The following is a 115,343-nucleotide window of genomic DNA, read 5'->3' on the forward strand; positions in this document are numbered from 1 at the left end:
GTTAGCTAAAAGCGGGATTTCCCGTCTTTAACCTCTGCATGGTGCCGGCATCCTTCCGTTTGAAACGGAGGCAGTAAAAACTAACTGTAGGGATTCCTTTAGTTTAAGGAGCCTCCAATTTGAGAGGCTACCATCTTTAAGAGGGTAGGTTAAAAACAGCTCTGTATATTTAACGTACCAACCTGTAGTCGAGGTCCTCAGTTTGGCTCAGTTCTAATCGGACAAATTTTTGGCTGATCGCGCCAATTGGGATTTGAAAGCCCATTTAAGTGGGAATGCCCATTTTGACGATAACTCATTGATATTTAATCAGACGCCAGATTTGGCGTCTGCTTGTTCAGCCCCTTGCGCACAAGTAATACGTTGAAACACAATGAATTTATTGCGTTTGTCCAGCACATAAAGTAACCATTGGGATTTCCCCAACAGTTGGAATAAAGACGAATTTACGGAAGAGATGTCTCAGGTGGTCAAAGTGACGGCCTCGGACAAATCAATGAGTTAAGCAACTAGGGTGGAAATCACCACAGTAGGGGAGCTTGAGTTTAAGCCGTCCAGTACAGGCATATATATTAATGACTGAATACGTATTACGTTCGCAGTGATTTAACTGACTGATTTTTATAATGAAGAAAAAACCAGATCATCTCAAGATGGGCTATCCCACCTTGGGTATGGTGATTTCCACCATACCTTTTGTTTGTGCAGGTACCTCATATGTCAAAGGGCAGATTTCTGTTCTATAGTGATAGTAGTTCGCTCTCATCCTCACTCTATAACCCTAAACTTTCCCTATCAAACGTGCGTAAAATCCATTGCTATATGCTATAGTAAGTATGTTTTTTTGTTTGTACATACTGGTGTACATTTGTTATTTTATCAAGTTGTATATTTTATTTAATTACATGTTTTAATTGAATTAAATTAAATATAATAATCTTCCTAAAAAGAACAATGCCAAAATTTCCGCAGCAGAATGCATAACGAGCTGAGTAAAAGGATATTGTATGCGTACTAATTATTGTGGGCAGTTGAGCCTGGCCCATGAAGGCCAAAAAGTCACTCTTTGTGGTTGGGTAAACCGTCGTCGTGATTTGGGCGGCCTGATCTTTATTGATATGCGTGATCGCGAAGGTATCGTTCAGGTATTTTTTGACCCAGACCAAAAAGAAGCATTTGCTCAGGCTTCTGAACTGCGTAATGAGTTTTGTATTCAAATTACGGGGATAGTGCGCGCCCGTCCTGACAGCCAGATCAATAAAGAAATGGCCACTGGAGAAGTTGAAGTTTTCGCAGATAGCCTGATGATTTTCAATCGTTCAGAGCCATTGCCACTGGATAGCAATCAGAACAACAGTGAAGAACAACGCTTGAAATACCGCTATCTTGATTTGCGTCGCCCAGAGATGTCACTGCGCTTGAAGACCCGCGCAAAAGTCACCAGTTTTGTTCGTCGTTTTATGGATAATGCTGGCTTCCTTGATGTGGAAACCCCGATGTTGACCAAGGCCACGCCAGAAGGTGCGCGTGACTACCTGGTGCCAAGCCGTGTCCATAAAGGCAAGTTTTATGCATTGCCTCAATCACCACAACTTTTCAAACAATTGCTGATGATGTCCGGTTTTGACCGTTATTATCAAATTGTGAAATGTTTCCGTGATGAAGACCTGCGGGCAGATCGCCAGCCAGAATTCACGCAAATCGATGTTGAAACCTCATTTATGACCGCTGAACAAGTTCGCGAAATCATGGAAAAAATGATCCGTGAATTGTGGCTTGACGCACGAGGTGTCGATTTGGGTAACTTCCCCATCATGACATTTGCAGAAGCGATGCGCCGCTTTGGTTCAGATAAGCCAGATCTGCGTAACCCACTGGAACTGGTGGATGTTGCTGATTTAGTAAAAAAAGTGGAATTTGCTGTTTTTGCTGAACCTGCCAACGATCCAAAAGGCCGTGTAGCCACCATTTGTGTACCGGGCGGTGCTGAACTGAGCCGTAAGCAAATTGATGAATATGGAAAATTCGTCGGTATTTATGGCGCGAAAGGACTGGCATGGATGAAAGTTAACAATCGTGCCGCAGGTCTGGAAGGGGTGCAAAGCCCGGTTGCTAAATTCCTGTCAGCAGACGTGGTGGAAGGTTTGTTGTCCCGTACCAATGCACAGGATGGCGATATCCTGTTCTTCGGTGCTGACAAGAAAAATGTTGTTACTGATGCAATGGGAGCGCTGCGCCTGAAACTGGGACGTGATCTGAACATCACTGATCTGGCGAGCTGGAAACCGCTTTGGGTGATTGACTTTCCAATGTTTGAAGACAATGGCGAAGGTGGCCTGCATGCAATGCACCACCCATTTACTTCTCCATGTGATATGTCGGCGACAGAATTGGAACATGATCCAGAATCTGCCATTGCGAATGCTTATGATATGGTTATCAATGGCTACGAAGTGGGGGGCGGTTCTGTTCGTATTCATCGTAATGAGATGCAGCAGGTGGTATTCCGCATTCTGGGCATCAATGAGGAAGAACAGCGGGAAAAATTTGGTTTCCTGTTGAATGCCCTGAAATACGGAACCCCTCCTCATGCGGGTCTGGCTTTCGGCTTGGATCGCCTCGTCATGTTGCTGACGGATACCGATAATATCCGCGATGTGATTGCATTCCCGAAAACAACGGCGGCAGCCTGTTTGATGACTGAAGCACCCAGTTACGCGAATCCTGCATCATTGGAAGAACTGGCAATCTCAGTCGTTAAAAAAAAGAGCGAATAATGGATTACAAGCGCCCTGAGTCTGTACTGGTTGTGATTTATGCGGCTACCAGCAAAAGGGTGCTGATGTTACAGCGGCGGGACGATCCTGAATTCTGGCAATCCGTAACCGGTAGCCTTGAAGGGAGCGAAAAACCGTGGGAGGCTGCGTTACGTGAAGTACAGGAAGAAATTGGCATTGATATTGTTAATGCGGGTTTTGAACTGACAGATTGTCAACGTTGCCTTTATTATGAGATTTTTTCACATTTACGTTATCGATATGCTCCGGGTGTAACGCGCAATAAAGAACATTGGTTTTTGCTGGCGTTACCTGAGGAGCGTGAGATTCTGCTGACAGAACATCTGGCTTATCAATGGCTGGCGGTCGAAGAGGCTGCCAGATTAACGAAGTCATGGAGTAATCGGCAGGCAATTGAAGAGTTTGTTATTTAGTCTACTAGACGTTTTATCGGAGATATTTTCATGGCAGGTCATAGTAAATGGGCCAATACGAAACACCGCAAAGCCGCGCAGGATTCAAAACGCGGTAAGATTTTTACTAAAATTATCCGTGAATTAGTAACAGCTGCACGTCTTGGCGGAGGCGATCCGGCTTCTAACCCACGTCTGCGTGCAGCCGTCGATAAAGCGCTGTCCAACAACATGACTCGTGATACGCTGAATCGTGCCATTGCCCGTGGTGTTGGCAATGATGACGCGGATAACATGGAAACCATCATTTATGAAGGTTACGGTCCGGGTGGCACAGCAGTTATGGTTGAATGTTTGAGCGATAACCGCAACCGTACCGTTTCTGATGTACGTCATGCTTTCACCAAAACTGGTGGTAACTTGGGTACAGACGGCTCTGTTTCTTACCTGTTTACCAAGAAAGGTGTAATTTCCTATGCACCGGGTCTGGATGAAGATGCGGTGATGGAAGCGGCTTTGGAAGCGGGTGCAGATGATGTCGAAACCTATGATGATGGTGCAATTGACGTTTATACCACACCAGAATCTTTTGGCGATGTTAAAGATGCACTGGATGCAGTGGGTTTCAAGGCAGAATCTGCGGAAGTTTCCATGATCCCATCCACCAAAGCGGAACTGGATGCAGAAACAGCACCTAAATTACTTCGTCTGATTGATATGCTCGAAGATTCTGACGACGTTCAAGAGGTTTACCACAATGGTGAAATCTCTGATGAAATTGCAGCGCAGCTGTAATTACCATTAGGGTTCACAGCGTAGAGAAAGTGTTCCTTATCTCAGGGCACTTTCTCTAACGTTTTTATCCCATATCACAGGTGGAATAAATCGATATGGCGATTATTCTTGGTATTGACCCCGGCTCTAGAGTCACGGGGTATGGCGTGATTCGCCAGCAGGGACGGCAACTTATCTATATTGGTAGCGGTTGTATTCGAACAAAAGTAGATGATTTACCCAATCGTTTGCAGAGGATTTATGCAGGTGTTACCGAAATCATTACCCAATTCCGACCTGATGTTTTTGCGATAGAACAGATTTTCATGGCGAAAAATGCGGATTCAGCCTTGAAACTGGGGCAAGCTCGTGGCGTAGCGATTGTGGCTGCGGTCAATGAATCCATTCCTGTATTTGAATACGCAGCCCGTCAAGTCAAACAGACCGTTGTTGGTACTGGGGCGGCAGAAAAAAGTCAGGTTCAGCATATGGTTCGCTCTATGCTTAAATTGTCTGCTAACCCGCAGGCTGATGCCGCAGATGCTCTGGCTATTGCGATTACTCATTGCCATTTGAACCAAAACTTATTGCGTGTGGGTGATGTGCGGTTAAATTTAACGCGAGGGCGTTTGAAATAAACTATGCTGGATATACGTCCAGCTTTTTTTATGCTATAAGCTGCAGCGGAATGATTTATTTTTATTTTCAGGGGGTAAACAGTGATAGGGCGTTTGAGAGGAACCGTGTTGGAAAAGCAGCCACCATTAGTTTTATTAGAAACCAATGGTGTCGGTTATGAAGTTCATATGCCAATGACCTGTTTTTATGAACTGCCTGAAATCGGCCAAGAGGCTATTTTATTCACTCAATTTATTGTGCGTGAAGATGCTCAGTTATTATACGGTTTTAATGATAAGCAAGAGCGCGCACTTTTTCGTGAACTGATCAAAGTTAATGGTGTAGGGCCGAAGCTGGCACTGGCGATCCTGTCAGGGATGTCTGCTCAGCAATTTGTGACTGCTATTGAACAGGAAGCCATTACCTCATTGATTAAGTTGCCGGGGGTCGGCAAAAAGACGGCCGAAAGGCTGGTTGTGGAAATGAAAGATCGCTTTAAAGGTCTTAACGGTGAGCTGTTTAATCAAAGCAGCGATATTAATTTGCCTGCAGTGGTTAAACAAGCCAACTCTAATGCAGATATTGAAGCAGAAGCCGCTTCCGCATTGGTTTCACTGGGATATAAGCTGCAAGAAGCCAGCCGAATGGTAAGTAAGGTGGCTAAACCGGGCGCAGATTGCGAAACGCTTATTCGAGAAGCGCTGCGCGCGGCTCTGTAGTCACAGGAGTTAAGTAATGATTGAAGCTGACCGTCTGGTTTCAGCAGAAGTTCTGCAAGATGATGAAGTCATTGATCGCGCTATCAGGCCAAAATTACTGTCTGAATATGTTGGGCAACCTCACGTTTGTGAACAGATGGAAATTTTTATTCAGGCTGCGCGGCAACGTGGTGATGCACTGGATCATCTACTGATTTTTGGCCCTCCAGGATTGGGTAAGACCACGCTGGCTAATATCGTAGCGAATGAAATGGGCGTCAATCTCCGCACAACATCAGGGCCTGTTCTGGAAAAGGCCGGTGATCTTGCCGCCATGCTAACCAATCTTGAACCCCATGATGTTCTGTTCATTGATGAAATCCATCGCTTGTCTCCGGTTGTGGAAGAGATCCTTTATCCTGCGATGGAAGATTATCAACTGGATCTCATGATTGGTGAAGGTCCAGCCGCTCGTTCAATAAAAATTGATCTGCCTCCATTTACGTTAGTTGGTGCAACGACTCGCGCGGGGTCTTTAACCTCCCCATTACGCGACCGATTTGGCATCGTACAGCGCCTTGAATTTTATAACGTAGATGATTTACAGAGCATAGTTTCCCGTAGTGCCCGCTATATGGGGTTGGGCATTTCAGAAGAGGGAGCAAGGCAAATTGCCATGCGTTCCCGTGGTACACCTCGTATTACCAATCGTCTGCTGCGTCGTGTGCGAGATTTCTCTCAGGTAAAAGGGGATGGTTCTATTAATGGCGACATTGCAGTCCAAGCTCTCGATATGCTGAATGTTGACTCGGCAGGTTTTGATTATCTTGATCGTAAGCTATTAATTGCGATTATTGATAAATTCATGGGTGGCCCTGTCGGGGTGGATAACTTGGCAGCCGCGATTGGTGAAGAGCGGGAAACCATTGAAGATGTTCTGGAACCATTTCTGATCCAGCAAGGTTTTATCCAGCGGACTCCTCGAGGAAGAATTGCTACCAATCATGCTTATCGGCATTTTGGACTGAGTAAAGAAGTGGAGTAGAAATATTTCAATACCAGCTCGGGTTGGTTGCCAAGAGCTGGATATACCTTGTGACTTGCAAAGGTGGTGGTGTTATAATGTACAATATTGTGAACGTGATGAGACTTATGTATGGTTCAGCAAATTGATTTCACTTTAAACCAAGCTTTGAAAGCTGAAAATATTGAAACGCTAAAATCTTACGGCGCTTATGTTGAGCTTAAAAACCGTATTGAACAATATATTGGTTTTAGCTTAGGAGTGAAAAATTGGAATGACCTTTTTGAAAAAATGCTTTTATTAAGGGAAGCGGTTACCACTGAAAGTGAAATAATAAGAAAAATTATCAATGAAAGTAGCTTTATAGCCGCAAAGAGTCAATTGAGTCACACTTTGGGAATTTGTATACAAGCTAAAAGTAAACAACAACTTGCAACCAAGATAGATAATTTGCTAAAAGTTTTTTCTTGGTCTTGTTTTGATCCATATAAAAAATTTGAAGAAACGAAATTTAGAAATTTTCAAAGTAGTTCGAGGCTGGAAGGGATAATGATTGAAGGCCCTGCTGGGAGTATGAATCTAAATGATGTAATCGCCAAGTATAAACGGTATTGCAATGGATAAATACGATGTCTCTTATGATCAGTACTGTTATGATAATTCATCTGTATTAAAAAATAAATTAAATATTAATGACATATACGGATTCGAAAAAGCAGAGAGAGACATTACAAGTATAACAATTCTTAGAGTCTCTTATTCTCCTCCTCCTTATAATATTTATTACTTTAAGCTATTACATAAAGAAATATTTTCTGAAATTTTCAACTGGGCAGGAGAAATAAGAACCGTTGATATATCCAAAAATAACACAAGGTTTTGTAATGTTAATCGAATAGAACCAGAAGCTGAAAAATTATTTTCTCAACTGGAAAACGAACAATGGCTAATTGGCTTAGAAAAGGAAGAATTTTGTAAAAAACTGGCAGAATATTACTGTGAATTTAATATGATTCACCCCTTTCGTGAAGGAAATGGCAGAGTTCAGCGATTGTTCTTCGAACATTTAGCGTTATCGGCAGGTTATGAATTGGATTGGCAAGATATAGACGTTACAGAATGGATTAATGCTAATATCGATGGCGTTTTTGTCAATTATGAACCAATGAAAATAATTTTTAAACGAATTATTAAGGTCGCAGTTAATTATTTTTAACGGATAAGTCAAACCAATTTAAATTATTAGATATTGCTCAATTAAAAAGGGCTACAATCATTGAGATTATAACCCTTTGTATTTATATGGTATAAAAAACCATTATCATATTTTCAATTTTTATATTGCCAATCTGAATTATCAGTTTTTCGCCTTACACGTTAAACTTAATGCAAACAATGCTGCCGAGCAGAGCACAACAGAAGGTCCGGCGGGGGTATTATAAAATGCCGATAAAGTTAATCCTCCCGTGACAGCAAGCATACCAACAGCAATAGCAAAAACTGCCATGTGCTCTGGCGTACGGGAGAATCGACGGGCAGTGGCAGCCGGGATAATTAATAGCGAAGTGATGATCAATGCCCCGACAAATTTCATCGCCAATCCAATGGTCAAAGCTGTAACCAGCATTAAAAGCACACGTAAGCGCTGGATTTTGATGCCATCAACAAATGCTAAATCCTGACTGACCGTCATCGACAGCAACGCACGCCATTGCCATGTCAGTAAACCAGCAACAATAGTAACACCTGCTGCAATCAACCAGAGATCTTCATAAGTGACAGACAGCAGATCACCAAATAAATACGCCATCATATCGACTCGGATATTGGTCATAAAGCTGACGACTACCAAGCCTAGAGATAGCGCACTGTGCGCCATAATGCCCAGCAGAGTATCGACCGCTAATTGTGGGCGTTTTTCCAGCCAGACTAAAATCATTGCTAATATCAACGTAACAGCAATGACGGCATAAAACGGATTAACGTCTAATAAAAAACCGAATGCCACGCCGAGCAATGAAGCGTGTGCCAAAGTGTCACCAAAATAAGACATTCTCCGCCAAACAACAAAAGAGCCGAGCGGCCCTGCGGCGATGGCCAATAAAATGCCAGCCAGCCAGCCTGGGAGTAATAACTCAATCATCGACGTGGCTCCCCACCGTTTTTCAAAATAATTTTTCCTCTCAGATCATGTTGATGGTTGTGGTGATGGCGGTAGACTGCCAGCTGTTCTGCACCATGATGGCCAAACATTGCGATGAATTCTGGATGCATTGATACCACCTCAGGTGTACCAGAACAGCAAATGTGTTGGTTAAGGCATAAAACCTCATCTGTTTTCGCCATCACCAAGTGCAAGTCATGGGATACCATAAGCACGGCGCAATTAAGTTCTGTTCTGATTTGATTGATCAAATCGTAAAGCGCCAGTTGGCCGTTCACATCGACACCTTGTGTTGGTTCATCAAGCACCAGAAGTTGAGGATGATTGAGCAAGGCTCTGGCGAGTAAAACCCGCTGGGTTTCCCCTCCTGACAGTTTTTGCATGGGTTGCTGTAATAAATGTTCAGCATTGACACGCTTTAATACGGGTATGATGTCTGCTGATTTAACATTTGGCCTTAGCATCATGAAACGTTTGACAGTTAAGGGTAGGGTAGGATCAAGGCTGAGTTTCTGTGGGACGTAACCGATTTTCAGTGGATGACTGTGTTCGATAGTTCCAGAAGTTGGCTGAATTAAGCCCAGAACAACACGAACCAGTGTTGATTTACCCGCACCATTTGGGCCGATTAACGTTAGGATCTTGCCTTGTTTAAGACTGAAAGTGATATTGTTTAATACCTTGCGGCTACCAAATTCAACTGTAATATTTTTTAGGGTGATCATAATGGATATGCTAAAAGAGTCTTGCAGAATCATTGAGATGTTATAATATAACATTTTAAAATTCAATGCATGGAATATTCATAATATGTTACACAAACCACAGAAAGACGCGCATAAATTTTTTCGCCAAATAGTGTTGGCTACTGCACTAATGACAGGGATAAATTACTCGGCGCAGGCCGATGTCGTCACATCTATCCGGCCGCTGGGTTTTATTGTTGCCGCTATTGCTGATGGTGTAACAGACACTCAAGTACTGCTGCCTGATGGTGCGTCTCCACATGATTACGCGTTAAGGCCTTCTGATATCCGTAAGATTAATCAGGCCGATTTAGTTATTTGGATCGGCCCGGATATGGAAACATTTCTGGCGAAGCCGATAACCAAAATTGCGCAGAACAAACAGTTGGCGCTTGCTCAATTATCCACCATTAAACCATTGCTATTGAAAAATAGTGAAGATGAAAATGATTTAGAAGAATCGAGTCAGCCTAAACATGAAGCTGATCACGAACATCACCATCACGGTGAATATAATATGCATATCTGGCTTTCTCCGGAGATTGCGAAGCAGGTGGCTCAGGCAATATATATTCAACTTGTCGAGCAGTATCCGCAACAAAAGCAGCAATTAGAAGTAAACCTACGTAAATTCAATGGACAGCTTGTACAAACTGACAAAAATGTTGCTAGTATTCTAAAACCTGTGCAAGGGAAGGGATATTTCGTTTTTCATGACGCTTACGGTTACTTTGAAAAACATTACAAGTTGGCTCCGTTAGGTGTGTTCACGGTTAATCCTGAGATACAGCCCGGCGCACAGAAATTACATTATATACGAACACAATTAGTTGAGCAGAAAGCCACATGTATTTTTGCTGAACCTCAATTCAGGCCAGCCGTTATTCATACCGTAGCAAAAGGTACTGATGTACGTACGGGAACACTAGACCCATTGGGAAGTGGCATAGTATTAAATAAAGACAGCTATATGAAATTTATAACTCAGTTGTCTGAACAATACGCGAGCTGCCTGAATTAGTACAATAAGGAATTTTATTAGTGCAGCAGATAGTTAAAACTATCGTTTTGGTATACAACAACTTGCCGAGACCACACAAGCTCATGCTTGGTTCTCTGACGTTAGTCACCTTAGCTGTCGCAGTGTGGCGGCCAGTTGCTTACCATGAACAAGAAGAAAGAACAGGCAGTATTATTCTGAGCACCCCAAATAATATCTCAGATGCGACCGACGATTCGATAGGCGATATCGATGAGCAACTCCCTGATGAAGGAATTGGCGATGATGAGGGTGGTTCGGATACAACTGTAAATGCTCCCCACCAATATGTTGTCTCCGGTGGGGATACCTTAAGTTCTATTTTGACCCAGTTTGGGATTGATTCATCTGATGTGGCTTTATTGGCCAATCAGTATAAGTCGTTGCGCGATTTAAACATTGGGCAGTCATTATCATGGACAATCGATGAAAATGGTAATTTAAAAACGTTAACATGGGGTATATCACGACGTGAAACCCGTATTTATATCCGTGAAGGTGATGTTTTTAAAGAAACAAGTGCATTTCAGAAAGGGGAGTGGAAAAATACGATTGTCAAAGGCAAGATAGATGGCAGTTTTTCTGGTAGTGCTCTTTCCGCTGGATTAACCAGTGGCGAAGCAAGAGATATCACAAAAGCGCTGCAATGGCAGATAGATTTTCGTAAATTGCGTAAGGGCGATCGCTTTTCTGTGTTGATGTCCCGTGAAATGCTGGATGGAAAAAGTGAACAGAGTCAGTTAATGGGTGTTCGTTTGCATAGTGGCGGAAATGATTATTATGCTTTCCGCGCAGATGACGGCCGCTTTTACGATGGCAATGCGTCTGGTCTGGAACGTGGCTTCCTGCGTTTTCCGACTATGAAACAATTCAGATTATCTTCTTCTTTTAATCCCCACCGTTTAAATCCTGTTACTGGGAGGATCACTGCACATAAAGGTGTGGATTTTGCCATGCCTGTGGGGACACCTGTTCTGGCTGTAGGGGATGGGGAAGTCATTGTCTCCAAGTTTGATGGTGCCGCAGGTAATTTCATTGCCATTCGGCACGGTCGCCAGTATACCACTCGATACATGCACTTAAGAAAATTGCTGGTGAAACCGGGCCAGAAAGTGAAGCGTGGTGAACGTATTGCTCTGTCAGGTAATACAGGGCGCTCAACTGGCCCACATTTACACTTTGAATTCTGGAATAACCAGCAGCCAGTAAATCCACTTACTGCTAAATTGCCACGCTCTGGCGGATTAAACGGTAAAGAGCGTTCGGAATATATAGCTAAAGTCAGGGATATCAAGCCTCAATTATTGCTGGATTGAATGCATCGACCCCTCGATTATTAACAGACATAAAAGCGGATGATTGATATCATCCGTTTTTATATTATTTTTTGTTGGAAGCTTGTGTATTGAAAGCTTGTTTTGGAACCATCAGAGTTAGCTCATGAATAAAGAGAAAGATACAGATAGTAAACTGGGATATGTCCCAACGTTTCATCTATCCTATTTGCATCCTCGTTATTGGGGGCTTTGGACTGGTGTGGGAGTATTGGCGGGATTGGCTTATGTTCCGGTAAAATGGCGTGATCCACTGTTAGCCAAGATGGGTATTTGGGCGGGTAAGAAAGCGAAAAGTGCCCGTCGCAGGGCGAAAATCAACCTGGTTTATTGCTTTCCTGAGCTACAGGAACAGCAACGTGAAGCGTTGATTGACAAAATGTTTGCAACCGCGCCTCAGTCTTTTGTCATGCTGGCAGAACTTTGTCTAAAGGGAGCTGAATCAACGCTTCAGCGCACCCGGTGGCACGGTGAAGAAATACTTCACTCGTTAAAAGCGCAAGGTAAGAATGTCATTTTACTGGTTCCCCATGGTTGGGCTATTGATATTCCTGCTATGCTGTTGGCTGCGCGTGACCAAAAAGTGGCAGGCATGTTTCATCATCAGAGCAATCCTGTTGCTGATTATTTATGGAATAAAGTTCGTACTCATTTTGGTGGCCGCCTGCATTCCCGTGAAGCGGGGATTAAACCGTTTATTGCGTCGATCCGTCAGGGGCACTTAGGCTATTATCTGCCCGATCAGGATCATGGCGAAGAACACAGTGAATTCGTCGATTTTTTTGCTACTTACAAGGCGACACTACCCGCGATTGGGCGCTTGATGAAAGTCAGTCGGGCAGCCGTTGTGCCGTTATTTCCTGTTTATAATTGCCAGACTCATCAGTTGGATATCTATATCCGCCCGCCGATGGATGATATTGAAGGGCAGGATGACACTTATATTGCCCGTCGCATGAATCAGGAGCTGGAGGAATTGGTACGTCCTAATCCTGAACAGTATACGTGGATACTGAAACTGCTTAAAACACGGAGAGCAGGGGATATAGAGCCTTATAAAAGGAAAGATCTCTGATTTCTTACTATCAGGGGCAGCATATGCTGCCCCTGATATTATTCATTAATAGCCAATTACTCTACTTCAAGCACTCGACAGGTATTGGTACTACCAATCGTTCCCATTTGATCGCCCTGAGTAACCAGTACCACATCACCAGAAGTCAGATAACCCTTATCGCGCAGGCGATTGACGGCTTCGTTTGCGGCGGAGATCCCATCAGTGTGAGTGCTGCAATAAACTGGCGTAACACCACGGTAGAGGGCGGTGCGGTTCAGGGTGGATTCATGGCGTGACATGGAGAATATAGGCAGACCGGAACTGATGCGTGACATCATGCGTGCTGTGCGACCTGATTCCGTCATGGCAATAATCGCCTTGACACCTTTCAGATGATTGGCAGCATACATGGTTGACATTGAAATGGCCTCTTCAATGCTGTCGAATGTAATATCCAATCGATGTTTGGACACATTAATGCTTGGCATCTTTTCTGCGCCCAGACAAACTTGCGCCATTGCTGCAACAGTTTCCGCAGGATATTGACCCGCAGCGGTTTCGGCTGAAAGCATAACGGCATCAGTGCCATCAAGTACCGCATTGGCAACATCCATCACTTCTGCCCGCGTTGGCATAGGGTTAGTGATCATGGATTCCATCATTTGAGTGGCGGTAATTACGACACGATTCAGTTGACGGGCGCGGCGAATTAGCTTTTTCTGGACACCAACCAGCTCAGGATCACCAATTTCAACGCCCAAATCACCACGGGCGACCATGACGACATCAGATGCCAGAATGATTTCATCAATAATATCGTCGCTGCTGACAGCTTCCGCGCGTTCAACTTTGGCGACAATTTGGGTTTCACAACCTGCATCACGGGCAAGGCGGCGGGCATAATTCAGATCTTCACCTGAGCGAGGGAAAGAAACCGCAAGGTAATCAACACCAATTTTTGCTGCTGTAATAATGTCTTGTTTGTCTTTTTCTGTCAGCGCTTCAGCCGACAAACCGCCACCTTGTTTATTGATGCCTTTGTTATTGGAAAGCGGACCGCCTACGGTGACTTCCGTGAAAACTTTCATGCCCTGAACATCCAGGACTCTCAATTGAACGCGTCCATCATCCAGTAACAGAATATCACCGGTCGTAACATCAGACGGTAATCCCTTATAGTCGATACCAACTTTTTCTTTATCTCCCTCTCCCTTACCAAGATTGGCATCCAGTAAGAATTTATCTCCAATATTCAGGAATATTTTGCCTTCCTTAAAAGTGGATACGCGTATTTTAGGCCCTTGGAGATCGCCGAGGATGGCCACGTGGTAGCCCAAACGGGCTGCGATTTCCCGCACTTTATTAGCACGTTGAATATGATCTTCCGCAGTGCCATGAGAGAAATTAAGGCGGACAACGTTGGCTCCCGCATTGATGACTTTCTCTAAATTGTCGTCACGATCCGTTGCAGGGCCTAGCGTAGTGACGATTTTCGTTCTTCTGAGCCGTCTGGACATGTATTACTCCGTTGACCTGTGAAGTATAGGGTTTTGATTACTGTAAGATAACCATTTAGATTCTTGATTATCAACCCCGCAATAAGAATGATACTGACGGGGGGAGACTTTCCATTATGCTACCAGCCTAGAGAGCCGATAAATAGTGAACAAAAACACAGTCTATTTTTCTGGTTTACTCATACTTATCAAACCGAGAATTGCGTAACGCTTCTTTGACTCTCTTCAAGTTATCCCTGAATTTTGAGCCTCGGCGTAATGTAAAACCCGTTGCCAGTACATCAATGATGGTAAGTTGAGCAATTCTGGAAACCATTGGCATATAAATATCCGTGTCTTCGGGAACATCCAGCAGAATGGGCAGGGTCGCTTCGTGTGCCAGCGGTGAACCCGTTGAGGTGATGGCAATAACAGTTGCGTCATTTTCACGGGCTAACCTGGCGATTTCTACCAGATTTTTGGTTCGACCCGTATGAGAAATTAGAACTACAACATCCCCTTCGGCACTGTTAATGCAGCTCATTCGCTGCATGACAATATCGTCAAAATAGGTGATAGGGATATTAAAGCGGAAAAATTTGTTCATGGCATCATGAGCTACTGCGGCTGATGCACCTAATCCGAAAAAAGAGATTTTTCTGGCCTGTGTCAGCAGATCAACCGCACGGTTAATGGCCGCAATATCTAGATTACTTTTAACCGTTTCTAGATTAGCCATCACCGATTCGAAAATTTTGCTGGTATAAGACGTGACGCTGTCACTTTCTTCCACATTACGATTTACGTAAGGCGTACCATTCGCCAGGCTCTGTGCCAGATGTAACTTAAAATCCGGGAATCCTTTCGTGTTCAGGCGACGACAAAAACGATTAACTGTAGGTTCACTGACATTCGCCAGCTTAGCCAAGGTGGCGATACTTGAATGGATGGCAGTATGTGGTGAAGCAAGGATGACCTGCGCAACCTTTTTTTCTGACTTACTCAAAATATCAAGGCTATTTTGGAGGCGTTCCAGTGTATTCATAAGACGCAGTTCAACCTTTGGTTTTAACGATTTCATTAACAGGAGAAATCTATGTAACTTTCATGAAAATATACTACTTGTTATTGAAGGCTGGCAGTGGCAAAAAATGAATAAGTTGATATTTTTCATGAAAATATGACGGGTGTCTAACTTTCAACTTGGTAAGATTACTTCTTAAACGTTGGAAATTTTCAGTAAATTGTTACAGCGCGGTATAAATATCGACCACAATACAGTTTTAACGTGAAAATCGTACCCAGAAAACGGGGAAGATAGGATTTACTCTAGCAGTCTACATGAATAAATGAGTGTTTACTGCTTATAATCAAAAGAGTACATTACCCGCGAGTTCTGTAAAAAAATTACAATATCCCGTAATTGAGGAGATGCAACATGGCGGTGACATCCGTAGCTCAGGCTTGTGATTTGGTGATTTTTGGGGCGAAAGGAGACTTAGCACGCCGGAAATTAATGCCTTCCCTTTACCAGTTGGAAAAAGCGGGTTATATCCATCCAGACACCCGAATTATCGGAGTTGGTCGCGCTGACTGGGATAAAAAAGCCTACACGAAGGTGGTTGAGGAAGCGTTGGCAACGTTTATGTCTGAAAAACTTGATCCAGAATTGTGGAAAAAACTGAGTACACGTCTGGAGTTTTGTAATTTAGATGTCAATGAAACGGAACATTTCACTCGACTGGCGAAAATACTCAAGCAGGACAGCCTGCCAGCCATTCATTATTTCGCTATGCCGCCAAATACCTTTGGTTCCGTGTGTCATGGGCTGGGGGCTGCGGGTTTGAATAAAGAGCCTAATCGCGTAGTGATGGAAAAACCACTGGGGACAGATCTCGCTTCTTCCAAAGCAATTAATGATGAAGTGGCAAAATATTTCAATGAAAGCCAGATCTACCGCATTGACCATTATTTAGGTAAAGAAACCGTACTGAATTTATTGGCGCTGCGTTTTGCCAATTCACTGTTTGCCAATAATTGGGATCATCGCACGATTGATCATGTGCAAATTACGGTTGCTGAAGAAGTGGGTATTGAAGGGCGCTGGGGGTATTTTGACCAGGCCGGCCAGATGCGCGACATGATCCAGAACCACCTGCTGCAAATCCTGACCATGATTGCCATGTCTCCACCGTCTGATTTAACCGCAGACCGCATTCGTGACGAGAAAGTTAAAATACTGCGTTCATTGCGCCGCATTGATCAGACCAATGTGCGGGAAAAAACCGTTCGTGGGCAATATACCGCAGGCTTCGTGCATGGGAAGAAAGTGCCGGGCTATCTGGAAGAAGAGGGTGCGAATAAAGTCAGCAAGACTGAGACCTTTGTATCGATTCGCGTTGATATTGATGATTGGCGCTGGTCAGGCGTTCCTTTCTATCTAAGAACAGGTAAGCGCTTACCGGCTAAATGCTCTGAAGTTGTCGTCTATTTTAAAGAGCCTTCATTAAATTTATTTGCCGATTCTTATCAGCAATTGCCGCAGAACAAATTGACGATCCGCTTGCAACCTGATGAGGGTATTGATATCGAAGTCCTGAATAAAGCACCAGGACTGGAGCACAAGCATCGTTTGCAGACCACGAAACTTGACCTGAGTTTTTCTCAAACATTTAATCAGATACATCTTGCAGATGCTTATGAGAGATTGCTGCTGGAAGCCATGCGCGGTATTCAGGCGTTGTTTGTCCGCCGTGATGAAGTGGAAGAAGCGTGGAAATGGGTTGATTCCATTATGGACGCTTGGGAGGCAGATAACGAACCACCGAAGCCTTATCAAGCAGGAACTTGGGGGCCAGTGGCTTCCATCGCGATGATTACCCGTGATGGGTGCTCGTGGAATGAATTTGAGTAACAACAAAATTAATAACAAAAAATAATTAATCGTGTTATACAATCAGCCGGATTTGATATTCGGCTGAATGACTGACTTGTTATAAATTTCAACGCTCTATTGGAACTCAAGTCATTGCTTTCTATTTTAGGCTATGCTAGAAATATACCCACTATTAACACCACTAATATGGAGATTCGTAGTATATCATACAGTGATCATCGTGTGATGAAAGAATAAAACATCATGAATAGCGCCAAAAGCGTCACAATTCAACAAAGTAGCAAAATTCAACGCAGTACACATGTTCTTTTTCTCTCCGCTATCTTATCTAGCGAACACTATTGGTGCGGTGCACTTTAGGGTCTTCTCCTGCTAACCGGTTTTTCACCGGACGATTCTAGTTTTTCGCCAAAATGTCAGGCTAATTCTGATATCACGTTTTTAAATAATTTTATTGGTATTAATGGTTTGATGTCTTGGCATGCTAATACGGTATGTTCAGGAGAAAAAAATGATTTATTGGATATTTCTTGCACTGGCGATTTTGACAGAAGTGATTGGTACTCTGTCCATGAAACAAGCCAGTGTTTCAGGTGATTTTACCGGCATGATTGTGATGTATACCATGATCACAACTTCTTATATTTTGCTGGCCATTGCCGTGAAAAAGGTCGCTCTGGGAGTCGCTTATGCCCTATGGGAAGGGATTGGCATCCTGCTTATTACAGCCTTTAGCGTATTGTGGTTCAATGAATCACTGTCACCCATGAAAATCGGTGGATTGGCCCTGTTGATAGCAGGAATTGCACTGATTAAATCCGGTACAAAAAAAGCCTCGAATCATCTAATGAAGGAGGCATAACATGTTGACACCATTTGAATGGTGGCATGCCGCTTTCCTCGTTCTGGCGGTTCTACTGGAAATTGTGGCAAATATTTTACTGAAACTGTCCAACGGTTTTCAGCGCTTCTGGATCGGGGTTTTATCGCTGGTAGCTGTTCTGGCGGCATTCAGTGCGCTGGCTCAGGCAGTAAAAGGTATTGAACTTTCCATCGCTTACGCGCTTTGGGGCGCATTTGGGATTATTGCCACGGTTGCAGCAGGTTGGATCATGTTTAATCAAAGACTGAATGTCAAAGGTTGGGGTGGTATTGTGCTGCTATTGATTGGCATAATTATGATTAAAATGGCTTAAGTGCGCTGCCTTAAATAGCGATTTTTTAAATTTAATTTGTAGAATGGCATTGAGTGAGTTGAAAGGTTCTCAATGCCATAGCAAACCTGAAAAATGAAGGTTATAGGGCTGCGATGATCTTGATTTCCACTTTGTATTTTGGATTCATCAGTTTAGCCTGAACAGTACAGCGTACAGGTGCGCTTCCCGCAATAACCCATGCATCCCATGCCGCATTCATGCCGGCAAAGTCGGTTTTATCTGCCAGAAAAATCGTCGCATCTATGATTTTGCTTTTATCTGAACCCAAGCGCTGCAACATGATATCAATTGCTGCCAGTGTATCGGCAGTTTGTTCTGTGATATCACCATCCAGTTTTTCTGGCACGCTAGTATAATAGATAGTGTCATTGTGAATGACCGCTTCTGACCAGCGGATATCTGGATCAATGCGTTCAATAGTCATTAAATCTCCTGTTAATTTATACAGTTTTATTGCTGAATTGGCTGGTGATTACTACTCAGTATTGGCATAATTCTGCCACATTTTATTGTAAAGAGACGGTTCGTGTCAGACGATTTTGCGAAAAATGGCGTACTTGCCAAGGCGATACAAGGTTTCAAGCCCCGTGATGCACAGCGGGAAATGGCTTCAGCCATCAGCGCTGCAATAAAAAAACAGCAGCAATTGGTGGTGGAAGCGGGAACGGGAACGGGTAAGACTTTTGCCTATCTGGTGCCTGCATTACGTTCAGGCAAAAAAGTGATTATTTCCACAGGTTCCAAGGCGTTGCAGGATCAGCTTTATAACCGTGACTTGCCGACCGTCGCTGGTGCGTTGAAGTTTACGGGCAGTCTGGCCTTATTGAAAGGGCGCTCAAATTATCTATGTCTTGAGCGCCTTGAACAGCAATCACTTGGCAGTTCTCAGCTTGAGCCAGAGATGCTGGCAGACGTGGTTAGGCTGAGAAGTTGGTCATCTCAGACAGAAGATGGCGATATCAGCACTTGCCACCAAATCGCGGAAGACAGCACTGTCTGGCCATTGGTAACGAGTACTAATGACAACTGCCTAGGTGGTGATTGCCCACGCTATCAGGAATGTTTTGTTCTGAAAGCTCGCCGCAAAGCGATGGAATCGGATGTCGTCATCGTTAACCATCATCTGTTTATGGCGGACATGGTGGTGAAAGATACCGGATTTGGCGAATTAATCCCTCGTGCGGATGTGGTGATTTTCGATGAGGCACACCAGCTTCCCGATATTGCCAGCCAGTATTTTGGTCAGCAATTGGGTAGTCGCCAATTGATGGACTTATCACGAGATATCATCATGGCTTACCGTACTGAAGTACGGGATCAGGCCCAACTGCAGAAAAGTGCGGATCGTCTCAGCCAAAGTGCGCAGGATTTTCGCCTGTCCTTAGGAGAGAACAGTTATCGGGGCAATCTCCGTGAAGCTTTGCAGCAGCCACAGATACAGCGGATGCTGGTACGGTTGGATGATGCACTGGAACTCTGTTATGACGTAATGAAGCTCTCTTTGGGGCGTTCGGCCATGCTGGATGCAGCTTTTGAACGGGCAACGGTCTATCGTAATCGCCTTAAAAGGCTGATCGACGTCACTGTGCCCAATTATAGTTATTGGTTCGAAAGTTATGGACGGCATTTTCTACTGGCACTAACGCCACTATCCGTATCCGATAAATTCAGTGACATGATCCGTGAACAGTCTGGTTGCTGGATTTTCACGTCCGCAACTTTATCTGTCAATGAACAGCTTGAACACTTCACGGCACGCTTGGGATTAAAGCAAGCCCAGACGTTGCTTCTGCCCAGCCCCTTCGATTATCAGCGTCAGATGCTACTGTGTGTTCCGCGCCATTTGCCATCACCGAACCAGAATGGCGGGGCAAAATGGTTGGCACGTATGCTGAAACCATTAATTGAAAGCAATAAGGGGCGTTGTTTTTTTCTTTGTACTTCCCACCAGATGGTGCGCGGTCTGGCGGAGGAATTCCGTGCCAGCCTGACATTGCCCGTGTTGGTACAAGGAGAAACAAGCAAAGGACAGCTGTTGTCCCAGTTTATTTCTGCGGGTAATGCATTACTGGTGGCGACTGGCAGTTTTTGGGAAGGTGTGGATGTTCGTGGTGATGCATTGTCCTGTGTCATTATTGATAAACTGCCGTTCACCGCGCCGGATGATCCTCTGCTCAAGGCACGGATTGAAGATTGCCAGCTTAAAGGCGGAGATGCCTTTAGTGAAGTCCAGATTCCCGATGCAGTGATCAGTCTGAAGCAGGGCGTAGGGCGTCTGATTCGTGATATTGATGATTATGGCGTGGTCGTTATTTGTGATAATCGTTTAGTAATGCGCCCATATGGTGAAATTTTTCTTAACAGCTTACCACCTGCCCGCCGTACACGTGATTTATCGAAAGCGGTGGCATTTCTTAAATCACGTCCAACAGAGTCAGAGTAAAATCTCAGGGGCTATGGTAGTATAGCCCCCTTATTTCGAATTCTATTCTTGCCGGAGTTAAGGCATGTCCACGCGGATTTTAGCTATTGATACTGCAACTGAAGCTTGTTCTGTTGCACTTTGGAACGAAAGTGTCATTGAGGCACAGTTTGAAATTTCTCCCCGGGAACATACTCAACGCATTTTACCGATGGTTCAGGCGGTATTGTCTCAGGGCAATTTGAGTCTGCAACAGTTGGATGCGCTGGCGTTTGGTCGAGGGCCAGGTAGTTTTACTGGAGTGCGGATTGGTATTGGCGTTGCTCAAGGTCTGGCATTGGGTGCTGAATTGCCGATGCTTGGTGTTTCATCCCTCAAAACGATGGCGCAGGGGGCGTTTCGCTTAAAAGGTGCGCAAAATGTTCTGGTTGCCATCGATGCCCGTATGGGAGAGGTTTATTGGGGGCAATATACCCGTAATTCACAAGGTGAATGGCAGGGTGATGAAACAGAGGCAGTTTTGAAGCCTGAACAGGCACAGGCTGTCATGAATGCCTTAACTGGAGTTTGGGCAATTGCCGGAACTGGATGGGAAGCCTATCCTCAATTATTGGACACTCATTTAGATTTGGTAAAAAGTGACATTACTTTACCTCATGCGGAAGATATGCTGCCACTGGCTGTTCAGATGTGGAAAGCAGGAGAAGCAACGGCAGTTGAACATGCCGAACCCGTTTATCTGCGCAATGAAGTGACATGGAAGAAATTACCAGGCCGTTAAAGTAAATAAACGTAATTATGTAAAGCTGATGCAACTTGTGATGGGAAATGATGTCCATGAATATAGATGCTCAGGTTAATTTTTTCCGTGATTTTTACTGCAATGGAGGAGCTTATGCTTAAGGGGACGCACTATCGAGTCATGCTGCAAGTAGTTGCATTGGCGGGAGCAATGATACTTACAGGTTGTGTATCGGTTCCTGAGGCAATAAAAGGAACGACCAAAACACCCGTAGAAAATCTGCTTTCTGTCAAAAATACACCTGAACTATATATTGGGCATGAAGGGCGCTTTGGTGGAAAGGTATTGAGTGTCTTAAATGAAAAAGACAGGACTCGGCTAGAAATTTTGGCTTCACCACTGGCAAGTAATGCGGCTCCGCTTTTGAATAAGCCTTCGCTTGGGCGAATTTATGCCTATGTGAATGGTTTTTTAGAACCGAATGATTTTAAAGATCATTATGTGACAGTGGTGGGTTCGATTACAGACCTGGAAAAAGGGATGGTGGGGAATAGTCCGTATAATTATGTCGTGATGAGTGTCGTTGGTTTTAAACGCTGGTATGAATCTGAACGTGCTGCTTTACCACCTGTTGGTAACTCTGTTTTCTGGAACTATTATGGTACTCCTTATTTTTCAGACTGGGGCCAGATAGTGAGCATGAAGGACGCTTTGGCGGAAAGGTATTGAGTGTCTTAAGCCAGACTCAGGTAGTGCCTGTTGAAACGATTTTGACCGAATGATCCTGTCTGACGGATAAAGTTTGCAGATACAAAATAAATGGCCTCATAAAGTGAGTGGCGAGGCCATCCTCAAAGTTTCATCTCTTTGTTTACTATTATCTTCCTAATAATTATCCTTTATTGGTTCATCTTGCTTATAACTATTTAGAATAATGAAGTTAGTTTAAGTCAAAAATGATTAAATCAGTGTATAATCAAAGCGTTATACATCCAAGTGTTGGTTATTTAATTAACTCATTGATAAATAATAAAAAAATAAGGCAGCAGAAGCTGCCTTATTTTTTGGCAGCGACATATAGTATTAAATTAGTGATGTATATCGCCAACCTGAACAATGTTTCTTTTCAAACTGGTACGCTGAGTTAATAATTTGTTAAATATACAGGTCTGGTTTTTGTTTCATGGTCAGTGGTTATACAGCAATTAGATTTCAGGAGTATTCAACTTGGAAAAAGTTTGGCTAAAACATTATCCGGCAGATGTTCCGGCAGAAATCGATCCCGATCGTTATTTGTCGTTGATTGAAATGTTTGAAAATGCTGTGGCACGTTATGCCGATCAAGTCGCATTTATCAACATGGGAGAGGTGATAACTTTCCGTAAATTGGAAGAGCGTAGCCGAGCTTTTGCAGCCTATTTACAGAATGGACTGGGGCTGAAAAAAGGGGATCGCGTGGCATTAATGATGCCAAACTTACTGCAATATCCCGTTGCCCTCTTTGGCGTCCTGCGTGCCGGGATGGTGGTTGTCAATGTTAACCCTCTGTATACCCCGCGTGAGCTGGAACATCAGCTTATTGATAGCGGAACATCAGCCATAGTTATTGTTTCTAACTTTGCACATACCTTAGAAAAGATTGTTTTCAACACTCCGGTTAAGCACGTTATTCTGACACGCATGGGGGATCAATTATCCCGTCCAAAAGGGACTCTTGTAGATTTCGTCGTAAAATACGTTAAACGGCTTGTACCGAAGTATCACTTACCGGATGCCATTTCGTTTCGCAGCGTGATCCACAAGGGTTACCGTATGCAGTATGTTAAACCGGATGTGGACGGCGAAGCTCTGGCATTTTTGCAATATACCGGCGGAACAACGGGAGTGGCAAAAGGAGCGATGCTGACCCACCGGAATATGCTGGCGAACCTTGAGCAGGGAAAGGCTAATTACGCTCCGCTGATGGCTCCTGGACAAGAGTTAGTTGTTACAGCATTGCCGCTGTACCATATTTTTGCTTTGACGGTCAATTGCCTGTTGTTCATTGAACTTGGTGGGCAAAATCTGCTGATTACTAATCCTCGGGATATCAACGGAACGGTCAAAGAATTGTCGCGTTACTCATTCACTGCCTTGTCGGGAGTGAATACGCTATTTAATGCATGGTTGAATAACCCTGAATTTCAGAAACTGGACTTCTCCTCATTACGTTTGTCGGTTGGCGGTGGCATGGCCGTACAGAGAATAGTGGCCGAAAAATGGCAAAGTTTAACGGGGTGTCATTTACTTGAAGGCTATGGGTTGACAGAGTGTGCACCTCTGGTTTCAGGTAATCCCTATAACCTGACTCATTATAGTGGCAGCATTGGTTTCCCTGTACCTTCGACAGACATTAAGCTGGTTAGCGATGATGGCAATGAAGTTCCTTTGGGGCAAGCAGGGGAAATGTGGGTTCGTGGCCCGCAGGTGATGAAAGGCTATTGGAATCGCCCTGAAGCAACGGCTGAAGTATTGAAAGATGGCTGGCTGGCGACAGGGGATATTGCTAATGTAGATGAAAGTGGGTTTTTACATATTGTTGATCGGAAAAAAGACATGATTTTGGTTTCCGGTTTCAACGTCTATCCCAATGAAGTAGAAGATGTTGTTTCTTCCCATCCTAAAGTGTTAGAGTCAGCAGCAATAGGCGTTCCAAACGATAACTCAGGTGAAATCGTCAAAGTGTTTGTGGTTCGTAAGGATCAGAGTTTAACTGAGAATGAGCTTAAGACACATTGCCGTCGTTACCTGACCGGATATAAGGTGCCGAAACTCTTTGAATTCCGGGATGAATTACCGAAATCAAATGTAGGTAAAATTCTTCGCAAGGAACTGCGTAACGAAGAATTAGCAAAAGCGAATAATGCTGCGACAGCGGCAAATTGATCATGTTATAGATGGTTGTCTTAAGGGAGACGGTTCTGCCGTTTATAGCCTTAAGAATGATTTTTTAAAGGGTAAATAGTTTAAGATTGCCTATCACATCAACAACGCCGGTTTTTACCGGCGTTGTTGTATAAGTCTTATGAATGGCTAAGAGAATGATGTTTTGAATTATCAGTTGATTACCTCCGATGCTCAATTGCAGTCAATCTGTGAGCGGGCAAAAAAACACGCAACAATTGCATTAGATACAGAATTTGTACGCACACGGACGTATTATCCTCAATTAGGGTTGATACAACTGTTTGATGGCGAACAACTTTCTCTGATTGATCCTCTCGATATTTCAGAATGGCAGCCCTTTCGGGAGTTGTTGACTGATCCAGATGTATTAAAATTCATCCATGCTGGTAGTGAAGATTTAGAGGTTTTTTGGAATAGCTTTCAATGTTTGCCAACGCCGATGATTGATACTCAGGTACTGGCTGCGTTTATTGGTCATCCTATGTCGTGTGGTTTTGCAACACTAGTTGCTCAATATCTCCACGTGGAATTGGACAAAAGTGAGTCCCGCACTGATTGGCTGGCTCGTCCATTGAGTGGAAAGCAGTGTGAATACGCCGCGGCGGATGTTTATTATTTATTGCCTTTGGCCGATATTCTGGTGGCGGCAACGGAGCAGGCGGGATACATGGATGCGGCACAAGATGAAAGTTATCTGATCGCCCAACGCCGCAAAGAAATATTGATGCCAGAATGTGCTTACAAAGATATAGGTAACGCGTGGCAATTACGTCCAAAGCAGCTGGCCTGTTTGAAAAAACTGGCGGGATGGCGGTTAAATCAGGCACGGGAGCGGGATTTGGCAATCAATTTTGTTATTCGCGAAGAAAATCTATGGCAGGTAGCCCGTTATATGCCGACTTCTTTGGGGGAGCTGGATGCCTTAGGATTAAGTGGGCAGGAGATCCGTTGTCATGGGCGTCGTTTGCTGGCAATGGTTGCAGAGAGCAGAGATATTCCAGATGAAGCCTGTCCGGCTCTCATTACAAACCTGATTGATTATCCGGGCTATCGTACGGCCTTTAAGGAAATTAAATCGCTGGTCACTCAGGTGAGTGAGTCCCATCAGTTTAGTGTGGAATTATTGGCTTCCCGTCGGCAAATCAATCAATTGCTCAGTTCTCATTGGAAACTGAAATCAACCGATTATCAGCCCGAATTACTCCGTGGATGGCGAGGAGAGTTGCTGGCTGAGCCTGTTGCTGAAATATTAGCAAATTATCCGGCTTAATAACGATTATTGCCTGTGATGTTTATTTCCTGCCCATCGAATGGGGCAGGGAAATTTCATTGTTATATTTATATATTTTTTGTTTTTTTCATTGAAAGTCAATATTAAAAGGCGTGTTCTTAGAGCACGCCTTTTAGTGATGACAATAATAACAATCAAGCTGGCATTAACATCCTGCGTCCCACATTCAATGCACTCATACCATAATCCCTGAGATTGGCAAGGCCAGTTTGCCACAACACTTGTCCCCTGAACCGGTTACCAATCATACCCGCAAGCCGGTCAATACCACTGCCAATGGTTTCAATCATTCTAGACAGGGTATGTTCTCGACCTAACTGTCTTTGTAGCCCGGTGCCAATACCGCCAGCAAGACCACCGAGAAAGCTGAAAATAGGTTCAAAGAACGGACGGGAAATGCCAAATTGCACGGCTTGTCTGGCTAGCCCCGTTGCTAATGGGGCGGTGAGACGACCCAGTAAGCGGCCAAGTAACCCACCGCCAAATAAGCGGCTCATTGCCATTTCAGCGCCACGGCCAGCCAAGTGACCCACGCCATATCTGAGTAAATGTCCGGAGGGGTTGCTTGCGACATCTAACCCAAAACCAACCCAAGAGCCATAATAGGCCCCCGTTCCGGCATTGATACCGGCACGCGTACTACCGCTGGTTCCGGTTAACATTCCTCCCGCAGCCCCGCCCGCTGCTGCACCAACTTCATGGGTCAGAGTAACGGAACTCCCCATCATGGTATCAATGGTGCCTACTGCCGTTCCCGCACCAATCGCACCGCCCATTCCACTGTCAGCATTGTTGATTAGTGCGCCTATTGTTCCCGTCGCAGTGCCTGCCGCTGTAGCTATTGCAGTACCTTGTGTCGTGGCGCCATAAGATGCGGCAGAGGCAGCACCCACTGCGGCGCCTGCCGCTGTCTGCAAGAGCGTGGAACGTCCTTGTAAGAAACGGGCAAGTAATCCTCCGGCCTTTTCCAAGATCCGACCAACATTAAAGCCCAATAAAGCACCAATTCCGAATCCGATAGCCGCAACACCCAAAATGACTGGAATAGCCGCCCCTGCGGTAACGGCAATCGTAGCAGCCAAACCGCCAATGGCCAGCCCTCCGGCAATGGCTCGAGCAATTTTTTGTCCGCGCCTCATGGATTTGGACATACCTTCATCCGAACGGCGGAATAAGGATGTGGCAAACCAGAAAGTATTGTGATTTCGATTCGGGGAGGGGGCCAAGCCATCGTTATCGGTCAATGTGACCGGATTGTTCCTGACCATTCGGTACAGGTTCAAGCCATCAACGTTTCCTGCGGGATCGGCACTCAGCCAGCGGCCTGCCCACGGTTGATAATAACGGTAGCCATAATAATACAGGCCTGTTTCATCCCGTTCTTTGCCGGAGTAACGAATGGTTTTATAATTGGCCTCGGTTTGGTTTTTGGCCGCCCAAACTGATGTACCACCAAACGGATAATATTCTTCCTGACTGATCACTTGCCCTTCATTATCCAGTTCAAGCTGGCTAGACCCGAGCAGATTATCGTAGCTATAACGAATCTGATTATTGGATATGCCATCTGGCTTGCCAGTTTTCCAATGCAAAATTCTGACTTGTGCTCGCCCAGCTTCGCCAAGTGTGATGATTTGTAATGATTCCGTGGTGGTTCCGTTATTTTGAGTGGTGCGCAACTCTAATTCTGGCAGATAGATAACCTGTTGGCGTTGCTGATTTTGTTCACGGATTTTCACCATCCTCATACCATCACTGCCATAGCGATAGCTTTCGCAGGTAGTTGAAGGTGATACCACCTGTTGCAGCCTGCCGTGGGTATCCCAGATTAATTGTTGTCCCGGCAATAGGCTGATTTGTTGGCCACTTGAATTGAACAGGGTATCGACCTTGTTTGGATCATCGGCCAATGAGCTTAATACTCCGTGATTGGTGCGGTTTGATATGGTGATTTTGGTTGTGTGATTATTCTGACTGTTGGCGGCGTTGTGTCGAATTTGGGTAAGATTGCCGCCGCGATCGTAATCGTAATTACGGGTGTAATTGGTATAGGTATTGTCATCAGAGAAGCGATTAGGGAAAGGGGACTGATTAGGTTGCTGCGGGAGCCCGGCCATTTCACGGCCAGTTGCGCTCATCAGTTGGTAGAGGGAATCGTAAGTATAGCGATTCTCCGGTATAACTTGTTGGTTATGCCAAAAACGCGTTGCTTCAGCATCATTGTTAACGATGATGACATTACCGACGGGATCATAGTCATAACGTAAGTCCTGTAATAAGCGGTTATCAGATTGGCGACGGGTTTTGATTCCTATCAGGCGTTGGGTCTCTGGTTCATACGTATATTCAGTGATAACGCCATTACCGTGTTCTTCCCGCAATTTCTGACCGGCGGCAGAGTAATCCAGTGCTTTGACGATCACTTGTTCAGATTGATTCTTCAGCGTTAACCAACTGCTTTTTAATTGTCCGGCGATATTGTAGGCCAATCTTTGCTTATTGCCGCCAGCATCGGTTTGAGTCAGCAAGGCACCTGTGGCATCACTCTGGCTTTGGGTGAGGTATATAGTGCTATCCAACAGAGTATGCCAGTGGGTTTCATCTTCATCTTGCCAGTCTGCATGCTGCCCTTCAGCCAATAATTGTTGAATTTGGCTTAAAGCAATACCAGTTAGAGAGACGCTATCCAGTTGTGTGAGTCCGGCCGTATCATAATGCTGAAAACATTTTCCTGCGAGGTTGTGGGCTTTCTCTTCTGAGGTGTTACCAGCCCAAATCAGGCGTTCTATGGTGTGTGATGTAACTTCCGACGCAGATTGCTCATCAACGGACAATAGGCGACCCGTCAGAGGTGCGGTTTCGTATTGATAGTGGTATTTGACTTTCTGTGCATTGATGATTTGTATGGGGCGGCCTTCGATATCATTCAGAGCGAAAGTATTGCCGCTATCAACGCTTTTGGTATGCAGGATATTGCCGGCCAAATCATGCTGCCAGTGGAAATTGGATGGGATGGTTGGATCAGTTTGCTGTGCATCATGTAGGCGGGGATCGATACTTTCAACCTGATGCCCTGAGATATTGTAGCGATGGTGGGTGATACGAACATCCGTATTGCCATTGGCCGTCGGGCGATGGAAAGCAATTTCGCGAATATTTTGCCCTCGGTTATCAAAAACATGGACGGTAGGTGTTTTGTGATAGAGATTGAAGTCAATATTTTGCATGATTTTCCTCTTTAAGGGTGGCTTATATGTAATAGCCGTTCAGGAATAAGTGAATGTCGGGGATTTTCAGTGTGCTATATACAATACAGGCTGAATATATTAATAATTAACTGATATTAATAGGATCAGTGCCTATTATTCGTTAATCATATAATAAATATGGAGAAGGTGATTGCCAAAGTCGGGGGATGACGGGAATTGGAAAAAATAAGAAAAAGGCATTGATAGATTTGTTGAATATTTGAAATCGGGATGTCAGTACACCCCGATTCATTATTGAGAAATCACCTGTTTAAATTAAATAACGCCATTTGATAGTGTTATTTTGGTAATTCCTCAGTCTCCGGTAATGTTACATTGAGTTCCAGTACGGATATATCATCATCCTTTTGCTCAAATTGCACAGAGAGCATTTCTGGGTCGATTTGTACATATTTACATATAACGGCCAGAATATCCCGTTTCATTTCGGGCAAATAAGCAGGCTCGGAATCACCGCGCCGACGCTCTGCCACGATGATTTGCAGCCGCTCCTTGGCAATATTGGCTGTCGGTTTTTTTCTCGACAGGAAGAAATCTAACAAAGCCATGCGTTACCCCCCAAACAGGCGTTTTAAAAAGCCCTTTTTTTCTTCTTCGATAAAACGGAAAGGCCGTTCTTCACCGAGTAAACGTAAAACGGTATCTTCGTATGCTTTACCCGCATCAGATTCTTTATCCAGAATGACCGGTTCCCCTTGGTTCGATGAACGCAGAACAGATTGATCTTCTGGGATAACACCAAGCAAAGGAATACACAGAATTTCCAGCACGTCTTCCATACTGAGCATATCGCCCCGGTTCACACGCCCTGGATTATAGCGAGTCAGTAGAAGATGCTCTTTAATCGGTTCATTAGATTGTTCTGCGCGGCGTGATTTGGAGGCCAGAATACCTAAGATACGATCAGAATCACGAACAGATGAAACTTCCGGGTTGGTCGTGATAATTGCTTCATCGGCAAAATAGAGCGCCATTAATGCACCGCTTTCAATACCTGCTGGTGAATCACAGATAATAAACTCGAACCCTTGTTGATCCAACTCATTCAGAATTTTTTCGACGCCTTCACGGGTGAGGGCTTCTTTGTCACGGGTTTGAGAAGCGGGCAGAATATACAGATTCTCAGTACGTTTATCTTTAATAAGCGCTTGATTTAATGCAGCATCACCTTGAATAACGTTCACGAAGTCAAAAACCACGCGGCGTTCACAGCCCATGATCAGATCGAGATTTCGTAGACCGATATCAAAATCGATAACTACGGTTTTTTTCCCACTTTGGGCGAGACCGGTAGCAATGGCCGCGCTTGAAGTGGTTTTGCCAACGCCACCTTTACCAGATGTAACAACAATAATGCGTGCCATGAAGCGATTCCTTGTTATAAGGGCTAGACTAAGGTTTCAATAGTTAATTCATTATTTACCAAACGTAATTTTGCCGCCTTGCCAACAAAATTTTCTGGAATGTTTTCACTGAGCCAATATTGACCTGCAATAGAGAATAGTTCAGCGTTTAAATGGGTGCAGAAAATCTGGCTTTCTTTATCACCAGATGCGCCTGCCAATACTCGTCCACGTAGCACACCATATATAAGAATATTTCCATCAGCGATTAATTCTGCGCCAGCGCTGACATTACTGGTGACAATGAGATCGCTATTTGGCGCATAAATTCTTTGTCCTGATCGAACAGGCGTATTAATTATACGAGTTTTTTTGAAAATAGGTTCAGTCGGTTTATTTTCTTGAGTAGGAACTGTCTGACTTTTACCTTCTTTCAGTAAAGGTAGCCCAGATTTTAGAACAATTTTCCGTTGTTGTTCATCCTGACAGCCGCTGATGCCAACAATGCGCAACCCGACAGATTCAACAGCACGGTAGAGTGCGAGGAGATCTGCATCGACTGGAAGATCAGATATATTGATTACGACGGGGGCATTTTTGAGGAATTCTGGTGCCTGCTCCATTTTTTCCTGCATAGCCCTTTGAATGACTTCCGGCTGGTCATCATGCAAATGAACGACCGAAAGCGTAAAATTACTGCCTTTTAGCTCAATTGGCGACTGTGACATCTATATTTTGACTCAGCAAGGTTAAGTTCCCCAAGATCTGGGATACGATATTCTTAAATATAATAAGCATGTTATAGTTACTGAATTATTCAAGCAAGTCGCAGTGTTAATTTAAAAGAGTTTATGACAATGATTTGTGTAATCTACAGAAGCCCAAAACGTGACCAGACATATCTCTATGTCGAAAAAAAAGGTGATTTTTCACGCGTCCCTGAAGCGTTGCTGAAAACATTCGGTGAACCTCAATACTCCATGATGATTTCATTATCAGGAAGAAAAAAACTCGCTAATGCAGATATTGAAAAAGTAAAAACTATGCTGAGTGGGCAGGGTTTTTACCTGCAAGTGCCCCCACCAGTGGAAAGTCTGATGAGTGAACATCTGGCTGTAAATAAGTAATGGCAGAAATAATCAGCAAGTGTTTGATCCTGAAGTGAGGAATTGATTCATGAAATTAATCTCTGGTGTGACCTTATTGACAGCGACACTGTTGGCAGGGTGTACTTCATCGAATGGAAAAGTGTTGCAGGATCAATCCAGACAGGCTGTTGTGATACAGAAAGAAATCAGGGCGTTGGATGAACAATTTCCAATTGCCTCTCGTGAACCATCGCAATTTCCCGCCTATGTGGTTTTACTGAAACAACAAGCTAGAGAGCAGGGTTTCAGTGAAAAAACACTGGATCGTGCATTTGCCGATATTCATTTTATTTCGCGGGTTATTCAATCTGATCGTAATCAGCCGGAAAAGAAAATTACGTTGGATGATTACCTTAACCGCGTCCTGTCAGCTTGGAAGATTGAGCAGGGCGTCATCCAGTATCAGAATAACCTGCTCCAGTTAGAGAGAATCAGCCGCAAATACGGTGTACCGAAAGACTATATTGTTGCTCTGTGGGGTTTGGAAAGCGGTTTTGGCAAAGTTCAGGGAAAGGAAGATGTCATATCGGCATTATCCACACTTGCTTTTGAAGGTCGTCGAGAAGATCTTTTTATAAAACAATTAATGGCAGCACTTGAAATCATAGAAAAGAAATATATTGATGAAAATCAAACTTTGAAAGGTTCTTGGGCGGGAGCGATGGGGCAAAGCCAGTTTATGCCGACCTCGTACTTGGCTTATGCTGCTGACGGTAATGGCGATGGCAAAATCGATATCTGGAACAGTAAGGAAGATGTGTTTGCCTCAATTGCCAATTATCTGGCGAAGGAAGGTTGGCAACAAGGATTACCGTGGGGTTATGGGGTTTCACTGCCTGCTGGTTTTGATCAAAACTTGGAAGGTATTAAGCTAGAGCAGGGGAAAACTATTGCCCAATGGCAGGCGTTGGGTGTTTCATCCCCCGATTTTGCCAGTCTGCCAGTGAATACCAAAGGCTGGATTGTGATACCGAATGGTACTGAACAGCGGACATTTTGGGTAACGCAGAATTTCCGTACTATCATGCACTGGAACCGTTCTTACAATTTTGCCCTTAGTGTGGGTATGATGGCAGAGAGTATTGGTCAGAAAACCCATTTCCTCACTCACTGAGAATCTGCTGTTGAAAACAGATAAGGAAGAATGCTATGTACCAGCATCGAGACTGGCAGGGCGTACTGCTGGATTTTCCTGCCAATAAAGTGGTTTGTGTCGGCAGTAATTACGAGAGGCATATGAAAGAGATGGGCTCTAAAGTGACCGAAGAGCCGATTATATTTCTCAAGCCTGAAACGGCTCTTTGTGATCTCTGTCAGCCGGTTTCCATCCCGCAGGGATTGGGGGCTGTGCACCATGAAATTGAATTGGCGGTCTTGATTGGTTCGACACTCAAGAATGCCAATGAGGAACGGGTCGGCAAGGCGATCGCAGGTTTTGCGGTGGCACTGGATCTGACATTGCGTGATTTGCAGCATAAATTTAAGCAGTCTGGGCAACCGTGGGAAAAGAGTAAGGCATTTGATGGTTCATGCCCCATATCGGGCTTTATTCCTGTCAAAGCCTTTAGTGAACCACAAAACGCACAGCTTTCCCTGACAGTGAATGGCGAATCACGCCAAAACGGCAATACGAGTGACATGCGAATGCCTATCATTCCATTGATTAGCTATATGTCGCGTTTTTTTACCCTGCGTCCCGGTGATATTATCTTAACGGGAACACCTGAAGGTGTAGGGCCACTACAATCTGGTGATGTACTGAACGTCTCTCTTAATGAGCACGTTTTAACAACCAGAGTGATTTAACAATGAGGAATGACTGAACTTATGTCTCAACCTTTCTGGCAGGCGAAAACTCTGGAACAGATGACAGACCAAGAGTGGGAAGCATTATGTGATGGCTGCGGTCAGTGCTGTCTGCATAAGCTAATGGATGAAGATACTGATGCAATCTACTTCACCAATGTTGCCTGTAATCAATTGAATATCAAAACCTGCCAGTGCAAGAATTATGAAGATCGTTTTAGATATGAGCCTGATTGTATCAAATTGACGCGTGAGAATATGGTCACGTTTGAATGGCTACCGACGACTTGTGCTTATCGTTTGATTGGCGAAGGAAAAAAACTCCTTCCTTGGCACCCTTTAGTCAGTGGTTCAAAATCAGCTATGCATGCAGAGCGTATTTCTGTTAGACACATTGCTGTGCGTGAGGCTGATGTGGTGGATTGGGAAGATCATATTATGAATAAACCGGAATAACGTCATAACAAATTGCTATTTAATTATTTTTCATTATAGAACTGACGTATGGGACATGGGTGGCATTTTTACTAAGACTGGCATTCAATATACTGAGTTGGTCGAGGTTGTTATCTGACATCCATTTCCCATAAATATGGTATACCATCTGAGCCGATGAATATCTCATCAAGGTCATGAAATCATGACATTACATCAAGTAGGCCGGAGATATGAAAGCTATTTTGTTCCTTTTATCTGAAAGCTATCTTGTAATACAGGGGAAAGCCATATAGGAAATTCAGCTTAGTTAATAAATTACGATAAGGCTTATAAGATGTATATTTCATAAAGATTAACAATGCATTAAATAAACCTCGTAAAATATATTCTATCTCTCTAATGATTTTAATTATTTACAACATTTAATTTTCATTTAATATTATAGATAAATATACGGTATTATTTTTAGTTGTGATAAATTAAATTAATTAACGGCATTTAATGTCAGATTTTGTTGAATATTTTATTTATTTTCAAATAAAGAATGGTTATTTAACTTATAAATTAAGGGGTGTAATATGTCTATTGAAAATATCAATATCAATGAGCAAAAAATTGGTAAAGATTCAGTTGTACTTGGGCATGCGGAAGCATCGGCAGTACATGCTGTCGCAATTGGTGCTTCACCACGAAATTCTAAAGCTATCAGTGAAGCGGCTATTGCTATTGGGCAAAATCAACTTGCTGGTAAACCGGGTGATGCGAACATTATTTGGCCAATTGCAATTGGTGCTGATTCTGTATCCAATGGCCTGGCTTCTATCGCTTTGGGGCAAAAGGTAACGGCCAGTGCGTCTCAGGCCGTAGCGATTGGTCAAAATTCCTCTGCAACAGAAAAAGGGAGCGTTGCATTGGGCGCAGATTCTATTGCGAACAAACCGAATGTTATTTCTGTAGGAAAATCTGGTCACGAACGTAAGATCGTGCATGTTGCCGCCGGTGATATTTCAAATCATAGTACTGAGGCGGTTAATGGTCAGCAATTATATACTGAATTGGCAAAAACTAATGTATTATTGGATGAGAAAAATAAGCAATTAGAAAATAAAATTGAAACTCTGGAGAGTAATATAGCCAATCTTACTCTATTAAATAAGAATAATACGGATGATATTGCATTATTGAAACAACGGCTTTTTGATGCATTAAATTATTAATATAAAATGATTTTTGTTTTATATTTTTTTGATTATTAGCACTATAGTCGTAATAAATATTATGTGATGATAACTCTCTATTTTCTCAAAATGGTTATCCATTCGATAGGAATATTTTTACGAAAGGTGTCTGTGGATTCAGGGTAGTTAAACTTCGCAATGACTTGTAATTCACGGGATAAGTCAGACATAAAAAATTGGCCTCAAACAATAAGTTGAGGCCAATTATGTATGCGCATGCCGGACATCACCACACACCGGATTGTTATGAATACCGGATTTTGCTCTCGTTTTTCTCGCTTTTATCAGCCAAGAAAAACTGATAACTTGTCTGCTCCACAGTCAATACAAGGAATGATAAATGGCAAGTTATTTGGTTCGTGTGGAACTTTATGGCACGGGTTCTGATGGCTATGAGAAGTTGCATAACAGAATGACAGCAAATAAGTTCAATAAATCGATACAATTTCCTAATGGAAAATGGCATCGTCTTCCCAGTGGAACTTATATAGGTAACTCATCGCTAGAATCCCTTCAATTAGCGGAAAAAATCAAATCAATCGCGACCCCTTTCTCAAGCAAAGAACCGTCGATATTCGTCTGTATTTACAGCAATTGGAGTGCAGCATTGTATCCCGATACAGGAGCTGGCTGAATCAAATCAGGTGTTTTATTGTTCAATAATTAACCCCAATTGTTCAAGTGAACATTGTTCTATTTCTGCGACAATCCAGCCAAGATTATATCAATAGTAATAAATAATAGAATGGCATTCATATGACTTACCAAATATATATGGAGTACTGTTGGTGAGGATTTGAAGTCAAACCATCAGAGATTATCTCATGCAGCTATGCAAGTCTGTTTGATAATGAGAGGTGAAAAAATGAACAGTGAATGGCTGGTTTATATAAAATTTGTGGGATTATGGATTGCTTTAATGCTGATGATTGGTGTGATGTTGTCATAAAAGATAAGAACAACATGAATGTGTGACCTCGTTTCTATTTCAGGAGATTGATTTGAGGAAAACGGCTATCAAATGGACAACAAGCTGAAATGCGGGTTGAGCTGATTACCCAGTATGATACTGGGTAATCACAAATCGTTTTGGTGAAAATATGCTCAGAATGAGAAAAAATAACGTTACATGATTAAATTATTGGGTAATATCCCTCAAAACATAAACCAGCGTGTTTTTGTCATTAGTTAATGTAAGCTGTTTGCTTTTTAATCTGACCGTGGCTCCCTCAGTCAGTACATCATAAATCACTTGATCCCATTGATGGAGCTGTTCATTGACACAAAACATCTGGGATTTTTCTAAAATACTGACAGTCAGAACACGCTGCTTTAATTTACCCATTCCCATAAAATGATTGCACATAGTTGCTGAAACAAACATTTTTTCACCAAATGCAATAGAAAGTTTACTGTCTTCTTTATTTGAAACAGTTGCACCATTGACACTGATTAAAGCAAAATTACGATGTTGCAGATCCCTGACCGTAACATTCCCCGTGGCGCTAACTCCCGAAGATTGACATGCTGTGAGTAGCAGGGTCGCGATCGCAAACGAAATCGCTTTCTTCATTTTATCTCCTGATGTGCGTAAAAATCACCCAACAAGATTCGGGCAAGGTTTGCCGGAGGTTAATTGCTGGATATTTTGTAAAGTCGTTTCACTGATACTGGTTAACGCTTCTTCTGTCAAAAATGCCTGATGTCCTGTGAACAACACATTATGGCAGGAAGACAAGCGGCGAAAAATATCATCTTGGATAACATCATTCGATTTATCTTCAAAAAACAAGTCACGCTCGTTTTCATATACATCCATACCCAATGCGCCAATTTTCTGCTGTTTCAACGCGTTAATAGCGGCAATTGAATCGATTAGCGCCCCTCGGCTGGTATTGATGATCATCACGCCATCTTTCATCTTATTAAATGCTGTTTCATCCAGTAAGTGATGGTTTTCTGGCGTCATAGGACAGTGAAGAGAAATCACGTCAGATTCGGCGTACAAGGTATCTAAATCTACATATTTCACACCAAGCTCTAACACTTCCTGATTTGGGTAGGGATCATGTGCCAGCAAACGCATACCAAAACCTTTCAAAATTCTCAGTATAGCCAGACCGATTTTCCCCGTACCGATAATACCGGCTGTGCGTTTATACATGTTGAAGCCAGTCAGCCCTTCCAGAGAGAAATTGGCATCGCGGGTACGCTGGTAGGCTCGGTGAATACGCCGATTCAAACACAGCATCAATCCAACCGCGTGTTCAGCAACAGATTCAGGTGAATAAGCTGGGACGCGGACGACTTGAATGCCTAGCTCTTTGGCCGCATCCAGATCGACATTATTGAATCCCGCGCAACGCAACGCCAAAATTTTGATGTTCATTGCTGCCAATTCTTCCAGCACTTCACGTCCACCGTCATCATTGACGAAAATACAGATGGCATCTGCACCAATGGCATTTTTGGCCGTTTGTGGGCTTAAGGAAAAATCGAAGAATTCGATATGGTAATCAAGCCCAAGTCTTTGGTTGAGCATTTCTAAATGTTTACGGTCATATTGTTTTGTACTATAAACAACCAATTTCATCGTCTCGTCTCCGTCATATATTGACTGTGGAATTTTTAATTTCATCGTTCATTCGAACCATTTGTTGAATTCACTTTGCTGCGTTTTAACTGCTGGCAATAATGACGTTTACTGAGATAGGTTCTAAGCGTTATCTCTCGCTATATTCGAACAAACCGACTAATAAGCTATTCATGATAATAGCCCGTATAATAAACCAGCTTAGAGCCTGATATGAAACTATCATAACAGGATGTTGTGCTTAGATTAAAAAATAAGAGATAAGGATGTAATGACCAAGATATTCAAAGTGTTTGCGGTGATGATAACACTGCTGGTGTTATTGGTGTTGACTGGTTGGTACACACTTCCGCGTTGGCTGCCATTGATTGCCAGTCATTGGTTGCCACAGGGCGTTACTCTTTCTCTCAGTCAACCAAAATGGGAAAAGAATACATTACGGCTGGATGATTTGGCATTGCAGGCAAAAGGTTGTGAATGGGTCAATGTGTCCGGGCTGTCTGTGGGATACCCACGCAAAGAAAAAACCAAAGAGCGCTACTGGAATATTCATGCTGCTAGTGTTCACAGCAATAGCCCGTGTCTGGTGCAGTTGCCAGAGACAGAAACCCCGTCAGCGCCATTGTCGGTTGAGGATGCATTATCCTCCATTCCTGCGGTTAAGCTTGCCGTTGATCACTTTGAACTCACGCCGTGGCAGGAATTTGCCGGAAAACTCCAATTTGATTCATCACGTCAAGGTCAGATAACAGGGAGGCTATCCATCAGTCAATACCCTGATCCTTTGCAGGTAATATTAAAATGGCAGGGGCAGGGAGGAACGTTCACTATTAGGGAAGAGAAGCAAAAGCGGATATTGGTGGAGTTGCCATGGTCATTCAATCAATCTCAATTCCTGATAACTGATGGTAAATGGCAATGGATGGATACGGGGCAGCCGTTGTCAGGAGGCGTGAATCTAACCTTTGATCACTGGAGAAAAGGTATAGATGGCATGTTAGTCAGTGGGCGAGTGAATTTGATCACCCAAAATGAACGAGGCAGGGGCAATATCGTTCTTTCTATAAAGCCGACACTTATCAATATGGCGAATGCCCATATCCCGTTTCAGTTAACCGGACAAATGAACTGCGGACAGATGGTTATGACAATGTCATTGCCCGCTATGGTGACGGGTTCGCTGGTGGCACCTAAAATCACATTTCAGCCGGGAGCGCTGTTTCGTGCGTGGGGAAAAGTAAACGAAACCTTGACGGTTAAGGAAGCGCGTTTACCATTGGCGGGGACTTATCTGACCCGTGATGGTTTTACGGGCCGTCTGCAAGCCATCGTGACTGCGCAGGATAACTATTGGGGAAAATTCAAACTGCATCTTGATGGGGATGCCGAGGATTTTATACCCGATCAGGGAAATTGGCATTGGCGTTATTGGGGCAATGGATACTTACCACCGCTACAAGCTAAATGGGACATTTCAGGCACAGGAAGCTGGGAGCGTTCACAGATAACGGTGAGTGCGTTAAACACGGGGTTTGATGTTATCCAATACGGCCTTGTTCAGATGGAAGCACCGCGTTTGCAGCTTATTAAGCCGCTGGTGTGGGAACGTTCCTCAACTCAACCGACATTCATGGGGGACTTGCAGTTATCCGCCTTAAGAACAGATTTCCGTTCTGGCGGTTTTTTACCTCCTTTCGACTTTAAGGCGACAGTGACAGGTCAGTCACCGGAGGATTTTATCCTGAATGGGAAATTATCTCCCAAAGGTATTGAGCCAATCCCATTTTATGGCCGCTGGGACGGTACGCGATTGCGAGGAGAAGCTCGCTGGCCGAGTCAATCTCTGTTGGCACTTCAGCCCTTGATCCCCGTAGATTTGGGGATTGCGGTACGTGGTGGAAACCTCTATGCCCAAGCGGCATTTTCGGCTGCGAAGGGGCAGGGATTGCGTGCTGGTGGTCATTGGGTAGTGAAAAATGCGAGTGTTTGGCTAAAGGATGGCGAAATTGACGGCTTGAATTTTGTTTTGCCGTGGCGTTTGCAGGAACATACTTGGCAATTGGGGGTCACATCGCCTGTCCAACTCAGGGTCAATGAAATTAAGGGATTATTTGGTATGCAGAATGTGACAGCCGATTTGCTGGGTTTCTACCCACCCACTGAAACCCAGCCATTGACGTTATCCAATGTGAATGTGGACATGCTGGATGGCAAACTTGGGCTGGATAAACTTCAATTACCCCAAAGACAGGCTGCGGTACTGCGATTTGATAAATTAAATCTGAGCAAATTGTTTGGTGTTCTGAAAGTTAAGCAAATAGCCATGTCGGGCAGAGTCAGCGGGGAATTGCCGCTATTATCGAATGATAAAAATTGGATTATTCAGCAGGGCTGGGTATCCAATGATGGATCTCTGACATTGAGGCTAGATAAAGATACGGTTGGCTCTATAGGGAAAAATGACCTGACGGCAGGTATGACAATGGATTGGCTGAGTTATTTGGAGATCAGCCATTCAAAGGCACATGTTACGCTGGATAATTTGGGCATTTTGATACTGAATTCAGAAATCAGCGGTGTCAATCCTAGGGTGGATAAAAAACGAGAAGTCAGGCTTAACTATCGCCATGAGGAGAACATTTTTCAGTTATGGCGTAGTCTGCGCTTTGGCAGTAATCTGGAAGAGTGGTTGCAGAAAAATATATCTGTAATGAATGGGAGTGACAAATGATAATAAAAACTGGTTTCAGGTTGTCGGTGGGCATGGCTAGCCTGATGTTAACCAGCATGGTTTTGACGGGGTGTATCAGGCTGGAGGTAGCGACGCCAGATAAACCGATCAAGATTGAGATGAATGTGAAGATTGAGCATGAAATTCATATTAAAGTTGATAGGCAAATTGAAGATATGCTCAAAAACAACTCCAACTTATTTTAAGGGCCAGAATATGAAAAAAGCAGGAGTAATATTTCTGGCGAGTCTGCTATTCAGTTCTTTTGCTGTAGGCATGACGTTGAGTGAAGCAAAACAGCAAGGGCTGGTAGGAGAAACGTTCAGTGGCTATTTGGCACCCGTGAAGAAGACCAGGGATGCTCAGTCCGTGATCCAAAAGGTCAACGAAGAGCGGGAAAAGAAATATGCTGCAATTGCCGCTCAAAATAATATGACAACGAATCAGGTTGCTAAAATGGCGGGTGAAAAATTGGTGAACCGTGCCGGGGCAGGTGAATATGTGCTTGGTATTAATGGCAATTGGGTGAAGAAGTAAAATGAAAAAAGCGCGCCATTTGGCGCGCAAAGAGGATGCGATAAATACTCGGTATAGTTTTGAGGTAATAATTCTGAGCTATTAATTAAGCTGAAATTTTTGCCATCATATCATTGATAGCACTCTGGGCAGACTGATGAGCCAGTTCTGCCGATTCCGCACCCAATCCAAAACCCTCTGCAAAGACGAATTCAACATCGTCAATACCGATGAATCCCAAAAAAGTACGCAGGTACGGTGTTATCAAATCCGTTGGGTTATCTTTATGAATGCCGCCACGGCTAGTTAGCACAATGGCACGTTTGTTTTTCAGCAAACCTTCTGGCCCGGTTTCGGTATAGCGGAAGGTAGCGCCGGCACGGGCAATCAGGTCAAAATAGGCTTTCAATTGGGTTGGAATAGTGAAGTTATACATTGGGGCAGTAAGCACGATCACATCGTGAACTTTCAACTCTGCAATCAGTTCATCCGACAAAGCTAATGTGGCTTTTTGGCGCACTGTCATCTCTGCATCACTTGGGCGCAAAGCTCCCACTAATTCTCCATCAAGCACCGGTACTGGATTTTCAGCTAAATCGCGTACAGTAATGCTATCATCTACGTGGTTGGCCAGCCATTTTTCGACAAAGTAATCAGCCATTTTATTGCTTTGGGAATGCTGCGCCAGAATGCTCGATTTCAGAACCAGTACTTTATTCATATTTCAATTCCTTTATTAACACAGGATAACTAATGTGTTGCTAATTGTGTCGATTTGTCAGCTATCTTATGTCGTATATCGTTCAAGCAATAGCTCAATATTTCGAGATTGGCATTCAAATTTATTGAATAACGGATTTGCGGTTTAGATCAAGTTCATTGAGGTGCTCAAGATATGTTACACTTCTAATATTTCAGTTAATAAGAAATCAATAAGAATCTATCCTATTAGTTTACTGAAATAGGTTCTCAGATTCAGTGTTTCAATAAGAAGATATTGTGTTGACAATAAAAGCGATGTTGAGAATAAAGACAGCGCTACTTAATTAAGAACATCACAAGGATTTATCACCGTGGAATCACCTTTGACAGCATCATTTGCTGAATTATTCGCTGAACTTGAGCACACGCCGCTGCGCGATCAATTCCGGCTGAAAAAACGTCTGCATGGAGCAGCAAAAATCAAAAATCAGGCCTCTTTGCAGGCCGTGGCAAAATCTATTTCTGAAGATATCGCCATTGCAAAACAGAAAGTTATCAATCGTCGCGTTTCATGTCCCCTGATTAAATATCCTGAAAACCTACCAGTTAGCCAGAAAAAAGACGATATCTATAAAGCGATTCGAGATAATCAAGTCGTCATTATTGCGGGAGAAACGGGTTCAGGTAAAACAACCCAGATCCCCAAAATCTGCCTTGAGTTGGGAAGAGGGGTTAAAGGGCTAATTGGTCATACGCAGCCCCGTCGCCTGGCGGCGCGCTCGGTTGCCAGCCGTATTGCGGATGAACTGGAAACTCCGCTTGGCTCAGCCGTCGGTTATAAAGTACGTTTTAATGATCATGTCAGCGAGAATACGCTGGTCAAGTTAATGACGGACGGTATTCTGCTGGCAGAATTGCAGCAAGATCGCCTGCTGCTGCAATATGACACGCTGATTATTGATGAAGCTCATGAACGCAGCCTGAACATTGATTTTATCCTTGGCTATTTGCGCCAGTTGCTGCTTAAACGCCCTGATCTAAAAATTATCATTACCTCCGCGACTATTGATCCTGAGCGTTTTTCCCGCCATTTCAACAATGCACCAATTATTGAAGTCTCTGGCCGTACTTATCCAGTGGAAGTTCGGTATCGTCCGGTGGCAGGCGATGAGAGTGACAGTGATCGGGATCAACTTGAAGCGATCATTGATGCTGTAGATGAATTGGGGCATGAAAGTTCAGGCGACATTCTGGTTTTCATGAGCGGGGAGCGGGAAATCCGTGATACGGCAGATGCACTGGATAAACAGAACTTTCCGCATACTGAAATCCTGCCCCTATTTGCCCGTTTATCCAACAGCGAACAGAACCGGATATTCCAGCCGCATGTCGGGCGCAGAATTATATTGGCAACTAACGTTGCAGAAACATCGCTGACCGTGCCTGGTATCAAATATGTCATTGATACCGGTTTTGCACGTATCAGCCGATACAGTTATCGAACCAAGGTCCAGCGTCTGCCGATAGAGCCGATTTCGCAGGCATCTGCCAATCAGCGCAAAGGCCGCTGTGGTCGTGTTTCAGATGGGATCTGTATCCGGCTCTACTCGGAAGACGATTATTTATCTCGCCCGGAATTTACCGATCCTGAGATTCTGCGTACTAATTTGGCTTCTGTCATTTTGCAGATGACCTCCATTGGCTTGGGCGATGTGAGCGCATTCCCGTTTGTTGAAGCGCCGGATAAACGTAATGTTCAAGATGGTGTCCGTTTGCTGGAAGAACTTGGGGCCATTGATCCGGAATCCCTGTCAGGCGGAACTTACCGGCTGACGCCAATGGGGCAGCAACTTGCACAACTGCCTATCGACCCAAGATTGGCGCGTATGGTGTTGGAAGCTAGAGCGCATGGTTGTGTCCGTGAAGTCATGGTCATTACTTCTGCGTTATCGATTCAAGATCCACGGGAAAGGCCGCTGGAAAAACAGCAGGCTTCTGATGAAAAACACCGTCGTTTCGCAGATAAAGATTCTGATTTCATCGCATTCCTGAAATTGTGGGATTTTCTGGTTGAACAGCAGAAAGCGCTTTCCAGTTCGCAATTCCGCAAACTTTGCCGCCAGGACTATCTGAATTACCTCAGAGTGAGGGAGTGGCAGGATGTCTATACTCAGCTTCGGCAGGTTGTTAAAGAAATTGGCCTGCCGATAAACAGTCAAGAAGCGGATTACCGCAGTATCCATATTGCGTTGCTAACGGGTCTGTTATCTCATGTCGGTCAGAAGGATACCGATAAACAGGAATATACTGGCGCACGTAATGCTCGTTTTTCTGTATTTCCGGGATCAGGGTTATTTAAAAAACCACCTAAATGGGGAATGGTGGCTGAATTGGTAGAAACCAGCCGATTATGGGGGCGTATTGCTGCACGCATCGAACCTGAATGGGTCGAGCCATTGGCGGCACATTTAATCAAGCACCATTACAGCGAACCGCATTGGCAAAAATCTCAAGGTGCGGTGATGGCAACGGAAAAAGTGACGTTGTATGGCTTGCCGATTGTGGCGGGGCGTTTGGTGAATTACAGCCAGATTGATCCGATGTTATGCCGGGAGTTGTTCATCCGTCATGCGTTGGTGGAAGGGGATTGGCAGACCCGGCACTCATTTTTCCGTGCCAATCTCAAGTTACGCGAAGAAGTTGAAGAGCTGGAACATAAATCCCGCCGTCGGGATATTCTGGTGGATGATGAAACCTTGTTCAGTTTCTACGATCAGCGAATCGGTCAAGAAGTCATGTCTTCCCGACATTTTGATCGCTGGTGGCAAGTCGCCAGTAAAGATCAACCTGAACTGCTCAACTTTGAAAAGAGCATGTTAATTAAAGGTGATGCAGATAAAGTTAGTGCTTTGGATTATCCCAACTATTGGCATCAAGACAATTTGAAATTCCGCTTGAGTTACCAGTTTGAGCCGGGAACGGATGCGGATGGTGTCACTGTGCATATTCCGCTGCCAATCCTGAATCAAGTTAAAGATGAAGGTTTTGACTGGCAAATTCCGGGAATTCGTCATGATCTGGTCGTTGCATTGATTAAATCCCTGCCAAAACCTGTACGCCGGAATTTTGTGCCTGCACCTAACTATGCACAGGCATTTCTGGAGCGGGTAACACAGCCGCAGGCTACCTTACTGGATAGTTTTGAGAAAGAACTCCGCCGTATGACGGGTGTGACAGTGTCACGTGATGATTGGCAATTGGATCAGGTTCCTGATCATCTGAAAATCACATTTCGTATCATTGGTGAGAAAAACAAACCGCTGGCGGAAGGTAAGGATCTGTCTGCATTGAGACTGCAATTGAAAGGTAAAGTACAGGAAACACTTTCGGCGGTAGCGGATGATGGCATTGAACAAAGCGGACTGCATATCTGGAGCTTTGGCGAGTTGCCTGAATGTTACGAGCAGAAACGCGGCGGTTATTCTGTTAAGGCATTTCCGGCATTGGTGGATGAAAAAGACAGTATCGGTATCAAATTGTTCGAAACTGAATCCGAACAGCAAAATGCGATGTGGGAAGGCACTCGTCGATTGCTGCTCATGAATATTCCGTCACCGATTAAATACCTGCATGAGAAATTACCTAACAAATCTAAACTTGGGCTGTATTTTAATCCCTATGGAAAAGTGCTGGATCTGATTGATGACTGCATTTCCTGCGGTGTGGATAGATTAATCGCAGAGAATGGTGGGCCAGCATGGAATGAAGAAGCATTTGCAAGTTTGCAGAATAACGTTCGGGCTGATTTGAATGAGGCAGTGGTCAATATAGCCAAACAGGTCGAGCAGATCTTGACGACGGTTTTTTCTATTAATAAACGTTTGAAGGGAAGGGTGGATATCGCACTCGCGCTTGCCTTGTCGGATATTAAAGAACAAATTTCCGGTTTAGTTTTTAATGGCTTTGTTACCTCTCACGGCTGGAAACGTCTTGCGGATGTTTTGCGTTACTTGAATGGCATTGAACGTCGGTTGGAAAAATTAGCGATTGATCCAAACAGGGATAGGGCACACATGAGCCGGATTGAAAATATCCAACGGCAATGGCAGCAGTGGCTAGCGAAACTCTCTATTCAGCAGAAACAATTACCTGAAGTGAAAGAGCTCCGCTGGATGATAGAAGAACTGCGAATCAGCCTGTTTGCCCAACAACTGGGGACAGCGTACCCAATTTCGGATAAGCGTATTTTGCAGGTAATGGAAAATATCGCTATGTAGTATTTAGGGGCTGTTGGTGACTCATACAGCCCCGTATTGACATTGGCCGATACTGCGCGACGTGTGTTTTCCACTCAGGTTGGGGAAGCCTGCTCACCCACGGCTAAAGCCAGTTCACACAGAGTGGGGTGAGTGAACAACGCCGCTAACGGAATCTCCATATTTTGCTCATACATACGAGCCAGCAATTGTATCGCTGTCAGCGAATGGCCGCCCAACTCAAAGAAATTGTCATGCCGGCCGATTTTTTCCAGTTTCAGCAGCTTCTGCCAGATTTGGGCCAGTGCCGTTTCCATGTCACCGATGGGGGCTTCATAGCCGCGAGTCACGACAGTTTCTTCACGCACTCCGTGGGATTGGGTGAAGTGCTGAATCAAGGTATCTTGCAATTGCCGATGTTCGGTGGCAGGCAGAATGAAGAGGTTCACGATCGGCCGTTGAGGTTCGGTTTCCAACGCCTCAACCAGACCCGCCAAGGCGGTGGTCATATAGGTGATCAGACACGCCGGATCAATACCCGGTACGGCCTGAGCCGCCAACAGAAAGCCTTTACCCAAATCATCCACAGCCAAGTAGAGGGGATAGTTAGTCCTCTCCTGTGCAGTTGTCAGGTGTATGCCCTCCCATAGGGTGCGGGTTACATCCGATTGGCTATGGCGATAGTTAAGGAGTGAACTGAAGAGCGGCAGGGGCGGCGCTACACCGCTACAGCGCTGCGCTAGCGCCAGTGGTGCCTGCTCGTGTTCCAGCAGTCGCGTCAAACTGCGATAAGCCGCTTTCACGGTCTCCTGTACACTGTTCCCTGCAAGTTGGATCCGCACGGGCAGCGTATTGATAAACAGACCTAGAATCCGCTCGATGTCGGCACTTCCCTGCATGCGTCCCAGCAAGACTGTCCCGAAGACCACATCATCCCGCCCGCTTACTTTTGCCAGCACCTGCGCCCACGCGACATGGAACAGCACACCGGGACTGACTCCCTGGCGGCGCGCCTGCGTGCGGGTAGCTCTGGCCAGTGCTGCATTAAGTGGTTTTGTAACCTCAGTCACTAGTCTATCCCCACTGTAGACATCCAGTATCCCGAAAGGCGCGGTCGGTGCATCCACGTCGGCGAGCATCTCACGGAAAAACACCTCATGGTCTGGCATCGGTACACGCAGGGACTGAGCGATAAAGTGACGGTAAGGCCGTGCTGGGAGTAAGTATCCGGTACTACGATGGTGCAGAAGTTCATTGATTTCATCAATGATGAGATCCAATGACATATGGTCGTTGAGGATATGGTGGCAGCATAGAGCCAGCAACCACTTACCTTGGCGCGGATCATGAACGATATCAGTGGAGAAAAGCGGAGCCTGACTGATATCAAGACGGTGCCGATACGGGTCAGTGTGCGCCAGCAACTGAGAAGGAATGTCCTTGTCGCTGTCCGGCACAAAGGTGTCGATGCGTAGGGGCGCCTGACGCCAGACAACTTGCACTGGCTGGGGTAATTTCTGCCAGCAGAAGGCGGTGCGTAGAATATCGTGGTAATCAATGACTTGTTGAAGAGCCGTCAGAAAGGCATCAAGGCGCTCGCGGGTGTCGAAAGTAAGCAAGATATGTAACAGATAAATATCCCCTTGTGTTTGCAGCAGGTGGTGGAACAGCATGCCTTCCTGTAACGGGGCGAGCGGGTAGATATCCTGGATATTAGCCGCACCACCGGGAAGGGTAGCGGCGATGGCATCAATCTCGCATTGCGTCAGGGACACCAGAGGCAACATGTCCGGGGTGATGGCGGTACAACCATCAGGAATGAGATTGGGCGGTGTAGTGAACGTGGCCGTGTTACCTTCGGCTATCTGCATCACTTTCGCTATCTCGGTAAGTACGGGTGTAGCGAACACGGTGCGGATGTCAATGATCCAACCCTGGCTGCGCAGCCGTTCGATCAGACTGACTACCATTAGTGAGTGACCACCGAGTTCAAAAAAGTGGTCATAACGGCTCACCTTTTCCAACCCTAATAACGCTTGCCAGATCTCGGCCAGTGCTATTTCCATGTCGCCGACGGGAGCTTCATAAGTGCGGGTCACGACCGCGGCCTGATCCGGCATCGGCAGTGCCTGACGATCAAGCTTGCCATTAGGTGCCAGCGGGAAGGCATCGAGTGTTACAAAGGCGCTGGGCAGCATATATTCGGCAAGGTGCTGCGTGAGCTGCTGGCGCAGTTCCGCTGGCACCAGTTCCGTATTTGGTTCGGCGAGCAGATAGGCAACGAGGCGCTTGTCGCCCGGCATTTCTTTACCGGTAGAAACTTCGCGATGAAGCACAATAGCCTCACGCACTCCGTGGCATTGTACTAATCTGGTTTCGATTTCCCCCAGCTCGATACGAAAACCGCGTATTTTAACCTGGAAATCATTGCGACCGAGATATTCGATATTGCCGTCAGTCCGCCAGCGACCCAAGTCGCCGGTTTTATACATGCGGGCGTTGGGGTGGTCGCTGAAGGGATCGACAACAAATTTCTCTGCTGTTAGTTCCGGTTGGTTCGAATAACCACGGGCGACGCCCATACCACCGATATGGATTTCGCCGCTCACGCCGACAGGAACCGGCTGATCGAGCGCATCCAAAATATAGATGCGGGTATTGGACAGCGGGCGCCCAATTGGAACGTTGTCGGTAATAGGCGGAGTATGTTTGTCATCTATCATCAGTGCCGTGGCAGTGACGGTTATCTCTGTGGGGCCATAGGCGTTGAACCAACGGCAGGATTGCGTCTCTGGGCACGACAGCCAGTCCATTAAATAGCGGTGTTCCACTTTATCGCCGCCAACAATGACGGTGTGCAGATAGGGGCTGAAACCACCGCGTCCTGCCATCATCTCTTGTACCCAGTGGTGCCAGAAGGCGGTTGGTATATTGATGATAGTCATTTTCTGCTCACGCAAGAAATTGACAAAGGTGATATCCGGTATTTTGATATGGGGTGGGCGCAGAATCAGTGTGGCACCCGATGCAAGGGTGGGGAAAATATCCGACACCGAAATATCAAACGCCATAGTCACAAATTGCAAAATACGATCGCCCAAGTGAGGCTCACTGATCTGACGCTGGGCATGGATAAGGCTCACGACATTGCGGTGTTCCAGCATGACGCCTTTTGGATGTCCGGTTGAACCGGAAGTGTAGATGATATAGGCCAAATGGTGCGGCTGAAGCCCCATTTGTTCGCTGTCAGGGTTATGCGCTGGCTGTTTCGCCACGTTATTTTGATGAATTTCATCATCCAGCAGCCAGATGGACAGGTCTTGTATTGAGAAGCGTGTTTGTAAATGCTTCTGAGTCAGCAATATGACAGGTTTGCTGTCCGACAACTGATAGACCAGCCGTTCAGTGGGATATTCTGGATCGAGTGGGATATAACCAGCACCGGCTTTTAAGATCCCGAACAGGCCGATGATCATATCCAAGCCCCGTTCAACACAAATCGCCACACGATCATCAGGGCGCACGCCAAAGGCTATCAGGCTGTGTGCCAATTGATTGGCGCGGCGGTTGAGTTCACTATAACTCAGCGAGTGTTTCTCAAAGATTACGGCAGCGGCGTTCGGTGTGCGTTGCACCTGAGCTTCGAACAGTTGATGAATCAGCCTATGTTGCGGGAAGTCGACTTGAGTGGCGTTGAAATCAACCAGCAACTGCTGACGTTCGGCAACGGACAGCATCGGCAGACGGGTAATGGCTTGCGTTTCATCGGCCGCCATGGCCGTCAGTACTTGAGTGAAATAACCCACCATGCGCTCAACCGTCGCACGGTCGAACAGATCCGAGGCATATTCCAGATAACCATTGAGGTCATCCACGGTTTCAATGAGTGACAATGTCAGGTCAAAGTGCGCGCTGCGATGTGTCTGTTCAACCAACGAAACGGATAAACCGGGTAATTCAAAGGATTGGGTGGGGGTATTGTTCAGCGCCAGCATGACCTGAAAGATCGGGCTGTAGCTCAGGCTACGCTCAGGTTGCAGGGTTTCCACTATTTGTTCAAAAGGCAGGTCTTGATGAGTATAGGCCGCCAGCGCTCGCTCGCGGACGTGGGCGAGCAGTTCCGCCACTGCGTTGCACTGCCCCAATTCGATACGCAAAGGTAGGGTATTGACGAAAAAACCTATCAGCCCCTCAAGTTCACTCCGTGGACGATTGGCGACGGGGGTGCCGATGACGATATCGTCCTGACCACTCAAACGGGTAAGCACGATCCCCCAAGCCGTAAGCAGGGTCATAAATAACGTTGTGCCCTGACGCTGTCCGAGCGCCTTGAGGGCAGTCAATAAGTCAGCATCCAGATGGACAGGCACATGGCTGCCGGCGTAACGCTGCTCTGGTGGGCGTGGTCGGTCGGTGGGCAGCGCCAGCAGCGACGGTGCGCCCTGAAGTTGCACTCGCCAGAAATTCCGTTGTGCAGTGAGAATATCACCCTGCAACCATTCGCGTTGCCAGACGGCATAGTCGGCATACTGAATAGACAGGGGCGGTAAAGGATCACCATGCTCCCCAAGCGCGGCACAGTAGAGTGCTCTCAGTTCGTGGATCAATACCCCCACTGACCAGCCGTCGGTGATGAGATGATGCTGGGTGAGGATCAACACATGTTCTTCGCCCGCCAATTGCAGCAATTGACCTCGAACCAGCGGTTCGTTGGCAAAATTAAACAGGGTTTGTGTTTCGAGTTCCATCAATTCGTCAATACGGGTTAGGCGGGAAGCCGCGTCTAATCCGCGCAGATCCTGACAGATCAGGGTAAAACCGATATCCGCGTCGTCAATTTGCTGGTAAGGCTGTTCATCAACCAGGACAAAACGTGTGCGCAGGCTTTCTTGTCGGGCAACAAGGTTGTCGAGTGCGGCTGTAAATGCGGTGTGGTCTAACTGCCCGTGCAGGCGAAGAACCGTAGGAATATGGTAGGCCAGACTGGCCTTAGGATTGAGTTGGGCGAGGAACCACAGGCGTTGCTGGGCGAAAGAGAGCGGCAGTGACTGACGGCGGTCGGCGGTCAGAATGACGGTTTGCGCGGCCACTGATGCGTCGATGAGTACGGTAGCCAAATCAGCGAGGACAGGGTAGGCAAAGAGTTGCGGTAAGGGCAGTTCCAACGCCAGCCTCTGGCGTACTCGTGCAGCAAGTTGGATCGCGAGCAGGGAATGACCGCCGAGCTCAAAGAAATGGTCGTAACGGCTCACCCTTTCCAGCCCTAATAACACTTGCCAAATCTCGGCCAGTGCCATTTCCATTTCACTAACAGGCGCTTCATAGCCACGCGTCACCATCGCAGACGAATCAGGGGCAGGGAGCGCCTGTCGGTCGAGTTTGCCATTAGGCGTCAGCGGGAAGGCATCGAGCGTCACAAAGGCGCTGGGCAGCATATACTCGGCAAGGTGCTGCGCGAGCTGCTGGCGCAGTGCCATTGGTTCCAATTCAACACCCGCCTGAGGCAGCAGATAGGCGACCAGACGCTTCTGACCTGCACTATTTTCATCAGGAATTTCATCGGAAATGTCTTCTCGGGCAATCACAACCGCCTCGCTCACACCGTGGCATTGCACCAATCTGACTTCGATTTCTCCGAGTTCAATTCGGAAGCCGCGCAGCTTGACCTGAAAATCGTTGCGGCCGAGGTATTCAATATTGCCGTCGGGCAGCCAGCAGCCCAGATCGCCGGTCTTGTACATGCGCGCTCCGGCTATTGTTGCGAAGGGATTGGGCAGGAAACGTTCCGCCGTCAGTTCGGGGCGGTTTAGATAGCCGCGGGCAACACCGGCACCCGCGATATGGATCTCCCCTGTAACACCGAGCGGGACAGGTTGACTGTCGGCGTCGAGGATATAAATTTGGGTATTGGCGATTGGGCGACCAATATGAGCGACAAAGCCAGTCATCCGGTTCATGCGTACCCAGGTTGAATAGGTTGTCGTCTCCGAAGGGCCGTATAAATTGCACACCTCCTGTACAGAAGAACAAGCAAACAATTGTTCGACAACGTGCGGTTTCAGCGATTCACCAGCCAAATTGACTGTTCGGGTAGCCGCAGGGATCGCGTTAGTGTCGATCAAATGCGTGATGGCCGATGGCACCGTATTGATTAGGCTGACCGATGGTTTTTTGGTGACCAGCGAAAGCGCATCAGAAACAAGATGAACCGTGCCACCGGAGATGAAAGGCGCAAAACATTCGTACACGGCTAAGTCAAAATTGAGCGAGGTAGCGAAAAGGGTATGGGCTAGCTCTTCAGGGCGGAAAGCTTGTTGTACCCAGGTGAGGAAATTCACCGTATTGCGGTGTTCGATCGCCACTCCCTTGGGCAGACCGGTAGAGCCTGAGGTGTAGATCACGTATGCCAGATGGCGTGACGTCAGGCCCAGTGACCGCGCATCTGGATTATCGGTTGGCATAGCCTCAATCAATGGTTCTGGGTTGTCGAGTATTATCATGGGCATAACCGTAGGCACCGTGCTGGCCAGCCGATCAGCGAGCATCTTCTGGGTCAGTACCACCTTTGGTGTCGCGTCTTCAAGCATATATGCCAGCCGCTCGTCGGGATAAGCCGGGTCGAGAGGTACATAAGCCCCGCCAGCTTTCAGAACGCCTAATAAACCGACTACCATAGCCAGACTGCGTTCGACATAAAGTGCCACCCGATCATCAGGGCGTATCCCCAACGCAATTAGATGATGCGCCAGACGATTGGCACGGTGGTTTAGCTCGTTATAACTCAGCGATTGGTCTTCAAAGACCACGGCGGTGGCGTCTGGTGTGCGCAGTACTTGCGCTTCGAACAGTTGATGAATCAACGCATACTGCGGGAAGTCGACTTGAGTGGCGTTGAAATCGACCAGCAGTTGCTGGTGCTCGGTGGCGGGCAGAATAGAGAGGTTCACGATCGGTCGTTGAGGTTCGGTTTCCAACGCCTCAACCAGACCTGTAAGAGCGGTGGTCATATAGGCGGCCAGACGAGCCGGATCGATACCCGGTACGGTCTGGGCAACCAACCGGAAGCCTTCACCCAAATCATCCACGGACAAGGTGAGGGGATAGTTGGTTCTCTCCTGTTCTGCCAACAGACGTATACCTTTACCTTCCCACGCGGCAAAGGTTGTCTCTGGTTGGCTATGACGATAGTTAAGCAGTGCGCTGAAGAGCGGCAGGGACGGTGCCACACCACTACAGCGCTGCGCCAGCGTAAGTGGTGCCTGCTCGTGTTCCAGCAGCCTTGTCAAATTGCGGTAGACCGTTTGCACGGTCGTTTGTACGCTGTTCCCTGCCAGCCGGACCCTCACGGGCAGGGTATTGATAAACAGGCCAAGGCTCCGATCGATGCCGGCACTCCCTTGCATACGCCCCAGTAAGACTGTGCCGAAAACCACATCATCCCGCCCGCTGGTTTTAGCCAACACCTGCGCCCATGCGACATGGAACAGCACACCGGGACTGATACCTTGACGGCGCGCCTGCGTGCGGATGGCCCTGGCCAGTACCGCGTCAAGTAGATGCGTGGCTTCCGTCACCTGTCTATCCCCGCTGTGGACATCCAGTATTCCGAAGGGCGTGGTTGGCGCATCTACACCGGCGAGCACCTCACGGAAGTAGGTTTCGTGCTCTGAAGCCGGTACGCTCAGGGACTGGGCGACAAAGTTGCGGTAAGGCTGTGCTGCGGGTAAGTTTTCGGCACGATTTTGCAACAGTTCGCTGATTTCAGCGATGATAAGTTCCAAGGTGATATGGTCACTGACCAGATGGTGGAAGCACAGAACCAGCAACCACTCGTTCTGGATCGGATCATGGGCGATATCGATGGAGAAAAGCGGAGCCTGACGCAAATCGAGACGCCGCTGGTGTGGATCGGTGTGTGCCAGCAATTGAGATTGGACGTCCTTGTCACTGGTCGGCACAAACGTATCGGTGCGCAGAGGGGCCTGACGCCAGACGACTTGCACTGGCTGTGCTAATCCCTGCCAGCAGGCGGCGGTGCGCAGAATATCGTGGCGGTTAATGACCTGTTGTAAGGCTGTCAGGAAGGCAGCGAGGCGCTGATGGGTGTCGAAAGCGAGCAGGCTGCGTAACAGATAAGTATCACCTTGCGGTTGCAACAGGTGATGAAACAGAATGCCTTCCTGTAATGGCGCGAGTGGGTAGATATCCTGAATATTAGCGGCGCCACCGGGGATGGTGGCGGCAATAGTATCAATCTCGCGCTGGGACAAGGATATCAGGGACAGCATATCAGGCGTAATGGTGGTACAGCCGTCAGGGATGAGATTGGGTGGCACGGTGAAAGCGGCAGCACTGTCTTGAGCAAGCAGCATTGCTTGCGCCATTTCGGCCAGCGTCGGTGTGGAGAAGACGGTACTGATGTCAAGAACCCAGCCCCGACGACGTAGTCGTTCGATCAGGTTCACCGCCATTAGCGAATGACCACCGAGCTCAAAGAAATGGTCATAACGTCCCACCTTTTCCAGCCCTAATAACGCTTGCCAAATCTCAGCCAATGCCGTTTCCATTTCATCGGCAGGTGCTTCGTAGCTGCGTGCTACGACCGCCATCTGATCCGGAGCAGGTAGAGCCTGACGGTCGAGCTTGCCATTGGGCGTTAGCGGGAAGGTGTCGAGTGTTACAAAAGCGCTGGGCAGCATATACTCGGTAAGGTGCCGTGCGAGCTGCTGGCGCAGTTCCGCTGGCACCAGTTCCACATTCGGTTCGGCGAGCAGATAAGCAACAAGCCGTTTTTCACCCGGTGTTTTTTCATCAGAAATGTCTTCTCGGGCAAGGACAACTGCTTCGCGCACGCCGTGGCATTGTACCAGTTGAGACTCAATTTCTCCCAGTTCGATACGGAAGCCGCGCAGCTTGACCTGAAAATCGTTGCGGCCGAGGTATTCGATATTGCCGTCAGCCAGCCAGCGCCCCCGATCACCGGTTTTGTACATGCGTGCTGCCGGCATGCCGGAAAACGGGTCGGGCAGGAAGCGTTCCGCCGTCAATTCAGGACGGTTCAGGTAGCCGCGGGCAATGCCAACACCGGCGATATGGATTTCCCCCGCCACACCAAGGGGGACGGGCTGTCCATGCGGATCAAGGATATAGATACGAGTATTGGCGATTGGACTGCCGATAGGCGGAGTCCCTTCTTTTTGGTTATCGCACAGATAAATAGTTGAACAGATCGTACTTTCAGTCGGCCCATAAGCATTAAGCATGCGTCGACCGGTAGCCCAGCGTTTGATCAGTGAGGATGGGCAGGCTTCTCCGCCTACGATCAGGGTCTGTAGTGTCACAGGAACGGAATCCAGTGCAGCCAACGCTGTTGGCGACAACAACACATGGGTAATGGCATGGGATTCCAAAGTATCCAATAGTGCTGCGCCGGGCAGGAGATGCGTGCGCTGGACAAGATGGAGACAGGCACCTCCCAGAAGTGCCATGCAGCATTCCCAGATACAGGCGTCAAAGCTGTTTGAGGCAAATTGCAGAATATGGCTGCATGGCTCGATTGCCAGAACATCTTGCTGTGTCGAGAGCAGATTACTCAGGCCGCGATGCTCGACCATCACTCCTTTGGGGAGTCCAGTAGATCCCGAAGTGTAGATCACATAGGCCAAATGGTGTGACGTCAGGCCGAGTGCTTGCGCGTCCGGATTGTGGGTTGGTTGCGTTGCTATAGTCGATTCGGGCTTGTTGAGCACCAGCGTAGGTATGATGCTGCTGGCCAGTGTGTCGAGTAGTACCGTCTGTGTGAGCAAAGCCACTGGTGCCGCGTCATCAAGCATATATGCCAGTCGCTCGGCAGGATAGGCCGGATCGAGCGGTACATAAGCCCCGCCAGCCTTGAGGATACCCAATAAACCGACCACCATATCCAGACTGCGTTCGACACACGATCGTCTGGATGCACATTCAACGCAATCAGATGATGGGCCAGACGATTGGCGCGGCGGTTAAGCTCGTCATAACTTAGGGATTGGCCTTCAAAGACCACGGCGATAGCGTCAGGATTGCGTTGTACCTGTGCTTCGAACAATTGATGAATCAATGCATTTTGCGGGAAATTGGCCTGAGTGGCATTGAAGTCCACCAATATCTGTTGGCGTTCAGCTTCGGGCAAGATGGGCAAATTCACTATCGGCGTATCCAGAGCGGTGATGGCGGCGTCGATCAATACGGTAAAACGAGATTGGAGAGCCATAACCTCTGAGGTGCTCAGGTAATCGGTAGAGAAATCGAATTCAATTGTGATGGGTTGAAGGTCATCGCCAAGACCGGTTGTGTACTGCTTGATGATGATCGAAAGAGGATAGGGCACACCATGGTGTATATCAAAAAATTGGATGTTGGTATCTTCTCCTGCCATATGCAGATTGGCTTTAAACGGTTCGAGTGACAGTGTAATGTCAAATAATTGAGCACGCCCCGTTTTCTGCTGAATATGTGTTTGTCGGTTGATCTCTGCAATGGGAAAACGTTGGTGCTTATAGCAACGACGCAATTCGGTAGCGGCTTTGTGCATAACATCAAGGAACGTGTCTTCTGGTGAAATTGTCACGCCAATCGGAATAACGGATGCAAACATTCCCATGGTGTTTTTTTGTTGGGCATTTTTGCGGTTGTGCACAGGAATGCCGATGACAATTTCATCCGCCCCCGTCGTCCGGCTGAAATAGCTAGCCAGAACGGCATACATAAAATGCAGGACGGATAATCCCTGACGGGCCACGGTGTCTTCGATACGTTGAAAAAGCGTCTTGTCTATTTGCCAAAAAATAGGTTTGGCTTGCCCGTGGCTTGCGGCTTTGTTGGGATTGGCAGTTGGGAGTAATGGCGGCGGTAGGCTTTCATAGCGCTTCACCCAAAATTGCAAATCGTGTGAGTAGCGTTGAGAAGCCAGATAATCTCGGTCATCCGTAATGAAATTCAGATAGGAGGGGGCAGTCCTGTTCAGCGTTTCTCCCCTTATCAGGCGATTATAGGTATCGACAACATCTTCACCGAGTATGAACAAACTAATACCATCCATGATCAAATGGTGACAGCAAAACTGCCAGTACCGACGTGTATGGCCCACCCGTAATAATTCGGTACGCCATAGCGCTCCATCCAAATGGAACGGACGCATGAATTCGGTATTGATATGTTGTTTGGTTTGGGCTTCTGCGTCGATATGCGGAGAGAAATCGTGTATGTCCATGAACACGGGGAGCGTATCAGTCACCTCTTGCAGCGGTAAGGTGTGGGTGTTGATGAGCTGTAAACGCAGTGTGTCATGACGATAAACAACGGCTTCAAAAGCACGAGCGAACAAGGCTTCATCCAATTCTCCTTCGATGCAGGTAAAAAGACCGATATTGTAATTGGGAGAACCGGGGTGGATAACCTGATCGAGCCAGATGACTTGCTGAGGAGAACTCAACGGGTGTGCATGAGGAAGAAGAGAATCGTCGTTATCAACGGCTAAGGAAATTTCTGAGGAGCGATTTTGGCTGTGTGACATACTCATTTCTCCTTTGTAATAGTTAAGATCCAACCTGATACTTCTATCTGAAAATAAAAGAATTACTGACTTTGATTAACCTGGTGTCTGGATGAAAAATGAACTTTAAACGCATCTCAAGATAAGAATTTTTGTCTGAAAATAGATATAACAATGAGTTATTGTAGGTAAATTAACTAAATTACACCTTGATGTCGATACTTTGTTGCTGGCAGGAACATCGTAAACAAGGATGTTAGGGTGCATGAATTGTAGTCGTGTGATTATTAAGGAAAACTGGCTAGATGGAGGGAATAAATATGCTGTCTCGGATTAAAAACAAGTGGCTGCTAAAACAGCCACTTGTACGATAAGTAATCGCCTCACCGTTATCGTTCTTTGGGCTGTGTTTGCGGATCGTCTTGGAGATTTGCGTTTATTGATAGGTCAACGTAATGGTTGCCGTTGCATCTGCCTTGCCTGGTGTCACCCGTCCTTCTGTTTGGATATAACGAGCGTGCAGTGGAATAGCAAAATTGCCTATTGTTTGGCCGGAGTGAATCATCAGCGGAGAACCCATTGATAACGGTTGATTTTGGTACAAGATCTGCAAACCAATTCCGGTTGCCGTGACGTTGTCACTATTATAATCCAATGCCCAGATATTATTGGCATTGCTTTTTGCAGGTCGTCCATCCAGCGTCACGCCAACTTTAACATTCGCATCGCAATCCAGATTTAATTCGAAACTTCTCATGCCGGCTGTACTGTTAATGCCGCGAAACGCACTGGTTCTGACTTCTCCCATATTGACGAAGGTCGTTTTTTGCTTGAGGGAACACCCCTGAGTCATGATATAAGTATTTGTCAAAAAGAAAGTATGAATAGGGAGATCGAGCCCCAATTTGGCTCTGGTCAGCAGTCTCTGATGAGTTGGCCCTGAACCGGTTGTTGGCGCAATTTTGATTAATTGAACGGTCAAATAACCCCATGTTCGGCCACAATATTGCTTTTTATTTGGAAACTGACTCGGCGGGGAACAAGTGACTGGATATGTCGCTGTTCTGGGTAGCCAATCGATACCGTAGCCGGGCCCCCATGTATTGATACGGATACCGACACCCGGCACTCCAGATTCATAAATCGCATCATAGTTGTAGTGTGCCGGATCAAAATTCGGTTTCTCCCATGATGTAGGAGTGAGCGTATTACAGGTGGCGATATTGCCTTTTTCATCCACATGATCCAACCGAATTTCTTTGATGGTTGTTCCGATGGGATGGTCTCTAGGAATAACGATAGTGCCAAAAGAGACGTACGTAGTGTCGGCTGAAAAACCCGGCGAATATTGGCAGTCATAATTTGCCAGAGCATCAAAACTACTCATTATGCCCGCGATAAATGTGCTTGCTAATAATAATTTTAAGCCGTTAATCATATAAAATTTCCATAATATATAAAAATATCAAATAGGTGTTCTGGTATTGTTATTCACAGGCTGCATTCACCATGTACAAACCTGATGTCGGTATTTCATCAGGAAGTTGGTAATTCACATGACATTCCTGAATATCCTTGTATCCCCATTTCACCCATAACCGACCTGTTTTAGGAACACCACTGAGATAAGCTTGTCCATCATTGCTGATGATGGTGCTGTTGGCGTCATCAATGTCGTGTTGTTTTTCCAGTGTTGCTGTTGCGCCAAATGGAATTTCTTTACCTTTATGGGAAAGCATCATCAAAACGCGATAGCCAATACGGGTTTGGAAATTGGCTAAAGCCAATGAACCTTGGGTTGGGATGATAGTTTGCGTATTGATATCAATATCAACATTGTTGCCCATTGAATAAGTATCCAGAGCAATACGGTTTTTACGATAACTACTGACATAAGGGACGATGGCATAGCCGTTCCAGTCTGTTGAAATACCGGTATGATTTTGAACTTTAACTCCTTTGGCACCATGGGCACGTACTAATGCCAGTGTATCTCCCAATGATTGGGAAAGCGTAACACCGTAAGGATGTGCAACGATCCCACCATTTAAGCCGTAATTCAGTTGCTTGGATTGTTTATCGTAATTGTAACCCGCGTTAATCTGACCATATGCACCTTTGTATTCTGCGCTGATATTCCCACCAATATTTTTATCGTGATGGGTATAATTTTGCTGGATACTGTAAATCAGGTTGTTATCTTCTAGGGCTGTACCATTGAGACTGATCTGATGGGACGTATCCCTGTTTTTACTGTTGGTCAGGTTATAACTTACCCAGCTATTTTTCAGCCAGCGATCAAGCGGGATTTGCACACTGAATGATAAAATCTGCTCATTGTGTTTTGAGTCGGGGAATTCACTGTAGGTATAATTCAGATTGTAATTGATTGAATTATAACTGGTATTGTAACCAGCACTGATGTTCCGTTCGTAACCTTTTTGATACCAGTAATCTTGCTGAAAAGCAGATAGATAAACACTTCCCCAATTTTCCAGTGACTGGTTGACGTGTAGTTGCAATTTACTACGTTTATTGGTGTTGCTGCGATTATCTTTGTTGTCTGTAATATCGATCTCATTGGCTTCCTTAAAATCATAAAAGCGGTGAGTCGAATAACGATAACCCGCTAAAGTGAAGCTGGTACCTGTTTGGGAAAGATCTTTTGCATACTGGAAACGATATGATTGCCCTGAGTCACTGAAATTCTCAGCTAAATTTGATTTCGCATGAGTGACATCAAAGGAGAGAGAGCCCCAATCAGAAAAGCTATATCCTGTACCGAAAGCGGCGGATTGATAATCTTTTGAGAGGGTGGTTCCACCATAAACCGTCACACGGTTGGAAATACCATATATTACCGTACCCTGCATAAAATAAGGTTCTTTGCCACGATGAGTGAAAGATTGATATTTCCCCAGAGTCAGGGAATGTCGCAAACTATTTTCCCGTAACATGATAGGAACGGCTGAAAAAGGCTGTACAGAACGATGTTCTCTCCCATCCGCTTCCTTGATAATGATTTCCAGATTACCACTGGATGTGGTGGGGTAGAGATCGCTGATAACAAAAGGCCCAGCAGAAACATAGGTTTCATAAATGATATAACCATTCTGTTTAATGGTAACTTGAGCATTACTTTGGGCTATTCCCCGTATCGTGGGTGCAAACCCTTTCAGGCTATCAGGCAGCATGTTGTCATCAGAAGCTAATTGCATTCCCCGAAATTGAAAACCATCAAAAATGGCTGAAGGTGTATAACTGTCACCAAATACCAACTGGCTTTTTAGGGCATGAATATCCCGTTGTAGGTAAGTGTTAAGACTTTGCCATTTGTGATTTTGGCTGCTGTAAGTAGAGTAATTCCGCAACCGCCATGCTCCCCAATTGGCGCCTGTTCTAAGATTGAGAAAATTGTTGTTTGTCGATCCGGATTGATTATTCAGCCAATTGATTGAACCGCTGTAATTATAATTAACAAGCAGAGAGGTTAACCCCTGTTCCCACAAATGAGATGAAACATAATCTCTGACTTGGCTATTCAGAGCGGCTTGGGGAATACTGATATCAAGCCGCTGCTTATTGAAATCGAAAACAGATGATGCAGATGAAATATACTGCCCAAGATCAGCTATTTCTGTTTCTTGTGGTAAATCACGCAAGGAGGGGAATGAGTCAATATTTACTCCCATCTTCTTTAGCCGCTGTAGTTTAATCTTCGGCGATAGTTTATGGTTTACAATGATAAAATCGACATGCCCAGTGTCTACTTTTTCCCGATTGAGGTAAATATCCACCCAATAGCGGCCAGGTAGCTGCTGATCATCTTGAGTGAAAATTGATAGATCAATATCTTCTGGAAAGCCGGAGTGAGTTTCCAACGCATTGATATTGAAATATTCTTCACCATAAGCCTCATTATAATGAGTGAAAAGCCATGTGATTGTTACAGCATATAAAAACACTTTGCTTGGCTTGATAAATAATACCCAATTATCAGAAATATTATGTTGAAGATAATGACGGTAGTTATCCATAATGATTTTCTAACCTTGATATATTGTGTAAATTTATGGTCAGAACATGCGTTTTTCTTCTGGCGTTACACCGCCAAAATCATTGATGGTTTTCCAAGTGACATAGTTGATATTTTTAACGGGAATATCCCAACTTAATTGACCATAAGGAGATATCATACCACCCAGTTTTATTTCATGATTTATTGAATTATTTCCAGTGGTTAGATCAGAAAACGAGATATAGTATGGTGTTGGGTTCTCTGCGATTAGCTTATGTCCTACGGTTTTGAATTTCAGCGCTTTGTAGGCAATACTGGCGTTGTCTGCTAAATCGACAGGACGATAGAATAGCTTAAAGCGGGATTTCACGGTGATTTGCAATTGGTTCTGATCTGATTTCACTGTTCCTGGAATAGATTTGACATTAAGCCAGAAAAGAGACTCTTTATCATTTGGCAAGTTTTCGCCAGTTTTTACAATTCGCAGAATATTTTCATTTCCGGCGGTTAATTTGAATAGTGGGGGAGTGATAATAAAAGGAACTTTGGTTTCATTATTTTCATCCTGAACCCATGATTGAATAAGATAAGAAACATCTGTTTCAGGATTGCTAATGGAGATTGATGCTTCTTTTCGGTCACTAATATACACAACACGAGTGCCACCGATAACGACACCAGCAAAAGAAATATTGGTGCTAAAAATGTAGATAATAATGAAAATAAAAACACGAAAATATTTCAAAGTGATTGCTCCAAACAATATTATGTTTATCTATTAATGAATAAATTATTTATTATTATTTGTCATATTCATTGGCTATATTGTATTATTCGGGCATCCCTGCCATAAAAATCCTTAGTTGTAGACAATAGTAAAGTTGGCTACCGCATCACCGGAACCTGGGCTAACAGTTGAATTTGTAGCGATATATTTAGCAATAAAATTCAGTTGCTGTTTGGATTTATTAGTCAGTTCCTGAGATCTGGATGGCTGTGCCAGAGAAATCAGAGTTGAGCTATCTGCTTCATAAAGACCGAGCGCAACTCCTTCCGCCGCTTTTTTCTTTGGATCGTCGTTATTTAATGCCAAAAGGTTATTATTTCGGCTATCCGGATTCCCATCAAATTTAACTTGGGCATAATTAACTTCTGTAGGGCAGTCAGTCAGTGTGATACTGAAACGTGTTGCGGCTGATGTGCTATTTACTCCATTGAATGAACTTGAACTGATAGTACCCATGTTAACGGTTTGGTTTGCAGAACTAGGATCAATTTTACATGCAGTCGCGGTAATATCGCCTGTAAATTTGATTTGTCCATCGGCGGCATGTGCTGCGGATACAAATACAGATGATAAAAACAAAGAGGAAATAATTAGTTTGGTTTTCATTTTTAATATATCCCATCCCTGACGAGTTGATACGGCAGAGATATAGATTATTGAGTTAACATTAAAGCCGTATAATTATGATACAGCAAGTGATTTGTCCGAATTTATACCGAAACATAACAAAGAGACGTCAGTTAACGTTTCTTTATCGACAGATATTTCGAAGAATATAGTAGCGATTAATTGACAAAGATAAAAATAATAACTCGCCATAATTCATTATTTGAAGTTTTTAACTATTAAGTAAATATTAATAGCATTCTTATTCAGAAAATGGAATGTTTTTCCACCGCGGATGAACGTTTATTCTGTTTTATAAGATTAATTATTAGTTGATGAAATTCCGTGAAAATAAATGCGATTTTAAACGTATTTATTTTTGTAATTGAATACTTTTACCATATTTTTAACCAAGTATTATTTATTTGTGACAATATGTTTCTTGGGTAACTTAAACGCTTTAAATTTAGTATTTGTTAGAGTTTATAGCCAGAATTCAACTAAATGATAAACTTTACATCTAATTAAAGTTAACTATCTGTTAATAATAACTAGTCTAGTATGATAAAAATCTAGTTTTTGTTTATTAATTAATAAAAATAAATCATCAAGGAAATAGTATTAATGTTTATGAATTGCATGAATATTACCCACATTCTTTCTTTTTAGTTACAACATACTTATAAGTTTAAAAAAATAAATCCCATCAACACCGCAAAAAACAACACAAAAAAACTTAATAAGGTTCCTATTTCAAACAAAAAATTAAGGAGAGAAATTGATTATTCTCTCCTTAAGAAGGGGCTTAAAATAACTTATATACTTATCAAACAGATGGATAGATGATTAATGTATTAGTAACCATGTAGAGGGGATAGTCGTTAATATCAAAAGCACAATAGCTGATTTTTCCAGTATATTCAGTGGCTTTTGTCCTTGATTTTGTCTACGTGCATACAAGAAAACAAGTAATCCAGGCGCATACAATACAACAGAAAGAAGCAAATGCATTAAACCAGATGCATAAAGTAACCACACACCATAAGTACAGGCTCCTACAGCAATCAACAACAAAACCCGGTTACTACGTTGAAATGCTACTTTCACTAAAAATGCACCGACGAGAAAGTAGGGGACAAGGATCATTTCCGATGCAATAGAAAGCAACATATTGTAATTGCTGCCACTCAGCCAGATTAAAATCAAGGAAATCTGAACAGCTCCATTGGTTATCCACAATGATGACTCAGGCGCTTTTTTATCGTTCTGTTTATTGAATACTTTAGGAAATGAGCCATGCAAGGAAGCGATGAAGGGAACTTCCGCGGCCATAATTGTCCAACTTAGATAAGCACCGCAAACGGAAATGATCAGGCCGGCAATAATAATAATTTCACCCGTAGAGCCAATTAACCCTACCATCAGGTTTGCCATTGAAGGATTGCGCATTGCCGCTAATTCAGGTCTTGCTACCAATCCAAGAGAGAGCAGGGTAACCAGAATATAAACGCCTAATGCTGAAACAACAGCGAGAACAGTTGCGATACCGATATCTTTGCGCTTTTTTGCCCTGGCTGAAACAACAACTGCACCTTCAACACCAATGAAAACCCACAAGGTGATCAGCATCGTATCTTTGACTTGTTGCCAGACGGGTATCTCCATTTCAATGCCAGTGAAGTCAAGCTTAAAGACATTCATTTTGAATGAAATTACGGCCAAAATGATGAACATACCCAATGGTAACAGTTTTGCCACTGTAGCCAACTGGTTGATACTAGCCGCAGTTTGTACTCCTCGGAGTACGAGCCAATGAACAAACCAAAGCAAAATAGATTCACCAATCAGAGATTGCCAGGTATTCCCATCACCAAAAATAACTGAATGTTCGGTGTCAGTAAAAAAACTTAATGCCGCAAAGACGATAACCAGATAAGAAACATTGGCAATAATGGCACAAAACCAATATCCCCATGCAGAACAGAAACCAACTAATTCGCCAAATCCTTCTCTTGCATAAGTAAAAATTCCACTGTCGAGGTCAGGGCGAAGACGTGAAAGCAAAAGTAAAGAAGTGGCCAAAAAGAGAATACCTATGCCTGTAATCCCCCAACCAATCATTAATGCAGCAGGACTGCCTACCTGTGCCATATTTTGTGGCAAGCTGAATACACCAGCTCCCACCATGGAGCTAAGTACCAGTGCTGTCAGAGATGTGAGGCCTAATTTTTTTTCCAAAGATACGTTCCTAAAAGTAATATAATTGACACGATTAGCCAGAACACTTGTTCTGAATATCGAACACATATTGGACATTTATTGCATCCATGCTCTGGATTGCAGAGAAGATTCAGTCGTTAAATCCAAAAACAGGGCGATTCTACGGAGTGAAAGGATTGTATGCAATGGGTGACTATGCAAAAAAATATAAATTTTATGCATAAAATAATGTGTGTTAGGCGGGGATATATAAAGAACGAATTATTCAAAAAACGTGTTCTGGCAATGATAAAAAAGCACAAACCATCATTTGTGCCTTTTTCACCAATAACAGATTAATTATTTGAATAAATCAGCGCTAACAGTGATGTTACCACCATTAGATTGCCACTCTCTGGTAACATGGTAATATTTCGCGCCTTTTTTCGCTGCACGTTTAGCCACCTGATAAGAAATTTCTGGATCCGTGGTGTAATAACCAGAGAAAGTAATCGAGTCAAAAGGAACCATTTGAGCGGCAGATGCCTTATTCAATTCTTCCATTTTTGTGCCATCAGACAACGTGACCGTGTAACGACCACCTTTTGATGACTGGGTTTCAAAAAACCGCCCAACCAAATTGCTGGTAGAAGTTGAGGAAGCAACACCTGGAATTTCAACTTTCTCGGCTTCTTCACCGCCTTGAGCCAGGGCCTGACGGCCAGCTTCCGAATCTGCTGGAATAACCGCGTTATTAGATTGTATCTGACGTTTCGGTGCATCTGTTTTATAGACATATGCAGTAACTATTTGGTTTCCGCCATTATTGGGAGAAATATCACGAACAATAAAGAAAGAGGCAGCATCTTTCTTTTTAGCAGCCTTAGAGATGGCTTCTTTCAGATCAGGGGCAGTAGCAAAATAACCATTCACGGTTACAGTATCAAAAGGTTCCAGCGTAATGGCTTCGGTTTTAGGTAATTCTTTAATTCCACGATAAATGCGATAGTTAGTTGTTTTATCGGATTTTTCTGCATCTTTATGATACAAGTCGGCTACAACACGTAAATTACCACCACCATTAAAATCGTCGAGACTTTGGATATAGAAACTATAGGCGCCTTTTTTATCCGCCTGACGGGAAATCGCATCAGCAGCTTCATAGATTGCATTGAAACGGCCAGTGACTGAGATTCGTTCAAATGGCTTTAGCTCTACAGCTTGTTCTGGCGTTAATTCTTTAGCCGCATGTGCAGCAGTAATCGTTGTTAGCGAGAGCATCGCTGTAGCGATGATCGTTGTCTTCAGCTTCATAAAAAATCCTTTCGCCTTGCGCATTAAAATATTTATAACGTGCTGAACATTATTATGTATCACATAGACCGCAATTATTACATGTAATAATGCCAATTGTCGCAAAAATTTATGCTATCTAAATAAATGAGTGTTAATTTTTGGTACATGGTGCCAGCAATTTTAATAAAAATAGCGATTTATACGAGCGGTAGCATCGTTTACATTGAAGGTCACTTTACTTTTCCCTGATATTGTTTTCAATTAGTGACTATTTTATTTTTTATTGATAGGTTTTATTGATAGCAGTAATAAAATCAACCTTATCGTTAAATTGGCTTCAACAGGTAATAATCAGCAATATTTCATTCTTAGAGAAGGAAACATTATGCATATTGGTGTACCAAAAGAGCGACTTTCCAATGAAGCTCGCGTTGCTGCCACACCATCAACGGTGGAACAACTGCGGAAATTGGGGTTCAGCGTTAGAGTGGAAACAAGGGCTGGGCATCTTGCCAGTTTTGATGATATTGCTTATCAAAAAGCGGGAGCTGATATTGCAGAACATCATGAAGTTTGGCAATCAGATATTATTTTTACAGTGAATGCCCCGGAAGATAAAGAAATTGCCCTGATGAAAGAAGGGGCGACGCTGGTTAGTTTTATCTGGCCAGCGCAAAACCCAGAACTAATAACAAAATTGTCAGAACGTAAAGTAACGGTTCTGGCAATGGATGCCGTACCACGAATTTCCCGTGCACAATCATTAGATGTCCTCAGTTCAATGGCAAATATTGCTGGTTATCGGGCTATTGTTGAAGCAGCTCATGAATTTGGGCGCTTCTTCACTGGCCAAATTACAGCAGCAGGCAAAGTGCCACCAGCTAAAGTCATGATTATCGGAGCCGGTGTTGCGGGGCTGGCCGCTATCGGTGCGGCAGGGAGTCTTGGCGCTATTGTCCGAGCTTTTGATACCCGTCCAGAAGTTAAAGAACAGGTACAAAGCATGGGTGCTGAATTTTTGGAATTGAATTTCAAAGAAGAAGCTGGCAGTGGTGACGGCTATGCAAAAGTCATGTCAGAAGCCTTTATCAAGGCAGAAATGGAATTGTTTGCTGCACAGGCAAAAGAAGTTGATATTATCGTCACAACGGCATTGATTCCGGGGAAACCTGCACCGCGGCTGATCACCAAAGAAATGGTTGAGTCCATGAAGCCTGGCAGTGTCATTGTCGATTTAGCTGCACAGAATGGTGGTAATTGTGAACTGACGGAAGCTGATAAACTCGTTGTGACACCAAATGGTGTAAAGATCATTGGTTATACCGACTTGCCTAGCCGTTTACCCACTCAATCATCACAACTGTACGGCACAAATCTGGTTAACCTCGCGAAGTTACTGTGCAAAGAGAAAAATGGCGAAATCACTATCGATTTTGAAGATGTCGTTGTACGTGGCGTTACCGTAATTAAAGAGGGAGAAGTCACATGGCCAGCTCCTCCTATTCAAGTTTCCGCTCCACCCACCAAACCTGCGACGCTGAAGAAGAAAGAAGATAAGCCAGCAGAAAAGCCGAGATCTCCGTGGTTGAAATACGGTCTGTTTGCTCTTGCCATTATCCTGTTCGGTTGGTTGGCAGACGTTGCACCGAAGGAGTTTTTGTCTCACTTTACCGTATTTGCTTTGTCTTGCGTAGTGGGTTATTACGTCGTCTGGAACGTCAGCCATTCATTACATACACCCCTGATGTCAGTCACTAATGCTATTTCAGGGATCATTGTCGTTGGGGCAGTTCTACAAATTGGTGAAGGTGGATGGATAAGTTTCTTTTCATTCATCGCGGTTTTAATTGCCAGCATCAATATTTTCGGTGGTTTCACCGTCACCCAGCGTATGCTGAAAATGTTTCGTAAAGGGTAAGGGGTAACTTATGTCGAACGGAGTAGTTACAGCGGCATATATTGTTGCCGCCATTTTATTTATTTTCAGCCTTGCCGGCCTTTCTCGCCATGAAAGTTCGAGGCGAGGTAATATCTTTGGCATAGCCGGTATGGCAATTGCGCTGATTGCCACTATTTTGGGGCCCGATGCTGGCAAAGTAGGTTGGATTATTTTGGCGATGATCATCGGTGCCGTCATTGGCATTCGCCTGGCCAAAAAAGTGGAAATGACCGAAATGCCTGAATTGGTCGCCATTTTGCACAGTTTTGTCGGTCTGGCAGCGGTTTTGGTCGGATTTAATAGCTTCATCGCCCATGATATTTTTGCTTCTCCTATCATGGAAAATATTCACCTGACAGAAGTTTTCTTGGGAATCTTCATTGGTGCAGTCACCTTTACTGGCTCAATTGTGGCATTCGGTAAATTGTGCGGCAAAATTTCATCCAAACCGCTGATGTTACCCCACCGCCATAAACTCAATTTGGCCGCGTTGATTATTTCCTTTGTACTGATGGTTATATTTATAAAAACCCAAAGTGTTGGTTTGCAAGTTTTCACTATGCTAGTGATGACTGCTATCGCACTTGCTTTCGGTTGGCACTTAGTGGCGTCGATCGGAGGGGCAGATATGCCCGTCGTTGTTTCCATGCTGAACTCATATTCAGGCTGGGCAGCCGCCGCTGCTGGTTTCATGTTAAGCAATGACTTGCTGATTGTGACCGGTGCTTTAGTAGGTTCTTCTGGTGCAATCCTTTCTTATATTATGTGTAAAGCGATGAACCGTTCTTTTATTAGCGTCATCGCCGGTGGTTTTGGTACTGATGGTACTTCAACGGGTGATGAACAAGAGATGGGCGAATACCGCGAAACAAACGCGGAAGACGTTGCTGAACTGCTGAAAAATTCCACTTCAGTTATTATTACGCCAGGCTATGGTATGGCTGTTGCTCAAGCGCAATATCCGGTACATGACATCACCGCAAAATTGCGTGAGAAGGGCGTTAAAGTTCGCTTTGGCATCCATCCTGTTGCGGGACGTTTACCGGGTCACATGAACGTGTTGCTTGCTGAAGCCAAAGTTCCTTACGATATTGTCTTGGAAATGGATGAAATCAACAATGACTTTACTGAGACAGATACCGTTCTGGTTATCGGAGCCAATGACACAGTAAACCCAGCAGCTCAAGAAGATCCACACAGCCCGATTGCGGGAATGCCTGTACTGGAAGTTTGGAAAGCACAAAACGTAATTGTCTTTAAACGTTCCATGAATACAGGATATGCAGGAGTACAAAACCCGTTGTTCTTTAAAGAAAATACCCAGATGCTATTTGGTGATGCAAAAGCCAGTGTCGAAGCGATCCTCCGTGCACTGTAGTTTTGTAAGATAATAATTTGATACCAGAGAGCTTCATGTTGTGGCATGAAGCTTTTTTTTTGCCGTTTTTTCGAAAAAGATCTTTATTCAATCCATTTCAGCCCGGGAGTGTTTATAAAAATATACTGTACTTTATTCTTTTCCTTGCATAAAAATCAGTTAATTTTTTAACTGATTATGATTTCCTGCATACCAGGATATATAGTCATCACTGGATATTGGTGTTTCAATTCCAGATTTATCCACTGCAAACTCGGAAATATAATCATTTATTTTTTCTGCGTATTTACGTATATACTCTATGCGCCTTTCATCTATTCTTTTAGCTTCCGGCAGATCAATGACTTCACCTATTAAGAGGTTACTCATGGTACGGTGAACCCAGTCGAGAAGATAACCTTCGATAATCATATCAATATCATCAGTATGATATGCGTCAATGATTGTCGTCACTACGGATAAAACAGCATATGTCTGGCTTAGCTCCAGAAAATCACCGCTATATTTATTAACAGCATCGAAATTTGTTTTTTTACTGCCACTGACTATTAATTTATTCAGTTTTTGTAATAAAAAATCCATATAATCATTCAGAATGAAAAATAAATCATGCTGAACATTTTCTTTATTATTTTTTATTCCACCAATAAAAATCATCTCTCCAGCCTTCAGGGAGAGTACAACGTTATCACCTTCGGCGGTAATTGCACCAAAATTGCCCATTAAATAATGAGGTATCTTGTTGATAGAAAATAATCCATGAGCACCACAGCGTTCACGGCAATTAATTAATATTTCTTGTGTGCGCCATGTGCACAGGGACTTCGCAGTAATGATTTCAATAAGTACCTCATCTGAAAATTTAAAGTTTTTAACAGATCCTGATAGCATTACTGAAACTTTTTTGGTTAATTCTCTTAAATATAATGCATGTGTGACCGTACTCAGGGTATCCCAGGCTATGCCCTCTCTGAAATGAAAATAATTGATTACTGGCATAGCCCCTGAGTAGCCGAAAGTTTGTCGTTTATTACCATATGTACTGGTGATATGAAGAGCCGATTTAGCCCCTGCAACCGAACTTACGGCCATACATAATTTCCCAGTATGTATTCGGTTTGTAATTAACGAAAACCGCTCTTTTAATCTTTTAGTATATAATGATACCTGACCATTTCTGGTCAATGTGATCATATTGCCAGCAAGGAGTCCTTCAAAAGGAATTTCAACGTTATCAAATGAAGTTATTGCGTTATCAAGATAAAATCCTGGCTTATCGCCAAGTGAAGTGATTTTAACTCCAGCAGTTAATTGACCATTGACTGACAAAGGGAATACAAACGGGAAAATACCATATTTTTTCCCTGATACATTTAGCTGAGCTAAAACTACAGCTACTTTTGGTAACTCACATGGTAGAGTATTAGGCATAAATTTATATGCGCTAGGATTGGGGGAATTAAGTATGAACACACCTTTCTCCGGAAGATAATCAGCCTGTGTTTCGATTGCTATCAAATTATTACCATAAGCCAGTTCAGTCGCCAGATATACGCCAATAGCACTACCTGAACAAAGCTGTTGGTATAAATTTTCTATATATGATGTTTGAGCACCTAAGTTGGCGATAGTCCCTATAGCCAGATTAAAATGAATTGACATCATAGAAACTACGGCACCATCATGCGGAGCTACAAGTTCATGAAGCGCAACCAGCTCATTAAATGATGTCACATCAATATTATTATTCCGAATGTAATTAAGTAACTTTATAAATTTCTTTACTGACGATTGGTAATCATTGCAGGGGGTTTTAAGTATATTAAAAATATACTCAGATACTTTGGCATTCTCTATGCCAAAATAATCAGTTAATTTCAATACTGAATTACATAATGATTTATTCATTTTTCCAAGACCTTCTTTTTAAATAATAAGTATATTAGCCATCAGTAGTATAAGCGGATGCAGCAAAAACATATACTTTCACTTAAATCCAATGGAAGAACAAATACATCATTTAGTGATATTTGTCAGTACGGGTATAAAATTATATCTAGAAACTCTTTGCAAGAAAATAGCTTTACCTCAAGTAAAAAATCTGGTTTTTATTATTTTGAAAAGCAATTAATTACAAATTCGGGATTTAAAGTAGAAATTCAGTGGAAACATGTATTCTGTTCCATCATTTTCAATAGCCAATATTTAATATGAATATGATAAGAAACTATTCTGAATAAGTTCTCCAGAAATTTGGCGGTATTTGATTTTCCCGCTTTGGCTTTCAGTTCAATATAAACAAACATTATTATTCATGTTAAAAGCAAAAGTCCCGTTATTTTCAACGAGGCTTATCAGTGTTCTGAGAAATTTTATAATAAGATGACTTTTGGTGTAATTTTATTTTATTCTACCTTCATAATAAGCGGAATAAGCGGTTCTTCCGGTATGAAATATACAGGCTTTAGTTTCCCCTTTGAAATACCATGTAATCGTTCTACCATTATGATCCTGCGTAAACACATTGGCAAAATTATTATAAGGGTTAACAACATACCTCGTAAACAACGAGCCGCTTTGCTCTATTTCCTGATGAGGACATGGCTTAAGTACTCCGTCGTTTGCCGATGCTACCCCAATTCCTCCTGTTAATGCAATACCTGCTGTTAATACTCCAGCTGTTAATAATTTCTTGAACATAAAAATTCTCCTTTAATAGTTATTCATTATCATAATTTATGATAAATTACTATATTAATATTGTTTACACAAAACGAAAATCATATTTTCAATTGCAATTTAATGCACTGATATTATATATAATTAAGGCGATTAAATTATTATTTTCTTGGTGTTATCAGAAGTTAGTTATTTTAATAAAAAGGCTATTTCTTCTGATAAATATAGATACTAAAGCGAGGGGATTATAAAAAACAATGGATCTTATAAATTTTATTCAGCCTACAGTATTAATATCACCTGTTATCAGTATGCAACAGTTAACCCGTATTTATCAACATGGTAGAGAAGAGCAAACATCAGTTCTGAAAAATATCACAGCACAAATTTTTGCAGGTCAGAGTTGTGCTATTGTCGGAACATCGGGGTCAGGTAAAAGCACATTACTGAACATCCTCGGTCTGCTGGATAAACCCACCTCCGGGAAGTATTTTCTTTGTGGCGTTAACATGTCGACAGCAAATGCTGACCTTCGTGCCAGGATGCGTAATAAAGAAATTGGCTTTGTTTTTCAAAGTTTTCATTTGTTAGCCGGAATGACAGCGACAGAGAACGTCGCTTTGCCACTTCTTTACCGCGGTATTTCTACCTCGCAGGCCTATAAAGTTGCCAGAGAAAAACTGCATTTGGTGGGTCTTGCACATCGGGCTGTTTATTAATGACAATTCATGCATGATACCAGTCAGTCAGGCAACTATGGTATGTCGGTATTAATGATATGGAGAGAAGCTTGGCGTAACTTAATGGCAACGGGAAGAAGTACTCTGCTTGCTTTATCGGGTATTGCTATTGGTTGCGCGTCTATTGTGGCATTTGTTAATACCGGGTATAACGCCACACTTGCTGCGTTGAAAATGTTCAGCGGGCTTGATATCAATGTTATTACAGCAAGTCTGAACTCCTATAACCATGGGGTTGATAGCGAGTCAATTAAAATGGCCGATCTGACAACGGCTATTTCTGGTTTATCTTCAGCAGCACCCTGGATCTATTATCCTTCTCCCGGGCGCTATAACGGGAAAACAGAAACATTTACCATAATAGGGTCTTCAGCAGAACTTGAAAAAGTTATGCAATTGCAACTTCGTCATGGCAGGTTCATCTCTGATTATGATCATCACTCTCCTTATCTGGTCATTGGCAATACAGTGGCCGTTACCCTTGGTCAAGGGGATGCATCCCGTGTACTTGGCAAGCAGATTCAGCTTGCCAATTATTTATACACAGTGATTGGTATTTTCGATATAAAAGGGCAAAACCCCATTTTCCCTTTTTCTCTGGATTCAGTGGTGATTGTTCCTATAAATGCCATGCGTAAAATATCACCAAATACTGATCTGAACGGCATCATCGCTCGTACCATAACAACCACCACCACAGAAACCGATGTGAAGGATTTATTGGTGTTGCTCAAGCGCAAGTTTCCAACGGTTGAAATTGATGTTCGAGTAGCTCAGCAACTACTAAAAGGACAGTCAGAACAAAGCAAAACCTTTTCTTTTATGTTGATCGGGTTGGCAGGCATTTCGCTACTCACCGGTGGTATTGCAATTTCAAATGTCATGCTTATGAACATTTCAGCCCGACGAAAAGAAATTGGATTACGTATGGCTTTAGGCGCAAGGCCCCATGATATACGGTGCCTTTTTTTGTATGAAGCTGTAGCACTGACTTTCGCCGGCGCAATCCTTGGTACACTGGCAGGTATCATTGTGTCCTTTCTTTTTGTGTTTTATTCTGGCTGGTCATTTTCTCTAGCCCCTTTATCTCTTCCTTTAGGGATAGTCAGTTCAATTGTGGCGGGACTTATCTCTGGCTTTTATCCCGCACATAAAGCCTCACAGATGGAACCAATACAGGCATTACGTGATGATTAAAAAATATTTCCTTTATGGCTCTTTAACTTTATTTTTCCTGTTCCTTCAAACAGAGAGTTTTGCATCTGAACAGGAACAATTAATTTTATCAGAACCGGATTACAGCCTGCGGCAGGAAGCCTCAAGAGAGACTATAGGCCTGTCGTTGGACGATGCGATATGGCTTGGTTTAAGGAATAACTACGCGGTACGCAGTGTTTATCTGGATCGTATCGCTCAGAAATTTGATTTACAGGTGGCAGAAGATCGATTCACACCAAAGCTACAGCTAAGTGGACGTTACATTGCGGGTAAAAATCAGGATTCAAATTTTAGGAAAACTAATCTTTCTCCTAATGCCACACTATTTACTCCTTTGGGAACTCGTTTCACTCTTTCCTGGACTCGTGAGAACACTAAATTGGGGATGAAAAACTTTTACAATGACGGTGCAAGTATTACTGTGATACAGCCTCTTTTACGAGGAGCAAATACAAATGCAGGCTGATCTAGCCATGCAGGAACTTTCGGCAAAAGAGTCTGAAAACAATGTGCATGCCACGAAGCTGGCATTACTTAAATTACTCGCTCTAAACCTTAAAACCTCCATCTATGCTACAGATACGTTAAAAGGAACTCACGTAAGTCTGAATATTGAACAATCAATTAAAAAAGCACAGGCTCAGCAGCCGGGTTATCTTATCCAGTTACTCACTGTAAGAGCGACAGATATTCAATTATTACAAGCCCGAAATAACCTGCTCTGGGATTTATCATTGGTTGGAGGTGCGTCCCAGCATCGTTCATCCTCTCCTGAAACCCGAAACTGGGAAAATTTTGTCGGTATACAACTGGATATTCCAATAGGTGATATGACACAACGACAAATGGAAGTTCAGGCCAGGGTTAACGTCCAGAAGCAAACGTTACATTTGGAGGAGGCAAAAATAAACATGGAACAAAAAGTAATTAATACAATCCGTGATACAGAATCACGCTGGCAAGAATATCAATTAGCGATAAAAGCCAGTTCACTTTCTCAAAAGAAACTCGAAATTGAACAGGAAAAATTACAGGCTGGAAGATCCAGTAACTTTCAGGTGCTGAGTTTTGAAACCGATCTGAGAAATGCTGAAAATGCACGCCTGAATACACTTATCCAATACCTCAATTCTCAGGCTGAACTAGATCAAATTCTTGGTACGACACTGGAAAGCTGGGAGATAACACTCAATGATTAAACGTTATCGATGGGCCATAGTTGGCATCGTAATAGTGGCCTGTTTTTTTGCCTTTTTATCCTCTGGGTATTTGCCCTCAGAAAAATCGCCAGCTCAGGAATCAGTACAGTGGATTGAAATAAAACATGGTCTTATAGAAAAGCGATTAGGTCTAGTAGGCAAGCTGCAATCTGGACGTATTGAAACTATACCTGCTCCATTTGATGCGACTTGGTCAAAGAAGGACAACGGGTGAACGCTGGCCAGACATTATTTATGCTTGATACCCGAAAGCTTGATATTGAGCTTCGGCAAGCGCAAGTTGAGATGATCAAAGCCTCATCTGCCGTTGACCAATTACATGACTGGGAAAACAGCCAAGAAGTCATCCGAGCCAGAAGAAACGTCGAAAATGCAAACCATATGGTTATGGAATTGAAAAATAATCTTGCAAAAACACAGGCTCTTTTTTCACGGGGCATCATTCCACAAATGGAAGTGGAAACCCTCCAGCAGCAACTTCGCCGACAGCTAACGGAACTCGCTTCAGTACAGGACGATCTCACGTCCATTAGACAAAAAGGAAGTCTTAATAATTTAAATGTCGCAAAGATGGAGCTTCAAAATGCAAAAAGCCGCTGTTATGAACCACAAAGAATGAGAAACAAAGATAGATAGGGAATTGGCGAAATTAAACGGGATTTCGCGGGCGCAATTTCAAGTAATTCGCGGGGTTGGGATGTGTCCTATAGAACGGTTCCGACTTCTCGTGCAAACTTACCAAAATGAGAAAAATTTTGAGTTAGACGTTTTTGATTCACGTATTTTGGTAAATGTAGGGTGTACACGATCATCTGTTTAAATCATCTTTAAATCCCTTTTAGCTAATGGGCCTGGCAGCCCATTAGCTGGCTTTGCTCTTGCCGCTTAAATGGCGGTCAGTCTCTTTTTGCTCTTCTCCTCTGATAGATTCCAAAAATCTCTGGCGCTGTTCATCAGTCAATGAATCGTACATGCGAGCGACTAGCAGAGCGTGACCAGATACATCTAGTTTCTCAAGTGCATCTTCTGATGATTGTTCTTGTTTATTGTCTGTTGATGATGGTTGCAGTATTACACCAAGACCTAGTCTTACAACTCGCGCAATGACTGCATCTCTTTCATCTGGCGTCATTCTATGTAAAAACTCTAACCAAACCTTTTCTTGTGTCTCGGTGACGTGTTTTGGGACTTCTTTTACTTCAGGTACTTCAGGGGCACTATCTACATTGCTGCCATTTGCCAGCCATTCAATAGATACTTCGCATTTTTCCGCGAGCAAGGCTAACTTATCCAACGAAGGGTATGTCTTACCGGATAAATAGGTTCTTATCGCAGCTTCTGATATACCACATCTTTTAGCTAGACTATTACCAGATTCACTTCCCATAGCTTGCCTGAGTCTATCCTTAAACTGTGTTATTTTGTTTCGTACAAAAACACGATGTGTATTTTTATCATTATTTGCATATTTTTCTTTGTCATTCATTGAAAATACTAGCTCCTACCTTAGATTTACATCTGCGCATAAAAACACGATTTAATCTTGACTTCGTGTTTTTATGCGAATATATTTATATCCATACCGATAATCATTAGGGATTATCGTAGCAAATTATCGGAACAGATAATTATAAGGATCGCATGATGTCATTAATCTCGCAAGTTGGCACCGATTGGCACCGCGCAGATATCCGCGCGGCATTAGAAAAACGTGGCACAAATCTACGCACACTATCGATAGCTGCTGGTCTGGCAGCAGATACGTTACGTAATGCATTAGTCAGACCGTGGCCGAAAGGAGAAAAAATTATTGCTCAGGCTATTGGGGTTGAACCTGCGGTCATCTGGCCAAGCCGTTATTCAAAACAATAGAAACTGTAAGGGTGGGACATGGATATTTGGATTACAGCACAAGAATGCATAGGGCTACCGAATTTACCAACGGCCCCTTTTAACATCTCTAACCGTTTAAAAAAACTTGCGACTGAAGACATGATCAGGAGGCGGGAAGGATCTAAGGCGTATGAATTTCACATCAACTGTTTGCCTCCGGTTGCCCGCGCGGCGGTACTGAAAAAGCAAGGCGTTATTCAGGTTGGTACGCAACAGATTGAAATCAAGAAACGCCAGACAGACAGCTACTCCCGTGAACTGCTTTGGCAGGGTTGGAACAATGCCAACACGTCACAGCGTGAAAAAGCACGCGAACGGTGTGAAGCGGTCATCGCGGTGGCGGGATTACTGGACAGCGGCATTGATACGTTAACGGCGTTTGACTCTGTGGGGGAAGCGCTTTCGATGGCCTCGGCTTCTGTCCGTCGGTGGTACTACCAGGCTAAACCGTTTGACCGTTCGGACTGGCTCGCCGCACTGGTCAGCCAACATGGCCATAATTTGTCGGCGCGCCGGAAGAAAGAAGCGGAATGTACACCAACGGCCTGGGATTTTTTTCTGGCGGACTATCTGCGTTTTGAACAACCTGCATTGCGCACGTGTTATGCCCGCCTGACAGAAGCGGCGGCGGCACAGGGTTGGACGATACCGAGCCTGTCTTCCCTGCGCCGGAAGCTGGAACGTGAAGTCCCCGCCGAGCAGGTGGTCTTGCTGCGCGAGGGAGAACACGCCCTGATGCGGTTATATCCCGCCCAGGAGCGTACCGTACTGGACTTGGATGCGATGGAATGGATCAACGGTGACGGCTATCAGCATAACGTCTTTGTCCGCTGGTTTAATGGCGAAATTCTCCGCCCCAAAACATGGGTCTGGCAGGATATCCGTACCCGCAAGATTCTGGGCTGGCGTACCGATGTCTCTGAAAACAGCGACAGCATTCGTCTAGCGTTGGCTGATGTGGTTGAACAATACGGCATTCCCAGACACGTCACCATTGATAACACGCGAGCCGCTGCAAACAAATGGATGACGGGCGGTGTACCGAACCGTTACCGCTTCAAAATTAAGGAGGATGACCCCAAAGGGATTATTCCCCTGCTGGGTATCCAGTTGCACTGGACTAGCGTGCTGTTTGGTCGCGGTCATGGCCAGGCCAAGCCGATTGAACGGGCATTTTCTCACGGTGGGCTGGGCGAAGTGGTTGACCGCCATCCGGCATTGGCGGGGGCCTATACAGGCCCTAACCCCATGGCAAAGCTGGATAATTACGGTGACCGGGTCATCGATGCCGAAACCTTTTTACAGGTACTGGCGGAGGGCATCGCTTTCTGGAACAGGCAACCGAAGCGGGATACTGAAGCCTGTCAGGGGGTACTGTCTTTTGATGCCGCCTTTGAACAGAGTTATCAGGAAAGCGCTATCCGTAAGGCCACGGCCGAACAGCGTCACCTGCTGCTGTTACCTGCTGAGTCGGTCACGGTTAACAATGGCACCTTTACCCTGAATGCGGGCGGCAAGATTGCCGCACGCAAGAACCGTTACTACCACGAGCAGTTGCTGGGAATTAAACCCAATAAAGTGGTCATCCGGTTTGACCCGCAATCACTGCATGAATCTGTACTGTGTTACACGCTGGATGGCCGCTTTATTTGTGCTGCCCAGTGCATTGAAAAATCGGGCTTTGGTGATACGCAGGCTGCCCGTGAACACGAACGCAATCGGACACGCTTTGTTAAACGCACCAAAGAGGCCACTACGGCGCAGCGCCGCATGACGGCACTGGAAGTCGCGGAGCTGATGCCGGAAACCGTTGCCCCTGAACCGCCTGAAACTCGCGTTGTTGAGATTTACAGGTCCGCAGGCAATACCGTCCGTCGTGAGTTGGTTGATCTGCACGCCGAGACAGAAAACGATTACGACTATGCCTTTGAAAATGCCGTCGCTCAATTACATGAACATCAGCAGAAAAACACGATTTAGGGGGAACCATGAACAACATTATTGAATTAACACAGGCGCAAACTGCACAGGCTGAGATTCGTGCCACCATCAAAACCGTGGTTATCAATGACGGGATGACCTACAGCAACATCGCCCGCGAAAGTGGCATTTCCGGCACCGCACTGTCCCAGTTCATAAACGAAAGTTATCGCGGCGATAACGACAGCATTGCCGGCAAACTGACGGTCTGGCTGGAAAACCGCACCCGCCGCGCTAACGAGATGCCCGCCGCCCCAGACTTTGTGCAGACCAAAACAGTCAGGCAAATCTGGAGTGCCCTGCAGTATGCCCAGATAGCCCAGTGCATCAGTGTGATTTATGGCAGCCCGGGTGTGGGTAAGACCCAATCGCTGCAACAGTTTACCCGTGAACGGCCTAATGTCTGGCTGATTACAGTGTCGCCTTCCCGTGCCAGCCTGAGCGAATGCCTGTACGAACTGGCGCTGGAACTGGGCATCGGTGATGCGCCCCGCCGTGCGGGTCAGCTGGGGCGGGCGGTTCGCCGCAAGCTGCGCGGAACATCCGGTCTGCTCATCATTGATGAGGCGGATCACCTGGATTACCCCGTACTGGAAGAGCTGCGTATTTTGCAGGAAGAGACTGGCATCGGTCTGGCACTGGTGGGCAATCATCAGGTGTACTCGAAGCTGACCGGGGGGAATTCCCGCAATGTGGACTTTGCCCGTCTGTTCAGCCGTATCGCCAAGAAAGTCGCCATCCTGAAAACCAAGAAAGATGACGTTCAGGCGATTTCAGCGGCGTGGGGATTGGGCCAGCAGGAACGCGCACTGGTTCAGCAGCTGGCAGAACGCCCGGGGGCATTGCGCACGGTGAGCCATACCTTGCGGTTGGCGGCCATGTTTGCGAAAGGGGCGAATGAAGCGTTGACCGAGAAACACATTCGGGCGGCAGTGAAAGATCTGGAGGGAACAACATTATGAATAACCATGTGTTAACCACGGCATTCAACAGCGCTGAACAGGCTATTTCCGCACTGACACAGGCAGGTTTTACGGTGATTAGCGTCATGATCTGTGGCCGTGCCCCCCGTATCCAAATTGCCCGTAATATGCAATGCGAATATTTAATTCAGGATGGTCAGGCGAATTATCGGCATCTCGGACGCTACGGTCGGCAGGGTTGGTTTACTCACTACGGTTGTCAGGTTTATTGGTCGGAATCATTACATTAATTAAGGGGGCGTTATGGCAGTCAGAATAGAAGTGTTGATCAGCGATGAGTCAGGTGAACTTCAGTACGAGGTATTTTCTGGTGCAGCCACTGATGAGTACAGCCATCAGGAATATCAGGAAGCGTTGCGGTTAGCGGGTGTTATTCGGGAAAACCTCACGCAGCACGGGGCTGATATATACACCCATTTGCGCACACACGAACAGCAAAGAACGCATTAATCTATTGAGCGATAACAACAGGAATTTATATCACCATGAAAACAAAGCAATTCACCACGCAAAGCGCACCAGAGGGTTATTGGGTAGATGCCAAAGGCGTGTTAACCCCGGTCGATATCATCAAAGAGATTGATCTGGAACGTGACAATCTGGTGGGGGAAATTGTGAAACTGTCTGTCACTGTAAACGAGGCACTGGATGCACTGAAAACCCGTGCATTCGGTGATATTCAGGCTTTCATTGATTTGTCTGCTGAGAAGTATGGCGCGGTCAAAGGCGGACGCAAAGGTAATGTGACTCTGTATTCCTATGATGGCCGTTATAAAATTCAACGGGCTATGCAAGACCGGATCGCCTTTGATGAGCGTTTACAGGCCGCTAAGACACTGATTGATGAATGTCTCTCAGACTGGACGGAAGGGGCGAGACCAGAAATCCAGACCCTGATTAACCAGGCTTTTATCACTGATAAAGAAGGTGAAATCAATGCGGGACGCGTGCTGGCACTGCGGCGCCTGAATATTGAGGATGCGCGCTGGATTAACGCGATGGTCGCCATTGGTGAGGCGCTACAGGTTGTCGGCAGTAAATCCTATTTACGGGTCTATGAGCGCATCGGTGATAGCGACCAATATCGGCCCATTCCATTAGATATCGCGGGGGTGTGAGATAGCCGGATGAAAGCGCGGCAGTTTAACCAGCATTTCCCCATTGGCCACCGTTTTATTTATCAACCCAATAAGTTTCTACGTGGAGGTCAGGCAGTCAGAACCATTGAACGGGCGCAGGATTTAACCCATATGACGGTGGTTGAAATCAGCACCGAGCCTTATTTAGTCCGAATTGAACATTTAACACCTGTGTAATGTAACACATTAAAAATTAAACACTTTCATAAATGGCGTAAATCTGCCAGGGGTTGGTTTACGCCAAATTCAAGGAAACGTACATGAGTCATTATCATTGTGAAACCTGTCATAAATTAAAGCCCGTTGACCGCTCAAAGCTGGCAGTCGGTGACCGGGTGACATTTTCTCTCTCCACCAAACGGGTATATCGCACTCACATCAAATGTGCCATCAGAACCGTAAAAGGACGAATTCAGCAAATACAAGGCGAGCAGGTCACCGTGAGTTACCGCAAGCAGTTATATCGACTGAACCGTGAGGCAGTCAATCCTGCGGGGGCACCATCAGAACTGGCCTATGCCATGGTTGGCACCTGTCATTGTGGGGGCAGCAATGCGCATTGATAACATTGACTTAGCGTTATTAAAACAAGAAATCGTTGACTGGCATGAAACTGCCAATGAGGGCTGTGATTTAATCATAGAGCATGCGGATAAGAAAATGGACTTTCAAATTGGCAAAGCTTTTCAATGTAAAACTGCCGAAGAACAATGTGCATTCAGAGTCGGCGTTCTTCTTGCAAAGGCTCAGTTTAGTCGTCTGCCTTTTGATACAGCACAAGAGGAAAGCCATGATTAAACAACTTTCACTGGTGGCGGCCATTTCGAAAGAATTGAGCAACCAGCAACCTGGCATCACAATCAGTCAGGCGCAATTAGCGGCCATCATAGCAGCGGCCAATGATATTTGTGCGGCATTTGAACCCCCTGAAACACCCGCGCGTAACCTCTGTAATAGCTGTAATGACTGGCAGCGTGGCGGTTGCCATTCCGGCTGTGTGGCTTATGATAAGAGGGATTAACCATGAAAAGACGTTTTAACCTATGGCAATGGATTGGGTTACAGGTTTGGAATTTCAGTGAATGGAGTGGTATTGGTTTGGGGCGGTTTGCACCGTGGGTATTTCATCAAATGATTGGCTGTGATACGCCAGTAAAAAAGGTGAAATAATGACCCGACACCAACTTATTCGCCTTATCCATATCGCAAAAACTCAACTTAAGCTGGATGACGAAACCTATCGTGCGGCACTGGTTGCCGCTACAGGCAAATCGTCCTGCCGTGAGATGTCTCAGGCGGAATTAAAAACGGCCTATGGTGCCTTTGTCGAGCGTGGATTTAAACGCCGTTTTAAACGTGATCACCAACGGGTTAAACCCGGTTTAAACGGTCAGCCAAAAGCACCGGAAATTACCAAGATCCGCGCCATCTGGATCACCATGTATCAGCAACAGTTCTTAGTTGACGGTTCTGAAGCGGCACTGAACCAATTTGTCCAGCGTCAGACCGCCAAAATCAACGGCGGTGTCGGCGTGGCCGAGGTAGGCTGGCTCTCAGATTCACTGGCCTGCCCGGTACTGGAGTCCCTGAAACAGTGGCACGGTCGGTTAATGTTGAAAGCCATGCAGGCGCGAGGTCAGCGCCTGCCAGAACGGCGGGGATATGATGCCCTGTGTGATGCGTACAGCACGGAGAAGCCCTTATGAAAATTGGCCGCTGCCCTGTCTGCCATTCCGATTTTCATCTGGATGCCGTGTTTGAAGATGATGCCAGCCGGCAACTGCTGGCTAAACTCACTGACTTACCCGGTGGTTGCGCCCGGCCTTTGGTTGCCTATATTGGTCTCTTTCGTCGGGAGAAAAATAACCTGTCCAACAGCCGGGCCTTGAAACTGACGGAAGACGTACTGGCGCTTTACTCGGCCAACCGGGTCTTGGCTCATGCCCTCAGCGAAACCGTTGAACGTATTCGGGAGAAACGGGCACAAGGCGATAAAAAACCACTCTCCAACCATAACTATCTAAAGGTCGTCTACCAGTCATCAGAACAGCTCTTTGCCCAAAGCAGCAATATCAGTGCCAGAGAGAAGAAACAAGTTTCTGGGTCTGATAGCCGTGATGCCTATTTTAAACAAATGCAGCAATATGGTGTTGATTTGGCTACACTACCGGGTGGCAAAGAGTGGTTAGAACGACAAACAGGGGGGTAAATGGACAGTGATTTTTTCTTTACATTGATACTGATTGCGGCTGGATTTTGGGTCTATTTTGATGCGTACCATAATCACATTGGAACATATCGTGATGAACAGAACCGACTCCGCGGGCATTCGCCAGTCTGGTGGGGAGCGTGTACTTTATTATTACCCATTGTCTTCCTTCCCCTGTACCTGATTAGGCGGAAAACACTGCTGGCAATGGCACAAAAATACCCATCCAACAGTGATAAAAGTATCGGGATTTTAGTCATATCAATACTAAGTGCACTTGCAATTTGGCTATTTCACTTTAATTATTAATGGCTTGATAATATGAAAAATCTACCACTTTTTGCCGACAGTCATGAAGAATTAGGACAGATATTAGATCAGCTGGATAATATCCCAGAAGCCGAACTACAGACACGCTGGCCCCAACTACTGGCGGATATGGTTGATCTGTTTAGTTCGGAACTACAGCGGCAGGGCTATGATGAACAGGCTGCCCGGTTGTCTGCCCGTAAACTGGTTGGCTCTCTGGCCCATTATTATGGGGGGCGGGCCGTTTACCTGCCAACGGGCGAAACCTTAAAAGCCGCCCTGCGGGATAATCAGTTATTCAGTGAATGGAGCCGTTCCCGGGGTAATATGGATTTACTTGCCCGGAAATATTCTCTGACCAACTCGACCGTTTATGCGATACTGCGACAACAGTTAGCGCTGCACCGCAAACGCCACCAGCCTGAACTGTTTGACTGAATGCAACCCGCTACGGCGGGTTTTTGTTTGATACCCCACAAACCCAACATCCCCCACCTAAAACCGATGATGAGCTACCCCTTATTCACAGGTAGCCATCATGACTCAGAAAACTTACAGCGTTGCCTTTCTCCATGCGATAAATTACCTGCTGCCCATTGAGGGCGGTTATGTCAATGACCCCCATGACCGGGGCGGTGAAACCCAATACGGCATCAGCAAACGCAGTTACCCCCAGCTGGATATTCGGGCATTAACGAAAGACGATGCCACCGCGATTTACTCGAAGGACTTCTGGCTGATGGCAGGCTGTGAACGCATGCCGTCCGGTATTTCATTGGTGTTATTTGACAGTGCCGTGCAGCATGGCGTGGTGTCGGCCATCCGGTTATTGCAACGCGCCGTTGCCGTGCGGGATGACGGTATTCTGGGAACCAAAACCCTGGATGCCATTGCTGCCACGGCACCGGATTATCTGCTGCACCGATTACTCAATCAGCGTGCCCGCTACTATGCCCAGATTATTGCCCGCAATCCCCTGCAACAGCGGTTTTTGAATGGGTGGTTTAATCGTCTGGACAGTCTCGCTCAGGCTGCGCTGGAGGTAGTGTAATGCTGCCACACTCCATTCCCGAAGCGCTGCTGCAAAAACACATTCCCGAGCTGCGTAACCCCCGTTATTACGGCATTTACCACAGCGGCCGGGAACGCTGTTTACAGCAGGCCCTGGCCGGAAACGATATCCGTCCGGTGCCGCTGTACAGCCATAACGCCACGTACCAGTCCCTGTTCAGTAAAGGCTGGTTATCCGTCAATACCCAGGATATCCGGCTGGCCAAAGCGGAGGGCCGTCATGTTAGCGATGCTTAAGCAACTCATCACCAACCCGGCCAGCGGGCGTTTTTCTACCTCCGATACCACCTTGTTCGGTGCCTGGGTGGCCAGTACCGCCGTGCTGCTGTGGTCAGCGGTGTCCGGCCAGTTGTCCGAATGGTTGTTTGTCGGCTATCTGGCCGCCTGGGTCACCCAGAATCAGGCGTCAAAACAGGCGGCCATCAAACGGGATAAGGAATGTTCATGACTCATGTGATGTGGCGCTATGGCCTGACCGCCGTGGTCAGCGCCGTACTGGGCGGCGGCATGGCGGCGGCGTGGGTTTCCAACACCATGCAGTCCGCCGTGGATACCGAGATCCAGAACCGCCAGGCGGCAGAACTGACTTTCTACCAGTCGCAGAAAGCCACGGCCGAACTGAATGCGGCCACCCTCCAGCAACTGGTGACAGAACAACAGGCACAATTACAGAAAAATGCAGACTTATCCCACAAACTGTATGCCACCCTCACGGGATTATCCCAGGCGGCAAAACGCATTGAACACCGGATACCCGCGGCACTGGCCCGCGATGGGGCTGGTTATAACGGTCTTGGCCCTGATGGGTTGCAGCTCTACCAGCAGGCCTTTGGTTACGGTCACGCCCCCGTTGATCGTGTCGGCGTGTCCGGTGATCCCCGCGTCCCTGCTGCAACTGCCTCCCAAACCTCCCCAACCCCGTTCAGGGACACCCGCTGCGCTGCTGGCCCATGCCAGCCAGTACGGCCAGTGGAGTCAGGCACTGGCACACACGCTGTCAGCCATTCAGGTCTGGGCGGCACAGCAACAGGAACGGCCCCATGAGCAGGCTGATCGATAAAGCCTGCGCACTGGAGTTATGGCTCCGTGAACAGGCACTGGCCGCGCATTTTCAGCGCACGATACAGGCCGGTGATGGAACCTGCTTTGACTGTGGCATCCCTATTGACCCCGCCCGGCGGGCGATCAATCCGGCCTTTGAGCGCTGCATCGGGTGTCAGGAACACATCGAATTCAGGGAGAAACATGTTAGACGTCCTTAGAGAAAACTGGGCGATGGTCTGGGCAGCCGCCACCACGGCATTTAACGTCATTCTGGTGCTGCTCAGTAAAACCTACGCCAAACGTGATGAGGTGGACGTGCTCAAGATACAGGTGCGCCAACTGGAGACGTCCTTATCCACGCTGCCCAACCGACAGGAACTGCACGCCCTGCAACTGGAAATCGCGCACCTGCGCGGTGACCTGAAGGCGGCCCTGCCGGAATTACGTCAATTACGTCATATGAGTGACTTGTTGTTACAAAATGAACTCAAGGAAAAAAGCTAATGCGTGAAATCTTAGATGCTGACCAGCGGCTGGTGCTGTTGCGCTCGCTCGCTGAATGTGGCGGTGAAGCCAATGAATCCGTCTTGCAGACCTGTCTGGATACCTACGGTCACCGTCTCAGCCGCGACAGGGTGCGCTCGCACCTGGGCTGGCTGGAAGAACAAGGGCTGTGTTCCGTCAACGATGTGGCGGGTTGTCTGGTCGCCACCCTGACCGGACGCGGGGTCGATGTTGCCGAAGGCCGCAGCACCGTACCCGGTGTCAAGCGGCCGCGCCCACGGGGGTAATCATGACGGATAAACGCACCCGGGGCCGCCCCTCAAAAATTGATCTGTTGCCGATGACCATTCGTGATCAATTGCACGCGCTGTTACGTGATAAGCGCCATACACAGGACGATATCCGTGCCGCCGTTAACGAACTTATTGACGATGCCGGGCTGCCGGATGACCTCAAAATTTCCCGCACGGGCCTGAACCGTTATGCGTCCCGGATGGAAACCCTGGGGGCGCGGATTCGTGAGGGGCGCGAAATCGCTGATGTCTGGGTGTCCCGTCTGGGGTCGGCCCCCACGTCCGATGTGGGGAAACTGTTGCAGGAGTTCGTTAAGTCTCTCGCCTTTGAAACCAGCATGAAACTGGCCGAAAGTGGGGATGTGATAGAACCCAAGGCGTTATCACAATTGGCCCTGGTCGCGGCCCGTATTGAGCAGGCGGCGATGACCAGCACCAGGCGCGAGAAAGAAATTCGGGCGGCCTTTGCGGCAGAAGCCGCCGAGCAGGCGGAAAAAATCGTCAAACAGGCCGGACTGACTGCCGACGCGGCGGCGGATATTCGCCGCCAGATATTGGGGATTGCCTGATGCAGACTGCGCAACATAATCCCGCGACAGACTTTATTATCAACGCGGTTAATGACGTCGCGTTTGATCCCGATGCCGTCTTGCTCGGTTATCAGCGGCGCTGGATAGCGGATGATGCCGTCCTCAAGATTGCCGAGAAATCCCGCCGGACAGGGTTAACCTGGGCAGAAGCCGCAGATGCCTCACTGACTGCGGCCCAGTCACGCGAAGCAGGCGGCTCCCATCATTTCTATCTCGGCTCCAATAAAGAGATGGCGCGGGAATTTATTGATGCGGCGGCGATGTGGGCCAAAGCCTACGGACTGGCCGCCGGCGAAGTCGGTGAAGAAATCTTTGCCGACGAAGACAAGGACATCCTGACCTTTGTTATCTACTTCAGCAGTGGGTTTAAGGTGCAGGCGCTGTCCAGCAACCCCAAGAACCTGCGCGGGATGCAGGGAAATGTGACCATTGATGAAGCGGCCTTCCATGAGAAGCTGGCGGAAGTCCTGAAAGCGGCGCTGGCGCTCACCATGTGGGGGGCAAAGGTGCGCATCATTTCCACCCATAACGGCAATGAAAACCTGTTCAATGAATTGATCCAGGATTCTCGCGCCGGGCGCAAACGCTATACCATTCACACCATCACGCTGGATGATGCCTGCAACGAGGGATTATATCGACGTATCTGTCAGGTCAGGCGTCAGCCGTGGACGCAGCAGAACGAAGACGACTGGAAAGCCCATCTGCTGAAAGACACCGCCACGGAAGAAGATGCGCTGGAAGAATACTATTGTGTGCCGAAGCAAGGCAGCGGGGCCTATATCCCCCGGGTGTTGCTTGACCGGGCCACGGATGCGCGTTGTACAGTGATACGCTTCACCATGCCCAACGGGCACATGAGCTGGACGGAAGACGCGCGCAAAAATACGGTAATGACCTTCTGTGAGGAACAGTTACGGCCCGAACTCAGTCAACTTGATCCTGATACCCGCCATGCCTACGGGCAGGACTTTGCCCGTTCGGGGGACTTGTCCGTGATTGGCGCGGGCAGTATTGAACAGGATACGCGGCGCATTCTGCATCTGACCGTTGAACTGCATGATGTGCCCTATAACCAGCAACGCCAGATTGCCGTTTTCATCATTGACCATTTACCCCGGCTGGTGGGGATCGCCCTGGATGCCACGGGGAACGGCGGTTACCTGGGTGAAGCTATCTTACTGCGCTATGGGGACACGATGGTCGATGCTATCCATATCACGGATAACTGGTATCGGGAATGGTCGCCCAAATACAAAGCGTTGTATGAGTCGAATGATATCGCCATTCCCAAGGATGAGGACATCATTGCCGACCAGCGCCAAATCCAGAATATCCGCGGGGTACCCAAAATTGACCGTAACCGCCGGGCGGGTGCCGACGGTAAAAAACGCCACGGCGACAGCGCAGGCGCCTACCTGATGTTTACCCGGGCCACCTATATGGACGGGCAACTGATTGAATTTATCCCGCTGCCGGACAAACACACGGCAGCCCACGATGATGATTTACCGAATTTTGAGCGGGGGTGCTGGTGAAAATACTGAACCGACTGGTCGATGCCGTGGGGCGTCGTTTCTGGTTTAAATCCGACAGGCAGACGCAGGATGATGAATCCCGTATCTCACAATTGCATCGCTATTACGGGGATCATCCGGTCAGCGGCCTGACACCGGCGCGGGCGGCGGAAATCCTGCTGAATGCGGAACGCGGCCAACTGCTGGCCCAGTGTGAACTGGCAGAGGATATGGAAGAAAGGGATGCGCACCTGCAATCCGAACTGGGCAAACGGAGACGTGCCCTCCAGTCGCTGGACTGGAAAATTACCCCGCCGTCGAACGCCAGCCGGGAAGAGATCCACGATGCGGAATTATTAACCGAAATCTTGCGGGATACGGACTGGTTGCCTGACTGCATTTTTGATGCCACCGATGCCATCTTAAAAGGGTTTTCGTGTCAGGAAATCGAATGGGAAACGGTGGGTGACCTGATTATCCCGCGCTCGGTCGAGTGGCGCGACCCGGCCTGGTTCCAGACGCCGCAGGATGAACGCAATACACTGCGGTTGCGTGATGGCACGGCTGCGGGGGCGGAGCTGCAACCGTTCGGCTGGATACAGCATGTCGCCAAATCCAAATCCGGCTATCTGGCGCGCACCGGACTTATCAGAACGCTGGTCTGGCCGTTTATCTTCAAAAACTATTCGGTGCGTGACTTAGCCGAGTTTCTGGAAATTTACGGCCTGCCTATCCGGGTCGGGCAATATCCTGCCGGGGCCACGGACAATGAGAAACGCACCCTGTTACAGGCGGTGATGTCCATTGGTCATAATGCCGGCGGCATTATTCCCCGCTCCATGATGATTGATTTCAAGAACGCCGCCGACGGGACGGCTGATCCGTTTATGAGCATGATGTCGTGGGCCGAGTTAAGCATGTCCAAAGCCATTCTGGGCGGCACACTCACCAGTCAGGCCGACGGGGCGAGCAGCACCAATGCGCTGGGCAATGTGCATAATGAAGTCCGGTTCGAGGTGCGCAACAGTGATGCCACCCAGCTGGCCGCCACGCTCACCCGTGATCTGGTCTTTCCCTTGTATGCCCTGAACTGTCAGTCGTTTGATAACCAGCGCCGCAAGCCCGTGTTTGAGTTTGATTTGTCGGAGCCGGAGGATGTCACCGCCTACGCCGCCGCCTTGCCGCAACTGGTGGGGATCGGGATGAAAATTCCGGTGCAGTGGGCGCATGACAAGCTGCAAATTCCCCTTGCCGCCGATGATGAAGACTGCCTGAAGCCTGCGGGCCCCCCCGTGTCAGATTTCGCTTCCGCTCTGCTCAGTGCCCGTTTACCGGACGCTGTCCTGTCGGCAGACACCGCCGCCGTTTCAGTCGATGCCATGCCGGGTGCGGTCAATGGGCAGGAATGGCAATCCACGGTTGATCCGTTGCTGACGCCCCTGATTGCCGCACTGGAAACGGGCGGGTATGCCGCCGCGCAACAAAAAGCGGCCGAACTCTATGCGGGGATGAACGATGAGCAACTGGCCGACCTGTTACACCGGGCGATGTTTGTCGCCGAACTGTGGGGACGATTAAATGCCGCAACCTATTGATTTAGGTTATGCCGCCAAACTGGAACCGAAACTGGCGGTCGATTATTTCCGCGCCAAGGGGTATGAGATCACCTGGAACTGGCAGGAGGCTGACGCTGCGGTTCATGCCCGGGCGTTTACCGTGGCCAAAGCAGCCCGGCTGGATATTTTGACCACATTGCGGGAGCAAGTGGATAAAGCCCAGCGCGAAGGTATCACAGAACGCGATTTTATTCACACCCTGACACCCCGCTTACAGGAACAGGGATGGTGGGGAAAACAGGTCATCGTTGACAGTGAAGGCCGGACGTTATCAGCAACAGCTGGCCAGTGCGGACACCCACCCGTACTGGCAGTATGTCGCCATCATGGACAGCCGCACCCGGCAGAGCCATGCCGCCATGAACGGGCGGGTCTTCCGCCATGATGATCCTGTCTGGGACAAGCTCTATCCGCCCAATGACTGGGGCTGTCGCTGCCGGGTGCGTACGCTGACGGCAGCACAGGTCAAACGGATGGGATTGACGGTCGAATCCAGTACGGGCGCGGTCAGCAGCCAGCCAGTCGAAACGGGCGTTGATCAACGAACGGGCGAAATCTATCAGTCCGAAGTGACGACATTCCAGCGGGGTAACCAGAAAATGTCCACGGGCGCAGGCTGGTCAAACAATACCGGGCAACTGGCGATGGGCGCAGACATCAGTATGGCGCGTAAACTGCTCGAATTACCGAGCCGCGAACTGCGCCAGCAGGTTATCCAGTCCCTGAATCAGGCCCCTGCCCGGCAACACGCCTTTGCCCAATGGGTCGGGCAGGTCATGACCCGCCGCCAGACAGGCCAGGGACAGCAATCACTGGGTTTTGTGACGGACAGCATCGCGCAGACGATGGAACAACGGTTCGGCCAGTCGGCCCCCCGTTTGCTGACCGTGACTGAAACCACCCTGAAATCAGGCGGAACCCTGGCGGAATACCAGTCCCTGCCTGCCATTATCGGCCAGCCCGCCGCGGTCATGCTGGACAAAAACAGCCAACAACTGCTGTATATCAGTGCGACCGGACGCGAAGCAGGCCGGACAGTGGTGACGGTGCCTGTTCAGCAGAGTCCCGTGGAAAATCTGACGGGCCGTGCGGTTCAGGTCGATGCGATCCCGCTGTCGGTTTTGCGTACCGGACTGCAAAACGGGCGCTATGAGTTATTGGAGGGAAATGTATGAGACTCGATGTCCGGTTTGATGACCAGGGTATTCAGGAGGCTTTCCAGCGCGTGATGCAGCTGGGGATGGATACCACGCCGATTACCCGCGCTGTCGCGGCGGTACTGGCGAGCGAAAGTGAAGACGCTTTTGCCAATCAGGCCGACCCGACCACCGGGCAGCCGTGGACGCCGTTGACACCGCGCTATCAGGCAAAACTGGCGGCCCGCGGCCGGAACGGCCCCCTGCTGCAACGGACACAGGGCGGGCTGGCGCTTTCGTTGTCCACCACCTATGATGCCGGGAGTGCGACGATTGGTTCGAATAAGGTGTATGCGGCAATCCATCAATGGGGCGGCCTGCCGACCATGCCCCCCGGCTCCGCGGCGGTGCCCGCCCGCCCTTATATGGGGCTGTCTGCGCAGGGGATTGCCGATATCGTGGCTATCATTAACCAGCAGCACGCAGAGGCACTCCAGCAACGTTGATAGGGGATTATTCGTCTTTCACCCGTTTAAACGACGCCAGACGTTTTTAAACGGGTTTTAAACGCGCTATAGTGTCCTGGCTCACCCCCGCTTTCTTTTTCCTGCCCGGTGAAGGTGTGATTTACCACAAACCCGCTCATCGGCCGCCCCCGTTCACAATAGGGGCATGAAAACCCCAATACGCCCCCCAAAAAAACGCGTGGCCATTTTAAGCGCCGCGATGTCAGACAGCCCCGATGGCTGGTATCAACTGCTGCCTGCCGGGTACTTTAGTGCCCGGGATGGTCGCCCGGATGATGTCCCCGGCGGACAGTGGTTTATCGATGCCAGCATTGCTGAACAATTTATTGCTGCCACGGCGGCGATTGGTCAACCCGTTGGTCAACCCGTGCTGTTTGACTATAACCACGTGACGCTGAAACAGGATAGTGATGCTACGGCGTGTGCTGAAGCGCGGGCAGCGGGCTGGTTACGTGACCCGCGCAATGATATGCAATGGCGCGAGGGCGTTGGGCTGTTCGTCCGGCTGTCACTGACTCAGGCGGCACAGCAGGCCGTAGATAACCACGAGTGGGCGTATCTGTCGGCCGTGTTTCCGTATAACCAATCCGGCCATCCGCTCTACCTGCGGATGGGCGCATTAACCAATGATCCCGGTCTGACGGGTATGCAATCCATCGCCGCCCTGAGTGCGCAACTGGATACCCTGATTTCCCCATCCCCGACCACAGAGGACTCCCCCATGAATGAAATGCTGCTTCAGCTTCTGGAGTCATTGGGCATCGAACTGCCTGAAGACACCACCGAACTGACCGACGACGCATTAAGCGATTTACTGACGCAGGCACTGGCCGCACTGGACACATTGAAAGCGTCCGCCCAGATAGCCTTAGACACGCAAAACGTGATTGAGACGACCCCAGACCCGGATGCGATCTCTACGGAGGTCACCACCCTGATTGATGAAAATGCCGGCGATTTAACGGAGGTCGAGCAGATTCTGGAAGAAGCCGCGTTAAGCGGGGTTGACCTGAGCAAATATGTGCCTGCCCGGGCGTATCACCTGCTGGCCCGTCAGGCGGCGGTGTTGAATGCCCAGGCTAGAGGGGGCGGTGCGGAAAGCATCATTGCGGCGGCCCGCCGTACCGGGCGCGTTGTTGCAGCAGAAATACCGTATTTACGTGCGGTGGCCAACCAGCATGGCATTGCCGCCCTGAATGCGGCGATTTCCGGCCGTCGCGGGATCGGTGCCCTGACCAGCCGTCAGACCCTGAAACACCGTCAGCCGGGTAACCGTCTGGCCGTGTTGTCAGCGGCAGATAAAGAAGCGGCCCGCCTGCAAGGGCTGACTGAGACTGAATTCCTGAAACGTAAAAAAGGAGCCAAAAAATAATGGCTATCGTTACTCCTGCGTTAATCAAGAGCCTGTTCACAGGCTGGAACGGTGACTTTCAGAATGGTCTGGAAGACGCGCCCAGTCAGTACGAAAAAATTTCCACCATCGTGCCCAGTACCACCAAATCCAATACCTATGGCTGGCTCGGTAAGTTTCCGGGGATGCGGGAATGGATTGGTGACCGCGTTATCAATGACATGCAGGCGCACGGTTATCAGATAGTCAACCGTCCGTTTGAAAGTACCGTCGGGGTTGACCGCGACGACATTGAAGATGACAACGTGGGGATTTATTCCCCGTTGTTTACCGAAATGGGCCGGGCGGCCGGGGTTCAGCCGGATGAGATGTGTTTCAGCGCCCTCAGTAATGGATTTAAGACCCTGTGCTATGACAAGCAGAACTTCTTTGACACCGACCATCCGGTTTATCCGGCCGTCGATGGCAAAGGCGAGGCGAAGCACGTCAGTAATATTCTGGCGGCGGACGGTTACACCGGGCAGCCGTGGTTTGTGCTCGATTGCTCCCGGGCCATCAAGCCCGTGATTTTCCAGCAGCGTAAGGCACCGGAAATGGTGGCGATGGACAAGGTGGATGACGAACAGAATTTCATGCGCAAATTGATCCGCTACGGGGTGGATACGCGCTGCGAAGCGGGGTATTCGTTCTGGCAATTAGCCTACGCGGCCAAAGCGCCGTTGACCGCCGATAACGTCTGGTCAGTCATTTCCGCGATGCGCGAGTTCAAGTCTGACGGCGGGCGTCCGCTGGCGGTTCGCCCGACCCATCTGGTCGTTCCGCCGTCCATGGAAAAACTGGCCACCCAACTGCTGGAGCGTGAGCTGACCGTGGACAGTCAGGGCGGCACCATCAGTAATGAGATGAAAGGCCGCCTGGAACTGATAGTGGGCGATTATCTTCAATAAGCACGGATTAAACGGGGTATAAGCCCCGTTTAAATCCGGTTTAACCGGAGTTGGAATGTTATGTCTGATGAAACGCATACTGCGGCGCTGGATCTACATCCCCTCGTTGAAATGGTGGGGGTCAGTGTCGTCAATACCGCGCACGCGGGTTATCGGCGTGCGGGGTTTGTTTTACAACAGGGGGAAAACACCCTGCCGCCCGTTACGCTGGCAGCGCTTCAGGCGCTGGAAGCCGACCCCCGGCTGTCTGTTACGGTTATCGCGGCAGATCCTGATGATGACCCAAAAGGGGGGGTGGATAATCAAAACCTTACAGATGAGATAAATGCACCCTCACCCCCGCCCTCCGCCCAGGATAACCGAGGCAGAAAATGAGTTACGCCATACTCAGCGACATGTATGCCCGTTATAGCCGCGATGCGCTGCATACCCTGACGGACAGCAAGATTGATGATTATCACCGTCTGTCACCGCCGGAGCTGAACCGTGCCCGTGAACATTTGATTCAGGTGGCACTGGATGATGCCGCTGCCACGATTGACGGCTATATCGATGGCCGCGCCACCTTGCCGTTAAAAACCGTGCCTGTCGGGCTGGTCAGAATTGCCTGTGTGCTGGCCCGCTTTGCGCTGGAATCGGGGGCCGCGACAGAGAAAGCGACCAAAGATCAGGAAGACGTCATCCGGTTGTTGGAGAAAGTCGCCGCCGGGGATGTCAGTCTGGGCCTGAGTAAAGACGCGGAACGCCCTGCGGGGGGCGATGTGGCCATCATCACCAGTAGCGGCAGTGTCTGGGGCCGTAAACAGTCGCGGGGATTTATCTGATGGCCATCACCAGTGATATTTCCGATGCCCTGATAGCGGACATCAAAGACCTGTTTGGCAATACGCTACGCAAGGTGGATACCCACCCGGGGCAATGGAGTGATTCGGCGGTCAAACTGATTATCAACACAGCCCCGGCGGTTTATGTCGCCTGGCTCGGCAGCCGTCAGGGAGAAATCCGCAATACCGCCATTTCCAACTGGGGCATTTTCATCAGCGCTAAAGTCCTGAACGGCAGACAAACCGATGTTTTGGGCATTTACCAAATCGTCGAACGGCTGACCGGCTGGCTGAATAACCGGCGAATGGCCCCGGCGGGAAATTTCACCCTGACGCAGGTGGCCAATCTGTGGAGCGATACGCAAAGCCAGGCGGGGGTGGCCGTCTACGGTCTCTATTTTGATGCGCCGCAACCGCTGCCCGACCCCGTTGACCCCAGCGAACTGGATGACTATGCGACCCATTATCAGCAATGGACACAACCCAGCGGCACACCCGAACAGGAAGCCTTAATCCTTTTACCCACGCAGGATATGCCATGACTGAACTGTACCTGAAACCCGGGAGCGGACTGGTTGTCCGTGACCCCGAAACCTACCAGCCCCTGACGGATGACGGGGAACCCAAGCCCCGCACCGCGTATTGGCTGCGCCGCCTGAAAGACGGCGACGTGACTGAAATTGTCCCCCTTAAACTGAAGAAAGGCGCACAATAATGGCGATCTCCTATAATGACATTCCGTCCAATATCCGTGTTCCCCTGTGTTACATCGAATTCGATAATTCGGCGGCGGTCACCGGCACGCCGCCCACGTTGCATAAAACCCTGCTGTTAGGTTTACGCATCGCGTCCGGTCAGGTGCCTGCCGGACAACCGTTCCGTATCACCTCGGTCAGTGCGGCTGAAGCCGCCTTTGGCCGTGGCTCCATGCTGGCGGAAATGGCGGGGGCCTTTATTCGGGGCAATGCCTTTGCCGACCTGTGGGGGCTGGCGATTGACGATGAGGCCAACGGGGTGAAAGCCGTTGGCAAAATTCAACTGGTGGGCACTGTCGCCCAGACAGGCCAGATTGCCCTGATGGTGGCGGGCCTTTCCGTGCGTGTCACGGTCAAGGCGGGGGATGATGCCGTGACGATGGCAGGAAAAGTGCGGGATGCCCTGAATGCCCATGACACGCTGCCTGTGACCGCCCGCAGTGAATCCCTGTCCGATACCGTACTGTTAACCGCCAAATGGTCAGGGGAAACAGGCAATGATATTGATGTCCGGGTAAACTACTACGACGGTGAAATGCTGCCGGCGGGGATCAACGTGGGGATCACGCCGTTGGGCGGTGCCACGGGCAATCCCGATTTGGCCGCGGCCATTACCGCTTTGGGGGATACCTGGTGGAACTATATCGTCAACCCGTTTACGGATACGCGCAACCTGAACCTGTTGCGGGATGAGCTGAAGCAGCGCTGGGGGCCACTGAAAATGATTGACGGCCTGTGCTGGATGGCGAAGCGCGGCACACTGGCACAAATCTCCACTTTTGGCACCACCCGCAATGATTATCTGTTCTCCACCCTGGCAACGGGGATATCGCCGCAACCGCCGTACCTGTGGGCGGCCACGCTGGCCGGGGTTGCCGTCGGCTCATTGAGCATTGATCCCGCCCGACCTCTGCAAACGCTGCAATTGCCGGGCCTTCTCCCGCCGGCACGGGGTGACCGTTGGGCACTGAATGAACGTAACCTGTTGCTGTATGACGGCCTGTCCACGTTCACGGTTGATACGGGCGGTAACGTGCAGATTGAACGCATGATCACCATGTACCGCCAGAATGCGTTCGGCGACCCTGACCCCAGTTATCTGGATGTGGAAACCATTGCAACCCTGTCCTACCTGCGTTACGCCACCCGGGTGCGCATTACCCAGAAATACCCGCGCCATAAGCTGGCGAACGACGGCACCCGTATCAGTGCCGGACAGGCCGTGGTGACGCCGTCGGTGATCCGGACTGAACTGCTGGCCCTGTTTACTGAACACGAATTCGCCGGACTGGTTGAGGATTTTGACACGTTCAAGAAAACCCTGCTTGTGGAGCGCGATCAGAACGACCGCAACCGCCTGAACGTACGCAGCAATCCTGATCTGGTTAACCAGTTCCGTATCTACGCTCACGCCATCCAGTTTATTTTGTAAAGAGGACATCCCCTATGGCCAGTCCATACCAGTATACGGGCATTGCCTACATTCATTTCAACGGGCGGGAACTGCCCACCAAAGAGGGCGCGACATTAACGCCGGGCGGTGTCAGCCGTGATCCGGTGATTGGTGCCCGCGTTTATGGCTGGCAGCAGACCCCCAAAGAAGCCCGCCTGAGCTGCGTTATCCCGCAGGGGCCGGGCGTCAGTCTGTTTACTATCAAGAACGCCGTTGATGTCACCATCAGTTTTGAATGTGACACGGGCGAAAAATTCATGCTGGCGAATGCCTGGTGTGACGGTAATACCACCCTCACCAGCAAGGGCGAGATTTCAGCGGAATTTATTGCCGTGGAATGTAAGGAGATTTAACCATGCACTTTGAATTAAAACACGGTCTGGCCTATGGCAAGGATAATGATATCGAGCAGCAATTTGAGGTTGAACTGCGCCAGCTGACTGCCGGTGACCTGATTGATGCAGAGGCCGCCAGTGAACGGGTGGTGATGACGGCCAACGGGCCCGCGTTGCTTTCTAGCCCGTCCCTGATGGGGTACGAACTGCTGCGCCGCACGATTGCCCGCATCGGTAAAATCAATGGCCCCATCCCGTTAGTGATGCTGAAAACCCTGCACCAAGATGATCTGGCCCTGATTGCCGAACAGGCTGACCGGCACGGTGGCGCGGATGGCTGACGAGGGGCGATAGTTTGCAGTGCGTTCGTGCCATTGAGCGCACTGCATTGTTTGTCGGTCATCGGCTGCGGGGGGGCCCGGCCTGGGCGCTGGCGTTACCCCTGCCTAAATTGTGGCTGTATTCATCCTGGCTGGAGAAACGTGCATGACAACCCCTAACCGCGCCCGGTTCGTCATTGATTTGGTCGGCAATGTTGCCCAACGTGCCCGTCAGTTCGGGGCCAGTATCCGGCGGTTTGGGACGGAAGGCAGCCGTTCCATGCGGCTGTTTTCCGGGGCCATGACGGGCGCCAACGGGATACTGGACAAATTTGATAACCGCCTGATGGGGTTTGTGACCGGCGGCGGCCTGGCGTTGGCGGCCAAGAAAGTGGCTGATCATCAGCAGGTCATGACCGAACTGGGGACACAATATAACCTGACCGCCGACCAGGTGAATACGCTGGATGCGTCCATCACCAAAGTGGCCGGCCGCCGTAAGCTGAGTACGTCCGATTTAACCACCGCGGCGACCGCGTTCCTGGGCCAAACCAATAATCTGGATGCTACGCTGGCGCATCTCGATAACATCGCCCTAAGTATCAACGGCATCAAGATGGAAGCCAGTGCCGCCGGAACGGAGCTGGGGGCGATGTTTAACGTCGGCTATCAGTCACCGGAGAAAATGCAGACCTGGCTGGACGGTGTTGCGTCGGCCAGCCGGCAGGGTACGGGGAATGTGACTGATCAACTCAGTGCATTACGCGGACTGGGTAAAAATACCCCGTGGAAAAACCAGACAGACCAGCTGCAAATGTTAGCGCTGATGCGGATAGCCAATCAGGAATTTAATGACCCTGCACAGGCTGAAGCGGCGGTACAAGGTTTTTACGAGGTTATCAATAATGCGGATAAACGAAAAACCTTGTGGCAGAAAGGTAGGGTTAAAACCACAGATAAAAACGGCCAATTAAAATCCCCAGCGGATTTATTGTTTGAGTCGGGAAAAGCCGCCTATCAGAAAGAAGGTAACCTAAAAGACGTCTTTGACGGCGACACGTTGAAATTAGCGATGGTGTTTGCTGACCCCAAAAAGCGGGATTTAGCCAAAACCATGTCTAACCCGGCCAATATTGAAGCGGGGTTGCTGGAAGAAAAAGCCACCCAAAACGTTCAGACCCTGAATGCGGCGTTGATTTCTCTCGCCAATGCGGGGGAACGATTCGCGCAGCTGAAACTGGCCAAGCCTGTTCAGGAACTGGCCGATGCCATCAATGATTTAACCCCTGAAGAATTGGATAAATACGCGGCGGCGATTGAGAAAGCGGCGATTGCCATTGGTGCCGCGGTGGCCGCCCGTTACGCCTGGCGTGCAGGCAAAAAAATCGTTAACTACGCCCAGTACATCAAGAATGGCCCGGGAGCCGGAGGTGCGGGCGGCAATGGGGGGGGGACTCGGCGGTGCTGGATCGGGTGTTGTTTCTGTCTATGTCACTAATTGGCCAGCAAATTTGGGTGGAAAAGGAAACCAATCCGGTGGGGTAATTGGAGGAGGAGGCAAAAACAAGTTAATTAAGACCGGAATGGGGGCTGGGATCGCGGGGATGCTGACTGGCGCAGTTACGCCCTATGTGGATGATGCCTTGACATGGGCATTTGGAAATAACGAGCAGTTTAATAAAATCCGCTCTGCGCCAACGTGGGGGGAATTCTATGATGCCACTGCGGGGGATGCCTGGAGCGCAATAACCAGCCCTATCAAAGATTGGTCGAAACAACGTGATGAGAAGATCAAAAATGAAGGCGTTAAACCCTCGCCTTACCTCACGGGCGAACGACCTAATTCCTTCGGCACCTGGCCGGACTCTCCGGCTAACCGTCTGGCGGCGGCCCGTCAGGTGCCGGAAACTCCGCCTGCCAAACCTGCCGATGGCAAGATCACCGTGGTGGTGGAATCTTCTGATGACTTAAAAGTCAGAACCAAATCGGTGCAGGCGGAAAATGTCGATTTACGGGTTAACACCGGCTACAGCTACGGGAGAAGTTACTGATGGAATTTGATCAGTTTATGACACTGTTTAATGACACGTCATGGCGCAGCCGTATCGGGACGGGGAAAGGCACCTTTCGCAACGTGCCGTTTTACATCATGGATGATGCCACCGTCTCCGGTGGCCGTCGTGTCGTTCGGCATGAGTACCCGTTGCGGGACGACGGCGAAACCGAAGACATGGGGCTGACCACCCGCGAGTATTCATTTACGGCCGTGGTGTTCGGTGACCGCTATTTTGACCAGCGCGATGCCCTGATTACCGCACTGGAAAAAGCCGAACCGGGTGAAATGGATCACCCGTACTATGGTCAGCAGCAGGTACAAATTGAAACCTATACTGTCCGTGAATCGTGCTACACAGGCGGGGTTGCGCTGTTTTCCGTGACGTTTGTTCCGGCGGCCAATAATACGGCGCCCCAGGTATCGCAACGGCCGGAACTGAAGGACAAGGGCCTCACCGACAGCACACTGGCAGATATCGCCGCAAACTGGAAGATCTTCACAAGTGCCGTTAATCAGGCCACTGAACGCCTGAATGCGGTTGCAAATACGGTCAATACGATTGTTAACGGTATCCGCAGCCTGCCTGCCAACTCGGGCATGAATCAATTACTGGGTGCGGCGCTGGGGTTGAAAGGTTCCCTGAAAAACCTAATCAATACCCCTGACCAGCTGTTTGGCGATATCAGCGGCCTGATTTCCGGCATGGCAGACGTTGCCACGCCCGATGTCGCCAACCGGGCGTTGCGTCAGACATCCAGTGGCATTCAGTCACAATTTCGATCCCATGTGCCCGCCGTCGCCAGACTTCAGCAGGTGATTAATACCACCACGGGCATTTTCATTGCCAAAGAGTTATCCACCTTGACCTTAAACGCCGCGGCTGCGTCGGCACGGGGTCAGCAGTTTGCACCTGCACTCACCCAGGCCCCGTTTCAGACGGGTTTGACTCCCCTGCAACCCGCTGATACCCCGTTGACGGGTTTGCCCTTACCCGAACGGGCTGACCCTTTGACGTCTGATGCCGCCTTATTGATCTCCGATGCGACCATTCCCTTGATAGAAACGCTGGAGGATGTCCGTCAGAGCAGTGCAGAACTGGATGACACCCTGATGCAACTGATCGTAGAAACCGGGGATTTAGGCTGGTTCCGAACATCAGAGCAGTTACGTGATTTTCGCATTGTATTGCTGCAACAGATGCAGGTCACAGCCAGCGCCTTGCCGACGGCACGGCCTATTCGGGTAGTCGGGACGGAACCTGCGTTGGTGGCGTTATACCGTGAAACAGGCAGTGTCGCGCAGATTAGCCGATTTATCCGCCGCAATGGCATTCGTCACCCCGCGTTCGTCTCGGGCGGGCTGGAAGTCGAGGTGATTAATGGCTAATACCATTGAGTTGATTCTGAGCAATAAAATTTATTCCGGCTGGAAAACACTGAATGTCACCCGCAGTCTGGAAGAGATGTCCGGCCAGTTTAGTCTGGGCATTACCGTCAGAAATAACGATTCCCCACTGGTACTGAAACCCGGTCACGCCTGCCAGCTGGCCATTAATGGCCAGCTGGTGGTTACCGGATATGTCGATGCGGTTGAAGTGGGGATCAATGCCGACGAGCGCACGATTACGTTATCCGGCCGTGACAAGACAGGCGATTTGGTGGATTGCGCGGCCATTCATGGTCGGGGGCAATGGCGCAATGTCAGTCTGGAGACGATAGCGAAAGACCTGTGTAAACCCTTCGGGGTCACCGTTCGCTGGCAGGTTAAGGATGCCGCCGCCGCGACGGTGTTTCGCCAGTGGCAAATCGAACCCGGTGAAACCGTCTTTGACAACCTGTCCCGTGCTGCCCGGCACCGGGGCGTCATCGTGACCAGCAATGCCGCAGGCGAGCTGGTTTTTGCCACCGCGGGCAGCCAGTCCGTGGCAACACTGGTGTTGGGCAATGCCTCGCCGACAGGCGTCAAAATCAAAACGCTGGATACCACCTTATCCTGGCAGGAGCGCTTTAGCCTCTATCGTGTCAAGGGGGCATCGGCGGCGGGCGGCCGCTGGGGGGAAACCCAAACCCCGGTACAGTCAACGGCTATTTATATGGATGCGCGAGATCCGGCCATTACGCGTTATCGCCCGACTCTCTTTCTGGCCGATGACAATATGACGAAAGCCAAAGGCACCGCCCGCGCCGCATGGGAACAAAAGCGCGCCATGGCGCATTCCACAACCGCTTCGGTGGGCATCAGGGGATGGTTCAAACCCGATGGCCAACTCTGGCAAATCAATGACATGGTCAGATTACAGGCCCCGCAAGCGGGATTTCCCGATGAACCTTTGTTGATCGTCTCCGTGAATTACCTGCTGGATAACGACAACGGCACGATAACCCGACTGGAACTGATGCCCCGTGACGGCTTCACCGAAGCCGCCGAACCCGAACAAAAAGTCAGAGACATAAGGTGGAAACCATGATTGCCCAGTTCAATAAATTTACCGCGAGCCTGTCCCGCCGTATCCGGCTACTGGTATCGCGGGGTGTGGTTAACTTCGTGAATGACACCCTGAAGCAACAGAATATTCAGGTGTCATTGCTGGCTGAAGAAACTGCCGATGATGTCGAGCGCTTCCAGAACTATGGACAGACCAGCGTTCCGCCTGCGGACAGTGAAGCGATCGTGTTATCCGTGGGCGGCGTTCGCCAGCACCTGGTCGCCATTGCCGTGGATAACCGCCGTTGCCGTCTGGGGAACCTCAAGAGTGGTGACAGTGCCGTCTATCATCTGGAAGGGCATCACCTCTTACTCACTGAAAATGGGGTTGTTCGCATTCAGTGTAAACGGCTGGAAGTCGTGGCGGAAGAAGGGGTTGTGTTTGACACGCCACAAACCCGCTTCACGGGCAATGTGGATATAGTCGGCATCAGCCAGGCTCAGGATCATATGTCCGGCCAGACGAGTGGTAAAGACCATATTCACCATGAGCATGACGGATACAGTACGAGTAACCCCCGATGAATGCAATGAATGATATCGCCTTACAGTGGCAAATCAACGGTGCCGATATTGTTATCAATAATGCCGATATCGCCCTGGATAATTCACTCAGCACCGCCGTCATCATTTCATTATTCACTGACCGCCGGGCGCTCGACTCCGACGAACTCCCGACAGGCGCGGGGACAGACAGACGCGGTTGGTGGGGCGATAGCTTTAACTCACGGCCTATCGGCAGCCGGCTCTGGCTGCTGGCCCGTGAAAAGCAACTGTCTGCCGTGCTGCACCGCGCCAAAGCCTACGCCGATGAAGCGTTGGCCTGGCTGGTTGATGAGGGTCACGTAAGAAAAATCGATGTAATGGCGACGGCGCCTGCATCCGGCGTTTTACTGTTGACCGTCTCTGTCACGTTATTTGATGGCAGTGTGTTGCCAATGCCTTTTAAAACATCGTTAAGCAGGATTTAAATGCCGTATAAAGCCCCCGCACTTTCAACATTAATCGCCCGCAATCAGGCTGACATTGAAAGCCGGTTGCCAGGAACCTATGCCCGAACGGCATTTCGGACAACCCATGCTATCGCGTATGCCAATGCAGGTAATGCCGCCGGACTGCATGACCATCTGGCGTGGACCAGTCGGCAGGTTATCCCGCATCTTGCGGATGATGACAAGCTGCTGGAACACTGCGAATTCTGGGGTGTCTGGCGTAAAGCCGCCACGAACGCCAGCGGCACATTAACCGTAACCGTGTCTGCGGATACCTTAATCCCTGAAGGCACCCGCTGGCAGCGCCCCGATGGGGTGGTGTTAGAGTCTATTGATGATGTCCAGGCCATCGCGGGTGATAATCCGGTTTCAGTGACCGCGATTGCGGCAGGCCGTAAAGGCAACACCGCGGAAGGCGTGCCACTGGAGTTAATTTCTCCGGTGGTGAATGTTCAGACACAGGCCCGTTGTCGATACCTCGGCGGCGGCGCTGAACAGGAATCGATGGATTCGCTGCGTTCCCGCTTGTTGTTTCGGGTGCAGTATCCACCTTCCGGCGGCAACCAGTATGACTACGAGCGCTGGGCGCTGGAAGTCCCCGGCGTCACCCGCGCCTGGTGCATTCCCCGTTATCGGGGACATGGCACGGTGGGCGTGATGTTCGTGATGGATGAAGAGCCTGACATCTTCCCCGGCACGGCTGACCTGAACAGAATAAAAGACTACCTGACCGGACATATCAACCCCGTCACCAATCAGGTGGAAGGCAAGACCACCGGGGCGGAGTTGATCGTGATGAGTCCGACCGCGAAAGTCATCAACTTCGCTATTCGCCTGTCACCCAATACGGAAGAGGTGCGTGATGCTGTCAAAACGCACCTGAAAATCTATCTGGAAAACCTGCGCCCCGGTGGCCTGGCATTCCTGTCTGAAATCCGTGCCACCATCTCGAACGCCCCCGGTGAAATTGATAACACGGTCTTCAGCCCGACCAGCGATATTCACGCCGCAGAAAATGAGATTTTTGTGCTGGGAGATATCACATGGCGATGACAGCCAAAGATTACCAACGCTCAGGGCTGCAATTGCTGCCGAATGGCCTGGCCTGGTCAAAAGATCTCGACAGCAATCTGGCCAAATTGATGCTGGCCACCGGGGAAGAATTCGCCCGGGTTGATGCTATCAATGCCGCGTTGCTAGAAGAAATCTTTGCCGACCGGGCATTTATGTTACTGGACGACTGGGAAGATTTTGTCGGATTGCCTGATTGCAGCATTGATAAAGAGTCATCAATCAACAGTCGTCGTCAGGCCGTCAAGACAAAATTAATCATGTCCGGCAGCTTGTGCAATCAGTTCTATGAACGATTGGCTGCCGACCGTGGCTACCGCATCAGACTGGAAGAGCACTACCCGCATCACTGCCTGCGTGACTGCAATTATCCCATTTACCCCGATATCAACTGGTTTCGCGTGTTCGTCCATGTCGCGGACAGGACAACCCATTTTGCCACCGTACTGGATCACTGCCAGCAACGCTTACGCATTGCCGATGCCGCCGATTTGGAATGCCTGCTGGCGCGTTACGCGCCGGCTGAAACCGAATTTGTTTTTATTTATGAGTGAGGAATAACGATGTTCGGACTCGATAACCCGTCAGGTATCAACGTGATGCCTACTATCACCCCCACCAACAATTCTGTCCCCCTTTGGTTTACTGAAGGGGGCGCGGGATTGAGTGCCAGCTATCCCGGTCAGGAATGGTTTAACCAGGTTCAGGCTGAATTGTTGGGCGTACTGAAAGAGGCAGGTATCACGCCAGATAAAAGCAAACTGAATCAACTGGCTGTTGCCATCAAAAGTATCGTTGCTAATGGCATTACACTGACCGACAGAACGGGTAACAGCAGCAAAATGGCCGCCAGTCAGAAGCTGGTGACTGAAGTTAATGAGAATGCCAATAGCCGTCTGGAGAAGAACCAGAACGGCGCAGACATTCCGAACAAGCCGAAGTTTGTAGAAAACCTCGGTTTAACGGGAACGGTAGATTTAGCGAAAAATGCTTACCCCAAAACAGGCGGACAAATTACAGGGAAGGTTTATGCTGACGACGATATTGAAGCCAAAGGGTGGGTTGGCGGGACAACGCTGCATGATCGCCATAAAGATGGGCGATGGTCGCGGGGGTACAGCGAAGCATTTCCTCCTTCAGCGGCAGTGGTTGGCGCGTATTCGATTAAAGAAGCGGGTGACCGTTTTGCGCTGAAAAAATCCTCTGAAATGTTTTCGTGTGGCGGGGTAGATGTTGAGGCGACACATGACTGGGCAGGTATCAAATTAATAAATGCGACTGGTTATTACGTCCAGCTTTCTGCGACTCCACATGAAAATGCCGACATGTTGAGAATTATGTACCGGGATAAATCGACTGCTACTCAGTATTACGCCATTTTGCGCAAAAAATCTGGTGATATCGCATTAATGTCTGATGTGGCAGATAACGCGAGTATCGGTATTAACCAGAGCTGGCGGAACGTTCGGTCTCAGCGAATCGGGGGCTCACAATATTATAATGATGCAGGCAGGCCGATAGCGGTATTCGTTAAAACGAAAAAACGAGAGGAGAGCAATGTCGCACTGGGGATTGGTGCTAGCGTAAATGGTGTTCAGGTCGCCTATAATTGGTCAGGTCTTGACGGCCCGCACTCAATTTTGAGTGTATTTTTTATCGTTCCGGTTGGCGCGAATTACGAAGTTAATGCGCACCGCAAGAACGAAGGCGATTTCATCGAGTCATGGGCTGAATTGAGGTAATCATGAAATATTACAAATCAACAGATAATCGGGTGTATGGGTATGAATCAGATGGCTCTCAGGATTATTTAATTAAACCCGATTTCATTCCCATTACAGAAACTGAGGCCAGAACTATTGCAAATCCCCCGCCCACACCAGAGCAGTTACAGCAAAATGCAGAGTATGAGAAACGATATTTGCTGAGGACGGCCAAAGAGAAAATTGATATCTGTCAGGATGCAGTCGATTTGAATATCGCCACCGATGCCGAGAAATCCGCATTAACCGCATGGCGTAAATACCGGGTGCTGCTCAATCGGGTGGATTGCTCCACCGCACCCGATGTCCAATGGCCGGAACAGCCGAAGTAAATACGGGGGCTGCGTGCCCCTTATCGTTATTTTGGCGCTTTAGGCCAGTCAATGTCAGGTGCGGTCGAACAGTCTACACGGTTCAATAACACCCGATATTTTTTCCACCCTGTCAGTGTTGCTTGCTCACTATCTATTGCCATTTTTAGGTCTACAGCGTCCTGTAACGGTGCGATAGAATTTGATGCCTGTGACATCAGGTATTGTTTTTTCCGCTCTGCCCGTTGCTGTAGTTCCTCTGGTGTTGGCGGTGGAATATCGCCCCATGCAGGTAAACCATTCTCACCAACGACTCGACGCTTGCCCTCTGGCGGTCTATTTGCCACAAACTCCAGATAAACACTCTCGTCAACCTCGATGCCGTCCGCAGGCCATTTTCCCACATTGATTTCGCTAAATCTACCGTTCCCGTTAAACCGAGGTTTTTTGCAAACCAGTTAGTTGCATGATAACCATGGTACAAATGGCTAATAGGCCTTTAAAGGTGAAACACAGGCAATAAATTAGCGCTTTTTTAGTTTAATTAATGAACAGAATGAGTGTTTGCAGGGATGCAGAAAGGAAAGAATAGAATATAGCCAGTTACCGACTACAAAAGAATCTAAATATGCCACGTGTTTTGATAAAATCACCATGTGCTAATTTTTCGCGATTTAAATGGCACATTTTTTCAATTCACGTGGCGCGCTACAGCCGCTATCAGACACTACAGGAACAATACTTACATAAAGAAATCAAAGCGCCATTTTCGGGTATCGTGCTTAGAACAACACAAGGAGAAAGTGGGAAGCTTTTAACGATTCAGACAGGAGTTCGAGTTACCGAAGGGATGCCCTTATTGGAAGTTATGGACACAACACAATATCAGGTACTGGCACAGGTTGAAGAAACCGATCTTACCAAACTCAAAGAAGGGCAGGCAGTAAAAATAAGTGGGGAGGGATTTATCGCATTGCCTCGTTGAAAAACGCCGTTTCAAACGTAATTCTTAATCATGCAATTACGCACTACATACAAACTACAAATTTTATTGTTCCTAAACAACTAAAAAACACCAATAAATGCTCAATAAACATCCTACTTATTAAAATATACATTTGAAAAAGTAGCTTTTCTACAATAGGATTGTGTGGGTAATGAGCCCCACTTTTTACACAGCGAAACCATAATTATGCTCAAAAATAGAGCTAATAAGATAAGTTCCATTATCCGAACGGAGTGGACACACTTGTTTTGTAACAATTCGATTTGAGCTTGTTTGAACGGAAGACACTGAAGTCAGCAACAAGGAGGCAATTTTGAACCACCAAAACCCAGATGAATACAACGATGAAAGTGATGAAAACACAAAATCATGGATGGTCATTTCAAGTGATCAACAAAAGCAAGGAATGGTCATGTCATTGTCTGCATCTGGCAAACAGATACATAACAATCCCGCTATTGCATATCTTATCAGTCTTGGCTCAAAGCGAAGTCGCCAGACTATGAAATCGTTTCTTAATATTGTAGCAAAAATGCTTGGGTATCAAAATGTACAGGACTGTACATGGAATGCACTGCGTCGTCATCATGTGCAAGCTATCATGGAAATGCTCTCCGATTCCGGCAAAGCACCAGCGACGATCAATACCTACCTTGCTGCGTTAAAAGGCGTGGCGTTGGAAGCTTGGACAATGAAGCAACTCGATACCGACAGTTTTCAACATATTAAACAAGTGCGTTCGGTCAGAGGGAATCGGTTGCCTAAAGGAAGGGCACTTGACCGTTATGAAATTAAAACGTTATTTTTTACTTGTGAAAATGATCTCAGCACAAAAGGTTTACGTGATGCCGCCATCATTAGTGTGCTTGTTGGTTGCGGGCTCCGTCGGTCAGAAATTATCTCACTGGATTTGAAACATGTTATTCGTCGTGAGCAGGCTTTAAGAGTCATGGGGAAAGGAAACAAAGAACGTCTATCCTATATGCCTGAAGGAACATGGGAACGTTTGAATCGTTGGATAGATGAAATCCGGGGTGATCATGCCGGACCATTGTTTACCCGTATCCGTCGTGATGATGATGTGACAGATAACCGTCTGTCAGACCAGGCAATTTATCATATATTGGAGACACGTAGAATTGAGAGTGGGCTGGAAAAATTTGCTCCTCATGATCTGCGTAGAACATTTGCATCAGCCATGCTGGACAATGGGGAAGATATTGTAACAGTGAAAGATGCGATGGGGCACTCAAGTATCACTACAACTCAGAAATATGATCGAAGAGGCGATGAACGTTTAAAAAATGCAGCCAAAAATCTGAATTTTTAACAGGGAAGATAAAATAATTAGAGGAATAGGGTAATTTATTTTTAATTATTATGACTCCTATTTTCCATTGCAGTTGAATTAAAAAAAGAAAAAATAATAAACAGAGCAATTCCAAAGTAACAGTAAGTATGATGATTTAATTATTTTATGTTATAGAACATAAATGATAGATAGAAATAAGCCAGCTCCTTTATGGAGTTGGCTTTTTTTAGACATACCGTACAAAAGACGATCAGCTACTCTTCATCCACACTAATCGGGCAAACAAAACCATCCGGTTTAATTGCCAGCAGGTCACATTTAAGCTTATCGATGACATGTTCAGCCGTATTACCAAGAAATGCAGCGGATAACCCAGTTCGCCCAAGAATGCCCAGAACAACCACTCCCGTATTTAATTCATCACAAATTTCAGGAATGACTTTTTCAGGTAGCCCTTCGTGAACATGGGTCTGTTGTTCATCAATATAGAATTTTTGCCGCAACTCTTTCATTGCAACCAAATGCTGACCACGTAATGCCTGGTTATATACATTGGGATCAAAATCGGGCAGTTCCATTGCAATATTTAAAGGCGCAGTAGGATAAGCGCTGACAAGATGAATCAGAGGTTCTTTTACAATTCGGTTAGCGAGATCTTGCGTTTCTTTCACCAATTTCAGATTTAGTGCAGTATGGTAAGATTCTTCATTTGATAAATTAACCGCAACAACAGCAGAATCTTTTTCTGGCCAGACCTGATCTTTAACCATCCAGACAGGGCAAGGGCATTTACGTAATAGATGCCAATCCAGCGGTGTAAAAATCATGGATTCCAATAAAGAATGCTGATGTGCCATTTTCAATAATAAATCATGCTTTCCTGTGATGACTTCCTGAATAATGGCTTCATAAGGACGACCATGCCAAACTACCTTGATTTCAATGTCGATACCTGATTCAAGATAGTAGTGTGCCTGCTGTTTTATCCAAGCAATTCTTTGGCCAATGACACCTTTACGCATGGCATTTCTTTCTTCTGGAGAAAGCAGGGTAGTCATTTCATATGAGAGGTCATAAATGGGTAAGAATGCTTTAATCCGGCCACCATTACGTTGCACGATATATACTGCACGCCTTAATGCCGGCTGATCATCCTGATTTGGGTCAATTGCAACTAAGAGGTTTTGGTAGTTTGCCATATTGAATTCCTCGCAGAGGCTGGATACATCTTTGTAAGAAGATAAACCAATATGACCAACTATAACAGGGTAAAAGAAAGCCAGATCAGCAAAATATAGCGATCCGGCTTAAAATTTAAGATAACTTTAGGACACACAAACAGGGGCCTTTCCTGCCAATTCCGTCAGTTTCTCCATATTTTCGACCGCGATGTACTTACCTTTAACACCCAAAATGCCATTTTTCTGGAAACGGCCAAGCAGGCGGCTAATTGTTTCAACAGTCAAACCAAGATAATTACCGATATCGCCACGCGTCATGGTCAAACGGAACTCGCGAGGAGAAAAACCGCGCTGCGCAAAACGGCGTGACAGGTTATAGATAAATGCTGCCAGCCTTTCTTCCGCATTCTTCTTGGATAGCAGGAGGATCATTTCCTGATCGCCTTTGATTTCGCCGCTCATCAAGCGCATCATTTGCTGGCGGAGATTTGGCATCTTACCGGAAAGATCATCCAGTGTTTCAAATGGGATTTCACACACCATGGAAGTTTCCAGTGCTTGGGCAAAGCTGGGGTGCTCAGTATTGATGATAGCATCAAACCCTACTAAATCGCCGGCAAGGTGAAAACCGGTAATCTGCTCATCACCTTCTTCAGTGATCGTATAGCTTTTGATAGTCCCAGAACGGATAGCATAGAGTGATTTCAATGCATCACCAGCCTTAAACAAAGTTTGCCCTTTCTGGATTGGTTTTTTACGCTCAATAATATTATCAAGCTGATCGAGTTCATGTTCATTTAAGGTGAAAGGAATGCATAGCTGGCTAATGCTGCAATCCTGACAGTGGATTGCACAACCACCAGATTGAATCCGACGAATAATACGTTTTTCCGGGATCATAGGGAGTGCTCATTAGAAGTAATTGATATACGTCAATTTAACATATTTAGACCGCCCTGATAAGAGCTAGATTCCCTTATTAATCACTGTATAAATCATCACGCAAAAAGGTATCTTGAGAAAAAAATGAATTTTTTTAGGGATTAACGCCGAATTTGCGTAAAATTTACGACACTCAATATAACATACTGATCAAACTTAAATTGAATTAATAATATAATGTATTGATGATGGAGTTTGGTTACAGATAAATGGATTGGATTGGTATGGGTGAATGGCTGTTGATTGCATTTACGATGATAGTGCAAAGTTCGATTGGACTTGTACTAATGAGCGCACTTTATATTTACCGAGTTAGACATAAATTAGACACATGGCAGTATCCAATTATTGGACTCGTACAGAGAATCTTGTTGGTCAGCAGTGTACTGGCAGGAGTAGGGCTGGCCTCTTCTCTAGATCTCTTGGGATATCCATTTAGTGCTTACCATTCATTACGTAATGTTATGCGGGAATGGATAAACATAGAAAAGACTTTTGCTGCTATTTATTTTAGTTTGCTGAGTTTATATACGCTATTCGTCATAATTACAAAGCGGGCTCATGTTTATATCATAGCCGGGCTTGGGATCATTGGCTTGACCGATATGCATTATATGGCCAGCATCTACGTTAATAGCACTATGGCCAAAGGGATAAACATTAATACCTATTTTTTGTTCTATGGTGCGGTGTTTACACTGGGGCCTGCGTTAGCTCTATCGTTTGTTGGTTGGCCACTCAAAAAACGCATTTGCAGGAAACTTTCCACCAAACTAATGATGGTAGCACTGATTATTGTTTTCATCAGTGTAACAACGCGATTGATTGAGCAGCCGGCCTATATGGAGTGGTTAACAGAAGCCACAACAGTCGACGAAAATATTATCTTTCCACTCCAGCTAGAACTTAATTTCAAAAGTGCATTTTGGCTGAGAATGGTTTCATGGTGTTTATATATTATCGCAATGGCAATATGGGCTTATTCTTTATGGAAAGGGAGAAACCGGGCGTTAATCCGTCCGGGTTTTCCCATTCTGTCTGGCACGGTTATCATGTTTATCGCTGAGATGGTCAATCAATATACTTTTTTCATTATATGTAACATGTAATCGTCATTTTCCCCAAATTAGGTAACTTTCCTCTTCCTCTGCTATACCGTTCTACATAACAAAAAACGTGACGTTGTCACTAATCATGTTATGTAGAACGTACTCATAGTCTTACAATGAAACATTTCCATCTTCATATCACTCTGCGTTCTGAGCATTTCTTTGTTGTCGCGCACAAATTTGAAACTATTTATTAACTTATGATTAATATTTTAAAAAGTGTATTTTATATCGATTAAAATAGATTAATTTGATATGTGTTAATGAATTTTTTAGCACATCCATCAGAAATTAAATAATTTACTTTCAGTAGGTTATTTTTATTTTTCGCTCTTGTCACAAGAGGTGCGCTATTAACGTCTGAAACAAAAATTGGAACATTAACAAATTTACAAACGCATAAATTAAAAAATACTATAAAACACTAAGAACCAGAAAAAGGTATCGTGATTATGACTAAGCCTCTTTATACCAACTTAAATGTAGATGCGTTGTTTCTAGGCCCAAAATCAGAAAATGCAGTTTTCTTCAGGGAAATGATGGACTATGCGGTTAGCGAACATATGCACTGGCGTTCAGGATTTCACCCAGAAGATGCCGCTTTGGTTACATCCGTTGATCGTTATGAGCATAATTACAGAGAAACTCTCTATCGGACAGAAGGAATATTGAATCAGCTATCAGCAAAACTAAAAAATACCTCAATTCCTTTCTTCTCCCCCCGTTATCTAGGCCACATTAACAGCGACACTTTGATGGTTTCCAATCTCGCTTATGTGATGGCAATGATGTACAACCCCAACAACTGTACCTACGAAGTATCACCTACAACAACAGAACTTGAGCTTGAATCTGGGTTAGATCTCTGCCGGATGCTTGGTTATGACCCTCAACACGCTTGGGGACATATCACTTCCGGTGGAACTGTAGCTAACTATGAAGGTTTGTGGGTTGCCAGAAACTTAAAAACATTGCCTTTTGCTGTATCCCAACATCCTGAGACAAAAGAGCTGGTTAGTCATAAGTCACAAAAGCAATTGATGAATATGCCAACAACTGAAGTTCTCGATTTAATCAGCGAGTTACAAAAACGCGGGATTTTTGATGAAATACGTAACATGACGTGTCGTGGTACAGGGAGTAAGACTGAAATTTTGGGTAAGCTACTTGTACCACAATCCAAACATTATTCCTGGATGAAAGCAGCAGATATTTTTGGGATCGGTCAAGAAAATATTATCCCATTGCCTGTGAATGAACATTATCAAACCGATGTTGGCAAAATGCGGGAAATCACCCTCGACTTAATCGAGAAGGGCGTGCCTATTTTGGCGATGATTGGTGTAGTCGGTACAACTGAAGTCGGTGCCATTGATCGGGTTGATGAAGTAATTGCATTACGGCAAGAATGTGAAGAACGTTATGGTGAATCATTCTATATCCATATTGATGCCGCTTATGCGGGATACGCCTGTTCCATGCTTCTTAATGAACAGGGTGAATTTATGGAATATGATGATTTGGTTAACTATCACCACGCGCTAGGTATCGTGCCTGAAAATATCAGTTGGCCAAAACCAGAGGTTTACCAGAGCTTCAAAGCATTGCGATATGTCGATTCGATAACAATTGACCCGCATAAGGTTGGATTTATTCAATATTCCGCCGGGGCAATTTGTATGAAAGACAAACGTATTCTCGATTTGATTGCTTCACGTGCCCTTTATGTCTTTGAAGAAAATAACAACCAAAGTAACTCTCCTGCCAGTAATCGAGGGGTACTTGGCGCTTCCATCATGGAAGGTTCGAAATCAGGGGCAACCGCAGCAGCGCTGTGGGCAGCTCATCGACTACTGCCTTTAAACATCAGTGGTTATGGAAAAGTGATAGCCGCTGGTATAGTCACCGCGAATCAGCTATTAGATAAAATGGCAAATATGCCACCAATCGAAATCGGTGAGTATCGATTTAAAATGCATATCATGCCAACACCTGATTTTCACATGATCAACTTCACCTTCAAAGAAGTCGAAAACACCAGCCTTATCAACCACAATGCGCTCAACAAGCGAATTTACGAACTTTGTTCATATTCTTCAGGACGTGCATATAGCAACGATTTTTTCACATCCTCAACCATACTGGATTACAAAGAATACGGTGATACACCTTGGTACTACGCTGAGAAATGTGGTTTTAGCCGTAGTGAGTGGGAAAAAGCACGATGTGTTTACGTATTACGTGCAGCAGTAATGACACATTGCTTACGTAATGAAGAACACTTCGAAGAGCATTGGAATCAATTACAAGCTATTTTCGTCAAAAAATTAACTCAACTGGTTGATGAAGAAGAGAAAAAATCACGCCAGATGTTGAATCGTGAGGAATCGTTTCTTATTATTGACAAAAATAACTGACATTGGTGTGAGCGGTTATTTATTTTTATAAATCAGAACAAATTTTAATTATAGTTTTATATTTAGAACATATATTGATTGACAAGGCTTGGAGGATAGCGCTTCCAAGTCTTTTTTATTACTTAATAACACCTAAAATTAACATAATTATGTTAATTAATTATCATTTTAGATGTAAATTTTTATCCTTTCTCTTAAAAAACGAATAACTTCTCTTTTACTTATACTTTGGCAAGGTGAAGGGGGGGATTACCCTTTATCATCATACTTCCCAATTCTTATTGCGTGACAGTGTCACCAAAAAAGTCTCTTATTGTCAGCACGATACTTATTATTAAACTGAATCCTAACATTAGCATGGTCACTGTAATGCCATGATGAGTCATCAGCATTGTAGCAATCGGGATCAAAAGCAAAATCACCAGATTGTTCAAGCTTTCTGAAACTGCCAGTATCTGACCTTTATGCTGTTTCGCCCGATTTGCCAGAATAACGGTACTGATCGGTGCAGCAAGACCAAGGGCGCTTCCCCATACAATCAAACAGCTCAAACTAAAGGGCAGAGATAAAGGCATCAGCATAAACGCAGTCGTCGCTGA

Annotated in this window: 115 protein-coding genes and 1 pseudogene (1 of these 116 running past the window's edge); 89 read left to right on the plus strand and 27 right to left on the minus strand. The window is 46.7% G+C overall.

What is annotated here, in order from left to right; all coding sequences use genetic code 11:
- Positions 1-1,007: 1,007 nt before the first annotated feature.
- The 8 genes from aspS to PSI22_RS00040 all read left to right on the plus strand — a co-directional run bounded on the left by aspS (position 1,008) and on the right by PSI22_RS00040 (position 7,520).
- Complete coding sequence (aspS, locus tag PSI22_RS00005; protein WP_273577731.1) at positions 1,008-2,777, plus strand: aspartate--tRNA ligase; 1,770 nt, start codon at positions 1,008-1,010, stop codon at positions 2,775-2,777.
- Entirely contained in the window at positions 2,777-3,211 is a 435-nt protein-coding gene (nudB, locus tag PSI22_RS00010) for a dihydroneopterin triphosphate diphosphatase (RefSeq protein WP_273577732.1), read from the plus strand. Before aspS ends, nudB begins: the two co-directional genes overlap by 1 nt.
- 30 nt (positions 3,212-3,241) lie before the next feature.
- Positions 3,242-3,985 carry a YebC/PmpR family DNA-binding transcriptional regulator gene (locus PSI22_RS00015; protein ID WP_273577733.1) on the plus strand — a complete coding sequence of 248 codons (744 nt, stop codon included), beginning with the start codon at positions 3,242-3,244 and terminating at the stop codon, positions 3,983-3,985.
- Between the two features lie 95 nt (positions 3,986-4,080).
- A complete protein-coding gene (gene ruvC, locus PSI22_RS00020; protein WP_038183506.1) occupies positions 4,081-4,602 on the plus strand; it encodes a crossover junction endodeoxyribonuclease RuvC in 522 nt (173 codons plus the stop codon).
- An 81-nt stretch (positions 4,603-4,683) separates the two neighbouring features.
- A complete protein-coding gene (gene ruvA, locus PSI22_RS00025) occupies positions 4,684-5,301 on the plus strand; it encodes a Holliday junction branch migration protein RuvA (protein ID WP_273577734.1) in 618 nt (205 codons plus the stop codon).
- Positions 5,302-5,317: 16 nt separating this feature from the next.
- Positions 5,318-6,325 carry a Holliday junction branch migration DNA helicase RuvB gene (ruvB, locus tag PSI22_RS00030; protein ID WP_273577735.1) on the plus strand — a complete coding sequence of 336 codons (1,008 nt, stop codon included), beginning with the start codon at positions 5,318-5,320 and terminating at the stop codon, positions 6,323-6,325.
- Between the two features lie 111 nt (positions 6,326-6,436).
- Positions 6,437-6,928, plus strand: a complete 492-nt coding sequence (locus tag PSI22_RS00035) for a YhfG family protein (RefSeq protein ID WP_273577736.1) — start codon at positions 6,437-6,439, stop codon at positions 6,926-6,928.
- Entirely contained in the window at positions 6,921-7,520 is a 600-nt protein-coding gene (locus tag PSI22_RS00040; protein ID WP_273577737.1) for a putative adenosine monophosphate-protein transferase Fic, read from the plus strand. Before PSI22_RS00035 ends, PSI22_RS00040 begins: the two co-directional genes overlap by 8 nt.
- A gap of 141 nt (positions 7,521-7,661) precedes the next feature.
- On the opposite strand, the gene znuB is transcribed toward PSI22_RS00040, so the two are convergent.
- Both znuB and znuC read right to left on the minus strand, forming a co-directional pair.
- Positions 7,662-8,447, minus strand: coding sequence for a zinc ABC transporter permease subunit ZnuB (znuB, locus tag PSI22_RS00045; RefSeq protein WP_273577738.1), 786 nt, complete (start codon positions 8,445-8,447; stop codon positions 7,662-7,664).
- Positions 8,444-9,193: a zinc ABC transporter ATP-binding protein ZnuC gene (gene znuC, locus PSI22_RS00050; protein WP_370688953.1), complete on the minus strand. Its 750-nt coding sequence runs from the start codon at positions 9,191-9,193 to the stop codon at positions 8,444-8,446. Before znuC ends, znuB begins: the two co-directional genes overlap by 4 nt.
- A gap of 85 nt (positions 9,194-9,278) precedes the next feature.
- Between znuC and znuA the strand changes: the two genes are divergently transcribed.
- From znuA to lpxM, 3 genes are all read left to right on the plus strand, one after another.
- A complete protein-coding gene (znuA, locus tag PSI22_RS00055; RefSeq protein WP_273577739.1) occupies positions 9,279-10,235 on the plus strand; it encodes a zinc ABC transporter substrate-binding protein ZnuA in 957 nt (318 codons plus the stop codon).
- A gap of 20 nt (positions 10,236-10,255) precedes the next feature.
- Positions 10,256-11,569: a murein DD-endopeptidase MepM gene (gene mepM, locus PSI22_RS00060; protein WP_273577740.1), complete on the plus strand. Its 1,314-nt coding sequence runs from the start codon at positions 10,256-10,258 to the stop codon at positions 11,567-11,569.
- A 124-nt stretch (positions 11,570-11,693) separates the two neighbouring features.
- Entirely contained in the window at positions 11,694-12,662 is a 969-nt protein-coding gene (lpxM, locus tag PSI22_RS00065; RefSeq protein WP_273577741.1) for a lauroyl-Kdo(2)-lipid IV(A) myristoyltransferase, read from the plus strand.
- A gap of 56 nt (positions 12,663-12,718) precedes the next feature.
- Here lpxM and pyk read toward each other — a convergent pair whose 3' ends face one another.
- The gene (pyk, locus tag PSI22_RS00070; RefSeq protein ID WP_273577742.1) at positions 12,719-14,161 is read right to left on the minus strand and encodes a pyruvate kinase; all 1,443 of its coding nucleotides are present in this window, start codon (positions 14,159-14,161) and stop codon (positions 12,719-12,721) included.
- Positions 14,162-14,336: 175 nt separating this feature from the next.
- The gene (locus PSI22_RS00075) at positions 14,337-15,185 is read right to left on the minus strand and encodes a MurR/RpiR family transcriptional regulator (protein WP_503016464.1); all 849 of its coding nucleotides are present in this window, start codon (positions 15,183-15,185) and stop codon (positions 14,337-14,339) included.
- A 393-nt stretch (positions 15,186-15,578) separates the two neighbouring features.
- Here PSI22_RS00075 and zwf point away from each other — a divergent pair, with 393 nt between their 5' ends.
- From zwf to mdtI, 3 genes are all read left to right on the plus strand, one after another.
- Positions 15,579-17,054, plus strand: coding sequence for a glucose-6-phosphate dehydrogenase (gene zwf, locus PSI22_RS00080; RefSeq protein ID WP_273577744.1), 1,476 nt, complete (start codon positions 15,579-15,581; stop codon positions 17,052-17,054).
- 493 nt (positions 17,055-17,547) lie between these two features.
- The gene (gene mdtJ / locus PSI22_RS00085) at positions 17,548-17,898 is read left to right on the plus strand and encodes a multidrug/spermidine efflux SMR transporter subunit MdtJ (protein WP_273577745.1); all 351 of its coding nucleotides are present in this window, start codon (positions 17,548-17,550) and stop codon (positions 17,896-17,898) included.
- A gap of 1 nt (position 17,899) precedes the next feature.
- A complete protein-coding gene (mdtI, locus tag PSI22_RS00090; RefSeq protein WP_038196888.1) occupies positions 17,900-18,232 on the plus strand; it encodes a multidrug/spermidine efflux SMR transporter subunit MdtI in 333 nt (110 codons plus the stop codon).
- Positions 18,233-18,332: 100 nt separating this feature from the next.
- Here the strand turns inward: mdtI and PSI22_RS00095 are convergent, their stop codons facing one another.
- Positions 18,333-18,677, minus strand: a complete 345-nt coding sequence (locus PSI22_RS00095) for a RidA family protein (protein WP_273577746.1) — start codon at positions 18,675-18,677, stop codon at positions 18,333-18,335.
- Positions 18,678-18,779: 102 nt separating this feature from the next.
- Here PSI22_RS00095 and yoaA point away from each other — a divergent pair, with 102 nt between their 5' ends.
- The 5 genes from yoaA to rnd all read left to right on the plus strand — a co-directional run bounded on the left by yoaA (position 18,780) and on the right by rnd (position 25,633).
- Complete coding sequence (gene yoaA, locus PSI22_RS00100; protein WP_273577747.1) at positions 18,780-20,696, plus strand: DNA repair helicase YoaA; 1,917 nt, start codon at positions 18,780-18,782, stop codon at positions 20,694-20,696.
- 64 nt (positions 20,697-20,760) lie between these two features.
- Positions 20,761-21,456 (plus strand): tRNA (adenosine(37)-N6)-threonylcarbamoyltransferase complex dimerization subunit type 1 TsaB, encoded by a 696-nt coding sequence (tsaB, locus tag PSI22_RS00105; RefSeq protein ID WP_254850646.1) that lies wholly within the window; start codon positions 20,761-20,763, stop codon positions 21,454-21,456.
- A gap of 114 nt (positions 21,457-21,570) precedes the next feature.
- The gene (locus PSI22_RS00110) at positions 21,571-22,146 is read left to right on the plus strand and encodes a Slp family lipoprotein (protein ID WP_273577748.1); all 576 of its coding nucleotides are present in this window, start codon (positions 21,571-21,573) and stop codon (positions 22,144-22,146) included.
- Positions 22,147-22,644: 498 nt separating this feature from the next.
- A complete protein-coding gene (fadD, locus tag PSI22_RS00115; RefSeq protein WP_273577749.1) occupies positions 22,645-24,342 on the plus strand; it encodes a long-chain-fatty-acid--CoA ligase FadD in 1,698 nt (565 codons plus the stop codon).
- Positions 24,343-24,505: 163 nt separating this feature from the next.
- A complete protein-coding gene (gene rnd / locus PSI22_RS00120; protein WP_273577750.1) occupies positions 24,506-25,633 on the plus strand; it encodes a ribonuclease D in 1,128 nt (375 codons plus the stop codon).
- A gap of 155 nt (positions 25,634-25,788) precedes the next feature.
- Here the strand turns inward: rnd and PSI22_RS00125 are convergent, their stop codons facing one another.
- From PSI22_RS00125 to minC, 4 genes are all read right to left on the minus strand, one after another.
- Positions 25,789-28,881: an RHS repeat protein gene (locus PSI22_RS00125; RefSeq protein WP_273577751.1), complete on the minus strand. Its 3,093-nt coding sequence runs from the start codon at positions 28,879-28,881 to the stop codon at positions 25,789-25,791.
- Positions 28,882-29,201: 320 nt separating this feature from the next.
- Positions 29,202-29,471, minus strand: coding sequence for a cell division topological specificity factor MinE (gene minE / locus PSI22_RS00130; RefSeq protein WP_038196880.1), 270 nt, complete (start codon positions 29,469-29,471; stop codon positions 29,202-29,204).
- A gap of 3 nt (positions 29,472-29,474) precedes the next feature.
- Positions 29,475-30,287, minus strand: a complete 813-nt coding sequence (gene minD / locus PSI22_RS00135; RefSeq protein ID WP_273577752.1) for a septum site-determining protein MinD — start codon at positions 30,285-30,287, stop codon at positions 29,475-29,477.
- 23 nt (positions 30,288-30,310) lie between these two features.
- Complete coding sequence (gene minC / locus PSI22_RS00140) at positions 30,311-30,994, minus strand: septum site-determining protein MinC (RefSeq protein ID WP_273577753.1); 684 nt, start codon at positions 30,992-30,994, stop codon at positions 30,311-30,313.
- A gap of 129 nt (positions 30,995-31,123) precedes the next feature.
- On the opposite strand from minC, the gene PSI22_RS00145 reads away from it, so the two are divergent.
- The 6 genes from PSI22_RS00145 (at position 31,124) to PSI22_RS00170 (ending at position 35,530) form a co-directional block, all read left to right on the plus strand.
- On the plus strand, positions 31,124-31,393 hold the full coding sequence (locus PSI22_RS00145) for a YcgL domain-containing protein (RefSeq protein ID WP_273577754.1): 270 nt from the start codon (positions 31,124-31,126) through the stop codon (positions 31,391-31,393).
- 49 nt (positions 31,394-31,442) lie between these two features.
- Complete coding sequence (locus tag PSI22_RS00150) at positions 31,443-32,528, plus strand: lytic murein transglycosylase (protein ID WP_273577755.1); 1,086 nt, start codon at positions 31,443-31,445, stop codon at positions 32,526-32,528.
- 35 nt (positions 32,529-32,563) lie between these two features.
- The gene (locus PSI22_RS00155) at positions 32,564-33,220 is read left to right on the plus strand and encodes a fumarylacetoacetate hydrolase family protein (RefSeq protein ID WP_273577756.1); all 657 of its coding nucleotides are present in this window, start codon (positions 32,564-32,566) and stop codon (positions 33,218-33,220) included.
- A gap of 21 nt (positions 33,221-33,241) precedes the next feature.
- Complete coding sequence (gene ycgN, locus PSI22_RS00160; RefSeq protein WP_370688955.1) at positions 33,242-33,676, plus strand: cysteine cluster protein YcgN; 435 nt, start codon at positions 33,242-33,244, stop codon at positions 33,674-33,676.
- 560 nt (positions 33,677-34,236) lie between these two features.
- Positions 34,237-34,875, plus strand: a complete 639-nt coding sequence (locus tag PSI22_RS00165; RefSeq protein ID WP_273577758.1) for a hypothetical protein — start codon at positions 34,237-34,239, stop codon at positions 34,873-34,875.
- Between the two features lie 361 nt (positions 34,876-35,236).
- Complete coding sequence (locus PSI22_RS00170; RefSeq protein ID WP_038196871.1) at positions 35,237-35,530, plus strand: type V toxin-antitoxin system endoribonuclease antitoxin GhoS; 294 nt, start codon at positions 35,237-35,239, stop codon at positions 35,528-35,530.
- A gap of 504 nt (positions 35,531-36,034) precedes the next feature.
- On the opposite strand, the gene PSI22_RS00175 is transcribed toward PSI22_RS00170, so the two are convergent.
- Positions 36,035-36,469, minus strand: coding sequence for an META domain-containing protein (locus PSI22_RS00175; protein ID WP_038254644.1), 435 nt, complete (start codon positions 36,467-36,469; stop codon positions 36,035-36,037).
- 24 nt (positions 36,470-36,493) lie between these two features.
- Positions 36,494-37,489: a 2-hydroxyacid dehydrogenase gene (locus tag PSI22_RS00180; protein ID WP_273577759.1), complete on the minus strand. Its 996-nt coding sequence runs from the start codon at positions 37,487-37,489 to the stop codon at positions 36,494-36,496.
- 271 nt (positions 37,490-37,760) lie between these two features.
- Between PSI22_RS00180 and PSI22_RS00185 the strand changes: the two genes are divergently transcribed.
- Genes PSI22_RS00185 through PSI22_RS00195 form a run of 3 tightly spaced genes read left to right on the plus strand, consistent with a single transcriptional unit; the run spans position 37,761 to position 40,757 of the window.
- A complete protein-coding gene (locus PSI22_RS00185) occupies positions 37,761-40,220 on the plus strand; it encodes a YdbH family protein (protein ID WP_273577760.1) in 2,460 nt (819 codons plus the stop codon).
- 32 nt (positions 40,221-40,252) lie between these two features.
- Positions 40,253-40,426: a YnbE family lipoprotein gene (locus PSI22_RS00190; protein ID WP_273577994.1), complete on the plus strand. Its 174-nt coding sequence runs from the start codon at positions 40,253-40,255 to the stop codon at positions 40,424-40,426.
- Between the two features lie 10 nt (positions 40,427-40,436).
- On the plus strand, positions 40,437-40,757 hold the full coding sequence (locus PSI22_RS00195; RefSeq protein ID WP_273577761.1) for a YdbL family probable chaperone protein: 321 nt from the start codon (positions 40,437-40,439) through the stop codon (positions 40,755-40,757).
- Positions 40,758-40,842: 85 nt separating this feature from the next.
- Here the strand turns inward: PSI22_RS00195 and PSI22_RS00200 are convergent, their stop codons facing one another.
- A complete protein-coding gene (locus tag PSI22_RS00200; RefSeq protein ID WP_273577762.1) occupies positions 40,843-41,457 on the minus strand; it encodes an FMN-dependent NADH-azoreductase in 615 nt (204 codons plus the stop codon).
- Positions 41,458-41,809: 352 nt separating this feature from the next.
- Here PSI22_RS00200 and hrpA point away from each other — a divergent pair, with 352 nt between their 5' ends.
- Positions 41,810-45,715: an ATP-dependent RNA helicase HrpA gene (gene hrpA / locus PSI22_RS00205; protein ID WP_370688956.1), complete on the plus strand. Its 3,906-nt coding sequence runs from the start codon at positions 41,810-41,812 to the stop codon at positions 45,713-45,715.
- Between the two features lie 74 nt (positions 45,716-45,789).
- Here hrpA and PSI22_RS00210 read toward each other — a convergent pair whose 3' ends face one another.
- The 8 genes and pseudogenes from PSI22_RS00210 to ydgH all read right to left on the minus strand — a co-directional run bounded on the left by PSI22_RS00210 (position 45,790) and on the right by ydgH (position 66,148).
- Complete coding sequence (locus tag PSI22_RS00210; RefSeq protein ID WP_273577763.1) at positions 45,790-55,614, minus strand: non-ribosomal peptide synthetase; 9,825 nt, start codon at positions 55,612-55,614, stop codon at positions 45,790-45,792.
- Positions 55,615-55,892: 278 nt separating this feature from the next.
- Positions 55,893-57,251: pseudogene (locus tag PSI22_RS21615) on the minus strand (condensation domain-containing protein); the annotation flags it as partial.
- 409 nt (positions 57,252-57,660) lie between these two features.
- Entirely contained in the window at positions 57,661-58,662 is a 1,002-nt protein-coding gene (locus PSI22_RS00220; protein ID WP_273577764.1) for a fimbrial protein, read from the minus strand.
- 49 nt (positions 58,663-58,711) lie between these two features.
- Positions 58,712-61,261 (minus strand): fimbria/pilus outer membrane usher protein, encoded by a 2,550-nt coding sequence (locus PSI22_RS00225; RefSeq protein WP_273577765.1) that lies wholly within the window; start codon positions 61,259-61,261, stop codon positions 58,712-58,714.
- Between the two features lie 39 nt (positions 61,262-61,300).
- Positions 61,301-61,987 carry a fimbrial biogenesis chaperone gene (locus PSI22_RS00230; RefSeq protein ID WP_273577766.1) on the minus strand — a complete coding sequence of 229 codons (687 nt, stop codon included), beginning with the start codon at positions 61,985-61,987 and terminating at the stop codon, positions 61,301-61,303.
- A 114-nt stretch (positions 61,988-62,101) separates the two neighbouring features.
- Positions 62,102-62,635 carry a fimbrial protein gene (locus tag PSI22_RS00235; protein ID WP_273577767.1) on the minus strand — a complete coding sequence of 178 codons (534 nt, stop codon included), beginning with the start codon at positions 62,633-62,635 and terminating at the stop codon, positions 62,102-62,104.
- An 846-nt stretch (positions 62,636-63,481) separates the two neighbouring features.
- Positions 63,482-64,873, minus strand: a complete 1,392-nt coding sequence (locus PSI22_RS00240) for a basic amino acid/polyamine antiporter (RefSeq protein ID WP_273577768.1) — start codon at positions 64,871-64,873, stop codon at positions 63,482-63,484.
- A 321-nt stretch (positions 64,874-65,194) separates the two neighbouring features.
- Entirely contained in the window at positions 65,195-66,148 is a 954-nt protein-coding gene (ydgH, locus tag PSI22_RS00245) for a DUF1471 family protein YdgH (RefSeq protein WP_273577769.1), read from the minus strand.
- A gap of 367 nt (positions 66,149-66,515) precedes the next feature.
- Between ydgH and pntA the strand changes: the two genes are divergently transcribed.
- Positions 66,516-68,048 carry a Re/Si-specific NAD(P)(+) transhydrogenase subunit alpha gene (gene pntA, locus PSI22_RS00250; RefSeq protein ID WP_273577770.1) on the plus strand — a complete coding sequence of 511 codons (1,533 nt, stop codon included), beginning with the start codon at positions 66,516-66,518 and terminating at the stop codon, positions 68,046-68,048.
- 10 nt (positions 68,049-68,058) lie between these two features.
- Positions 68,059-69,447, plus strand: coding sequence for a Re/Si-specific NAD(P)(+) transhydrogenase subunit beta (gene pntB / locus PSI22_RS00255; protein WP_273577771.1), 1,389 nt, complete (start codon positions 68,059-68,061; stop codon positions 69,445-69,447).
- A gap of 159 nt (positions 69,448-69,606) precedes the next feature.
- Here the strand turns inward: pntB and PSI22_RS00260 are convergent, their stop codons facing one another.
- Together PSI22_RS00260 and PSI22_RS00265 are read right to left on the minus strand one after the other, a co-directional pair.
- On the minus strand, positions 69,607-71,355 hold the full coding sequence (locus PSI22_RS00260) for an acyl-CoA dehydrogenase family protein (protein ID WP_273577772.1): 1,749 nt from the start codon (positions 71,353-71,355) through the stop codon (positions 69,607-69,609).
- 492 nt (positions 71,356-71,847) lie between these two features.
- Positions 71,848-72,147 carry a hypothetical protein gene (locus PSI22_RS00265; RefSeq protein ID WP_273577773.1) on the minus strand — a complete coding sequence of 100 codons (300 nt, stop codon included), beginning with the start codon at positions 72,145-72,147 and terminating at the stop codon, positions 71,848-71,850.
- Between the two features lie 290 nt (positions 72,148-72,437).
- On the opposite strand from PSI22_RS00265, the gene PSI22_RS00270 reads away from it, so the two are divergent.
- From PSI22_RS00270 to PSI22_RS00295, 6 genes are read left to right on the plus strand one after another with little or no spacing between them, the layout of a single operon-like run.
- Positions 72,438-72,845, plus strand: coding sequence for an ABC transporter ATP-binding protein (locus tag PSI22_RS00270; protein WP_306310480.1), 408 nt, complete (start codon positions 72,438-72,440; stop codon positions 72,843-72,845).
- A 9-nt stretch (positions 72,846-72,854) separates the two neighbouring features.
- Positions 72,855-74,063: an ABC transporter permease gene (locus PSI22_RS00275; protein WP_273577774.1), complete on the plus strand. Its 1,209-nt coding sequence runs from the start codon at positions 72,855-72,857 to the stop codon at positions 74,061-74,063.
- Positions 74,056-74,550, plus strand: coding sequence for a hypothetical protein (locus tag PSI22_RS00280; protein WP_273577775.1), 495 nt, complete (start codon positions 74,056-74,058; stop codon positions 74,548-74,550). The genes PSI22_RS00275 and PSI22_RS00280 overlap by 8 nt, the downstream gene beginning before the upstream one ends.
- Positions 74,540-75,283, plus strand: coding sequence for a TolC family protein (locus PSI22_RS00285; protein ID WP_273577776.1), 744 nt, complete (start codon positions 74,540-74,542; stop codon positions 75,281-75,283). Before PSI22_RS00280 ends, PSI22_RS00285 begins: the two co-directional genes overlap by 11 nt.
- A complete protein-coding gene (locus PSI22_RS00290; RefSeq protein ID WP_273577777.1) occupies positions 75,276-75,518 on the plus strand; it encodes a hypothetical protein in 243 nt (80 codons plus the stop codon). Before PSI22_RS00285 ends, PSI22_RS00290 begins: the two co-directional genes overlap by 8 nt.
- The gene (locus tag PSI22_RS00295; protein ID WP_273577778.1) at positions 75,515-75,940 is read left to right on the plus strand and encodes an HlyD family secretion protein; all 426 of its coding nucleotides are present in this window, start codon (positions 75,515-75,517) and stop codon (positions 75,938-75,940) included. The genes PSI22_RS00290 and PSI22_RS00295 overlap by 4 nt, the downstream gene beginning before the upstream one ends.
- A gap of 226 nt (positions 75,941-76,166) precedes the next feature.
- Here PSI22_RS00295 and PSI22_RS00300 read toward each other — a convergent pair whose 3' ends face one another.
- Positions 76,167-76,790: a helix-turn-helix domain-containing protein gene (locus tag PSI22_RS00300; protein WP_273577779.1), complete on the minus strand. Its 624-nt coding sequence runs from the start codon at positions 76,788-76,790 to the stop codon at positions 76,167-76,169.
- 158 nt (positions 76,791-76,948) lie between these two features.
- On the opposite strand from PSI22_RS00300, the gene PSI22_RS00305 reads away from it, so the two are divergent.
- The 48 genes from PSI22_RS00305 (at position 76,949) to PSI22_RS00540 (ending at position 106,798) form a co-directional block, all read left to right on the plus strand.
- Positions 76,949-77,176: a helix-turn-helix domain-containing protein gene (locus PSI22_RS00305; RefSeq protein ID WP_273577780.1), complete on the plus strand. Its 228-nt coding sequence runs from the start codon at positions 76,949-76,951 to the stop codon at positions 77,174-77,176.
- Positions 77,177-77,194: 18 nt separating this feature from the next.
- On the plus strand, positions 77,195-79,177 hold the full coding sequence (locus PSI22_RS00310; RefSeq protein WP_273577781.1) for a transposase domain-containing protein: 1,983 nt from the start codon (positions 77,195-77,197) through the stop codon (positions 79,175-79,177).
- 8 nt (positions 79,178-79,185) lie between these two features.
- Complete coding sequence (locus PSI22_RS00315; RefSeq protein WP_273577782.1) at positions 79,186-80,139, plus strand: AAA family ATPase; 954 nt, start codon at positions 79,186-79,188, stop codon at positions 80,137-80,139.
- Positions 80,136-80,390: a hypothetical protein gene (locus PSI22_RS00320; RefSeq protein WP_273577783.1), complete on the plus strand. Its 255-nt coding sequence runs from the start codon at positions 80,136-80,138 to the stop codon at positions 80,388-80,390. The genes PSI22_RS00315 and PSI22_RS00320 overlap by 4 nt, the downstream gene beginning before the upstream one ends.
- Positions 80,391-80,403: 13 nt before the next feature.
- Positions 80,404-80,610, plus strand: coding sequence for a hypothetical protein (locus tag PSI22_RS00325; protein WP_273577784.1), 207 nt, complete (start codon positions 80,404-80,406; stop codon positions 80,608-80,610).
- A 35-nt stretch (positions 80,611-80,645) separates the two neighbouring features.
- Entirely contained in the window at positions 80,646-81,278 is a 633-nt protein-coding gene (locus PSI22_RS00330) for a DUF3164 family protein (RefSeq protein WP_273577785.1), read from the plus strand.
- Between the two features lie 9 nt (positions 81,279-81,287).
- Positions 81,288-81,476: a hypothetical protein gene (locus PSI22_RS00335; RefSeq protein ID WP_273577786.1), complete on the plus strand. Its 189-nt coding sequence runs from the start codon at positions 81,288-81,290 to the stop codon at positions 81,474-81,476.
- A gap of 83 nt (positions 81,477-81,559) precedes the next feature.
- Entirely contained in the window at positions 81,560-81,862 is a 303-nt protein-coding gene (locus PSI22_RS00340) for a hypothetical protein (RefSeq protein ID WP_273577787.1), read from the plus strand.
- Positions 81,852-82,097, plus strand: a complete 246-nt coding sequence (locus PSI22_RS00345) for a hypothetical protein (protein WP_273577788.1) — start codon at positions 81,852-81,854, stop codon at positions 82,095-82,097. Before PSI22_RS00340 ends, PSI22_RS00345 begins: the two co-directional genes overlap by 11 nt.
- Complete coding sequence (locus PSI22_RS00350) at positions 82,090-82,320, plus strand: hypothetical protein (RefSeq protein ID WP_273577789.1); 231 nt, start codon at positions 82,090-82,092, stop codon at positions 82,318-82,320. The genes PSI22_RS00345 and PSI22_RS00350 overlap by 8 nt, the downstream gene beginning before the upstream one ends.
- Positions 82,321-82,322: 2 nt before the next feature.
- Complete coding sequence (locus PSI22_RS00355) at positions 82,323-82,469, plus strand: hypothetical protein (RefSeq protein ID WP_273577790.1); 147 nt, start codon at positions 82,323-82,325, stop codon at positions 82,467-82,469.
- The gene (locus tag PSI22_RS00360) at positions 82,469-83,005 is read left to right on the plus strand and encodes a gp16 family protein (RefSeq protein WP_273577791.1); all 537 of its coding nucleotides are present in this window, start codon (positions 82,469-82,471) and stop codon (positions 83,003-83,005) included. The genes PSI22_RS00355 and PSI22_RS00360 overlap by 1 nt, the downstream gene beginning before the upstream one ends.
- Positions 83,002-83,508: an HI_1489 N-terminal domain-containing protein gene (locus PSI22_RS00365; protein ID WP_273577792.1), complete on the plus strand. Its 507-nt coding sequence runs from the start codon at positions 83,002-83,004 to the stop codon at positions 83,506-83,508. The genes PSI22_RS00360 and PSI22_RS00365 overlap by 4 nt, the downstream gene beginning before the upstream one ends.
- On the plus strand, positions 83,509-83,817 hold the full coding sequence (locus PSI22_RS00370; protein ID WP_273577793.1) for a hypothetical protein: 309 nt from the start codon (positions 83,509-83,511) through the stop codon (positions 83,815-83,817).
- Between the two features lie 12 nt (positions 83,818-83,829).
- Entirely contained in the window at positions 83,830-84,255 is a 426-nt protein-coding gene (locus tag PSI22_RS00375; RefSeq protein WP_273577794.1) for a Mor transcription activator family protein, read from the plus strand.
- A 100-nt stretch (positions 84,256-84,355) separates the two neighbouring features.
- A complete protein-coding gene (locus PSI22_RS00380; RefSeq protein WP_273577795.1) occupies positions 84,356-84,868 on the plus strand; it encodes a glycoside hydrolase family 108 protein in 513 nt (170 codons plus the stop codon).
- Positions 84,868-85,125, plus strand: a complete 258-nt coding sequence (locus PSI22_RS00385; protein WP_273577796.1) for a hypothetical protein — start codon at positions 84,868-84,870, stop codon at positions 85,123-85,125. The genes PSI22_RS00380 and PSI22_RS00385 overlap by 1 nt, the downstream gene beginning before the upstream one ends.
- A complete protein-coding gene (locus PSI22_RS00390; RefSeq protein WP_273577797.1) occupies positions 85,109-85,336 on the plus strand; it encodes a DUF2644 domain-containing protein in 228 nt (75 codons plus the stop codon). Before PSI22_RS00385 ends, PSI22_RS00390 begins: the two co-directional genes overlap by 17 nt.
- Positions 85,333-85,932 carry a hypothetical protein gene (locus tag PSI22_RS00395; RefSeq protein WP_273577798.1) on the plus strand — a complete coding sequence of 200 codons (600 nt, stop codon included), beginning with the start codon at positions 85,333-85,335 and terminating at the stop codon, positions 85,930-85,932. Before PSI22_RS00390 ends, PSI22_RS00395 begins: the two co-directional genes overlap by 4 nt.
- Complete coding sequence (locus PSI22_RS00400; protein ID WP_273577799.1) at positions 85,929-86,150, plus strand: TraR/DksA C4-type zinc finger protein; 222 nt, start codon at positions 85,929-85,931, stop codon at positions 86,148-86,150. The genes PSI22_RS00395 and PSI22_RS00400 overlap by 4 nt, the downstream gene beginning before the upstream one ends.
- Positions 86,134-86,436: a DUF2730 family protein gene (locus PSI22_RS00405; RefSeq protein WP_273577800.1), complete on the plus strand. Its 303-nt coding sequence runs from the start codon at positions 86,134-86,136 to the stop codon at positions 86,434-86,436. The genes PSI22_RS00400 and PSI22_RS00405 overlap by 17 nt, the downstream gene beginning before the upstream one ends.
- Positions 86,436-86,723, plus strand: coding sequence for a VpaChn25_0724 family phage protein (locus tag PSI22_RS00410; protein WP_273577801.1), 288 nt, complete (start codon positions 86,436-86,438; stop codon positions 86,721-86,723). The genes PSI22_RS00405 and PSI22_RS00410 overlap by 1 nt, the downstream gene beginning before the upstream one ends.
- A 2-nt stretch (positions 86,724-86,725) precedes the next feature.
- A complete protein-coding gene (locus PSI22_RS00415) occupies positions 86,726-87,298 on the plus strand; it encodes a DUF3486 family protein (RefSeq protein WP_273577802.1) in 573 nt (190 codons plus the stop codon).
- Positions 87,298-88,857 carry a terminase large subunit domain-containing protein gene (locus PSI22_RS00420; RefSeq protein WP_273577803.1) on the plus strand — a complete coding sequence of 520 codons (1,560 nt, stop codon included), beginning with the start codon at positions 87,298-87,300 and terminating at the stop codon, positions 88,855-88,857. Before PSI22_RS00415 ends, PSI22_RS00420 begins: the two co-directional genes overlap by 1 nt.
- Positions 88,858-88,862: 5 nt before the next feature.
- A complete protein-coding gene (locus PSI22_RS00425; protein WP_273577998.1) occupies positions 88,863-90,431 on the plus strand; it encodes a DUF935 domain-containing protein in 1,569 nt (522 codons plus the stop codon).
- A complete protein-coding gene (locus PSI22_RS00430) occupies positions 90,415-90,837 on the plus strand; it encodes a phage head morphogenesis protein (RefSeq protein ID WP_273577804.1) in 423 nt (140 codons plus the stop codon). Before PSI22_RS00425 ends, PSI22_RS00430 begins: the two co-directional genes overlap by 17 nt.
- Positions 90,734-91,627: a phage head morphogenesis protein gene (locus tag PSI22_RS00435; RefSeq protein WP_273578000.1), complete on the plus strand. Its 894-nt coding sequence runs from the start codon at positions 90,734-90,736 to the stop codon at positions 91,625-91,627. The genes PSI22_RS00430 and PSI22_RS00435 overlap by 104 nt, the downstream gene beginning before the upstream one ends.
- Positions 91,624-92,094 (plus strand): phage virion morphogenesis protein, encoded by a 471-nt coding sequence (locus PSI22_RS00440; protein WP_273577805.1) that lies wholly within the window; start codon positions 91,624-91,626, stop codon positions 92,092-92,094. Before PSI22_RS00435 ends, PSI22_RS00440 begins: the two co-directional genes overlap by 4 nt.
- Before the next feature lie 166 nt (positions 92,095-92,260).
- Positions 92,261-93,487, plus strand: a complete 1,227-nt coding sequence (locus PSI22_RS00445; RefSeq protein WP_273577806.1) for a phage protease — start codon at positions 92,261-92,263, stop codon at positions 93,485-93,487.
- The gene (locus tag PSI22_RS00450) at positions 93,487-94,413 is read left to right on the plus strand and encodes a Mu-like prophage major head subunit gpT family protein (protein WP_273577807.1); all 927 of its coding nucleotides are present in this window, start codon (positions 93,487-93,489) and stop codon (positions 94,411-94,413) included. Before PSI22_RS00445 ends, PSI22_RS00450 begins: the two co-directional genes overlap by 1 nt.
- A 60-nt stretch (positions 94,414-94,473) precedes the next feature.
- Entirely contained in the window at positions 94,474-94,788 is a 315-nt protein-coding gene (locus PSI22_RS00455; protein WP_273577808.1) for an HI1506-related protein, read from the plus strand.
- Positions 94,785-95,237 (plus strand): gp436 family protein, encoded by a 453-nt coding sequence (locus PSI22_RS00460; protein WP_273577809.1) that lies wholly within the window; start codon positions 94,785-94,787, stop codon positions 95,235-95,237. Before PSI22_RS00455 ends, PSI22_RS00460 begins: the two co-directional genes overlap by 4 nt.
- Positions 95,237-95,779, plus strand: a complete 543-nt coding sequence (locus tag PSI22_RS00465; protein WP_273577810.1) for a DUF1834 family protein — start codon at positions 95,237-95,239, stop codon at positions 95,777-95,779. Before PSI22_RS00460 ends, PSI22_RS00465 begins: the two co-directional genes overlap by 1 nt.
- A complete protein-coding gene (locus PSI22_RS00470; protein WP_273577811.1) occupies positions 95,776-95,952 on the plus strand; it encodes a DUF2635 domain-containing protein in 177 nt (58 codons plus the stop codon). Before PSI22_RS00465 ends, PSI22_RS00470 begins: the two co-directional genes overlap by 4 nt.
- A complete protein-coding gene (locus PSI22_RS00475) occupies positions 95,952-97,424 on the plus strand; it encodes a phage tail sheath subtilisin-like domain-containing protein (RefSeq protein WP_273577812.1) in 1,473 nt (490 codons plus the stop codon). Before PSI22_RS00470 ends, PSI22_RS00475 begins: the two co-directional genes overlap by 1 nt.
- Positions 97,425-97,438: 14 nt before the next feature.
- Positions 97,439-97,798, plus strand: coding sequence for a phage tail tube protein (locus tag PSI22_RS00480; RefSeq protein ID WP_273577813.1), 360 nt, complete (start codon positions 97,439-97,441; stop codon positions 97,796-97,798).
- 2 nt (positions 97,799-97,800) lie between these two features.
- Entirely contained in the window at positions 97,801-98,121 is a 321-nt protein-coding gene (locus tag PSI22_RS00485) for a phage tail assembly protein (RefSeq protein WP_273577814.1), read from the plus strand.
- Positions 98,122-98,135: 14 nt separating this feature from the next.
- Entirely contained in the window at positions 98,136-98,270 is a 135-nt protein-coding gene (locus tag PSI22_RS00490) for a hypothetical protein (protein ID WP_273577815.1), read from the plus strand.
- Positions 98,267-99,598: a hypothetical protein gene (locus PSI22_RS00495; RefSeq protein WP_273577816.1), complete on the plus strand. Its 1,332-nt coding sequence runs from the start codon at positions 98,267-98,269 to the stop codon at positions 99,596-99,598. The genes PSI22_RS00490 and PSI22_RS00495 overlap by 4 nt, the downstream gene beginning before the upstream one ends.
- Entirely contained in the window at positions 99,543-100,151 is a 609-nt protein-coding gene (locus tag PSI22_RS00500; protein ID WP_273577817.1) for a hypothetical protein, read from the plus strand. The genes PSI22_RS00495 and PSI22_RS00500 overlap by 56 nt, the downstream gene beginning before the upstream one ends.
- Positions 100,151-101,542, plus strand: coding sequence for a DNA circularization protein (locus PSI22_RS00505; RefSeq protein WP_273577818.1), 1,392 nt, complete (start codon positions 100,151-100,153; stop codon positions 101,540-101,542). The genes PSI22_RS00500 and PSI22_RS00505 overlap by 1 nt, the downstream gene beginning before the upstream one ends.
- A complete protein-coding gene (locus PSI22_RS00510; RefSeq protein WP_273577819.1) occupies positions 101,535-102,623 on the plus strand; it encodes a phage baseplate assembly protein in 1,089 nt (362 codons plus the stop codon). The genes PSI22_RS00505 and PSI22_RS00510 overlap by 8 nt, the downstream gene beginning before the upstream one ends.
- On the plus strand, positions 102,620-103,165 hold the full coding sequence (locus tag PSI22_RS00515; RefSeq protein WP_273577820.1) for a phage baseplate assembly protein V: 546 nt from the start codon (positions 102,620-102,622) through the stop codon (positions 103,163-103,165). The genes PSI22_RS00510 and PSI22_RS00515 overlap by 4 nt, the downstream gene beginning before the upstream one ends.
- Positions 103,162-103,611 (plus strand): phage GP46 family protein, encoded by a 450-nt coding sequence (locus PSI22_RS00520; RefSeq protein ID WP_273577821.1) that lies wholly within the window; start codon positions 103,162-103,164, stop codon positions 103,609-103,611. Before PSI22_RS00515 ends, PSI22_RS00520 begins: the two co-directional genes overlap by 4 nt.
- Positions 103,612-104,685, plus strand: coding sequence for a baseplate J/gp47 family protein (locus tag PSI22_RS00525; protein ID WP_273577822.1), 1,074 nt, complete (start codon positions 103,612-103,614; stop codon positions 104,683-104,685).
- A complete protein-coding gene (locus PSI22_RS00530; RefSeq protein WP_273577823.1) occupies positions 104,676-105,257 on the plus strand; it encodes a YmfQ family protein in 582 nt (193 codons plus the stop codon). Before PSI22_RS00525 ends, PSI22_RS00530 begins: the two co-directional genes overlap by 10 nt.
- Before the next feature lie 9 nt (positions 105,258-105,266).
- Positions 105,267-106,445 carry a tail fiber protein gene (locus PSI22_RS00535; RefSeq protein WP_273577824.1) on the plus strand — a complete coding sequence of 393 codons (1,179 nt, stop codon included), beginning with the start codon at positions 105,267-105,269 and terminating at the stop codon, positions 106,443-106,445.
- 2 nt (positions 106,446-106,447) lie between these two features.
- Positions 106,448-106,798 (plus strand): tail fiber assembly protein, encoded by a 351-nt coding sequence (locus PSI22_RS00540; RefSeq protein ID WP_273577825.1) that lies wholly within the window; start codon positions 106,448-106,450, stop codon positions 106,796-106,798.
- 26 nt (positions 106,799-106,824) lie between these two features.
- On the opposite strand, the gene PSI22_RS00545 is transcribed toward PSI22_RS00540, so the two are convergent.
- Positions 106,825-107,181 (minus strand): tail fiber assembly protein, encoded by a 357-nt coding sequence (locus tag PSI22_RS00545; protein WP_273577826.1) that lies wholly within the window; start codon positions 107,179-107,181, stop codon positions 106,825-106,827.
- Between the two features lie 224 nt (positions 107,182-107,405).
- Here PSI22_RS00545 and PSI22_RS00550 point away from each other — a divergent pair, with 224 nt between their 5' ends.
- Complete coding sequence (locus PSI22_RS00550; protein WP_273577827.1) at positions 107,406-107,762, plus strand: HlyD family secretion protein; 357 nt, start codon at positions 107,406-107,408, stop codon at positions 107,760-107,762.
- A 427-nt stretch (positions 107,763-108,189) separates the two neighbouring features.
- Positions 108,190-109,113, plus strand: a complete 924-nt coding sequence (locus PSI22_RS00555) for a tyrosine-type recombinase/integrase (protein WP_370688968.1) — start codon at positions 108,190-108,192, stop codon at positions 109,111-109,113.
- Between the two features lie 236 nt (positions 109,114-109,349).
- Here the strand turns inward: PSI22_RS00555 and uspE are convergent, their stop codons facing one another.
- Positions 109,350-110,294 carry a universal stress protein UspE gene (gene uspE / locus PSI22_RS00560; RefSeq protein ID WP_038183381.1) on the minus strand — a complete coding sequence of 315 codons (945 nt, stop codon included), beginning with the start codon at positions 110,292-110,294 and terminating at the stop codon, positions 109,350-109,352.
- Positions 110,295-110,420: 126 nt separating this feature from the next.
- Positions 110,421-111,176: a fumarate/nitrate reduction transcriptional regulator Fnr gene (gene fnr / locus PSI22_RS00565; protein ID WP_038193578.1), complete on the minus strand. Its 756-nt coding sequence runs from the start codon at positions 111,174-111,176 to the stop codon at positions 110,421-110,423.
- A 251-nt stretch (positions 111,177-111,427) separates the two neighbouring features.
- On the opposite strand from fnr, the gene PSI22_RS00570 reads away from it, so the two are divergent.
- Together PSI22_RS00570 and PSI22_RS00575 are read left to right on the plus strand one after the other, a co-directional pair.
- On the plus strand, positions 111,428-112,327 hold the full coding sequence (locus PSI22_RS00570; protein WP_273577828.1) for a DmsC/YnfH family molybdoenzyme membrane anchor subunit: 900 nt from the start codon (positions 111,428-111,430) through the stop codon (positions 112,325-112,327).
- A gap of 452 nt (positions 112,328-112,779) precedes the next feature.
- A complete protein-coding gene (locus tag PSI22_RS00575; RefSeq protein WP_273577829.1) occupies positions 112,780-114,744 on the plus strand; it encodes a pyridoxal phosphate-dependent decarboxylase family protein in 1,965 nt (654 codons plus the stop codon).
- A 278-nt stretch (positions 114,745-115,022) separates the two neighbouring features.
- On the opposite strand, the gene PSI22_RS00580 is transcribed toward PSI22_RS00575, so the two are convergent.
- Positions 115,023-115,343, minus strand: partial view of an MFS transporter gene (locus PSI22_RS00580; protein ID WP_273577830.1) — the end only. It continues 852 nt past the right edge of the window; only the last 321 of its 1,173 coding nucleotides appear in the window; its start codon lies beyond the right edge, outside the window; the stop codon is at positions 115,023-115,025.

It is taken from the genome of Xenorhabdus aichiensis (assembly GCF_028598775.1).
GTDB classification, from domain to species: domain Bacteria; phylum Pseudomonadota; class Gammaproteobacteria; order Enterobacterales; family Enterobacteriaceae; genus Xenorhabdus; species Xenorhabdus bovienii.

Excerpts from the sequence above, each read along its gene's own strand:
- PSI22_RS00175 (WP_038254644.1), bottom strand. The coding sequence starts at position 36,469 with ATGAAGAAAGCGATTTCGTTTGCGATCGCGACCCTGCTACTCACAGCA.
- ydgH (WP_273577769.1), bottom strand. The coding sequence starts at position 66,148 with ATGAAGCTGAAGACAACGATCATCGCTACAGCGATGCTCTCGCTAACA.
- PSI22_RS00310 (WP_273577781.1), top strand. The coding sequence starts at position 77,195 with ATGGATATTTGGATTACAGCACAAGAATGCATAGGGCTACCGAATTTA.
- ruvB (WP_273577735.1), top strand. The coding sequence starts at position 5,318 with ATGATTGAAGCTGACCGTCTGGTTTCAGCAGAAGTTCTGCAAGATGAT.
- PSI22_RS00370 (WP_273577793.1), top strand. The coding sequence starts at position 83,509 with ATGGACAGTGATTTTTTCTTTACATTGATACTGATTGCGGCTGGATTT.
- PSI22_RS00190 (WP_273577994.1), top strand. The coding sequence starts at position 40,253 with ATGGCTAGCCTGATGTTAACCAGCATGGTTTTGACGGGGTGTATCAGG.
- PSI22_RS00015 (WP_273577733.1), top strand. The coding sequence starts at position 3,242 with ATGGCAGGTCATAGTAAATGGGCCAATACGAAACACCGCAAAGCCGCG.
- PSI22_RS00225 (WP_273577765.1), bottom strand. The coding sequence starts at position 61,261 with ATGGATAACTACCGTCATTATCTTCAACATAATATTTCTGATAATTGG.
- zwf (WP_273577744.1), top strand. The coding sequence starts at position 15,579 with ATGGCGGTGACATCCGTAGCTCAGGCTTGTGATTTGGTGATTTTTGGG.
- nudB (WP_273577732.1), top strand. The coding sequence starts at position 2,777 with ATGGATTACAAGCGCCCTGAGTCTGTACTGGTTGTGATTTATGCGGCT.
- PSI22_RS00535 (WP_273577824.1), top strand. The coding sequence starts at position 105,267 with ATGTTCGGACTCGATAACCCGTCAGGTATCAACGTGATGCCTACTATC.
- PSI22_RS00155 (WP_273577756.1), top strand. The coding sequence starts at position 32,564 with ATGTACCAGCATCGAGACTGGCAGGGCGTACTGCTGGATTTTCCTGCC.
- PSI22_RS00195 (WP_273577761.1), top strand. The coding sequence starts at position 40,437 with ATGAAAAAAGCAGGAGTAATATTTCTGGCGAGTCTGCTATTCAGTTCT.
- PSI22_RS00165 (WP_273577758.1), top strand. The coding sequence starts at position 34,237 with ATGTCTATTGAAAATATCAATATCAATGAGCAAAAAATTGGTAAAGAT.
- PSI22_RS00260 (WP_273577772.1), bottom strand. The coding sequence starts at position 71,355 with ATGAATAAATCATTATGTAATTCAGTATTGAAATTAACTGATTATTTT.
- znuB (WP_273577738.1), bottom strand. The coding sequence starts at position 8,447 with ATGATTGAGTTATTACTCCCAGGCTGGCTGGCTGGCATTTTATTGGCC.
- PSI22_RS00415 (WP_273577802.1), top strand. The coding sequence starts at position 86,726 with ATGACGGATAAACGCACCCGGGGCCGCCCCTCAAAAATTGATCTGTTG.
- PSI22_RS00540 (WP_273577825.1), top strand. The coding sequence starts at position 106,448 with ATGAAATATTACAAATCAACAGATAATCGGGTGTATGGGTATGAATCA.
- PSI22_RS00220 (WP_273577764.1), bottom strand. The coding sequence starts at position 58,662 with ATGATTAACGGCTTAAAATTATTATTAGCAAGCACATTTATCGCGGGC.
- PSI22_RS00275 (WP_273577774.1), top strand. The coding sequence starts at position 72,855 with ATGCATGATACCAGTCAGTCAGGCAACTATGGTATGTCGGTATTAATG.
- PSI22_RS00330 (WP_273577785.1), top strand. The coding sequence starts at position 80,646 with ATGAAAACAAAGCAATTCACCACGCAAAGCGCACCAGAGGGTTATTGG.
- PSI22_RS00345 (WP_273577788.1), top strand. The coding sequence starts at position 81,852 with ATGCGCATTGATAACATTGACTTAGCGTTATTAAAACAAGAAATCGTT.
- PSI22_RS00170 (WP_038196871.1), top strand. The coding sequence starts at position 35,237 with ATGGCAAGTTATTTGGTTCGTGTGGAACTTTATGGCACGGGTTCTGAT.
- PSI22_RS00110 (WP_273577748.1), top strand. The coding sequence starts at position 21,571 with ATGCTTAAGGGGACGCACTATCGAGTCATGCTGCAAGTAGTTGCATTG.
- PSI22_RS00365 (WP_273577792.1), top strand. The coding sequence starts at position 83,002 with ATGAAAATTGGCCGCTGCCCTGTCTGCCATTCCGATTTTCATCTGGAT.
- PSI22_RS00475 (WP_273577812.1), top strand. The coding sequence starts at position 95,952 with ATGGCGATCTCCTATAATGACATTCCGTCCAATATCCGTGTTCCCCTG.
- PSI22_RS00335 (WP_273577786.1), top strand. The coding sequence starts at position 81,288 with ATGAAAGCGCGGCAGTTTAACCAGCATTTCCCCATTGGCCACCGTTTT.
- pntB (WP_273577771.1), top strand. The coding sequence starts at position 68,059 with ATGTCGAACGGAGTAGTTACAGCGGCATATATTGTTGCCGCCATTTTA.
- PSI22_RS00485 (WP_273577814.1), top strand. The coding sequence starts at position 97,801 with ATGCACTTTGAATTAAAACACGGTCTGGCCTATGGCAAGGATAATGAT.
- PSI22_RS00185 (WP_273577760.1), top strand. The coding sequence starts at position 37,761 with ATGACCAAGATATTCAAAGTGTTTGCGGTGATGATAACACTGCTGGTG.
- PSI22_RS00465 (WP_273577810.1), top strand. The coding sequence starts at position 95,237 with ATGGCCATCACCAGTGATATTTCCGATGCCCTGATAGCGGACATCAAA.
- PSI22_RS00350 (WP_273577789.1), top strand. The coding sequence starts at position 82,090 with ATGATTAAACAACTTTCACTGGTGGCGGCCATTTCGAAAGAATTGAGC.
- PSI22_RS00035 (WP_273577736.1), top strand. The coding sequence starts at position 6,437 with ATGGTTCAGCAAATTGATTTCACTTTAAACCAAGCTTTGAAAGCTGAA.
- PSI22_RS00530 (WP_273577823.1), top strand. The coding sequence starts at position 104,676 with ATGGCGATGACAGCCAAAGATTACCAACGCTCAGGGCTGCAATTGCTG.
- PSI22_RS00095 (WP_273577746.1), bottom strand. The coding sequence starts at position 18,677 with ATGACTATTGAACGCATTGATCCAGATATCCGCTGGTCAGAAGCGGTC.
- lpxM (WP_273577741.1), top strand. The coding sequence starts at position 11,694 with ATGAATAAAGAGAAAGATACAGATAGTAAACTGGGATATGTCCCAACG.
- PSI22_RS00505 (WP_273577818.1), top strand. The coding sequence starts at position 100,151 with ATGGAATTTGATCAGTTTATGACACTGTTTAATGACACGTCATGGCGC.
- minE (WP_038196880.1), bottom strand. The coding sequence starts at position 29,471 with ATGGCTTTGTTAGATTTCTTCCTGTCGAGAAAAAAACCGACAGCCAAT.
- PSI22_RS00125 (WP_273577751.1), bottom strand. The coding sequence starts at position 28,881 with ATGCAAAATATTGACTTCAATCTCTATCACAAAACACCTACCGTCCAT.
- znuC (WP_370688953.1), bottom strand. The coding sequence starts at position 9,193 with ATGATCACCCTAAAAAATATTACAGTTGAATTTGGTAGCCGCAAGGTA.
- pyk (WP_273577742.1), bottom strand. The coding sequence starts at position 14,161 with ATGTCCAGACGGCTCAGAAGAACGAAAATCGTCACTACGCTAGGCCCT.
- PSI22_RS00495 (WP_273577816.1), top strand. The coding sequence starts at position 98,267 with ATGACAACCCCTAACCGCGCCCGGTTCGTCATTGATTTGGTCGGCAAT.
- PSI22_RS00355 (WP_273577790.1), top strand. The coding sequence starts at position 82,323 with ATGAAAAGACGTTTTAACCTATGGCAATGGATTGGGTTACAGGTTTGG.
- PSI22_RS00265 (WP_273577773.1), bottom strand. The coding sequence starts at position 72,147 with ATGTTCAAGAAATTATTAACAGCTGGAGTATTAACAGCAGGTATTGCA.
- PSI22_RS00515 (WP_273577820.1), top strand. The coding sequence starts at position 102,620 with ATGATTGCCCAGTTCAATAAATTTACCGCGAGCCTGTCCCGCCGTATC.
- PSI22_RS00470 (WP_273577811.1), top strand. The coding sequence starts at position 95,776 with ATGACTGAACTGTACCTGAAACCCGGGAGCGGACTGGTTGTCCGTGAC.
- PSI22_RS00270 (WP_306310480.1), top strand. The coding sequence starts at position 72,438 with ATGCAACAGTTAACCCGTATTTATCAACATGGTAGAGAAGAGCAAACA.
- PSI22_RS00305 (WP_273577780.1), top strand. The coding sequence starts at position 76,949 with ATGTCATTAATCTCGCAAGTTGGCACCGATTGGCACCGCGCAGATATC.
- PSI22_RS00040 (WP_273577737.1), top strand. The coding sequence starts at position 6,921 with ATGGATAAATACGATGTCTCTTATGATCAGTACTGTTATGATAATTCA.
- PSI22_RS00380 (WP_273577795.1), top strand. The coding sequence starts at position 84,356 with ATGACTCAGAAAACTTACAGCGTTGCCTTTCTCCATGCGATAAATTAC.
- PSI22_RS00445 (WP_273577806.1), top strand. The coding sequence starts at position 92,261 with ATGAAAACCCCAATACGCCCCCCAAAAAAACGCGTGGCCATTTTAAGC.
- PSI22_RS00400 (WP_273577799.1), top strand. The coding sequence starts at position 85,929 with ATGAGCAGGCTGATCGATAAAGCCTGCGCACTGGAGTTATGGCTCCGT.
- aspS (WP_273577731.1), top strand. The coding sequence starts at position 1,008 with ATGCGTACTAATTATTGTGGGCAGTTGAGCCTGGCCCATGAAGGCCAA.
- PSI22_RS00290 (WP_273577777.1), top strand. The coding sequence starts at position 75,276 with ATGATTAAACGTTATCGATGGGCCATAGTTGGCATCGTAATAGTGGCC.
- PSI22_RS00555 (WP_370688968.1), top strand. The coding sequence starts at position 108,190 with ATGGTCATGTCATTGTCTGCATCTGGCAAACAGATACATAACAATCCC.
- PSI22_RS00375 (WP_273577794.1), top strand. The coding sequence starts at position 83,830 with ATGAAAAATCTACCACTTTTTGCCGACAGTCATGAAGAATTAGGACAG.
- PSI22_RS00525 (WP_273577822.1), top strand. The coding sequence starts at position 103,612 with ATGCCGTATAAAGCCCCCGCACTTTCAACATTAATCGCCCGCAATCAG.
- PSI22_RS00360 (WP_273577791.1), top strand. The coding sequence starts at position 82,469 with ATGACCCGACACCAACTTATTCGCCTTATCCATATCGCAAAAACTCAA.
- PSI22_RS00440 (WP_273577805.1), top strand. The coding sequence starts at position 91,624 with ATGAGACTCGATGTCCGGTTTGATGACCAGGGTATTCAGGAGGCTTTC.
- PSI22_RS00390 (WP_273577797.1), top strand. The coding sequence starts at position 85,109 with ATGTTAGCGATGCTTAAGCAACTCATCACCAACCCGGCCAGCGGGCGT.
- pntA (WP_273577770.1), top strand. The coding sequence starts at position 66,516 with ATGCATATTGGTGTACCAAAAGAGCGACTTTCCAATGAAGCTCGCGTT.
- PSI22_RS00455 (WP_273577808.1), top strand. The coding sequence starts at position 94,474 with ATGTCTGATGAAACGCATACTGCGGCGCTGGATCTACATCCCCTCGTT.
- PSI22_RS00575 (WP_273577829.1), top strand. The coding sequence starts at position 112,780 with ATGACTAAGCCTCTTTATACCAACTTAAATGTAGATGCGTTGTTTCTA.
- PSI22_RS00315 (WP_273577782.1), top strand. The coding sequence starts at position 79,186 with ATGAACAACATTATTGAATTAACACAGGCGCAAACTGCACAGGCTGAG.
- ycgN (WP_370688955.1), top strand. The coding sequence starts at position 33,242 with ATGTCTCAACCTTTCTGGCAGGCGAAAACTCTGGAACAGATGACAGAC.
- minC (WP_273577753.1), bottom strand. The coding sequence starts at position 30,994 with ATGTCACAGTCGCCAATTGAGCTAAAAGGCAGTAATTTTACGCTTTCG.
- PSI22_RS00385 (WP_273577796.1), top strand. The coding sequence starts at position 84,868 with ATGCTGCCACACTCCATTCCCGAAGCGCTGCTGCAAAAACACATTCCC.
- PSI22_RS00550 (WP_273577827.1), top strand. The coding sequence starts at position 107,406 with ATGCCACGTGTTTTGATAAAATCACCATGTGCTAATTTTTCGCGATTT.
- tsaB (WP_254850646.1), top strand. The coding sequence starts at position 20,761 with ATGTCCACGCGGATTTTAGCTATTGATACTGCAACTGAAGCTTGTTCT.
- PSI22_RS00520 (WP_273577821.1), top strand. The coding sequence starts at position 103,162 with ATGAATGCAATGAATGATATCGCCTTACAGTGGCAAATCAACGGTGCC.
- PSI22_RS00210 (WP_273577763.1), bottom strand. The coding sequence starts at position 55,614 with ATGGTGGTCGGTTTATTGGGTATCCTCAAGGCTGGCGGGGCTTATGTA.
- PSI22_RS00510 (WP_273577819.1), top strand. The coding sequence starts at position 101,535 with ATGGCTAATACCATTGAGTTGATTCTGAGCAATAAAATTTATTCCGGC.
- uspE (WP_038183381.1), bottom strand. The coding sequence starts at position 110,294 with ATGGCAAACTACCAAAACCTCTTAGTTGCAATTGACCCAAATCAGGAT.
- PSI22_RS00480 (WP_273577813.1), top strand. The coding sequence starts at position 97,439 with ATGGCCAGTCCATACCAGTATACGGGCATTGCCTACATTCATTTCAAC.
- PSI22_RS00500 (WP_273577817.1), top strand. The coding sequence starts at position 99,543 with ATGGGGGGGGGACTCGGCGGTGCTGGATCGGGTGTTGTTTCTGTCTAT.
- PSI22_RS00450 (WP_273577807.1), top strand. The coding sequence starts at position 93,487 with ATGGCTATCGTTACTCCTGCGTTAATCAAGAGCCTGTTCACAGGCTGG.
- PSI22_RS00325 (WP_273577784.1), top strand. The coding sequence starts at position 80,404 with ATGGCAGTCAGAATAGAAGTGTTGATCAGCGATGAGTCAGGTGAACTT.
- mdtJ (WP_273577745.1), top strand. The coding sequence starts at position 17,548 with ATGATTTATTGGATATTTCTTGCACTGGCGATTTTGACAGAAGTGATT.
- PSI22_RS00395 (WP_273577798.1), top strand. The coding sequence starts at position 85,333 with ATGACTCATGTGATGTGGCGCTATGGCCTGACCGCCGTGGTCAGCGCC.
- PSI22_RS00200 (WP_273577762.1), bottom strand. The coding sequence starts at position 41,457 with ATGAATAAAGTACTGGTTCTGAAATCGAGCATTCTGGCGCAGCATTCC.
- PSI22_RS00340 (WP_273577787.1), top strand. The coding sequence starts at position 81,560 with ATGAGTCATTATCATTGTGAAACCTGTCATAAATTAAAGCCCGTTGAC.
- znuA (WP_273577739.1), top strand. The coding sequence starts at position 9,279 with ATGTTACACAAACCACAGAAAGACGCGCATAAATTTTTTCGCCAAATA.
- minD (WP_273577752.1), bottom strand. The coding sequence starts at position 30,287 with ATGGCACGCATTATTGTTGTTACATCTGGTAAAGGTGGCGTTGGCAAA.
- PSI22_RS00180 (WP_273577759.1), bottom strand. The coding sequence starts at position 37,489 with ATGAAATTGGTTGTTTATAGTACAAAACAATATGACCGTAAACATTTA.
- PSI22_RS00150 (WP_273577755.1), top strand. The coding sequence starts at position 31,443 with ATGAAATTAATCTCTGGTGTGACCTTATTGACAGCGACACTGTTGGCA.
- PSI22_RS00075 (WP_503016464.1), bottom strand. The coding sequence starts at position 15,185 with ATGAATACACTGGAACGCCTCCAAAATAGCCTTGATATTTTGAGTAAG.
- PSI22_RS00460 (WP_273577809.1), top strand. The coding sequence starts at position 94,785 with ATGAGTTACGCCATACTCAGCGACATGTATGCCCGTTATAGCCGCGAT.
- fnr (WP_038193578.1), bottom strand. The coding sequence starts at position 111,176 with ATGATCCCGGAAAAACGTATTATTCGTCGGATTCAATCTGGTGGTTGT.
- PSI22_RS00430 (WP_273577804.1), top strand. The coding sequence starts at position 90,415 with ATGCCGCAACCTATTGATTTAGGTTATGCCGCCAAACTGGAACCGAAA.
- PSI22_RS00420 (WP_273577803.1), top strand. The coding sequence starts at position 87,298 with ATGCAGACTGCGCAACATAATCCCGCGACAGACTTTATTATCAACGCG.
- PSI22_RS00285 (WP_273577776.1), top strand. The coding sequence starts at position 74,540 with ATGCAGGCTGATCTAGCCATGCAGGAACTTTCGGCAAAAGAGTCTGAA.
- PSI22_RS00300 (WP_273577779.1), bottom strand. The coding sequence starts at position 76,790 with ATGAATGACAAAGAAAAATATGCAAATAATGATAAAAATACACATCGT.
- PSI22_RS00280 (WP_273577775.1), top strand. The coding sequence starts at position 74,056 with ATGATTAAAAAATATTTCCTTTATGGCTCTTTAACTTTATTTTTCCTG.
- PSI22_RS00235 (WP_273577767.1), bottom strand. The coding sequence starts at position 62,635 with ATGAAAACCAAACTAATTATTTCCTCTTTGTTTTTATCATCTGTATTT.
- PSI22_RS00405 (WP_273577800.1), top strand. The coding sequence starts at position 86,134 with ATGTTAGACGTCCTTAGAGAAAACTGGGCGATGGTCTGGGCAGCCGCC.
- PSI22_RS00410 (WP_273577801.1), top strand. The coding sequence starts at position 86,436 with ATGCGTGAAATCTTAGATGCTGACCAGCGGCTGGTGCTGTTGCGCTCG.
- ruvC (WP_038183506.1), top strand. The coding sequence starts at position 4,081 with ATGGCGATTATTCTTGGTATTGACCCCGGCTCTAGAGTCACGGGGTAT.
- PSI22_RS00570 (WP_273577828.1), top strand. The coding sequence starts at position 111,428 with ATGGATTGGATTGGTATGGGTGAATGGCTGTTGATTGCATTTACGATG.
- PSI22_RS00145 (WP_273577754.1), top strand. The coding sequence starts at position 31,124 with ATGATTTGTGTAATCTACAGAAGCCCAAAACGTGACCAGACATATCTC.
- mdtI (WP_038196888.1), top strand. The coding sequence starts at position 17,900 with ATGTTGACACCATTTGAATGGTGGCATGCCGCTTTCCTCGTTCTGGCG.
- PSI22_RS00320 (WP_273577783.1), top strand. The coding sequence starts at position 80,136 with ATGAATAACCATGTGTTAACCACGGCATTCAACAGCGCTGAACAGGCT.